The sequence below is a fragment of the Clostridium sp. CM042 genome, assembly GCF_055080995.1.
In genome coordinates, this window is record NZ_CM143646.1 from 2,190,347 (window position 1) to 2,305,689 (window position 115,343).

108 protein-coding genes, 3 pseudogenes and 1 other annotated feature are annotated in these 115,343 nt (G+C 30.3%); of the genes and pseudogenes, 25 read left to right on the plus strand and 86 right to left on the minus strand.

Features of this window, described 5'->3' with window-relative positions; translation table 11 throughout:
- Nucleotides 1-27: 27 nt before the first annotated feature.
- The 6 genes from ACWJJ7_RS10340 to ACWJJ7_RS10365 all read right to left on the minus strand — a co-directional run bounded on the left by ACWJJ7_RS10340 (nucleotide 28) and on the right by ACWJJ7_RS10365 (nucleotide 5,589).
- Nucleotides 28-708: a F0F1 ATP synthase subunit A gene (locus tag ACWJJ7_RS10340; RefSeq protein WP_462962062.1), complete on the minus strand. Its 681-nt coding sequence runs from the start codon at nucleotides 706-708 to the stop codon at nucleotides 28-30.
- Between the two features lie 4 nt (nucleotides 709-712).
- Nucleotides 713-1,087: an ATP synthase subunit I gene (locus tag ACWJJ7_RS10345; protein WP_462962063.1), complete on the minus strand. Its 375-nt coding sequence runs from the start codon at nucleotides 1,085-1,087 to the stop codon at nucleotides 713-715.
- 716 nt (nucleotides 1,088-1,803) lie between these two features.
- Nucleotides 1,804-2,934, minus strand: a complete 1,131-nt coding sequence (gene wecB, locus ACWJJ7_RS10350) for a non-hydrolyzing UDP-N-acetylglucosamine 2-epimerase (protein ID WP_462962064.1) — start codon at nucleotides 2,932-2,934, stop codon at nucleotides 1,804-1,806.
- 58 nt (nucleotides 2,935-2,992) lie between these two features.
- On the minus strand, nucleotides 2,993-4,021 hold the full coding sequence (locus ACWJJ7_RS10355; protein WP_462962065.1) for a glycosyltransferase family 4 protein: 1,029 nt from the start codon (nucleotides 4,019-4,021) through the stop codon (nucleotides 2,993-2,995).
- Nucleotides 4,022-4,138: 117 nt separating this feature from the next.
- Nucleotides 4,139-4,627: a deoxycytidylate deaminase gene (locus ACWJJ7_RS10360; protein ID WP_462962066.1), complete on the minus strand. Its 489-nt coding sequence runs from the start codon at nucleotides 4,625-4,627 to the stop codon at nucleotides 4,139-4,141.
- 233 nt (nucleotides 4,628-4,860) lie between these two features.
- A complete protein-coding gene (locus ACWJJ7_RS10365; protein ID WP_462962067.1) occupies nucleotides 4,861-5,589 on the minus strand; it encodes an ATP-binding protein in 729 nt (242 codons plus the stop codon).
- A gap of 189 nt (nucleotides 5,590-5,778) precedes the next feature.
- Between ACWJJ7_RS10365 and ACWJJ7_RS10370 the strand changes: the two genes are divergently transcribed.
- Together ACWJJ7_RS10370 and ACWJJ7_RS10375 are read left to right on the plus strand one after the other, a co-directional pair.
- On the plus strand, nucleotides 5,779-6,474 hold the full coding sequence (locus ACWJJ7_RS10370) for a Crp/Fnr family transcriptional regulator (protein ID WP_462962068.1): 696 nt from the start codon (nucleotides 5,779-5,781) through the stop codon (nucleotides 6,472-6,474).
- Between the two features lie 204 nt (nucleotides 6,475-6,678).
- The gene (locus ACWJJ7_RS10375; protein ID WP_462962069.1) at nucleotides 6,679-7,224 is read left to right on the plus strand and encodes an NADH peroxidase; all 546 of its coding nucleotides are present in this window, start codon (nucleotides 6,679-6,681) and stop codon (nucleotides 7,222-7,224) included.
- An 85-nt stretch (nucleotides 7,225-7,309) separates the two neighbouring features.
- Here ACWJJ7_RS10375 and upp read toward each other — a convergent pair whose 3' ends face one another.
- The 10 genes from upp to ACWJJ7_RS10425 all read right to left on the minus strand — a co-directional run bounded on the left by upp (nucleotide 7,310) and on the right by ACWJJ7_RS10425 (nucleotide 15,113).
- Nucleotides 7,310-7,939 carry a uracil phosphoribosyltransferase gene (upp, locus tag ACWJJ7_RS10380; RefSeq protein ID WP_462962070.1) on the minus strand — a complete coding sequence of 210 codons (630 nt, stop codon included), beginning with the start codon at nucleotides 7,937-7,939 and terminating at the stop codon, nucleotides 7,310-7,312.
- 27 nt (nucleotides 7,940-7,966) lie between these two features.
- The gene (gene rpiB / locus ACWJJ7_RS10385; RefSeq protein WP_462962071.1) at nucleotides 7,967-8,416 is read right to left on the minus strand and encodes a ribose 5-phosphate isomerase B; all 450 of its coding nucleotides are present in this window, start codon (nucleotides 8,414-8,416) and stop codon (nucleotides 7,967-7,969) included.
- A 79-nt stretch (nucleotides 8,417-8,495) separates the two neighbouring features.
- Nucleotides 8,496-8,693, minus strand: coding sequence for a hypothetical protein (locus tag ACWJJ7_RS10390; RefSeq protein WP_462962072.1), 198 nt, complete (start codon nucleotides 8,691-8,693; stop codon nucleotides 8,496-8,498).
- 54 nt (nucleotides 8,694-8,747) lie between these two features.
- Nucleotides 8,748-9,794, minus strand: coding sequence for an L-threonylcarbamoyladenylate synthase (locus ACWJJ7_RS10395; protein ID WP_462962073.1), 1,047 nt, complete (start codon nucleotides 9,792-9,794; stop codon nucleotides 8,748-8,750).
- 130 nt (nucleotides 9,795-9,924) lie between these two features.
- The gene (locus ACWJJ7_RS10400; protein WP_462962074.1) at nucleotides 9,925-10,653 is read right to left on the minus strand and encodes a ZIP family metal transporter; all 729 of its coding nucleotides are present in this window, start codon (nucleotides 10,651-10,653) and stop codon (nucleotides 9,925-9,927) included.
- Nucleotides 10,654-10,769: 116 nt separating this feature from the next.
- A complete protein-coding gene (locus ACWJJ7_RS10405; RefSeq protein ID WP_462962075.1) occupies nucleotides 10,770-11,363 on the minus strand; it encodes a hypothetical protein in 594 nt (197 codons plus the stop codon).
- 122 nt (nucleotides 11,364-11,485) lie between these two features.
- Nucleotides 11,486-12,562 carry a peptide chain release factor 1 gene (gene prfA, locus ACWJJ7_RS10410; RefSeq protein WP_462962076.1) on the minus strand — a complete coding sequence of 359 codons (1,077 nt, stop codon included), beginning with the start codon at nucleotides 12,560-12,562 and terminating at the stop codon, nucleotides 11,486-11,488.
- Between the two features lie 149 nt (nucleotides 12,563-12,711).
- A complete protein-coding gene (gene prmC, locus ACWJJ7_RS10415) occupies nucleotides 12,712-13,563 on the minus strand; it encodes a peptide chain release factor N(5)-glutamine methyltransferase (protein WP_462962077.1) in 852 nt (283 codons plus the stop codon).
- A 54-nt stretch (nucleotides 13,564-13,617) separates the two neighbouring features.
- Nucleotides 13,618-14,526: a DUF1385 domain-containing protein gene (locus ACWJJ7_RS10420; protein ID WP_462962078.1), complete on the minus strand. Its 909-nt coding sequence runs from the start codon at nucleotides 14,524-14,526 to the stop codon at nucleotides 13,618-13,620.
- Between the two features lie 2 nt (nucleotides 14,527-14,528).
- Nucleotides 14,529-15,113, minus strand: a complete 585-nt coding sequence (locus ACWJJ7_RS10425) for a thymidine kinase (RefSeq protein WP_462962079.1) — start codon at nucleotides 15,111-15,113, stop codon at nucleotides 14,529-14,531.
- A 224-nt stretch (nucleotides 15,114-15,337) separates the two neighbouring features.
- On the opposite strand from ACWJJ7_RS10425, the gene rpmE reads away from it, so the two are divergent.
- Nucleotides 15,338-15,556 carry a 50S ribosomal protein L31 gene (rpmE, locus tag ACWJJ7_RS10430; protein ID WP_462962080.1) on the plus strand — a complete coding sequence of 73 codons (219 nt, stop codon included), beginning with the start codon at nucleotides 15,338-15,340 and terminating at the stop codon, nucleotides 15,554-15,556.
- Nucleotides 15,557-15,621: 65 nt separating this feature from the next.
- Here rpmE and rho read toward each other — a convergent pair whose 3' ends face one another.
- From rho to ACWJJ7_RS10520, 18 genes are all read right to left on the minus strand, one after another.
- Entirely contained in the window at nucleotides 15,622-17,091 is a 1,470-nt protein-coding gene (rho, locus tag ACWJJ7_RS10435; RefSeq protein ID WP_462962081.1) for a transcription termination factor Rho, read from the minus strand.
- 207 nt (nucleotides 17,092-17,298) lie between these two features.
- A complete protein-coding gene (locus ACWJJ7_RS10440; RefSeq protein ID WP_462962082.1) occupies nucleotides 17,299-17,643 on the minus strand; it encodes a hypothetical protein in 345 nt (114 codons plus the stop codon).
- A 259-nt stretch (nucleotides 17,644-17,902) separates the two neighbouring features.
- Nucleotides 17,903-19,507 carry a CTP synthase gene (locus tag ACWJJ7_RS10445; RefSeq protein WP_462962083.1) on the minus strand — a complete coding sequence of 535 codons (1,605 nt, stop codon included), beginning with the start codon at nucleotides 19,505-19,507 and terminating at the stop codon, nucleotides 17,903-17,905.
- A 244-nt stretch (nucleotides 19,508-19,751) separates the two neighbouring features.
- Nucleotides 19,752-20,045 carry a ribose-5-phosphate isomerase gene (locus ACWJJ7_RS10450; RefSeq protein ID WP_462962084.1) on the minus strand — a complete coding sequence of 98 codons (294 nt, stop codon included), beginning with the start codon at nucleotides 20,043-20,045 and terminating at the stop codon, nucleotides 19,752-19,754.
- Between the two features lie 153 nt (nucleotides 20,046-20,198).
- On the minus strand, nucleotides 20,199-20,621 hold the full coding sequence (locus ACWJJ7_RS10455; protein WP_462962085.1) for a YwiB family protein: 423 nt from the start codon (nucleotides 20,619-20,621) through the stop codon (nucleotides 20,199-20,201).
- A 14-nt stretch (nucleotides 20,622-20,635) separates the two neighbouring features.
- Complete coding sequence (locus ACWJJ7_RS10460) at nucleotides 20,636-21,619, minus strand: tRNA 4-thiouridine(8) synthase ThiI (protein ID WP_462962086.1); 984 nt, start codon at nucleotides 21,617-21,619, stop codon at nucleotides 20,636-20,638.
- Nucleotides 21,620-21,639: 20 nt separating this feature from the next.
- A complete protein-coding gene (locus ACWJJ7_RS10465; protein ID WP_462962087.1) occupies nucleotides 21,640-22,671 on the minus strand; it encodes a D-alanine--D-alanine ligase family protein in 1,032 nt (343 codons plus the stop codon).
- Nucleotides 22,672-22,943: 272 nt separating this feature from the next.
- Entirely contained in the window at nucleotides 22,944-24,314 is a 1,371-nt protein-coding gene (ypeB, locus tag ACWJJ7_RS10470; RefSeq protein ID WP_462962088.1) for a germination protein YpeB, read from the minus strand.
- Between the two features lie 71 nt (nucleotides 24,315-24,385).
- Nucleotides 24,386-25,015, minus strand: coding sequence for a stage II sporulation protein R (gene spoIIR / locus ACWJJ7_RS10475; RefSeq protein ID WP_462962089.1), 630 nt, complete (start codon nucleotides 25,013-25,015; stop codon nucleotides 24,386-24,388).
- 59 nt (nucleotides 25,016-25,074) lie between these two features.
- Nucleotides 25,075-26,250, minus strand: coding sequence for a Ger(x)C family spore germination protein (locus ACWJJ7_RS10480; RefSeq protein WP_462962090.1), 1,176 nt, complete (start codon nucleotides 26,248-26,250; stop codon nucleotides 25,075-25,077).
- Complete coding sequence (locus tag ACWJJ7_RS10485) at nucleotides 26,240-27,367, minus strand: GerAB/ArcD/ProY family transporter (RefSeq protein WP_462962091.1); 1,128 nt, start codon at nucleotides 27,365-27,367, stop codon at nucleotides 26,240-26,242. The genes ACWJJ7_RS10480 and ACWJJ7_RS10485 overlap by 11 nt, the downstream gene beginning before the upstream one ends.
- A gap of 37 nt (nucleotides 27,368-27,404) precedes the next feature.
- Nucleotides 27,405-28,865, minus strand: a complete 1,461-nt coding sequence (locus tag ACWJJ7_RS10490) for a spore germination protein (RefSeq protein WP_462962092.1) — start codon at nucleotides 28,863-28,865, stop codon at nucleotides 27,405-27,407.
- A 150-nt stretch (nucleotides 28,866-29,015) separates the two neighbouring features.
- On the minus strand, nucleotides 29,016-29,207 hold the full coding sequence (locus ACWJJ7_RS10495) for a CLC_0170 family protein (protein ID WP_462962093.1): 192 nt from the start codon (nucleotides 29,205-29,207) through the stop codon (nucleotides 29,016-29,018).
- 195 nt (nucleotides 29,208-29,402) lie between these two features.
- A complete protein-coding gene (gene ispE, locus ACWJJ7_RS10500) occupies nucleotides 29,403-30,245 on the minus strand; it encodes a 4-(cytidine 5'-diphospho)-2-C-methyl-D-erythritol kinase (protein WP_462962094.1) in 843 nt (280 codons plus the stop codon).
- A 286-nt stretch (nucleotides 30,246-30,531) separates the two neighbouring features.
- Nucleotides 30,532-32,094, minus strand: coding sequence for a DUF3794 and LysM peptidoglycan-binding domain-containing protein (locus ACWJJ7_RS10505; protein ID WP_462962095.1), 1,563 nt, complete (start codon nucleotides 32,092-32,094; stop codon nucleotides 30,532-30,534).
- 340 nt (nucleotides 32,095-32,434) lie between these two features.
- Nucleotides 32,435-32,671 carry a Veg family protein gene (locus tag ACWJJ7_RS10510; protein ID WP_071611048.1) on the minus strand — a complete coding sequence of 79 codons (237 nt, stop codon included), beginning with the start codon at nucleotides 32,669-32,671 and terminating at the stop codon, nucleotides 32,435-32,437.
- Nucleotides 32,672-32,969: 298 nt separating this feature from the next.
- Complete coding sequence (gene yabG, locus ACWJJ7_RS10515; protein ID WP_462962096.1) at nucleotides 32,970-33,884, minus strand: sporulation peptidase YabG; 915 nt, start codon at nucleotides 33,882-33,884, stop codon at nucleotides 32,970-32,972.
- Between the two features lie 121 nt (nucleotides 33,885-34,005).
- Nucleotides 34,006-35,010, minus strand: coding sequence for a CotS family spore coat protein (locus ACWJJ7_RS10520; RefSeq protein ID WP_462962097.1), 1,005 nt, complete (start codon nucleotides 35,008-35,010; stop codon nucleotides 34,006-34,008).
- Nucleotides 35,011-35,149: 139 nt separating this feature from the next.
- Here ACWJJ7_RS10520 and ACWJJ7_RS10525 point away from each other — a divergent pair, with 139 nt between their 5' ends.
- Nucleotides 35,150-36,280 (plus strand): glycosyltransferase family 4 protein, encoded by a 1,131-nt coding sequence (locus ACWJJ7_RS10525; RefSeq protein WP_462962098.1) that lies wholly within the window; start codon nucleotides 35,150-35,152, stop codon nucleotides 36,278-36,280.
- Between the two features lie 71 nt (nucleotides 36,281-36,351).
- On the opposite strand, the gene ACWJJ7_RS10530 is transcribed toward ACWJJ7_RS10525, so the two are convergent.
- The 4 genes from ACWJJ7_RS10530 to ACWJJ7_RS10545 are packed head-to-tail and all read right to left on the minus strand — an operon-like array spanning nucleotide 36,352 to nucleotide 39,477.
- On the minus strand, nucleotides 36,352-37,407 hold the full coding sequence (locus ACWJJ7_RS10530) for a CotS family spore coat protein (RefSeq protein ID WP_462962099.1): 1,056 nt from the start codon (nucleotides 37,405-37,407) through the stop codon (nucleotides 36,352-36,354).
- 24 nt (nucleotides 37,408-37,431) lie between these two features.
- Nucleotides 37,432-38,184 carry a spore coat protein gene (locus ACWJJ7_RS10535; protein WP_462962100.1) on the minus strand — a complete coding sequence of 251 codons (753 nt, stop codon included), beginning with the start codon at nucleotides 38,182-38,184 and terminating at the stop codon, nucleotides 37,432-37,434.
- Nucleotides 38,185-38,237: 53 nt separating this feature from the next.
- Nucleotides 38,238-38,462 (minus strand): hypothetical protein, encoded by a 225-nt coding sequence (locus ACWJJ7_RS10540; RefSeq protein WP_462962101.1) that lies wholly within the window; start codon nucleotides 38,460-38,462, stop codon nucleotides 38,238-38,240.
- Nucleotides 38,463-38,466: 4 nt separating this feature from the next.
- The gene (locus ACWJJ7_RS10545) at nucleotides 38,467-39,477 is read right to left on the minus strand and encodes a CotS family spore coat protein (RefSeq protein WP_462962102.1); all 1,011 of its coding nucleotides are present in this window, start codon (nucleotides 39,475-39,477) and stop codon (nucleotides 38,467-38,469) included.
- A 185-nt stretch (nucleotides 39,478-39,662) separates the two neighbouring features.
- On the opposite strand from ACWJJ7_RS10545, the gene ACWJJ7_RS10550 reads away from it, so the two are divergent.
- Entirely contained in the window at nucleotides 39,663-40,796 is a 1,134-nt protein-coding gene (locus ACWJJ7_RS10550) for a glycosyltransferase family 4 protein (RefSeq protein WP_462962103.1), read from the plus strand.
- A 108-nt stretch (nucleotides 40,797-40,904) separates the two neighbouring features.
- On the opposite strand, the gene larB is transcribed toward ACWJJ7_RS10550, so the two are convergent.
- From larB to ACWJJ7_RS10575, 5 genes are all read right to left on the minus strand, one after another.
- Nucleotides 40,905-41,651: a nickel pincer cofactor biosynthesis protein LarB gene (larB, locus tag ACWJJ7_RS10555; protein WP_462962104.1), complete on the minus strand. Its 747-nt coding sequence runs from the start codon at nucleotides 41,649-41,651 to the stop codon at nucleotides 40,905-40,907.
- A gap of 56 nt (nucleotides 41,652-41,707) precedes the next feature.
- Nucleotides 41,708-42,976 carry a nickel pincer cofactor biosynthesis protein LarC gene (gene larC / locus ACWJJ7_RS10560; protein WP_462962105.1) on the minus strand — a complete coding sequence of 423 codons (1,269 nt, stop codon included), beginning with the start codon at nucleotides 42,974-42,976 and terminating at the stop codon, nucleotides 41,708-41,710.
- A 126-nt stretch (nucleotides 42,977-43,102) separates the two neighbouring features.
- Nucleotides 43,103-44,287 (minus strand): glycosyltransferase family 4 protein, encoded by a 1,185-nt coding sequence (locus tag ACWJJ7_RS10565; protein ID WP_462962106.1) that lies wholly within the window; start codon nucleotides 44,285-44,287, stop codon nucleotides 43,103-43,105.
- Between the two features lie 108 nt (nucleotides 44,288-44,395).
- Nucleotides 44,396-45,385 carry a lysylphosphatidylglycerol synthase transmembrane domain-containing protein gene (locus tag ACWJJ7_RS10570; protein WP_462962107.1) on the minus strand — a complete coding sequence of 330 codons (990 nt, stop codon included), beginning with the start codon at nucleotides 45,383-45,385 and terminating at the stop codon, nucleotides 44,396-44,398.
- A gap of 4 nt (nucleotides 45,386-45,389) precedes the next feature.
- The gene (locus ACWJJ7_RS10575; protein ID WP_462962108.1) at nucleotides 45,390-46,421 is read right to left on the minus strand and encodes a glycosyltransferase family 4 protein; all 1,032 of its coding nucleotides are present in this window, start codon (nucleotides 46,419-46,421) and stop codon (nucleotides 45,390-45,392) included.
- Nucleotides 46,422-46,711: 290 nt separating this feature from the next.
- On the opposite strand from ACWJJ7_RS10575, the gene ACWJJ7_RS10580 reads away from it, so the two are divergent.
- Both ACWJJ7_RS10580 and ACWJJ7_RS10585 read left to right on the plus strand, forming a co-directional pair.
- Entirely contained in the window at nucleotides 46,712-46,921 is a 210-nt protein-coding gene (locus ACWJJ7_RS10580) for a hypothetical protein (protein WP_462962109.1), read from the plus strand.
- 34 nt (nucleotides 46,922-46,955) lie between these two features.
- The gene (locus tag ACWJJ7_RS10585; protein ID WP_462964976.1) at nucleotides 46,956-47,216 is read left to right on the plus strand and encodes a spore coat protein; all 261 of its coding nucleotides are present in this window, start codon (nucleotides 46,956-46,958) and stop codon (nucleotides 47,214-47,216) included.
- Nucleotides 47,217-47,345: 129 nt separating this feature from the next.
- Here ACWJJ7_RS10585 and ACWJJ7_RS10590 read toward each other — a convergent pair whose 3' ends face one another.
- Nucleotides 47,346-48,182: a lysostaphin resistance A-like protein gene (locus ACWJJ7_RS10590; RefSeq protein WP_462962110.1), complete on the minus strand. Its 837-nt coding sequence runs from the start codon at nucleotides 48,180-48,182 to the stop codon at nucleotides 47,346-47,348.
- 355 nt (nucleotides 48,183-48,537) lie between these two features.
- Nucleotides 48,538-49,164, minus strand: a complete 627-nt coding sequence (locus tag ACWJJ7_RS10595) for a CAP domain-containing protein (RefSeq protein WP_462962111.1) — start codon at nucleotides 49,162-49,164, stop codon at nucleotides 48,538-48,540.
- Nucleotides 49,165-49,464: 300 nt separating this feature from the next.
- Between ACWJJ7_RS10595 and ACWJJ7_RS10600 the strand changes: the two genes are divergently transcribed.
- Nucleotides 49,465-49,797, plus strand: a complete 333-nt coding sequence (locus ACWJJ7_RS10600) for a PadR family transcriptional regulator (protein WP_462962112.1) — start codon at nucleotides 49,465-49,467, stop codon at nucleotides 49,795-49,797.
- A complete protein-coding gene (locus tag ACWJJ7_RS10605; protein ID WP_462962113.1) occupies nucleotides 49,790-50,467 on the plus strand; it encodes a DUF1129 family protein in 678 nt (225 codons plus the stop codon). Before ACWJJ7_RS10600 ends, ACWJJ7_RS10605 begins: the two co-directional genes overlap by 8 nt.
- A 113-nt stretch (nucleotides 50,468-50,580) precedes the next feature.
- Here the strand turns inward: ACWJJ7_RS10605 and ACWJJ7_RS10610 are convergent, their stop codons facing one another.
- From ACWJJ7_RS10610 to ACWJJ7_RS10625, 4 genes are all read right to left on the minus strand, one after another.
- The gene (locus ACWJJ7_RS10610) at nucleotides 50,581-50,901 is read right to left on the minus strand and encodes a DUF6442 family protein (protein WP_462962114.1); all 321 of its coding nucleotides are present in this window, start codon (nucleotides 50,899-50,901) and stop codon (nucleotides 50,581-50,583) included.
- A 33-nt stretch (nucleotides 50,902-50,934) separates the two neighbouring features.
- Nucleotides 50,935-51,144 carry a helix-turn-helix transcriptional regulator gene (locus tag ACWJJ7_RS10615; RefSeq protein WP_462964977.1) on the minus strand — a complete coding sequence of 70 codons (210 nt, stop codon included), beginning with the start codon at nucleotides 51,142-51,144 and terminating at the stop codon, nucleotides 50,935-50,937.
- Between the two features lie 269 nt (nucleotides 51,145-51,413).
- Nucleotides 51,414-52,325 carry a lysostaphin resistance A-like protein gene (locus tag ACWJJ7_RS10620; RefSeq protein WP_462962115.1) on the minus strand — a complete coding sequence of 304 codons (912 nt, stop codon included), beginning with the start codon at nucleotides 52,323-52,325 and terminating at the stop codon, nucleotides 51,414-51,416.
- Between the two features lie 108 nt (nucleotides 52,326-52,433).
- Nucleotides 52,434-54,206, minus strand: a complete 1,773-nt coding sequence (locus ACWJJ7_RS10625; protein WP_462962116.1) for an ABC transporter ATP-binding protein — start codon at nucleotides 54,204-54,206, stop codon at nucleotides 52,434-52,436.
- Between the two features lie 312 nt (nucleotides 54,207-54,518).
- Here ACWJJ7_RS10625 and ACWJJ7_RS10630 point away from each other — a divergent pair, with 312 nt between their 5' ends.
- Nucleotides 54,519-54,965 (plus strand): sigma-70 family RNA polymerase sigma factor, encoded by a 447-nt coding sequence (locus ACWJJ7_RS10630; protein WP_462964978.1) that lies wholly within the window; start codon nucleotides 54,519-54,521, stop codon nucleotides 54,963-54,965.
- 150 nt (nucleotides 54,966-55,115) lie between these two features.
- Here the strand turns inward: ACWJJ7_RS10630 and ACWJJ7_RS10635 are convergent, their stop codons facing one another.
- The 9 genes and pseudogenes from ACWJJ7_RS10635 to ACWJJ7_RS10675 form a co-directional block, all read right to left on the minus strand.
- The gene (locus ACWJJ7_RS10635; protein ID WP_462962117.1) at nucleotides 55,116-56,144 is read right to left on the minus strand and encodes a DUF4179 domain-containing protein; all 1,029 of its coding nucleotides are present in this window, start codon (nucleotides 56,142-56,144) and stop codon (nucleotides 55,116-55,118) included.
- Nucleotides 56,134-56,703, minus strand: a complete 570-nt coding sequence (locus tag ACWJJ7_RS10640) for a sigma-70 family RNA polymerase sigma factor (protein WP_462962118.1) — start codon at nucleotides 56,701-56,703, stop codon at nucleotides 56,134-56,136. The genes ACWJJ7_RS10635 and ACWJJ7_RS10640 overlap by 11 nt, the downstream gene beginning before the upstream one ends.
- A gap of 270 nt (nucleotides 56,704-56,973) precedes the next feature.
- Complete coding sequence (locus ACWJJ7_RS10645) at nucleotides 56,974-57,195, minus strand: YdbC family protein (RefSeq protein WP_462962119.1); 222 nt, start codon at nucleotides 57,193-57,195, stop codon at nucleotides 56,974-56,976.
- A gap of 115 nt (nucleotides 57,196-57,310) precedes the next feature.
- Nucleotides 57,311-58,618 carry a sensor histidine kinase gene (locus ACWJJ7_RS10650; RefSeq protein ID WP_462962120.1) on the minus strand — a complete coding sequence of 436 codons (1,308 nt, stop codon included), beginning with the start codon at nucleotides 58,616-58,618 and terminating at the stop codon, nucleotides 57,311-57,313.
- Nucleotides 58,619-58,703: 85 nt separating this feature from the next.
- Nucleotides 58,704-59,414, minus strand: a complete 711-nt coding sequence (locus ACWJJ7_RS10655) for a response regulator transcription factor (protein WP_462962121.1) — start codon at nucleotides 59,412-59,414, stop codon at nucleotides 58,704-58,706.
- A complete protein-coding gene (locus ACWJJ7_RS10660; protein ID WP_462962122.1) occupies nucleotides 59,408-60,166 on the minus strand; it encodes an ABC transporter ATP-binding protein in 759 nt (252 codons plus the stop codon). Before ACWJJ7_RS10660 ends, ACWJJ7_RS10655 begins: the two co-directional genes overlap by 7 nt.
- A 30-nt stretch (nucleotides 60,167-60,196) precedes the next feature.
- Nucleotides 60,197-62,464, minus strand: coding sequence for an ABC transporter permease (locus tag ACWJJ7_RS10665; protein WP_462962123.1), 2,268 nt, complete (start codon nucleotides 62,462-62,464; stop codon nucleotides 60,197-60,199).
- A gap of 137 nt (nucleotides 62,465-62,601) precedes the next feature.
- Nucleotides 62,602-62,781: a hypothetical protein gene (locus ACWJJ7_RS10670; protein ID WP_462962124.1), complete on the minus strand. Its 180-nt coding sequence runs from the start codon at nucleotides 62,779-62,781 to the stop codon at nucleotides 62,602-62,604.
- Nucleotides 62,782-62,783: 2 nt separating this feature from the next.
- Nucleotides 62,784-63,173: pseudogene (locus tag ACWJJ7_RS10675) on the minus strand (nucleotidyltransferase substrate binding protein).
- Between the two features lie 568 nt (nucleotides 63,174-63,741).
- Here ACWJJ7_RS10675 and ACWJJ7_RS10680 point away from each other — a divergent pair.
- Nucleotides 63,742-64,749, plus strand: a complete 1,008-nt coding sequence (locus ACWJJ7_RS10680; RefSeq protein WP_462962125.1) for a DUF7309 domain-containing protein — start codon at nucleotides 63,742-63,744, stop codon at nucleotides 64,747-64,749.
- A gap of 5 nt (nucleotides 64,750-64,754) precedes the next feature.
- Nucleotides 64,755-64,973 (plus strand): hypothetical protein, encoded by a 219-nt coding sequence (locus ACWJJ7_RS10685; RefSeq protein WP_462962126.1) that lies wholly within the window; start codon nucleotides 64,755-64,757, stop codon nucleotides 64,971-64,973.
- 140 nt (nucleotides 64,974-65,113) lie between these two features.
- Here the strand turns inward: ACWJJ7_RS10685 and ACWJJ7_RS10690 are convergent, their stop codons facing one another.
- From ACWJJ7_RS10690 to ACWJJ7_RS10700, 3 genes are all read right to left on the minus strand, one after another.
- Nucleotides 65,114-65,293, minus strand: coding sequence for a LytTR family transcriptional regulator DNA-binding domain-containing protein (locus ACWJJ7_RS10690; RefSeq protein WP_462964979.1), 180 nt, complete (start codon nucleotides 65,291-65,293; stop codon nucleotides 65,114-65,116).
- A complete protein-coding gene (locus ACWJJ7_RS10695) occupies nucleotides 65,256-65,549 on the minus strand; it encodes a hypothetical protein (RefSeq protein ID WP_462962127.1) in 294 nt (97 codons plus the stop codon). Before ACWJJ7_RS10695 ends, ACWJJ7_RS10690 begins: the two co-directional genes overlap by 38 nt.
- A 268-nt stretch (nucleotides 65,550-65,817) precedes the next feature.
- Nucleotides 65,818-66,183, minus strand: coding sequence for a CPBP family glutamic-type intramembrane protease (locus ACWJJ7_RS10700; RefSeq protein WP_462964980.1), 366 nt, complete (start codon nucleotides 66,181-66,183; stop codon nucleotides 65,818-65,820).
- Between ACWJJ7_RS10700 and ACWJJ7_RS10705 the strand changes: the two genes are divergently transcribed.
- Nucleotides 66,122-66,325 (plus strand): hypothetical protein, encoded by a 204-nt coding sequence (locus ACWJJ7_RS10705; protein ID WP_462965060.1) that lies wholly within the window; start codon nucleotides 66,122-66,124, stop codon nucleotides 66,323-66,325. The genes ACWJJ7_RS10700 and ACWJJ7_RS10705 overlap by 62 nt on opposite strands.
- A 776-nt stretch (nucleotides 66,326-67,101) precedes the next feature.
- On the opposite strand, the gene ACWJJ7_RS10710 is transcribed toward ACWJJ7_RS10705, so the two are convergent.
- The 3 genes from ACWJJ7_RS10710 to ACWJJ7_RS10720 form a co-directional block, all read right to left on the minus strand.
- Nucleotides 67,102-67,272, minus strand: a complete 171-nt coding sequence (locus ACWJJ7_RS10710) for a hypothetical protein (RefSeq protein WP_462962128.1) — start codon at nucleotides 67,270-67,272, stop codon at nucleotides 67,102-67,104.
- Between the two features lie 280 nt (nucleotides 67,273-67,552).
- Nucleotides 67,553-69,187, minus strand: coding sequence for an HlyD family efflux transporter periplasmic adaptor subunit (locus tag ACWJJ7_RS10715; protein ID WP_462962129.1), 1,635 nt, complete (start codon nucleotides 69,185-69,187; stop codon nucleotides 67,553-67,555).
- Nucleotides 69,177-71,399, minus strand: a complete 2,223-nt coding sequence (locus tag ACWJJ7_RS10720) for a peptidase domain-containing ABC transporter (protein WP_462962130.1) — start codon at nucleotides 71,397-71,399, stop codon at nucleotides 69,177-69,179. The genes ACWJJ7_RS10715 and ACWJJ7_RS10720 overlap by 11 nt, the downstream gene beginning before the upstream one ends.
- A 287-nt stretch (nucleotides 71,400-71,686) precedes the next feature.
- Between ACWJJ7_RS10720 and ACWJJ7_RS10725 the strand changes: the two genes are divergently transcribed.
- Entirely contained in the window at nucleotides 71,687-73,129 is a 1,443-nt protein-coding gene (locus ACWJJ7_RS10725) for an IS4 family transposase (protein WP_462962131.1), read from the plus strand.
- Nucleotides 73,130-74,240: 1,111 nt separating this feature from the next.
- Here ACWJJ7_RS10725 and ACWJJ7_RS10730 read toward each other — a convergent pair.
- From ACWJJ7_RS10730 to ACWJJ7_RS10750, 5 genes and pseudogenes are all read right to left on the minus strand, one after another.
- The gene (locus tag ACWJJ7_RS10730; RefSeq protein ID WP_462962132.1) at nucleotides 74,241-74,423 is read right to left on the minus strand and encodes a hypothetical protein; all 183 of its coding nucleotides are present in this window, start codon (nucleotides 74,421-74,423) and stop codon (nucleotides 74,241-74,243) included.
- A 113-nt stretch (nucleotides 74,424-74,536) separates the two neighbouring features.
- Complete coding sequence (locus tag ACWJJ7_RS10735) at nucleotides 74,537-75,028, minus strand: CPBP family glutamic-type intramembrane protease (RefSeq protein WP_462962133.1); 492 nt, start codon at nucleotides 75,026-75,028, stop codon at nucleotides 74,537-74,539.
- A 47-nt stretch (nucleotides 75,029-75,075) separates the two neighbouring features.
- The gene (locus ACWJJ7_RS10740; protein ID WP_462962134.1) at nucleotides 75,076-75,204 is read right to left on the minus strand and encodes a hypothetical protein; all 129 of its coding nucleotides are present in this window, start codon (nucleotides 75,202-75,204) and stop codon (nucleotides 75,076-75,078) included.
- Between the two features lie 103 nt (nucleotides 75,205-75,307).
- Entirely contained in the window at nucleotides 75,308-76,270 is a 963-nt protein-coding gene (locus ACWJJ7_RS10745; RefSeq protein WP_462962135.1) for a biotin/lipoyl-binding protein, read from the minus strand.
- Nucleotides 76,260-78,254 (minus strand): annotated as a pseudogene (locus ACWJJ7_RS10750) (peptidase domain-containing ABC transporter); the annotation flags it as partial. The pseudogene ACWJJ7_RS10750 and the gene ACWJJ7_RS10745, both read right to left, overlap by 11 nt.
- On the opposite strand from ACWJJ7_RS10750, the gene ACWJJ7_RS10755 reads away from it, so the two are divergent.
- Nucleotides 78,219-78,422: a helix-turn-helix transcriptional regulator gene (locus tag ACWJJ7_RS10755; protein ID WP_462962136.1), complete on the plus strand. Its 204-nt coding sequence runs from the start codon at nucleotides 78,219-78,221 to the stop codon at nucleotides 78,420-78,422. The pseudogene ACWJJ7_RS10750 and the gene ACWJJ7_RS10755 overlap by 36 nt on opposite strands.
- Before the next feature lie 168 nt (nucleotides 78,423-78,590).
- Here the strand turns inward: ACWJJ7_RS10755 and ACWJJ7_RS10760 are convergent, their stop codons facing one another.
- A complete protein-coding gene (locus ACWJJ7_RS10760; RefSeq protein WP_462962137.1) occupies nucleotides 78,591-80,753 on the minus strand; it encodes a DNA topoisomerase III in 2,163 nt (720 codons plus the stop codon).
- 383 nt (nucleotides 80,754-81,136) lie between these two features.
- On the opposite strand from ACWJJ7_RS10760, the gene ACWJJ7_RS10765 reads away from it, so the two are divergent.
- On the plus strand, nucleotides 81,137-81,913 hold the full coding sequence (locus ACWJJ7_RS10765; protein WP_462962138.1) for a 3'-5' exonuclease: 777 nt from the start codon (nucleotides 81,137-81,139) through the stop codon (nucleotides 81,911-81,913).
- Nucleotides 81,914-81,981: 68 nt separating this feature from the next.
- Here the strand turns inward: ACWJJ7_RS10765 and ACWJJ7_RS10770 are convergent, their stop codons facing one another.
- Nucleotides 81,982-82,428: a hypothetical protein gene (locus ACWJJ7_RS10770; RefSeq protein WP_462962139.1), complete on the minus strand. Its 447-nt coding sequence runs from the start codon at nucleotides 82,426-82,428 to the stop codon at nucleotides 81,982-81,984.
- Between the two features lie 644 nt (nucleotides 82,429-83,072).
- Nucleotides 83,073-84,713, minus strand: coding sequence for a family 14 glycosylhydrolase (locus ACWJJ7_RS10775; RefSeq protein WP_462962140.1), 1,641 nt, complete (start codon nucleotides 84,711-84,713; stop codon nucleotides 83,073-83,075).
- 625 nt (nucleotides 84,714-85,338) lie between these two features.
- Here ACWJJ7_RS10775 and ACWJJ7_RS10780 point away from each other — a divergent pair.
- Nucleotides 85,339-85,659, plus strand: a complete 321-nt coding sequence (locus ACWJJ7_RS10780; protein WP_462962141.1) for a DUF1540 domain-containing protein — start codon at nucleotides 85,339-85,341, stop codon at nucleotides 85,657-85,659.
- 125 nt (nucleotides 85,660-85,784) lie between these two features.
- Here the strand turns inward: ACWJJ7_RS10780 and ACWJJ7_RS10785 are convergent, their stop codons facing one another.
- From ACWJJ7_RS10785 to ACWJJ7_RS10795, 3 genes and pseudogenes are all read right to left on the minus strand, one after another.
- The gene (locus tag ACWJJ7_RS10785) at nucleotides 85,785-86,465 is read right to left on the minus strand and encodes a pseudouridine synthase (protein WP_165412925.1); all 681 of its coding nucleotides are present in this window, start codon (nucleotides 86,463-86,465) and stop codon (nucleotides 85,785-85,787) included.
- Between the two features lie 380 nt (nucleotides 86,466-86,845).
- Complete coding sequence (locus tag ACWJJ7_RS10790) at nucleotides 86,846-87,688, minus strand: lysostaphin resistance A-like protein (protein ID WP_462962142.1); 843 nt, start codon at nucleotides 87,686-87,688, stop codon at nucleotides 86,846-86,848.
- Nucleotides 87,689-88,467: 779 nt separating this feature from the next.
- Nucleotides 88,468-88,635, minus strand: a pseudogene (locus tag ACWJJ7_RS10795) (IS1595 family transposase); the annotation flags it as partial.
- 234 nt (nucleotides 88,636-88,869) lie between these two features.
- On the opposite strand from ACWJJ7_RS10795, the gene ACWJJ7_RS10800 reads away from it, so the two are divergent.
- Nucleotides 88,870-89,307 (plus strand): 2-thiouracil desulfurase family protein, encoded by a 438-nt coding sequence (locus tag ACWJJ7_RS10800; RefSeq protein WP_462962143.1) that lies wholly within the window; start codon nucleotides 88,870-88,872, stop codon nucleotides 89,305-89,307.
- 202 nt (nucleotides 89,308-89,509) lie between these two features.
- On the opposite strand, the gene ACWJJ7_RS10805 is transcribed toward ACWJJ7_RS10800, so the two are convergent.
- From ACWJJ7_RS10805 to ACWJJ7_RS10820, 4 genes are all read right to left on the minus strand, one after another.
- Nucleotides 89,510-90,430 carry a sensor histidine kinase gene (locus tag ACWJJ7_RS10805; RefSeq protein WP_462962144.1) on the minus strand — a complete coding sequence of 307 codons (921 nt, stop codon included), beginning with the start codon at nucleotides 90,428-90,430 and terminating at the stop codon, nucleotides 89,510-89,512.
- A 204-nt stretch (nucleotides 90,431-90,634) separates the two neighbouring features.
- Nucleotides 90,635-91,390, minus strand: a complete 756-nt coding sequence (locus ACWJJ7_RS10810; protein ID WP_462962145.1) for an ABC transporter permease — start codon at nucleotides 91,388-91,390, stop codon at nucleotides 90,635-90,637.
- Nucleotides 91,383-92,306, minus strand: coding sequence for an ABC transporter ATP-binding protein (locus ACWJJ7_RS10815; RefSeq protein ID WP_462960224.1), 924 nt, complete (start codon nucleotides 92,304-92,306; stop codon nucleotides 91,383-91,385). The genes ACWJJ7_RS10810 and ACWJJ7_RS10815 overlap by 8 nt, the downstream gene beginning before the upstream one ends.
- An 88-nt stretch (nucleotides 92,307-92,394) precedes the next feature.
- Nucleotides 92,395-93,087 carry a response regulator transcription factor gene (locus tag ACWJJ7_RS10820; protein WP_462962146.1) on the minus strand — a complete coding sequence of 231 codons (693 nt, stop codon included), beginning with the start codon at nucleotides 93,085-93,087 and terminating at the stop codon, nucleotides 92,395-92,397.
- A gap of 272 nt (nucleotides 93,088-93,359) precedes the next feature.
- Here ACWJJ7_RS10820 and ACWJJ7_RS10825 point away from each other — a divergent pair, with 272 nt between their 5' ends.
- From ACWJJ7_RS10825 to ACWJJ7_RS10840, 4 genes are all read left to right on the plus strand, one after another.
- Nucleotides 93,360-94,058, plus strand: a complete 699-nt coding sequence (locus ACWJJ7_RS10825) for a response regulator transcription factor (RefSeq protein ID WP_462960222.1) — start codon at nucleotides 93,360-93,362, stop codon at nucleotides 94,056-94,058.
- The gene (locus ACWJJ7_RS10830; RefSeq protein WP_462962147.1) at nucleotides 94,042-95,499 is read left to right on the plus strand and encodes a HAMP domain-containing sensor histidine kinase; all 1,458 of its coding nucleotides are present in this window, start codon (nucleotides 94,042-94,044) and stop codon (nucleotides 95,497-95,499) included. Before ACWJJ7_RS10825 ends, ACWJJ7_RS10830 begins: the two co-directional genes overlap by 17 nt.
- 111 nt (nucleotides 95,500-95,610) lie before the next feature.
- Entirely contained in the window at nucleotides 95,611-97,140 is a 1,530-nt protein-coding gene (locus ACWJJ7_RS10835) for an ABC transporter permease (RefSeq protein ID WP_462962148.1), read from the plus strand.
- A gap of 12 nt (nucleotides 97,141-97,152) precedes the next feature.
- Entirely contained in the window at nucleotides 97,153-97,854 is a 702-nt protein-coding gene (locus ACWJJ7_RS10840; protein WP_462962149.1) for an ABC transporter ATP-binding protein, read from the plus strand.
- Between the two features lie 95 nt (nucleotides 97,855-97,949).
- On the opposite strand, the gene ACWJJ7_RS10845 is transcribed toward ACWJJ7_RS10840, so the two are convergent.
- The 5 genes from ACWJJ7_RS10845 to ileS all read right to left on the minus strand — a co-directional run bounded on the left by ACWJJ7_RS10845 (nucleotide 97,950) and on the right by ileS (nucleotide 108,259).
- Nucleotides 97,950-99,017: a mannose-1-phosphate guanylyltransferase gene (locus tag ACWJJ7_RS10845; RefSeq protein ID WP_462962150.1), complete on the minus strand. Its 1,068-nt coding sequence runs from the start codon at nucleotides 99,015-99,017 to the stop codon at nucleotides 97,950-97,952.
- A gap of 197 nt (nucleotides 99,018-99,214) precedes the next feature.
- The gene (locus ACWJJ7_RS10850; protein ID WP_462962151.1) at nucleotides 99,215-99,628 is read right to left on the minus strand and encodes a HipA N-terminal domain-containing protein; all 414 of its coding nucleotides are present in this window, start codon (nucleotides 99,626-99,628) and stop codon (nucleotides 99,215-99,217) included.
- Between the two features lie 117 nt (nucleotides 99,629-99,745).
- A complete protein-coding gene (locus ACWJJ7_RS10855; protein ID WP_462962152.1) occupies nucleotides 99,746-103,810 on the minus strand; it encodes an AAA domain-containing protein in 4,065 nt (1,354 codons plus the stop codon).
- Nucleotides 103,811-103,933: 123 nt separating this feature from the next.
- Nucleotides 103,934-104,932, minus strand: coding sequence for a LacI family DNA-binding transcriptional regulator (locus ACWJJ7_RS10860; protein WP_462962153.1), 999 nt, complete (start codon nucleotides 104,930-104,932; stop codon nucleotides 103,934-103,936).
- A gap of 225 nt (nucleotides 104,933-105,157) precedes the next feature.
- Nucleotides 105,158-108,259, minus strand: coding sequence for an isoleucine--tRNA ligase (gene ileS, locus ACWJJ7_RS10865; protein WP_462962154.1), 3,102 nt, complete (start codon nucleotides 108,257-108,259; stop codon nucleotides 105,158-105,160).
- Nucleotides 108,260-108,404: 145 nt separating this feature from the next.
- Nucleotides 108,405-108,622, minus strand: a binding site (T-box leader).
- A gap of 493 nt (nucleotides 108,623-109,115) precedes the next feature.
- Between ileS and ACWJJ7_RS10870 the strand changes: the two genes are divergently transcribed.
- On the plus strand, nucleotides 109,116-111,014 hold the full coding sequence (locus ACWJJ7_RS10870) for a type I glutamate--ammonia ligase (RefSeq protein WP_462964981.1): 1,899 nt from the start codon (nucleotides 109,116-109,118) through the stop codon (nucleotides 111,012-111,014).
- A 167-nt stretch (nucleotides 111,015-111,181) separates the two neighbouring features.
- Entirely contained in the window at nucleotides 111,182-111,817 is a 636-nt protein-coding gene (locus ACWJJ7_RS10875) for an MBL fold metallo-hydrolase (protein ID WP_462962155.1), read from the plus strand.
- Nucleotides 111,818-111,904: 87 nt separating this feature from the next.
- Here ACWJJ7_RS10875 and nrdG read toward each other — a convergent pair whose 3' ends face one another.
- Together nrdG and nrdD are read right to left on the minus strand one after the other, a co-directional pair.
- Nucleotides 111,905-112,405, minus strand: coding sequence for an anaerobic ribonucleoside-triphosphate reductase activating protein (gene nrdG / locus ACWJJ7_RS10880; RefSeq protein ID WP_462962156.1), 501 nt, complete (start codon nucleotides 112,403-112,405; stop codon nucleotides 111,905-111,907).
- Nucleotides 112,406-112,499: 94 nt separating this feature from the next.
- A complete protein-coding gene (gene nrdD / locus ACWJJ7_RS10885) occupies nucleotides 112,500-114,608 on the minus strand; it encodes an anaerobic ribonucleoside-triphosphate reductase (protein WP_462962157.1) in 2,109 nt (702 codons plus the stop codon).
- A gap of 480 nt (nucleotides 114,609-115,088) precedes the next feature.
- On the opposite strand from nrdD, the gene ACWJJ7_RS10890 reads away from it, so the two are divergent.
- Complete coding sequence (locus tag ACWJJ7_RS10890) at nucleotides 115,089-115,289, plus strand: cold-shock protein (RefSeq protein ID WP_071611001.1); 201 nt, start codon at nucleotides 115,089-115,091, stop codon at nucleotides 115,287-115,289.
- The last annotated feature ends 54 nt before the right edge of the window (nucleotides 115,290-115,343 follow it).

The window sequence follows — 115,343 nt, forward strand, 5'->3', positions numbered from 1 at the left end:
AAAATATTCCTCCTATTCATTTTTATTTTACTCTTCTGAAGTTATTACAATATTAATCATTGTTAACATTACAAAAATAATCATTTGGATAGTACCATCAAATAAATCAAAATACATGTGTAATGGTATCGGTATTCCAAGTTGCGCCACCCAAGTAACGCTATTCAATGCACTATAAACTAATTCCATAATTATAGTTGCCGCAAACATATTTCCAAATAACCTTAGACTTAATGATACCGGCAACATAACTCTCTCCATTATATTTACTGGAAGTAATAAAGGTAATGGTTTTGCATAGCCAGTAAAATACTGTATAACACCGGATTTCTTAATTGTATAACCCTGTATCACTATAAATGTAATTAAACTCATTCCCAAAGTTACACTATAGTCTGTAGTAGGCGGCTTTATTCCAAATAGACCTACTAAATTCATTGACAAAAGATAAATTCCCAATGTACCTATGAATGGAACAAAAGCCTTAAAATTTTTACCCATGGTCTCTTCTATTGTTTTTTGGACAAATTCTACAAAAATTTCAACTACACTCTGTTTTTTGTCTGGTATTTTTTTTAAATTTCTATTAATAAATGCTATTAATAAGATCAGTACCAAAACTATTACCCACTGTGTTATTAAACTAGCTGTAATTTGAAAATTATATCCAAACAAATTCACACTAGGTAGTTGTGCAATCGTTCCCACTTGCTCACTTCCCTTCACACTCTTTAATATTAATTCCGTAAAGTACTAGAGAAATCAATTGTGAACTATACCCTAATATAAACGCAATTATAGCAAAATTAGAATAATTAAAAACCATCAAGCCTATTACACATACTATAATCACCCTAAATGCAAAGCCGAAAAAAGTAACAACCCCACATTTGTTTTTTACTTTGCATAATATAAAATTAGCAGATATTAAATTGAATAACAAATTAATACTTGCTAATATTAGACCTAATAAAAAAAACACTGCGTATTTCTTATTAATAAAATAAATTACCGCAATCCCAATAAGTGCTATAAAAAAGTTAAAAAAATTAATCTTTTTATACATCTGTGCTGACTTAACATTCACTTTTTTCTACCCCTCATCATTTGCTAATATTTTTATATTATAGTCCACTAATTTTCATAAACAAAGCCTAGAATTTCTTAATTTTCAAAGATATATAACGCTATAAGTCGATTTTTTATTAATAATCTCATGTTTCTTCTGTATATCTCTGTTTTAAGATATATTAAAGCTTAAAGAATAATGCATACTTGTTTTATTCAATTAATCTATTTCTTTCAATGTGCTCAATGTGCTAAACATTCGTAATATTCTCACTATTTGTTCCAATATTAGTGACTTTATTAACTTTTAAGAACTTTAAAATATAGATTCTATTCAGTTAAACATTTACAAAAAATTTATTAGTAGATATATTTTCTATTTAATTTTTTCTATTTTCAAAACAATTGCAACATATATATTGTCTTAATTCAAAAAAATTATAATATTTTACGTATTTTATCTTATAATTATCATCCAACGCTAAAAATATACATTGTATTTTAGACTTTTCAGTAGGTATAAGCTTTTAAATACCGTATATCATAATAAACGATACATTTAAGTCTATTTCGTTGTTATACATGCATTTGAATTTTTTCACTTTGTAAACCGTTATTTTAAACTGATTCACTTGTGAAAAACGCAAAAAAATAAATCTAAGAATTTAATTTTTACATTCTTAGACTTAATTTAAAATTATTTATTAGTACCTTAATTGCATTTTTCATATGACTTTATGTTTTATCTTTATCAAAGTAATCCACTAATGCATCTACTATTTTAGCAGAAGCATTCCCATCTCCATAAGGGTTAATTGACTTACTCATGTGATTATACTCATCTTCATTTCTAAGAAGATTATTAGCATGTAATACAATTTTATCTATATCAGTCCCAACTAGCTTAACTGTACCAGCCCGCTCTGCCTCTATTCTCTCTGTAATTTGCCTAAGAACTAAAACTGGTTTACCTAAATGAGGAGCTTCTTCTTGAATTCCCCCTGAATCGGTCATTACTAGGTAACATTTTTTTATTAAATTATGAATTTCTTTTGTATCAATAGGCTTAAGTAAATGTATCCTACTTACGCCTTTTAAAATGCTGTACACCATATCTTTCACTACTGGATTGGGATGAACTAGATATAATACTTCAACATCTTGATTTTCGCACGTAATAATTTTCAGCGCATTACATATATTTTCAATTCCAATTCCCCAATTTTCTCTTCTGTGGGCCGTAACCATTATGACTTTTTTATTTTCATAGTCAATTTCATTTAGCTCGCAATTTTCAAAAATATACTTCTCTTTAATTGTAAACTTCATAGCATCTATAACTGTATTTCCCGTAACAAAAATAGTGCTTTCCTCTATTCCCTCTCTTAATAGGTTTTCTTTAGAGGTAGTTGTAGGTGCGAAATGCAAATCTGCTAAAGCGCCAGTTAACTTCCTATTAATTTCTTCTGGGTAAGGAAAAAATTTATTATGACTTCTTAGCCCTGCTTCTACATGACCAACAGGTATTTTTCTATAAAAAGCTGCCAGAGATGCTGCAAATGTTGTTGTAGTATCTCCGTGTACAAGCACTATATCCGGTTGTTCCTTTTCAAAAACTTCCTCTAAACCTTGAAGAACAGAACATGTTATCCCTGTTAAGCTTTGTTTCGCTTTCATTATGTTTAAATCGTACTGAGGTACAATCCTAAAAATTTCCAAGACTTGATCTAATATTTCTCTGTGCTGCGCTGTTACACATACCGTGCATTGTATTTGAGATTTTTTTTCTAATTCTTTAATAAGAGGTGCCATTTTTATAGCCTCAGGTCTTGTACCAAATATTACTATAACCTTAATATTTTCCACCAGATACCTCCTAATTTTAATTTATAACTACATTTCAACTAAAATCATTATATTTAAATTACTCTTTTTGCTTAAAAATGCCATATTTCCAAGCTACTAAAACTATTATAACCATTACTGATGCTAACAAAAAATATGCCCTTTGATTACTAATTTGCATAGCTATAATGGCAATCCCCCCTAAAACAGCACTTATAAAATACATGATAATAACTGCTTGTTTTTGGCTAAGTCCCATATCCAAAAGCCTATGGTGCAAATGACCTTTATCTGCTTGCATCATAGATTTCCCATTAACCTTCCTTCTAATCATAGCGAAAAGGGTATCATAAATAGGTAATCCAAAGGCTAAAATTGGTACTGCAATGACAAAAGATGTTGCAGATTTAATAGCCCCTTCAATTGAAATAGCTGCCAGAAGAAACCCTAGTAATTGAGATCCCGTATCCCCCATAAATATAGAAGCTGGATTGAAATTGTATGGTATAAATCCTAAAACAGCACCGCTTAAGACAGCAGTCAAAAATGCTGCTTCGAGTCTTCCATTAAGCAAAGAAACTATCATTAAAGTAACAGAAGATATAAATGCTATACCTGCTGCTAAACCGTCTAATCCATCTATTAGATTAAAAGCATTAGTCACACCTACAATCCATATTATTGTTACCGGAATGTAAACCCATCCTATACTTAGATAGGGATAGAATTCTCTAAAAGGGTTAGTTACAGTTGATATCCTTATATCTGATGCTAAAAGGCATATGGCCGCTATAACCTGTATTAAAACCTTATATTTAGGACTTAAATCTTTGATGTCATCTATAATGCCCCCAATAACAATAATAGTTGCTCCAATAATTATACCTATTTGGGAAGTTGTTAGGATGCCGTTATATAAAATTACTCCTATAACAAAGGCTATGTATATAGCTAGCCCTCCCATAACTGGAATAGGCTTATTATGAACTCGCCTTTCATCTTTAGGAATATCTATGGCATTCACCTTTATTGCTAATTTCTTAACTAAAGGAGTAATTATAAAAGAAATTAAAGCTGTAATTATTGCTAAAATATATATATTACTCATAAAAAAACCTTTCTTTCACAAAAATAGTGTTTCTATTTGATAAACATAGATTAAATCATCTTCTGCGAAGCTGAAATGTCATTAAACTTTATGAAACTAATTTACAGAATTTCATAATTAATATCCACCATCACCTTGAATTGAGTCATCATTTTCTATCCATTCCTCTACATATACAATTTTATATTGAGTTTTGTTTTCTCTAATTATTACCTTCTCTATACCAGAATTAATTATAAACCTCTTGCACAAAGAACATGGAGATGCATTTATAACTAATTCACCGCTATTAACCTCTTTCCCAACTAAATACAAAGTCGACCCTAACATATCATTTCTTCGGGCTGATATAATTGCATTTTGCTCAGCATGCACTGATCTACAAAGTTCATACCTTGTCCCTCTTGGGACTTTTAATTCTTCTCTTCTACAGACCCCTAAATCACAACAATTCGCTCTTCCTCTAGGTGCTCCTGAATATCCAGTAGACATAATTTCATCATTTTTCACTATTATAGCTGCAAAATTTCTACGTAAACAAGTACCTCGTTCAGATATTGTTTCGCATATATCCAAATAATAATTATGCTTATCAATTCTTTCCATAATTATACCTCATATAAACATATTTTAATTATGTAGATTAAAAATCAAAAACTAAATTTATAATCTAATAATCAATCACTATTATTTTACACTAAAACAACGATGATTTAAAGTGTTTAATGAACTATATATGTTAACTTACTATAAAACACGTCAAGAAAAGCATATATTATATGCCTTCCTGACGTGCTCAAGTATAGAAAAAGCGTGGTTTGCAGCCCCCTATAGCAATACTAAATTATTACTCCGTTTATGCCAATAGTTACCTCTTTGTATGGAACTATTATTCCGGCTTGAAGCATAGCTTCCTTTACAGAATTAACAATACCTGCGCAACAAGGCACCTCCATTCTAACTACCGTAATACTCTTAATATTATTGTTTTCTAATATCTCTGAAATTTTTTGTCTGTAATAGTCATTATCATCGAGCTTTGGGCATCCTATTAATGTTACTCTTCCTTTAATAAACTCCTTATGAAAATCCCCATAAGCATACGCTGTGCAATCTGCAGCAATTAATATATCTGCACCTTTTAAAAACCCTGCCTTTGAATTAACTAGCTTTAACTGTACTGGCCATTGATTTAATTCTGAATCTAGCGGCGAATCATCGTAACTGCTTATTTTAGTTGCTGCTAGTTTAACATTCAAATTCGCATTTCTTTTTATTGATTTTTCCATTGTACCAGGGCATCCACAATGCGAATTAGGTTTAGCCTCATTTTGTTTCTTTTTTATTTCAACGGCCTGTACGTCATACTCTACAGCATCTCTTTGGATTATTTTGATAGCATCTGTTGGGCACTCCGGCAAACAATCTCCCAATCCATCACAATATTCATCGCTTATTAATTTAGCCTTGCCACTCATGAGCTCTATGGCTCCTTCATGACAAGCATTTATACATAATCCGCAACCATTACATTTATTTTCATCTATACTAATAATATTCCTTTTCATTTTAACTCCTCCATTTTTTTATATATTCACATTGATGCACATTCAAATAAATAACAATTCAGTATGCTATTCTATTTATCTTCATCTGCCTAATTAATTTTTTAATTGACTGTATACGTTAATTATATTAAAATTACTTATACTAATATGTAACTTACGTTACCAAAATAAAAATTTGAGGGTGATTTGATGGATAATCTGGTAAATCATTTAAGACATTGTATTTTATTTAAAGGTTTAACTTGTGAAGAATTGCAAAATTTAATTACAAGTATAAACTATTCGATTTCCGATAACTGCAAAAAATGCACTGAATGCCAAACCTGCATTGTTGCTCTTGAGGGTGAAATCTGCGAATCTTTAGGCATTGTAATTGAGGGTAAACTAGAAGTACAAAAACATTATGCTAGTGGAAAAGTTGTTACCCTTGCAAAATTAGATAAAGGAAAAATTTTTGGAGAAGCAATCGCTTTTTCAGAGACAAATATATACCCGGCTACTATAGTATCTTATAAAGGTTCAATTATACTTTATATTTCAAAAAAAGATATTATAGCTATGTGTAGCTCCTACCCTAAAGTATTAAACAACTTCATGCAATTGTTATCAAGTAAAATTCTTTTATTAAATAGAAAGATTAAAGAACTCTCTTTTGAAACCCTAAGGCAAAAAATATCTAATTACTTACTTTCTCAATATGAAATTCAAAAAAACTTAGCACTCCTACTTCCTATGTCTAGAAAAAGCCTTGCTGATCATCTAGGTGTACAGAGACCCTCTCTTTCAAGAGAGCTTGTGAATATGAAGGCTGACGGCTTAATAGATTTCAACAAGAATTTAATTCAAATAAAAGATTTAGATGGCATTGAAAACATATTAAATTAATGTGCTTGTCGAATATGCTCGAACTTTTTCTACTAAAAGATATTAAATTTTACTTGATAATTGTTATCCGTTGATGTATACTAGTAATTGTAGCAAAGGTAAATACATATAATTTATTTATTTAATAAATTATATAACTAATATACGAGGGGATACAATTTATAATTGTTATCTTACTCAAAAGAATACGAGGGGGAAATTAATATGAAGAAATTTGTTTGTACAGTATGTGGATATATTCACGAGGGAGACTCAGCGCCTAGCGTTTGTCCAGTTTGTGGTGCAAAAAGTGATAAGTTTGTAGAGAAGAATGAAAATGATATGTCATGGGCAGATGAACATGTCATTGGAGTTGCTAAAGGGGTAGATGCAGAAGTTATAGAAGGATTAAGAGCTAACTTTGTTGGAGAATGTACTGAAGTTGGTATGTATTTAGCAATGAGCCGTCAAGCTGATAGAGAAGGCTTCCCAGAAGTTGCAGAAGCTTATAAGAGAATAGCTTTTGAAGAAGCTGAGCATGCTTCAAAATTTGCTGAAATGCTTGGAGAAGTAGTAACTGCAGACACTAAGAAAAACCTTGAAATGAGAGTTGATGCTGAACACGGAGCTTGTCAAGGTAAGAAAGATTTAGCTACTTTAGCTAAAAAACTTAACTATGATGCAATCCATGATACAGTACATGAAATGTGTAAGGATGAAGCACGTCACGGTTGTGCATTTAAGGGATTACTTAATAGATATTTTCAATAAAATTTAATTAAGTCAAAAAAACAACTTACAGATAATTTTCTGTAAGTTGCTTTTTAAGTTTTCATAGATAATTTATAATAATTAACTATTTAGTTCCGAATAATCTGTCTCCAGCATCACCAAGCCCTGGTACAATATATCCTTTTTCATTTAATTTTTCATCAATTGAGGCTACATATATATCTATATCCGGATGCGCTTCCGTAATAGCCTTAATTCCCTCTGGTGCAGCTATAAGACACATAATTCTTATATTTTTTGCTCCTCTTTTCTTAAGAGCTGAAATGGCATCTATCGCAGAACCTCCTGTAGCAATCATAGGGTCTGTAACAATTATATCTCTTTCACTAATGTCCTGAGGCAATTTACAGAAGTACTCAACTGGTTGCAATGTTTCCTCATTCCTATACATCCCTATATGTCCAACCTTAGCTGCCGGTATAAGATTTAGCATACCATCAACCATTCCTAGACCAGCTCTTAATATAGGTACTATAGCCATTTTCTTCCCAGCCAAAACTTTACATTTAGTAATACAAATAGGAGTTTCAATTTCTACTTCCTCTAATTGTATATCACGTGTAACTTCATAAGCCATAAGCATTGCAACCTCTGAAACTAACTCTCTAAAATACTTTGAACCTGTGTTTTTGTCTCTTATGTATGCCAATTTGTGTTGTATAAGCGGATGTGCGATTTGCGTTACTTTACTCATATATAATTCCTCCTAATTTTTTAATGTTTATTTAGAATATTTTTTCTCAATTTCAGTTATTTTATCAATTCTTTTTTGATGTCTATCCCCTTGAAATTTTGCATTAATAAAAGCATCTACGATATCTAGTGCTAACCCAGAGCCAACAACTCTCTCGCCAAGCGCTAGTATGTTAGCATTATTATGCTCGCGCGTAGCGTGAGCGCTAAAAGTGTCGCTGCATAGTGCAGCTCTTATCCCAGGTACTTTATTTGCAGCAATACTTATCCCAATCCCTGTACCACATATTAGTATACCTAGTTCAAAATTTTTAACTGCTATTTCCTGAGCAACTTTTAGTGCATAATCTGGATAATCGCAAGACTCCTCAGTATAAGTACCAAAGTCCGTTATCTGGATGTTTTTACTCTCCAGATGCTTAATAATCTCTTTTTTTAAACTTAAACCACCATGGTCGCTACCTAATGCTATTTTCATTATGAAACACCTCCAAGAAATATTTTATTATCTAAAGATATTATGTTACAAAAAAAGAAGATATCGGCATTTAAATAAACTATTTAAATACTATTATCTTCTTTATCTTATCCAATAATAAGAATACATTATTCTTTAATACACTAAATTTTTTCAAATAAACTAAGGTATCTTTAACATATGGGTCCATAATATTTTTAGTACATATTTTACTAAAAACAGCTTCTAGCATATAGCTTCTTTGCATTTTTTCATTACAACCATACAATATACCCATAGTCATCCTCCTGAAATTCATCTGTAATAGATATCAACTATAAATTGTTATCTACTATACTTCAATCATATCAAAGCCTGCAGATTTATTAAGCCTATTCATTATAGCAACTCCTATACCCTTTTCCTCAAATGCTTCTGATAATATTAAATCTACATCTGTAGCATCAAAACTTCTTAAAACTTCAAAAAGATTTCTACCTACACTATCTAAGTGCTTTCTGCTACCTAAAGAAATAACAGTTCCGTAAGGATATTTTTCTTTAGTTTCATCTGTTGCTACAATTCCTATTTTTTTATTACCCATATTAGTCTGCACTATTTCATTGATTTTTGCAACAGTTTTTTCTAAATCTCCACATATAATTTTAACTGGAGATTTTGGTGCATAATGCCTATACTTCATACCAGGTGCTTTAGCCTTAAAATCGTTCTTTGGTTTAGACATTATATTTTTATCAATATATATTTTCTCATCTATTTCTCTTAACATCTCAATGGTTATAGCTCCAGGCCTAAGTATACATAAAGGAGCACAAGTACAATCAACTATTGTTGACTCAATGCCTACTTCACTTTTATCTCCACCTAGAATATATTCTATCTTTCCATTTAAATCTTCAATACAACTTTCTACATCAGTTGGACTAGGTCTACCTGATATATTAGCTGATGGGGCTGCAATAGGCGTTCCAGCTGCCTCAATAAGTTTTCTTGCAATGAGGCTCGCCGGCATACGTATCCCTACAGTATCGAGTCCCGCACTTGTAGTTATAGGAATCATATCAGACTTATTAAAAATCAATGTTATTGGTCCAGGCCAGTATCTATTCATAATTTCTTTGGCTATATAGGGTATTTCTTTAACTAAATACTCTATATTAAAATCTGCTACATGAACAATAAGGGGATTATCCTGTGGTCTCCCCTTAGCCTTAAAAATTTTTTCTACAGCAATCTTATCTAAGGCATTCGCACCAAGACCATAAACTGTTTCCGTAGGAAAAACAACTAATCCGCCCTCAGCTATAACGAGTCCAGCCTCATTAATTATATTTTGTTCAATATTATTTTCATCTATTATTGTTATCTTCGTTTTCATCCTTACACCTCTTAATTAAATCATCACCTGCGGTGCTGTTAAATCATCTCCTATGGAGCTGTTAAATCATCACCTGCGGTGCTGTTAAATCATCTCCTACGGAGCTGTTAAATCATCTCCTACGGAGCTGTTAAAGCACATTAGTCACTATTAACCCAACTATTATCCCCAAAAGTATTCCCAATGTGTTTGTAATCCCTGACCAAAGCTTTTTAGACTGTGGAATCATCTCTCCGTAAATCACATATAACATAACACCTGACGCAAATGCTAGAGCACCACCTAATATTTTTACAGATATGCTCCCAATATAAATTCCTATCCAAGCGCCAATTGCAGTAGGCAACGCTGTTAAAAAAGCATAAAATAATATTTTTCTGCTTTTTGTCCCCGAAAGCATTAGAGGCGCTGCCACAGCCAACCCTTCAGGCACATCATGTATTGCAATTATCACGCTCATTTTAAGTCCTAAGTTTTCTCCATTAACAAACCCAAATCCCATTATTAGACCTTCTGGGAAATTATGAAGCATTATTCCAATGCCAACCATAAAAGCCACCTTTGTATATTGAGAATTTGCATTGCCACTTAAATTGCTGATTTTGTCTATTATTACAACAATAATAATGCCTAGAATTAAAAATAATAAGGTTCCTAGCAATCCTGTTTTTTTTGTAGCTTCTGGAATAAGTTCAAAAACTACAATAGAAAGCATAAGTCCTGATGAAAATCCTATAATGTTTCCTAAGAATTTTCGTGAGGGTTTGTTCATAAGAACACCTAAAAACGCCCCTGCCATAGTACCAATCAAAGCTATTACTCCTGAGAATATGATTATCAAAACAATACTACTATTCAAATTTATACCCCCACTTTTATAGAATTATAACCATATACGCTACAATTCCATATGAGAATAAAGTATAGAAGCGTTTAGCTTTATGCTTATTTCTCTATACACTAATTTTATTTGTGTCAGTGAGGGTTTATGCCACAATCTCTATATTCTTTAATTTTTTCTATAGCACCATCAGAAAAGACTGCTTGAACACAAGATCTATATAGGTCATCTAGTAAAATATATTTCTTAAATCCACCATGATTAATTATAAAATAGAAATAAGTTTCTTCTAAATTTTGAATTTTAATTTTGTTATACATTTGAGCTACATAAGGATATTTTTTTAAAAAATTTATATCCACAGGGTTAATCTTTTTATTTCTAAATCTAGACTTTGTTATTATAATAATTTCTAAATTTTTACCATTACCACTAGCATGAACTAAATCAACTTTTTTGCATATAATAATAAACTTACCCTTAGCAATTCCACACCATATACTGATTTTGTACCAGTCCAATTTAAAATCAATATATTCTTCATTAAATCTAAGAAGTACTACAAACGCAATCATCAGCTCGATGCAAACTAAATATATTATGAAAAATACACTTATAATCTTTGATACTATTAATATATTTGGTAATAAAACAAAAATAAAGCACATTGATAGCATAAACCGTTTGTAAGTTTTCTTTTGCTTTCTAATGGCCTTATTTATATTCATAATTTCACCTTTCATTTATAATAATAATAATAATAATAATAATAATAATAGTTCTTACAAAACACAAACAAATAAATAACAAATTAATATGCTAGTCTATTTTCATGTGCCTACACTAAATTCTAATAATTATTACCCATGGATTTCATCTTTTCTGCTTGATCAGCAGTTATTAAGTTATTTAACATTTCATCTATCTCTCCATCAAGAAAAGATTCTAATCTATACAATGTTAACCCTATTCTATGATCTGTTACCCTTCCTTGAGGATAGTTGTAAGTTCTTATTCTCTCACTTCTATCTCCCGTACCTACTTGACTCCTTCTATCTTCAGCTATTCCTTCCGATCTTTCAGCTTCAGCTTTATCAAACAATCTAGATTTTAATATTTTCAGAGCTTTTTCTTTATTCTTTAACTGAGATTTCTCATCCTGACAAGAAACTACAAGTCCTGTAGGGATATGCGTCATTCTTACTGCTGAATCTGTTGTATTAACGCATTGTCCGCCATTACCAGATGCTCTAAACACATCTATCTTTAAATCGTTAGCATTAACTTCAATGTCTACATCTTCAACCTCTGGTAAAACCGCAACAGTAGCCGTAGACGTATGAATTCTTCCACTTGACTCTGTATCCGGAACTCTTTGAACTCTGTGTACTCCACTTTCGTATTTAAATTTACTATATGTAGATTCACCTTTTATCATAAATACCACTTCTTTGAATCCGCCAATATCAGTTTCACTAGCACTCATTACTTCAACTTTCCATCTATTACGCTCTGCATATCTTGTATACATTCTGAATAGATTTGCTGCAAACAATGCTGCTTCATCTCCACCTGCTCCTGCCCTAATTTCCACAAATACATTTTTCTCGTCATTTGGATCCTTAGGCAAAAGTAAAATTCTTAATTCTTCCTGCATAGTTTCTTTAGTTTGAGTTAAGTCTTTAATCTCCTCTTGAATCATATCTTTCATTTCTTTATCTGATTCTTCTCTAAGCATTTCTTTGTTTGATTCCACATCTTGCTTAGCTTTTTTATATATTCTATATTTTGTAACGAGTATTTCCAATTCTGCATGTTCTTTGCATAACTTTTGCCATTCCTTTTGATTAGCTATAACCAAAGGGTCGCCAATTTTAATTGAAATCTCATCGTATTTATTTTCTGTAAAATCAAGCCTATCCAACATATTTATCACTCCGTATATATATTTTCACATCATATTATTTTATCACAATTAGGTGCAAAATACAAATTGCACCCAACTAATGCATCTTCTTCGAAGCTATGCATCTTCTTTGAAACCGTGCATCTCCGCAGGAGATGATTTAACGTTTATCACACTAAAATAGCTTTAATAACCCTATCATTTCCAGCCAAATCTTTAATACATTCTATCTTCTTAAATCCTGATTTTAAAAGAATACCTATAACTTCTTCTCTTTGATCATATCCTATTTCAAAAGCTAAAAGCCCCCCTTTTTCTAAAACCTGTAAACTTTCCTCTGTAATCCTCCTGTAAAATTCTAAACCATCTTTTCCACCACTAAGGGCTATATACGGTTCATAATCCTTTACATCATCCATTAAAGTTGGTATAACAGCTTCTCTTATATAAGGCGGATTAGAAACTACCACCTCAAATTTCTTGTTTTGTTCAATAGATACTTGCAATAAATCACTATTCTCCGCGTTAACTCTATTAGCCAAGTCAAATCTTTCTATATTCAATTTTGCCACAGTTAAAGCGTCGCCAGATATATCATACAGTGTTACCTTCGCACTTTTAATGACTTCAGCTATGGCTATACCAATCGCTCCACTTCCACTGCAAACATCACATACTTTAGTATAAGCTTTTTCATTTATATGCTTGATTACTTCTTCGACTAAAATTTCAGTATCAGGTCTTGGTATCAAAACTCCTGGCCTTACTATGAAATCCATTCCCATAAATTCGCATTCACCAAGAATGTATTTTATAGGCATTTTACTTTTTCTAATCTGAATTAACCGTGAAAATTCATTTTCCTGCTTTTGATTAAGATTAAAATCTCTATTAAGCATTATGAACAATTTATCCTTATTTAAAACCTTACCAAGTAAGAGTTGTGAATCTAACAAATAGCTTTCAATCTGAACTTTTTTTAAAATTTCATATGCCTCTAGAAGTATTTCTCCTATATTCATTTACTACCACCTTCATTTATGATTACCACGGGATGAATACATTTGTTTTTTATATTAAGCGCATTCAATACCCTCAGCTACTTTAAGTGCCTTTATTGCCACCTCTATTTGAGACAAATCTGGTTCCCTTGTAGTTAGGTTCTGCAATTTTAATCCTGGATAAGAAAGGACTTTAGCTAGGGTACCTGTGCTTTTGCCCATCCATTTAATAATTTCATAGCTTACACCCGAAATCAAAGGAAGCAATATGATTCTATACATTATTCTCTCCCAGATTGAATTCCAACCAGTTAAAGAAAACATTATTATACTAACTATCATAACTAAAAACAAAAAATTCGTACCACATCTTGGGTGCAGTCTTCCAAACTTAGCTGCATTCTCTGGAGTTAATTCAACATTGTTTTCATAACAAAATATAGTTTTATGTTCTGCGCCGTGATATTGATATACCCTCTTGATATCTTCCATTTTCCCTATTAAATATACGTATATTAAAAATATTAAAACTCTAATAATTCCTTCTACAATATTCATGCCCATTGTACTTGCGCCCATTCTACTAAAAAGACTAGCTACAAGAGTTGGTAAAATAAAAAATAGCCCTATAGATACGATCAATGAAATAACAAGAGATATCCCCATAATTACATCATTACTTTTTTCCTTGAATACTTTTTCTATCCATTTATCTAACTTTGAAGGTTCTTCCTCTTCTTCAAAAAAAGAAGCTGAATAATTTAAAGTTTTTACACCTATAACTAAAGATTCAATTAAAGAAACAAATCCTCTTATTATTGGAAGCCCTAAAATTTTATTCTTTTTAGTGTAAGATGTATAGCCTTTTTTCTCCACTACAATTTCCCCTTGCTCAGTTCTCACCGCAGTGGCAATTCCCGTGCTTCCTCTCATCATAACCCCTTCAATTACTGCCTGACCTCCTACATTTATGTTTTTAGCCATAGTTACCCCCCTTCTTTTGGAACAATGTGACACTTTCTACACCTTGCTTCATAGGATTCCGTAGCTCCAATTAAGACAATGGGATCCTCATATTTAGCCGGTTTCCCATTAATTAAACGTTGAGTTCTAGTAGCAGGATTGCCACACACTACACAAATAGCCTGAATTTTGTCAACAAATTCCGCTACAGCCAGAAGTGTAGGTATAGGTCCGAAAGGTATCCCCCTAAAATCCATATCCAAACCCGCGCATATAACCCTTTTATTGCTATCAGCTAAGGTAGTGATTACATCAATTATACCTTTGTCAAAAAACTGCACCTCATCTATGGCAATAACCTGTGTATCCGCATCTAAGAGCACTAATATCTGTGCGCTATCCTTAACCGGAACCGCATCTACCTTAGTTCCGCAGTGAGATACCACGCCTCCCTTACTGTATCTATTGTCAATTTCAGGTTTAAAAACCTGTACTTTCTGTTTTGCAATTTTAATTCTTCTTATCCTACGTATAAGTTCCTCAGACTTCCCACTGTACATGGGCCCTATAATAACTTCCACCCATCCATGATTTTTTGGTCCATACATATTTTTACCTCCAATTTGTTAATCCATGTTTTAAAAGCCAGCTTTAAGTATGCCTTATAATTCTGTGGAAAATTCTACACATATTTTTTTACTTTGATAAAATATATGATATATATTAAAGTGAAAAATATTTTTATTCTTATTGACTTAATTATTAATTATATGATAAAATTAAAGAGTTGACAATACGGGTATATATTTATTTTTTGAAAGAGGTGAAAAATATGCAAGAAGCAATACATCCAGAATACCATCATGACACAGTTGTTAAATGCGCATGTGGAAACACTTTTACTACAGGATCTACTAAACAAGAACTTAAAGTAGATGTATGTTCTAATTGCCATCCATTCTACACTGGAAAGCAAAAGAATATTGATGCCGGTGGAAGAGTTGATAGATTCATGAAGAAATTTAACATAAAAAACGAAAATGTAGAATAATATATTAATGGAAAAGATTTAATTATCTTTTCCATTTTTTTAATTATACTAATTTAAAAATTATGTTATCTAGCTAATAATTCAAAATTCTTATTTATCATTTCAAAAAATTCCTTATTACTCTTTGTTGTAGTTAATAAATTTAGAAGTTTTTCTGTTACACCTAATGCATTACCTTCTCTATACATTATTTTCCTCAAATTATATATAGTCTCCATTTCAATCTTAGTAAGTAATAAATCTTCTCTTCTTGTCCCTGATTTATAAATATCTACCGCTGGGAATATTCTTCTTTCTTGAAGTTTTCTATCTAGGTGAACTTCCATATTTCCTGTACCCTTAAATTCCTCAAAAATCATATCATCCATTCTACTTCCTGTTTCTACCAAAGCAGTAGCAAGGATTGTCAAACTTCCACCCTCTTCTATATTTCTAGCCGCTCCAAAAAATTTCTTCGGCATCAAAAGCGCACTAGGATCGAGTCCTCCGGATAAAGTTCTTCCTGAAGGGGTTACAGTTAAATTGTAAGCTCTAGAAAGCCTAGTTAAACTATCTAATAGAATAACTACATCTTGGCCTTGTTCTACCATTCTTTTAGCTCTCTCAAGAACCATAGAAGCTACTTTTGTATGATGATCTGGTTCTTCATCAAAAGTTGAATAAATAACTTCACCATTAATAGATCTCTGCATATCAGTAACCTCTTCAGGCCTTTCATCTATTAACACAACAATTAATTTTACTTCTGGGTGATTTATAGAGATACTGTTAGCGATTTTTTTAAGAAGTGTTGTTTTTCCCGCCTTTGGCTGTGCTACAATTATTCCTCTCTGCCCTTTTCCTATAGGAGAAATAATATCCATCATTCTTGAAGACAAATCAGTTGCACATGTTTCTAGTGTCAATCTTTGAGTTGGATAAATTGGAGTTAACTTTTCAAAAGGTCTTCTACCAACAGCTCTGTCAGGGTTTTCTCCATTTACTTGCTGTACGTACAACAGAGCTTTAAATTTTTCACCCTCTTTAGGTGTTCTAACCTTACCTTCTACTTCATCACCTGTTTTCAAGTTAAATCTTCTAATTTGAGATGGTGAAACATAAATATCGTCAGGACCTGACAAGTAATTATTTCCTCTTAGAAACCCATAACTATTGTTTTCAATTATTTCCAGGACTCCTCTTGCCGATCCCGATTCATTTATCATTTCTTGTAACTTTTCTTTTTTATTTTCGTTTTGATTTTTAAAACCTGTATCATGTTCAGCATTATTGGTAGTTTGAGTAGTTTGAATTGGGTTAATTTCGATTTGCTTCTCTGAATTTTCTATAATATTATCTTCAACTGTAGAAGTGTTTTTGGGACTTATTTTTTCTCTTAATATAACTCCATCCTTTTGCATAGAAACTGGCGTTAGCTTCTTTATTTCCTCAATTAATTCACTTTTTTTAAGTTTAGAAATATTTTTAATGCCGAGTTCTTTGCAATGTTCCCGCAGCTCGGCTACTGTCCTATTATCAAAATCTTTATTTATCAAAAATCTGCACCTCCGAAGGGTATTTCATATATAATATCTATTTAATAAATATCATGGGAATTTTAAAACGAGCCTACTATCCAATGAATTTTCTTGAAATGATATATTCTTCTAATTATATCCTATTTCATAATTTTAATCCACTATATTTAAATTCCCCAGCAACCTGTAAAGTTTTATGTTCCGCCTAATTACTTGCTATTTTTTTTATATCATAGCGTAAATTTTCTCTATAGTCTCTCTATATTCATTTACTTTTTCAATAACTTTTTGATTCTTGCCAATTAAAAATATAGGCAAGGCTAATTGTTCACATCCTCCTATGACCATATTTATTTTAAAAAGCTCATTAATATTATAATGATAAAAATGAAACTCCTCACATAGAGAACACTTAACCTTAATTAGTATTTCAGTACCTTTATGTAATTCAACGTTTAAAGAGGGAAATACAGTTTTCATGTTCTCTATTTCAAATATTGTCAGTTCACAAATTTTATACTCACCATTAGGATTTTTCAAAGCCATAGCAATATTAGTATCAAATACCAATTACTTCACCTCCATATTTTGCATTGCTTATGTGAAAGTATTTTTTACATAAGTAATAATGATTATTAAAATAAATCCATTTTCTTCGCTATAGTGTTTAATACTAATTCTATTAATTTTATTAAATTCCTGCTAAATTTAAATTGAAATTATTAATAACTTTTATATAAAAATCATTATAATTCAAAATTATTTAATAATTGGTTATGGAGTGAAAAAATAAAGGGCTGCTTATGTTACTCGCAGACCTTTAACTATATTATTTATTATGTTCAAGCGAGGCCTTAATAAAAGCACTAAATAATACATGTGGTTTATTAGGTCTAGATTTAAGTTCTGGATGAAACTGAACTCCAACAAACCAAGGATGATCTTTAATTTCAACTATTTCTACTAATTTTTCATCAGGACTTGTTCCTGTAAGTAAAAGTCCTGCATCAATTATTTCTTTTCTATACTCATTATTAAATTCATATCTATGCCTATGTCTTTCATATATCACTTCATCTTTGTACGCTTCATAAGCATTAGAATCTTTTGCTAATTTACATGCATATAGCCCTAGTCTCATTGTGCCTCCTTTTTCATCTAAATCCTTTTGGTCTGGCATTAAATCTATTACTGGATACTCCGTCTGTGCATCAATTTCTGAACTATTAGCGGTTTTGAGTCCTGTCGCATTTCTTACATATTCTATAACAGCGCACTGCATACCGAGGCATATCCCAAAGAATGGCACTTTATTTTCTCTAGCATATCTTGTTGCCTGTATTTTGCCTTCTATTCCTCTATCACCAAATCCTCCAGGCACCAATATTCCGTGAACATCTCCCAATATTTCACTTGCATTTTCTAAAGTTACATCGCAAGCATCTACCCATTTAATTTCTACATTGCAATCATTATAAAGACCTCCATGACTCAATGCCTCGACAACAGAAATATATGCATCATGAAGTTCTACATATTTTCCTACTAAAGCTATTTTTACATTCCCAGATAAATTCTTCAATCTATCTACCATATTAATCCATGTACCATTATCTATTTCATGGCAAGTAAGTTTTAATTTTTTACACACTAGAGTATCTAATCCTTGTTTGTGAAGCATAAGTGGTACTTCATATAAATTCTCAGCATCCAAGTTTTGAATTACGCAGTTAGCCTCCAAATTACAGAACAGACCGATTTTAGCCTTCAAATCATCAGATACTTTCTTCTCAGAGCGGCATACTATGATATCTGGCTGAATGCCTATACTTCTCAGTTCTTTTACAGAATGTTGAGTTGGCTTGGTTTTAAGTTCTCCAGCCTTCCTTAAATATGGCACTAATGTAACATGGATAAAGCAAACATTCTCTATTCCTACTTCATATTTTACCTGCCTTATAGCCTCTAAAAAAGGTAAAGACTCAATATCTCCAACAGTTCCACCAATTTCAGTTATAACAACATCTACGTCTTTTTCTTTAGCTACTCGATAAACTCTTTCTTTTATCTCATTAGTTATATGTGGTATTACTTGTACTGTACCACCTAAATAGTCCCCTCTTCTCTCTTTTGATATGACTGACCAATATACTTTTCCTGTGGTTACATTACTACTCTTGCTTAAATTCTCATCAATAAATCTCTCATAATGTCCTAAATCTAAATCTGTTTCCGCACCATCATCCGTAACAAAAACTTCACCATGTTGATACGGACTCATGGTTCCTGGGTCCACATTTAAATATGGGTCAAATTTTTGAATAGAAACCTTTAACCCTCTATTTTTCAAGAGCCTCCCTAATGAAGCTGCTGTTATTCCTTTCCCTAAAGATGACACTACTCCACCTGTGACAAATATGTACTTAGCACTCATAATTACTCCCCCTATGTTTTATTGCTCATTATAAATTATTTAACTATTATAAAAAAACAACTTGACAAATGTTCTTTATAATTCTATAATAGGAATTACCCTATAAATTGAATAGTATAGTAAAATGGCATATCTATTTTTAAAATAATAATATTATTTTAACACACTTTTTTGTCATCCACCAATGTTTTTTTCTTTTTTGGAGTTTTATTATGTAAAATTTCAAATCTTTATATTTGCATTTCTAGTTAGCTTCATTTAATATGTTCTCTATTTCGAAATACCTCTCTCTAAATTCTTTATTAATAAAAAATCGTTCCTCTGCTTTTTTTAATCCGTAATTAGCAGCTCTTTTGTTTGAAATCAGAAAATTCTTATAAACGATCTCTTCATCTCCACATTTATACTTTTTTAATAATAAGAATAAAATATACTTACACTCTCTATCTTTTAATATTTTTAATGATTCATGACTTTTTATACCTTTAACGTAACAAATAGCTTCTATTATCTTCTCATAATTAATATTTTTTAACATTAAATCACTCCTAGATTTTCTATATATTATGTTGTCACTTAAATTATTGACACTTATACACAAAAACTATACACATAATTTAAACTTCTTTATAAAAAAAATGTATCATGTTAATAAAGGCTATGTTCTATTATTAGAACATAGCCTTTATTTTTATTGTGCCTTAATGTTAATTTGTAAAGTCGTACTTAAAACTTGTTGATTCCCTATTATCATATCATAATCTATAAATACATCTCCACCATTATCATCCACGTTCATCTTTAACTCCTTAGTGTCCACAGTAAGATCTAATGCTCCATGGGGCGTATTGTATAAAGTTAAGTCCCTTACATACTTTTTAAATTTCATTTCAGTATTAGTAGTTCCCGTTCTTATAAGTGTAAACTTTTCTTCATCAATTTTTAATGTAGTAGTAGTTCCCTTCATTCCTGAAATCTCGGTCTCTTCATATACTGCATAATAGCAATCATCTTCTTTATAAAATTTACCCGGTGTCACCACCTCAATTGCTTCACCATCATCTTCATTGTCAGCTTGTCTACTAACAACTGAAATTATTGCGTTTTTCTTCATAACCTTACCCCTCGCTATTTTAAAATGTAGTTGTTTATTTCTTCCTCAGTTGCAGGTGTTATATCTATAAATTTATTTAAAGGATGATCATAACTGCCATAACTAATAGATATAATCTTTTCATCCTTCCCCTTACAATATCTCCCTGCAATTTTAGCTGCAAATTCAATATCTTCATTTGTCTCTTTGCCAATTATAGTAACAGTAGACCCATTATAATCCGCAGCTAAGAATACTAAATCTTCCTGCGTTAAAAGTTGTTTTAACAGTTCGCCCTCTTCCTGAGTTCTTGTAGATATAATCCTAGCATCCTTAGATACCTTGAAATGTCTTCCTATTTTTAATAATTCTAGATCCTTTTTTGATATATCTTCTTTATACTCCAAAATGTCCTTAAGTCTTATAGAATAGTTAGGCTCCGTAAGTTTACATCCACCAGCAGGTGATGGATACTCTAGAATACCCCACTTTTGCGCTAGTTCCATTTGGATTTTTCTATTTCTACCTTTTATATCCAAAAGGGATTCTCTATCTATTAACCCTTCTATCTCCATTTGAGTTGGGTTAAGATTTTTAGCACATAACGGCCTTAAGATTTTATCTCCTATACCGGATTCATTTTTCACTATGTCTAAAGCTGATCTATTTTGCGACATAGGTCTTTGATTTAACACTTCTCCTGTTATAATAAAATCCGCATGGAATTTTTCTAATAGCTCTCCACAATATCTCATCATCATAGCATGGCAGTCGATACAAGGATTCACATTCTTACCATACCCATGTTTTGGATTCCTTACCATTTCAAAATGTTCATCTGAGAAGTCTATAACTTCTAATGGTATATCTATTTGTTTAACGATTTTCAATGCATTTTCCTCATTGAAAAAGTGTGATTTAAAGCATATCCCAATGACTTCTATTCCCTGATCTTTTACAAGTTTTGCCGCTAATATACTATCAAGGCCTCCAGAAATCATAGCCAAAGCTGTTGTCATACGTATTTCGCCTCTCTTTACTATTTATTATTCCTATTGATAGCCAATTCAATAAGCTCATCAATAAGCTTCACATAAGTTTTCCCTGTAGCTTGCCACATTTTAGGATACATACTTATTTGAGTAAAACCTGGTATGGTGTTAACTTCATTTAAATAAACATCTTCTGTTTCTTTATCCACTAGGAAATCCACTCTTGCCATCCCAGCACAATCTAGTATTTTATAAATTTTTACAGATTCCTCTTTAATGATCTGTAGCTTAGCTTCACACAATGCCGCAGGTATTAAAAGTTTAGATTCCGCGTTTTTATATTTAGCTTCATAATCATAGAATTCTTTTGCGGGGATTACTTCTCCCGGTATAGCCGCCTCAGGATAATCATTCCCGATTACAGCAACCTCAATTTCCCTTGCATTAATGGCCTGTTCAACTAAAATTTTTCTATCATATTTTAGAGCTTCTTTTACTCCAAGCATTAATTCATATTTATTGTGTGCTTTTGTTATACCTACAGAGGACCCTCCATTAGATGGTTTAATAAATACTGGATATCCCAATTTTTTTTCTATCTTTTCCATTAATATTTCTTTGTCTTTTGCATGTTCACTCGAATTTATTACCACATAATCAGCTTGCTTTACATTGAATTTTTCTAATAAGTATTTTGTATATACTTTATCCATGCAAATAGCAGAAGACATTACTCCGGGACCCACGCAAGGAATATTGGATAATTTACACATACCTTGAATAGTTCCATCTTCCCCAAACGAACCATGCAATACTGGGAATACTACATCCACCTCTTTATTAAATATAATGTTTTGTCCCTCTGGCCTTTTATAATATTCGTCCTTTTCCCATTCTCCATTCCCTATATTATCTAATTTACCAGTATATTCAAACCATAGCCCATCCTTAGTTATTCCTATAGGGTATATATCATATTTTGTTTGATCAATATTTTTCAATACTGATGTTGCTGACATTCTCGAAACCTCATGTTCTGTGGACTGCCCACCAAATAACACTGCTATCTTCTTTTTCATTAACGCTCACTCCTTATAACCATAGTAACCATTTTCCAATAAATTTAGTATACAATACTAATTTTTTTAGTATTATATAATATTATATCATTTTTATCTATTCCTTTGTATTTTAATTTTCAAGACTCACTTTCTCTAATAACACACTTGAAATTACAATGGCAAATTAAAAATACCTCAATAGAATAGAGGATATACGTGCATAATCGCACATATATCCTCTATTTAACTGACTACATGTAATATTTTCGTCCTCTTAACCTTTTATTATACTAAATAGTTAATTTTCCATTAGGGGTATCTATTATTTCTATTATTCTTTGCTCATACCCAGTATTAGCATTAATATATACTATAAAATCTTTCTCCTTATATGAGCCTAAAAATTCATAGCACAAAACTTCTTTATTAGTCTCAGTTGGTATGATAGCTAAACTAATTTTATTTATTTTTAGCCGTTTGCCAACCTTTTCTTGTGCTTTTTCTGCAGTTATTTTCGGCTTAGTGTCCTCCCTTTTTTCAACATGAGACACTAGAAATTTTTCAGATTCAATTCCTATAATACTACCATCATCTAGCGCAATCTTAATCTTTACTTGATCTGGATAAATCGCCAATTCTCCTTGTTTATATACATAACTTACCACTAATGTGTTGCTATAATTCAGCACGTATGTAGACTCCATATTTTTATATCCTATCTTACTAATAAACTTACTTCCACTTTGTATTGCCTTATCGACATTCAAAGTTGGTTTTCCTATAGGTCTATCATCTAATAAATATACTATTCTACCTCCGTTTTTGCTTACTTCTATTACTGTTTTACCATCACTTTTACCTCTCCCTTTGAATCCTACATGGAAGGTATAGGCAGGTATTTTAGTCTTCCCTTCTGCTTTCTTACTTTCAATGCTTTCAATTTTATCTTCTCCAAATGTATCTTTTATTATTTTGATCGCTTCTTTTTCACTTACTTCCTTTTGGGCTATTATTTTAGGCTTTATTTCCAATACATTATCAGAGAAAGGTCCATCATAAATTAATGCTGGATATTGGACTATTTGTTTTTGTATACCTGTGAATTTTTCAGTCACAAGGTTCTTTCCCTCTTTTGCTAGTACCCCACTACTTTTTTTCCTAATCTCTCCCCATTTAACGCGTCCTTCATTTATTTCAGAAAGCACTCCATTTAATTGTTCCTGGAGCGTATATGATTGCATTTCTAATTTGTCAATTAATTCATATTCCTTATTAGTAAGTTCCTTTCCTTCTGATGATGCTTTAGCTAAAGTATAGCAAAAATCTCCTACTTGATTTAAAAATTCGCTAGTATCTCCAATAACTGATTGTTCGAGTGGCAACGAATGTAATTTATCATTCGCAGTACCTGAATATCTAAATATTTCCTCAAAAACTACTATGCTTTGTTCTCTAGACCCCACAATAGCAGATTTACCTAGATTTATTCTTATACTTTGTACGGAATCAACAAGTTCATACATGTTTTTACTATATTGACCTTGAAGATAATTTCTATAATCTAACCTTTCTAAAAACATTAGTATAGCAAAAGTAGTTGAAAATACAACAATTACAGTTACAGCACTTGTATACAAAATTCTTTTCTTTAGCATTTTCATATGTTTCCCTCCCGATATTCCTCACTAGAGGATAATAATTATTATCCTCTAGTGATCTCCTAGATATTTTTTTAACTAAATAAATTATTGAAAATCTCGCCCAGTTTAAATTTAACAACTATTTTTTTATTGTTTACAGTATTATCTACCAAATTATACTCGTCATCTGATAGTACGGTCTTCATTTCTTTTTCCGTTTTTTCGTAGGATACATTTCCTTTAGTAATATCTACAAAGCATAACGGTGGAAACATAACACACCACCAGTTTTGGCCTGTGCCCGTTCCAATAATTATTCTGTAAGCTTCGTATTCCCCTTGTGGTAGCGTTATGTTTCCGTATGTTTTAACTGGAAAATATTCCTTTGAAAGGGCTGTAACTACGGAATATTTAAAGCCATTTTTCTTTATAACCATTTCCGCAATTTTTTTAATGTTTTTATCTTCATTATTTATAATATTTCTTGATTCTTCTATACTCTCGCAATCCTTAAGTTTTGGTGATATATATTTTAAAACAGCATCCCTTACTTTTAATTTTAATTTTTGATCTATTTTGTCATCACTATTAGCTATTACATGAAATCTTATAAGTTTACCAGCAACATCACCTTGACTCGCTTTTCCAGTTACATTACTCAAATTTAAAGCTATAGAAATTATAATAATTATGGTAATGCTTGTTAATATAAATTTTTTCATGGTATCCCCCCGAATATAATGATTTATATTTAAAGTATTAACATATTATGTAATTCTATTCACTGAACTGCTCCACTTCTTCGCATTTTAGTATTAACAGTTACATTTATTTTTGCATTTTTATATTTCTCATTCCAATCCTTTTCTATTTTGTTCCATAACAAAGGGTTAAATTTTTCAATATGTTCACGGGTTCCAAAGGGGTCTATCTCAAATTCTTTTATAGCAATTTTCATATTTTTTTCACATTCTTTACTAATGGAATTATTAAAAGTGTTTTGTAGCCTTTGTAATTCATCTTTTTCAAGTATTTTTTTACCTACATAATAACCCCCCAGCTGGCCCTCAAGGCTTATATCAATATTAATAGCTAACTTATCTCCTTCCTGTGTAACTTTCATCCTCCTTTTATATCCGTCTATTATATAATCAACAGGGTGTCCTTCCATGTAGATAACTTTTTTACCAGCTTTAAACTTTCCACTTAACAATTGAATGTCCATTAGTTCGACTGGCGTAAAATATCCTTTTAATTCATAATCTTTAATTATAGCAGCCCCAGTTAAAATCAATTCTTTTTTTCCCTTATCTAAAGTTATTCTGGGTAGTAACGCACTTCCATTTTCACTTAAGAGAATAAGAAATTCATTTAAATTTATGCTCATAATTCTAGAATTTTTCTTGCTGTTATCCATAAGTCCAGAAATATAATATTGGGTGCTATTTTCTGTCATGGGTTTGAATTTTACATATTCTTCAGCTGTGCCTTCTGAGACAACTACCTGAAGCATTCTATTTATGCTAGGATTCCGTTGCAGATAATCCACTATCTCTTTGACAGTATCTTTATATTTTAATAAATTGCTACTTAATATAAGTAGCTTAGTATGTCCCATGTATATATCTCTACTGCTTTTAGCCATTGCTTCTGACACAGCGTCCTCCATAGAGGATGCCTGTGTGTTAATATATTTTTCCTGCGGACTCCCACTTTTACCGGCCCCTACCATACTCATATCTGGAAATCCATAAGTTACATTAATTTTCTTAATCTGCGCCTCAGCAAATGGCTCTTCTGGATTAATACTTTTTAATTCCTTTTCTTTATCAATATCTTCCCCTGGGTCAACAGCTATAGTAGATATGAAATCAAGCCTATCTATTTCTGCTTTATCCCAGCATCCGCTAAGCAACATGCAACTTAAGATAATCGGTAAAACCTTCTTAAATTTCATCCGTACTTTTCCACCTCACTTTACCTTTACCTTTACTTTTACCTTTACCTATAAGCAAAATAAGCATTGGCAACACTACAAAAACAAATATAGCCGTTAATATAACTGGGGTAGTTTTGAATTGCAAAGTATAAAGCTCTGCTATATTCTCTGGATATAGTGCTATGATATAAATAATAGGCATAATTAAAAGTGAAGATAGTTTAATATCTTTCAATTTAAATACATTTTTTACAATCTCACTAGAAAAGAAGTAAGCATTAACAAATGTAGTGAAATAAAAAAGTACCCACAACGCCATTACTGCTCCTTCCCATCTCTCTATAAATGTGCCTGGTATATCTAAAGACCTTATCATAGAAATTGTTGGCCATAATAAAATTCTACTCTGCATTTTAGAGAACACAGCTAAAACAAGTATCATTACAACTAGATAAAAGATTGTTACAAACATAATACTCTTTTTTAAAACATGGGATGAATTGCTCTTATTTTTAACATAAGGAAGAATAAGATAGGCTATTTCAATTCCCCCAAAACAGAATAAAATATACCTAGAAGCCCTAAAGTAATCAGATGGTTTATTGTTTAACACTGGTAATAAATTTGTAAAGTCCGCATTTACTGCTGTAATTATTAAAACTGCAAAAGCCGGAACAAAGATAATCCAAAATGAAATTTCATTAAACTTAACTAAATCACCTATTTCACCTCTAACTAAGTAGGTCCCTGTTAAGATAGTAATCATTAAAATAAATTCTGTAGGAGTCCGCCTTAATAAATATAATTTAATTACTTCAGCAAATTCCCTCATTCCGAGGGCAACAATAAATATACTATACATTGCGAATGTAATAGCAAATACTCCTCCAAGAAGTTTTCCAAAATTATTCTGCAATATATTTGTAAGATCCTCAAAATCATTTTTCTTCATAACCAAATATATAAGATACAGCAATAAAAAAATTATCGCCCCTCCTATTAAAGTAACTATCCACGCGTCACTACCTACTTTATCTATAACTTCTTTTGGACAGGAAAATATTTCTATACCTACTACAGCTACCGATATAGTAGCAAATAATCCAAAATCTCCAATTATTTTTTTATCTCTCATAATATCGCTTTATCCTCCACATAAAAGATGACATAAATTATTTTTGTCTTATCTTATCTCTCGTCTTCATATATTTAGGCCTTTCTTTTAGCTCAGATATCGGCGCTCTAATGTACATATCTTTCAAATCCTTAATATCAGTACTAACCGCTGGTGCTAAATATGGTATTCCAAAACTTTTCATCCTAACTAGATGAATGAGAAGTATAATGAGCCCAATCATTATCCCATAAAAACCTACAATTGCAGAAGCAATAATAAGCAGAAATCTAACAAGTCTAAACGCCGTAGTAATTTCATAATTAGGAGTCACAAATGTAGTAATAGATGTAATTGCTACAATAATTATCATAATTGGACTAACTATTCCTGCACTCACTGCAGATTGCCCTATAACGAGTCCTCCTACAATACCAATAGTAGCTCCAATGGGCCTTGGTAATCTAACCACAGCTTCCATAAGAAGCGCTAAAAATAATTCCATAATTATAGCCTCTATAAATGCAGGAAATGGCACCCCTTCCCTGGAAGCTGCTATAGCATACGCTAATTTAGTAGGTATTATATCTGTATGAAAAGAGGTAACTGCCACATAAAGTGCCGGCGCAGTAAGAGAAATAAGTATAGAAAGCATCCTAATAAATCTAACCATAGAACTATGCATCCATCTTTGATAATAATCATCAGGAGATTGAAATAAATTAGGTAACGTAGCTGGAACAATAATTGCAAAAGGTGAATTATCTACAACCAACGCTACTCTACCTTCGTATAAAGCTGCAGCTACTACATCTGGTCTCTCTGTACTTTGTATTTGAGGAAACGGAGAATATTTATTATCCTCTATTAGCTGCTCAATGTATGCACTATCAAAAATTGCATCAATGTTTATTTTATCTACTCTACTCTCAAGTTCCTGAAGTACTTCTTTATTGACTATATCGTCAATATACATAATAGCTACATCGGTTTTCGATCTAGTTCCTATAGCTTTAGGTTTAATTTTTAGCCTTGTATCTCTTATTCGCCTTCTAATTAAGGCAGTATTGAATCTTATAGTCTCTGTGAACCCTTCTCTTGCTCCCCTAATTACCGTTTCGCCAGATGGGTCGCCTACCCCTCTAGCAGGCCAAGACCGTGTAGCAATAACATATGCGCAATTTAGTTCATCTATAAACATTAATGTGTCACCAGAAAGGGCAGCATTAACCCCTTCACTTATTTTTTTTACTTCCTTCATATCAGACACCGCAAGTACAGTATCTTTTATTTCCTCTACACTCTCTATACCCTTTGAACATAACATTAATGGTTCTAATACATAATGATTGAGTAGCAATTTATCTGCCATTCCATCAATGTAAACTAGTGCCGCTTTCCACTCTCCCACATTGAAAGTTCTAAAAGTAACATCAGAGTTATCTTGTAAAAGTTCTTTTAAGTACGCTATATTTTTTTCTGCTTCGAGTTCGATTTTATCATTAATGTTCTCTTTCATAAGCTTCACTTCCTTATATGTATATAGATCGACTATATCCTTAAATCCTCTCTTGGGTCGCTGCAACAGCTTCGCAGAAGCATTGACGACTTCAGAAGGAGATTTATACTCCCACTTATAGAAGTGGGAGACTTCCCTTCTGAAATGTCGTTAAAATATCCACCTCAGTATAAATAGAACACTAGCTATAATAATTGCAAGCCATCCTAAGGTACGTGCTTTTTTACTAATAATACCCATACCGGACTTCCTAAAGTTTCTAGCATCTACAGTAAGTACAACTGCACCTTGAACTACCATCATTGTAAGAAGATAGATATCAAACAATTCTAATATTCTCATTCTTTTACTCCCTATTTTAGTATAATTAGTAAATCAATATAAATTATAAAACTTTATACTTAACCAAATTCACTCTGCTTTGTTTTAACTAGCTTTTACGACACTGGTATAAAATATTCACTTATATAAATATAAAAACGTGCAAAAACCACAAAGGCTTTTTACACGTTCTTATATTTCACTATGAAATTATATCTAAATTGTTCTTGTTATATATACTTCTTTATATTGAATTTTAAATTTATCATAGCATCTTTGAGCTTTTAACATATCATCAAAAAAGGCAAATATCGTCGGTCCACTTCCGCTCATCATTGAACCCATTGCACCCATTTTAACCATATCTTCTTTTATTCTTTTGAGAACTGGATATTTTCTTAGCGTAACATTTTCAAGTAAATTTTTCATACTGCTGCATACATCTGCTAATTTTTCTTGTTCCATAGCTTTTATTAGTGCATCTGTATCTGGATGCTTAAAAATTTTACTAATGTCTAAGTTTTTAAAAACCTCCTTAGTTGATACTCCAAAATTGGGCTTAACCAATACTAAAATATAATTTTTAAAAGGCGCGAGTGGGGTAATAATTTCTCCTATGCCTTCACATAGGGCAGTCCCTCCTGTTATACAATAAGGAACATCTGCGCCTATTTTGACACCTAACTTCATAAGTTCATTGTCATCTACATCTATTTTGAATACTTGTTTCAATGTTTTAAAAACAGCTGCTGCATCAGCACTCCCACCTGCCATACCTGCTGCTACAGGAATGTTTTTCTTAAGATATATATTTATACCTTCGTGAATATCATAAGTATCCATAAAAAGTTTTGCAGCCTTATATACTAAATTCTTATCATCTGTAGGTATGTACGGCTTATTACAGCTTATATTAATACCCTTGTTACATTTTTGAAAGGACATAGAATCATATAGATCTACATTTTGCATAACCATTTTTAATAAATGATATCCATCTTCTCTTTTACCTACTATATCTAAAGATATGTTTATTTTTCCATAAGCTTTTACTAACATGATTTTCCTCCAACTCTTTATTGATAATTCACAAAAACAATTCAATTAATAATTATTTAGCCCCTCCCTTAGGGATTCCAATATTTATATAAGACGAATCATTTCTTGTGAAACATTCTTAATAAAATCAGTATATTACAACAAATTTAATATTGCTACATATAATTTAAAATATGGTATGCCAAATATAATAAAACCCCTATGTGTTATTTATACCACATAGGGGTTAGGGCTACTTGAAAACTAATTTGTAAAATCAGGTTTCAGGCAGCAATAGAAGTTTTAATTATATAATTATTCTACCAGGTATTATAAGTTTTTGTGAAACTTTTATAATATTAGGATCTTCTATTTGATTCACTCTTGCAATTTCTTGCATTGTTGTATTATATTTTTTAGCTATTTTCCACAAGGTGTCTGCCGATTGAACTACATAAATAGTAACACTAGCTTTTTTCTTAGGTGTCTCGCCCTCAATTGGGTAAACATCAACTAAAAATTTTTTCTGTACCATATAATTTACTCTTACATACACTTTCACTACAGCTCTAACTGCTATATTTCCTGCCTCAATATCTACATTTATATTTTCGAGTGAAACTTTACACATGCTGCTCATATTTATCTTAGCGCCTAATATATCCGCCCCACAGGTGAAAGGTATCTCCTCATACACAGCGGAAAGATATTTTTCTTCATCATCACTTCTGTATAATACAGTTACATTCATTATGCCATCAATTATAACCTTATCCTCAATTACCTTTTTATCTGTTACACAAACGGTGGCATTACACATAATAACCTTGCTAGGCTTACCCTTGCTGCTATCTAGTTCTATATCTCCTTTAACTAATGTTTCAGTTAATAATTGTCCTTGCATTACATTAAGTCCATAATCCTTTTTATCCATCTCAAGCTTTGTAGTCGGTGAATATACATCTTCGATCATATCCACTTCTTCTTTGTGCATGCCTCTTGTATTAGTTTTTATCAAAAACTCTACATCAAAAATTCTTTTTTCTCCCAAATCATCTTCCTTAATATCATATTCCATAGCATCTACCTTAAAGTCTGTATATTGGTCCATGTAAGGATTTACATCTTGAAAATCTAATTCTTTATTTAACATAACTTCATGCTCAATATAAATTAATTCCCTGCTATCTTTTCCCTTATATATCATATTAATAAATGCATAAGCATTAATTTGAATTTTCCCTTCGTACAATTTCACTTCTTTCTTATGAATATTAACATCACATTTTATAACTTTAGCAATTTCTGGCTTCTCCATTGGGACTTTTATATTAGCCTTTCCAATAAGCTCACCATTAAAATTCCTTATGACTTTATCTATACTAGTAGGATTTTTTAAATATTGAATATCCTTAACTGCTTCAATATCTTTAACTATTTGGAAATTGAAATTTTTATATACTTCAGATTTTGATTTTAAAATACCCTCTAAACATATTTTCCTCTCATTAACTATTCTACACTCCATATGTTCTACAAAACATTCAGCATCACAAAGCATTTCAGGCATCGCACCCATTATATCTATTGTATTTGAGAACTTTGAACTATATACAACGTTCTCCACATCAGTACGCTCTTGTCCTTTTGTAATATAAAGTACATTATATTGAATTTCGCCTTCTAAATATACCTTATCTTGAATTATTTCTTTAGAATTTATTAAGGCTTTAACATCTAACATAAGAATTTCCTTAACATCTGGATGAGTATCCGGTATTACATATTCTTCTTTCACTACTGTATCAACAGTATTTTCTCCTAACAATTGTTCATACTCTATGTTTTCTCTTTTCAAATTTATTTCCACATTATGCCTCCTCGTATTTCTATTGGGGTAACACTTATAGGTTGTTACCCTCCTAAAATACCTACTATTAATATATATAGAAATAGTCACTTAAATATGATATTTAATGCTTTTATTCGTATTGCAAAATTCAACATAATTTTCTAATAAAAAAACATATATTAAAGGGAATGCACAGTTATTAATAACCCAATGCATTCCCTTTAATATATGCTCTGTTAATCTTATATTAGTCACATGAAAATAACTACCAAGCTAGTATATTTTACTTGTTATTTGTTTTCATATGCCTAGGCTCTATTTATAAATGTAAAAAACGATACTATGATACAGTATCGCTTTATCCTGCAAAAACTATTTGAACTGTTTTTGTCAAAACATCTGAATAACTATACGTCACTGTCCTGTGGGTGTCTTTTTCTAATCTAATAACAAAAATATTTGGATAAGTCTTTTCAATAACTCCATTATCCACAAGAATCTTTCTTCTTCCGCCATTAGCTTTTAATGTTACTCTTTCGCCAACATGACTTTCAATTTCATCTTTTATTGAAGTCAGTACATTTATTTTTTCCAAAGCAAACACCCTCTTTCCACACTTTACATTATATATTATATATTTTCTTTTGTCAAGTAAGCTTTATATTTTATCACTACTATAACAATTTTGTCAATGTTGATTTTATGTTAACAAAATTCATTTTCATAGATTATTCGTCGCATAATTAATTATTATCTATTTTATGAACATTTACCTTATAAATCACTAATATAGTACAATTACATAATATTTTCAATACAACCTTTTATAGTATCTCCTTTAACTTTATAAATAACCAGCATTTTAGTAATATTTTTGAAGATAACCTACGTGGCTATATATACTTAGACTTAGGAAACCCCTCTCTATACTTTCCTCTAGTTTGTAATCCACCTATACCATCTAATCCTGTTATAGTGTTCTGTATAACATCTTCTATCGCTACAACATTTTCTATATTTGTATATGCAATCTTCTCACAAACTAGAACGGGGTCTAAACAATGGATTAAAACACGATTTGGAGCACTAGCAAAATTAGCACCAGCATCTAAAATTGCCTCATAACAGGATTGACATGCCCCTGCAAATATTACTAAATCATCATAATTACTATTATAAGATCTAAGAGCCATAACAGCCTCTACAAAGTGCTTTGAATTTCTGTAGTTATTTAAATTCATATAATCAGTTATTCCTTTTACCATACCATCATGCCCTGTTATTACTACTATATCCGGCTTAACTTCTTTAACTAAATTCACTATTTCATTTGGTTGATTTTTTTCTGATATTACCATACCTACAGCATTTAAAGATAACTCCTTATAAGTTTTTAAACAAACTTCTAAATATTCTGCATCACCATCGACATGTAGTATTTTTCCTGGTCTTCCAAAAACCATATCTTTATTTTTGTATTCTTTGTATTTTTCTTGTTTTAACTGCAAATCTTTAATTTTCCCTTTAAAATCTATAGCCGATCCTCTATCTCCTCTGCTCCCTTTAATTCTATTCATTAATACTCTTTTAATAGATGCATTCACCTTTTTATTAAAAACCTTATCAATTTCACCAATGACATCTTCTGCTACTAATTCTAAATCCTCACTTAAAGAGTCCGCTTCTATTCTTAAATTTATTCCCTTAAGTAAATACACATCATCATTATCTCCTGGCACAATATCTATTATTTTAAAGGTAATGTCTCCACCATAAGATTTTCTTACTACAATGTCACCTATTTTCACAGTACCACCTCCATATTTAAACCCATAATATATATTATGAAAATATAGCGAATAGGTGAAATCAAAAAAAAGTTATGCAAACATTATATCTACATAACTTTAATACATACCATAGTTTATTCTACCTTTGATTGAATACCTTTCTATATTCTTCAATAAATACCATATACTTTTCTCTTTCAGAAATTAGCTCCTCCATCTTCTTGTTAAAAGTATTTTGAATCCAGGTAACTTCATTATAATAGTATCTATTGCAAAGCCTCCAATATCGTTGTGGAAATACTAAAAATGCATATATGAGTCTGTACTCTTCTTCTAACAGAGGATTTACACTGCTATATGCTTGTAATACTATTTCAGCATATTTTATGTCCCAATCCTGATTTTTAAGCATTTTGATTAAAAAATTAGATAAATCGTATGCTTTTACTTCTCTTTTGCAGTAATCAAAATCAATTATATTAACATCATTATTTTTATCAATAATAATATTATGATAAGTATAATCATGGTGGCAAAATCCTTTTTCTTCTTCTGTTTGCCTACATATGTCAAAGTACCTAGAGTCATCTAATATAGCCATGGCTCTTTTGGCTAATTCTTTTTGATCATCAACACTCCTTATAAAATTCATATCAAAATCTGTTTTAAAATTCTTCTTTTTTCTAATCATACCTTGCATTTTATCAAAGGACTTTATTCGTTTTTCCATCAAATGTGGCCATCTTCCAAGATCTGTTTTTAGCTTACTATTTTCTGGTGGATCATATCCTTTGGATGCAATATGCATATAAGCTAAATTTTTTGATGCTTCAACTAAATCCTCTTTATTATGAAAATCACATTCGCGACCATCTATCCAGGTTGATAGTGTATAAATATCTTCATTAACTAATGCATAAGGATTTCCTTCTGTATTTAAAAAATATCTATCAACCTTGTCAAATCCATTTTTTGCAAGATGCTCTTTGGCTCCGTATACAAACAAAAGTTTTTGTGTCCCGTAACTGATTTTCTTTAGACACTTAGCACCGTCATCTGTCTCCAAAAAATACACTCCCTTATTGGGACGTATACTTTCTATCTTAATACCATATTGTCTTTCAATTTCAAATTCCCTCATCATGTTACTCACCCCCCCTATAATTTATATTACTAATATTTCATTTTAGAATAAATTCTTGTATGTTTTAACAACATTTATGCTTTCTCTTAATATAATAAAATATATTCATTTATTAAATCAGTATTTAAGGAGTCTTAAAATGAAAATTGGAATTGATGCTAGAGCTGCAAAATGGTATAGAGGAACTGGTATAGGAACTTATTCTTACCAGCTAATTAATTCTTTAAATAAAATAGACAATTTTAATGATTATTCGCTTTTTGTACCAGACGACTGTAAGCTTGCCATACCCTTTAAAGAAAATTTTCATATAAAAAGTATTAAGCAAGATAGTCAAAATAACTTTTGGAATGAGGTGAATATCCCTAACACTTCAATAGATAAGTCTTTGGGCATATACCACGTTCCTCAAAACGGTATTGGGCTGCCGTCAAACAAAACCTGTCCCTTTGTTATTACGCTGCATGATGTTATTCCGTATAAAATGCCAGATACAGTTGGCGAACAGTATTTAAAAATTTTCAACGAAAAATTACCCAATATTATTCCCTTATGTGATGGAATAATTACCGTGTCTGAATATTCAAAAGAAGATATTATTAAAGCTTTTAACTATCCAAGAGAAAAAATATATGTCACTTATTTAGCTAGTGAAGATATTTATAAGCCTTATGACAAATCTCTTAGTAAATCTATAATCGAAAAAAATTATTCTATTACAGGAGACTATATTCTTTATGTCGGAGGATTTAGTCCCAGAAAGAATATCCTTGGATTACTAAATTCCTTTAGTCTGCTTTTACCAAAATTAAAAAAAGATATTAAATTAGTTATTGCAGGTAGCAAAGGTAAATCATATGATATATATAAAAAAAGAGCGCAAGATTTACACATTGATGATAAAGTAATTTTCCCAGGGTTTATATCTATGCCCCATATCCCTTTCATGTATAACGCTTGTGAGCTATTTGTATACCCTTCATTTTATGAAGGTTTTGGATTACCACCAATTGAAGCAATGGCTTGTGGCGTTCCTGTAATCGCCTCTAACGCTACCTCTATCCCCGAAATAGTTAAGGATTCAACTTTACTTGTAAATCCATATGATGTTAATGACTTAAGTAAAAAAATGTATAATGCGCTCCTTGATAATGACTTAAGACAATCCCTTATAACTAAAGGGTTAAAAAGAGCCTCTACCTTAACTTGGGAACATACAGCTGCAGCTACTCTAAGTGCTTATCAAAATATATTAGGAACGTTTAAATAAATGGCTTTATTATTAAATTATCGAAACAAAAGCCCCACATAGTGTATTTACAACTATGTAGGGCTTTTAAACTAACAATTATAATGATCCTTAAAGGCCTCTAAAAACTCTTCTCTATCTTCTCTACCTTCCACTTTTTTCTTTAATCTGCTTAAAAACACCTCTTCACTCCACTGTTTTTTTCTTGTATAATAATCTCTAGCTATACTGTAAAAATCCTCCGGGAAGCTAAGCATGCCGTACAATACCTTTAATTCCCGATTATCCAATGGGCATACCTGCGTATATTCACTTAAAATACTATTTCCCTTTTCTATATCATAAGCGAAATTTTTAATGACTTTATTTATAAAGTTACAAATATCATGTACCTTTAAATCTATAACTGCATAATCAAAATCTAAGAAATATACATCTTCCTTATTAATTAATATATTATGGTGAGCTAAATCATGATGGCAAAATACAATTTTTTCTTTTTCCTTGCATAAATTGTAATACTCTGATCCGCTTAGAATATTTATGCTTTGCATTATATTTTTCTCATAATATTTTTCATATTCTAGAAATATATAATCAAATTCATTTTTATTTTCATTTCGAGTTGCTATACTTTTAAAAAACATAAGATCATTTAATTTTTTTTTAAAATTTTCTATTATTCTACCACATAAGTACCGCTGATCATTTTTCACGAGCAACCTTTCAAATGCCTCCTCATATAAAAGCCCTTCCGATGCCTTATGAAGCTCAGCTATTGCTCTAGACGCAAGCATTACATCCACTGGGTTACTATACTCACACTCTCTCCCTTCTACTAAATTCATAATACAATATATATCATTTTTCCAGGGGACATATATGAGTTTGGATTTTGTCTTTTCAAATTCAATGATCCTATAAAAATTATTATTTCTAATATAATCAATCCCATAATTAATGAATTCAAGTTGGGAAATGCTATAGCTCACTTTTTTTAAAACTTTATCACCTTTATCAGTATTAAGTATAAATACTTTTCTTACTGGAATAACATCATCAACCACTAGATCGAATTCGCTAAATAAATCTACATCTAAATCATATTTACTTAAATAAGCCTTATCTTTAAATCTAACGTCTAACATGTTCTCACCTCTTTTATAATTGCATTAAAGTAAAGAATCTCCATCTCGAATTAAAGCTTTTATAAGTTTCTCAGAAAACCTTTCTTCATTCCACTCCTTTTTACCTGCTCTATGCTTATTACAACATTTCATGAATTCATGAGGGTAAGAAATTAAAGCTATTAGAAATTTTGAACTACTTGTGTCTAGTCCTTCAATGTAGCAGAACTCTTGAGCAAGATTATGAAAATCAAGTTTCACTCCTTTTCTTTTTAATTTACTAAGTAAAAGGAAACAATCCATTTCCACCATGTTGTAATTACAATCTTTAAAACTAACCACTTCAACAAAATTATTTTTTCTGAGATTTTGAAATTCTGTATTTCCTAAGCATATTTCGCAACGCCTCATGCTTCTTGTTATAATCCCTAAATAATCTGCTTGGTATACTTCTCTTATACACTGTTCCCCTCTATCTATAACTTCCTTTCCATATTTAATAATTAATTGTTCAAAGGAATTTTTAGATTCATACTTTTTAATATTATTTATGTCTCCAGCCAACTTTTTAATAGAAATTTTATAATCCTCTATGATTTTCCCTGTATTGTTATTTAACTTATTCCTTAGGTACCCATTAAATCCCAAAGATTTTTCATGTAAAGCATAAATAGCACGAAATTGTTCTATTATTACTTCTTCAGTTACATCTATATTCTTAGATTCAATTTCACCTACATTTTTAACACCCTTAAACATCATATAATCTGAAAATTCATTATAGATGCTTATTGCCATTAGCACCACCTCAATTTAAATCTATTAGTCAAGTGATATATAATATCCAAGTACTATCTGCTCTTTTTATAATTTTTGTCCATTTTCTTTAATATCTCTCTTTGCTGCAATTCAAGCTCACTAAGTTTCTTTTTCCTTTTCTTTATTTTTTTAAGTTTTTTAACTTCCTCCTTCATGTTCTCGAGCTTTATATCGTATTCCTCTACAGTAGATTCCTGCGGATCAATTATTTCAATTTCAAGTTCATCATTGTACTCATCCTTTTTATTTTTCCCCACAATACTACCTCCCATATTTTATTTTTATGAATTTCTCAATAAAAATTTGCTTATCCACTCTATCCTCACGCATTTTTTCAAGTTTCCTTAAGAAAAACTCTTCTCCCCAATCCTTTTTTTCCCAATAATATTGAATTCCTATTTGCCAATATTCCTGTGGAAATTCCATAAATGCTGCCATTACTTCTATATCACTTTTATATATTGAATTTATAGCATCATACGCTTCCATTATAAAAAGCGCATTTTCAGGACTCCATTTGCCATTCTTCATTCTTCGTATTAGAAGGCTACTTAAATCATGTAAATGAGTGTCTAGAATGCAATAATCAAAATCAATGATATTCACGCCTCCATTTTTATCTAATAATACATTATGATGAGCATAATCATGATGGCAGAATCCCCTATGTTTAATTTCTTCTTTCATCTTACTTACATATTCACTTTTACATAAATTTTCTATTGATCTATTACTCCGTGCAAGCTCTTCCTCCATTATTCTTAAATAATCGCTATCAAATTCCGTAATGCATACTTTTTCACTTATTCTTCTTTTAAAATCTAATATTTCTCTTTCTCTAGTTTTAAAAGTTTCTATCCATTTAAGCCATCCTATTCTGGGCAACATGTACGGTGTAACTTTAAAATTCAAACTTTTTTTATGGAGTTCTGCAAGCTTTGAGGTACATAATTTTATTTCCACTGGATTATCATAATTGCATTCCCTTGCTTTTAGCCAATGTGTTAAATAAGCATATTTATTCTCAATGGCTATATACTCCTTGTTATCAACCGTCTCAATAATTTCCGGTATATTTTCAAAACCATTGCCCTGCAAATGTTTTATTGCACCAATAATAAATAAAAAATGCTTAAAGTCATAATTAATGATTTTCAAACAATACATATCATTTTCAGTTTCTATTCTGTAAACATTTTTTATTTTCACTATATCATTAATGCAAAGAGAATAATTATCTTGTACTGTCTCCCTTACTTCCTGGATTTCCAAATGCATGCCTCCGCAATATTGTTCTATTGCAGTATATGAACTTTCCCAATAACTTGTGCTTAATTATATTTTTATAATTAGCACACTTTTTAAGTAAAAACAATATATTAATATATATTGTCTTTTAAATGAAATTTATAATTATAAACATAGGGTTTTTATAATAATTTTAAGGAGTGAAACCTATGAAGATTGCTATTGATGCTAGAGGCATCAATTTATATAGTGGAACAGGTATTGGAACTTATACGGAAAATGTGTTTAAAAATTTAATTAACATAGATAATTTAAATAACTACCATGTTTTTTGGTCAGGTAACAATTATGAAATTATAAAAAAAGAAAACTGCAAAATAGTAATGACCTCTAAAAAGCATCAAAGATTTTTTGAAGATTACTATTTTCCAGAAAACATTTCAAAAGAAAACATAGACATATATCATATGCCTCAAAATGGTATAGGTTTTTCTCAGGAAATAACTTGCAAGAAAGTAGTCACTATACATGATTTAATTCCATATGTTATGCCCGAAACAGTAGGAAGAGGATATTTGCTAAAATTTTTAAAAGAGATGCCAATAATTATAGGGGGCTCTGATGGGATAATAACTGTATCCGAATTCTCTAAACGTGATATCTTAAAATTTTTCCCTGTAGATGAAAGTAAGATTTTTGTGACTCCTTTAGCTGCAGATAAAAAATATGTTCCTTTAGATAAAATCCACTGTAGGAATCTCCTAAAAGCTGTATATAATTTAACAGATCCCTTTATACTCTACCTAGGAGGGTTTAGTGAAAGAAAGAATGTGGCTTCTGTTATAATTGCTTTTTCTAAAGTATATAAAGATTTAAATAAAAAGTATAATTTAGTTATTGTAGGTGGCTATAAAGATTCGGGCCAAAAGCTCATAAAACTTGCAAATGAATTGAAAATAGACTCGCATGTTATTTTTACCGGCTTTGTACCTGAAGATCATTTACCCCTTTTCTATAATTGCTGTGATACTTTCATCTATCCATCTTTTTATGAAGGATTTGGACTCCCGCCTTTAGAGGCAATGAATTGTGGCACTCCTGTAATAGCTTCTAACCTTACTTCTATTCCAGAAGTAGTGGGTGATGGTGGAATTTTAATAAATCCATATGATATCTCAGAGATGTCCATGGCCATAGGTAACTTATTGAGTAATGAAGCACTAAGATCAGAATTAAGTTCTAAGGCATTAATAAGAGCCAAAGAATTTTCATGGCAAAACACTGCACAATGCACTCTCAAAATCTATGAGAGTATATATAATCGCGAATCTCCCTCGCAATAAAAAAGTATATATTACTACAACTATATTTTACGCAATATACACTTTTCAAACACACTATAATTAAGGCTTGCATAATAAATATGCAAGCCCCCCTTTTAAAAAACCAATTTACAGTTTATTAATAATACTCGCTAAATATCCTGCACCAAAGCCATTGTCAATATTAACAACACTAACTCCACTAGAACAACTATTTAACATAGATAATAGCGCAGAAAGACCTTTAAAATTAGCTCCGTATCCTACACTAGTCGGAACAGCTATAACTGGTTTATCTACTAATCCTCCAACTACACTAGTTAAAGCACCTTCCATTCCCGCCACAGTAATAACTACCTTAGCGCGCCTTATAACCTCTAGATTTTCAAATAGCCTATGAATACCTGCTACTCCTACATCATAAATTCTTTCAACCTTATTTCCAAAAATTTCTGCTGTAATAGCCGCCTCTTCCGCTACCGGTATATCAGAAGTGCCTCCTGTTACTAATGCAATATATGTACTTGGAATCTCAACTTCCTTTTTTTTAATAACAATTGTTCTTGCAAGCTCATTGTACTGTGCATCATCACATACTTCTTTTACCCCTTCATACATCATCCTAGAAGCCCTTGTACCAAGAATATTTACATCCTTAGTAAGCATTAATCTAACTATATCTTTTATTTGTTCCACAGTTTTCCCTTCACAATATATAACCTCTGGGTACCCTACTCTAAGTTCTCTATGATTATCTATTTTTGCAAATCCTAAATCTGAATAAGATAAATCTTTTAATTTATCAACGCCATCCTCAATGGATATATCACCATTTTTTATGCACTTAAGGAATTTCTTCATTTCTTCTGAATTCATATATTCTCCACCTTTTTTAATTTAAGTTACCATTTTATATTTTTCTACCTATAATGTTACATCTCTTTCCTTAATTTCTCATATACTTTACTTATAGGAAGTCCCATACTCTGGGCTATTTTCTTACACTCTTCATATTCTAACTTACTTTTTATTTTTTCGCCTTTGTAATAACCTTCTTTCACGGTAATTTCACCATAAGAGGTTTTTACTTTAGTAAATTTTCTTTGGATCATTGTTTTATGTACTTTAAAACTTCTTACTCCAAAGGTAGTAGTTTCTCTAAATAATACTTCTTTCATCTTTTCCATTTTATCTTCTTTACATAAAACGCTTATTTTCACGCTAGGTCTACCTTTTTTCATTATAATTGGAGTTAAATATACATCCAAAGCGCCGTCATTAAAAAGCTTATCGCTAATATATTCATATAACTCTGGATTCATATCATCTATATTACATTCCACAATTTCTTGAAATACTTTATCTTCATTTTCCACCTTGCCAGTATCAGACAAACTATCTGCCTCTTCTACTAACATGACCCTCAATACATTAGGGATTTCAGTATCTCTGTTACCTATGCCATAGCCGATCTTCTTTATAATAAAATCGTTATCATCTTTGAATTCAGAGACGTTAGCTGCAAGAATTGCGGCACCTGTAGGTGTTGTTGTTTCAAAAGGTACAGCTCCCATTTTTACTGGTATTCCCTTTAAAATTTCCACAGTAGCGGGTGCCGGTACTGGTATAATCCCATGAGCACACTTAACAAACCCACCACCAAGTTCTATAGAGGAACTCATTATTTTATCAACATTTAAATGACTTATGCAAATAGCAGCTCCTACTATATCCACAATAGAATCTATTGCACCTACTTCATGGAAGTGAACTTCATACAATGGTTTTCCATGAACCTTTGCTTCAGCTTCTGCAACCTTCATAAACATTTTTTTGCTTAATTCTTTTACTTTAGAGCTTAGCTCACTGCAATCTATAATTCCCTCAATATCTTTAAGATTTCTATGATCATAGTGACTATGATTGTTACTCTCATGTCCATGAGAGTGCTCCCCTTCAGCATTATCATGATGATGCTCACCCTCAGCATCATCGTGATGATGCTCTTGTAAAATTACATCCACCTTAGTGCCCTCTATGCCTTTTCTACTATCTCTTGATACCTTTATTTCATATCCATTTATACTTAGCTTACTTAATTCGTCTATTAAATATTTCTTATCTATACCTAAATCTAGCAATGCTCCTAAATTCATATCCCCACTAATACCTGAAAAACAATCATAATAAAGTATCTCCATTCTCATCCACTCCATTTCATATTTTTATATCTATATCATTGTACCAAATAAATAAATATTATAGGATAAATATGTTTAAAATAAAAAGAAGATAATCGTTTTTACAACTCTCTTCCCATAAATTTATTATGTTACTTTTTGATTTTGTAACATACAATTTTGTTTTTCAACCTCCATATAAATTTTTTCAACATTTTCGCCAAAACACTTAGATGATAATGGTTCTATTCCAGCATAAGCATTTTTCACCATCAAGGCTGATCCCTTTTTATCCATTAAAATTTCATATAATATTTGAGTTAAGTCTTCATCCTTATAGAAAATTCTTCCATTAACTTTATCATGAATTATACCTTCTAAATTTTTATCGTATTTAGCTACCACAGGAATTTGTGCCGCCATAGCTTCCTCAAATGTTAATCCTTGCGTTTCAGTTAGTGAAGCACCTACAAACACATCTCCCATCTGATAATACCTACCAATTTCTGTCCAAGGTTTTTCGCCGGCGAATACTACAGATTTTTCAATACCCAGTGCCTTAGCTAAATCTTCTAGATTTTTACGTTCTGGTCCATCACCTACAATGAGCAATTTGCAATTTGGTATCTTTTTAATTAGTTCCTCCATACTATTCATAATCACGTCTATGCTTTTTTCTTTTGCTATACGTCCAATAAATAATACAACTGGCTCAGTTTCATATATTCCAAAAGATTTCTTTTCATTTTTAATAAGCTCTTCACTGTAATTACTTCTTTTGAAAGGTTCAATGTTAACTCCAGTAGGAATTACATCTATATGTCTTGTTAACCCGTAATCTTCCAATGCATCTTTTACCTTTATCGTTGGTACTATTATAGCACTACAATCTCTACAATATAGTTCACTTACCTTCTTAGCAAATTGCGAAGCAGGCTTAAGCATTATACCATGGGATACATAATGTATATAATCCTCATACATAGTATGATACGTGTGAACTACAGGGATATCCAATTTTCTAGCAACTATTCTTCCAAATAGACCTATACTAAATTCCGTTTGTGTATGTATTATATCTAAATCTAATTTTTTTATCTTATTCATGATTTTATGCGAATATATCATCCCAACTCTTTGTGAAGGTAAAAGAAAAAATGGTATGCTAGGTAATCTAATGATGCCTTCCTGTTCCTCTACATCTGGGTGCGCAACAGTAATAATAGTTACATTATGTCCAAGATTACTTAATTCATTTTTCAATACCATAGTAGAAGTAACTACCCCACTTACTTGTGGATAATAAGCATCAGTAAAAATTCCAATATTCATAATCAATCCCCTTTAAACACTATATTTCCTTATAAAATTTTCTTATTTAATATGCATTTATAAACTTTAATTACATTAATGAGCTTTAATTACATTAATGAACTCTGCTTAATTTTTCACAGTAGCATAAAACCCAAAAATTATACAGGAATAAAATGTAATTAACCTCCATAATAATATAGCTGCCATTATATTATTAGATACAAAAAACAAACTAAAAAACATGTAGAAAGCACCCTCGGCTCCACCAATTGCTCCAGGTAATGGTATAAACGCTGTAAGCATAATTACAAATGAGGTTCCAGCTATCATACTGCCTACGCTCGTACCCTTCATTCCAAAACTAAGATAAATAAAATAAGGGATGCTAAAATATATTGTCAGTTGAAATATTGTATAAATAACAGCTTTAATCATCAATCCCCTGCTATGCTTTACTATTTCCATATTATCATGAAATTGATCTAAATTCTCGTTAATACGCATTTCTAGCTTTGATATATTCTTTACCACTCTAAATTTCTCTAATATTCTAGATAAAGCTATTATTAATTTTCGTGTTAATTTTCGATACTTTGAAAATATAATTAAGCATATAATCACACTGGCATTAACTGTAAATCCAAACCCTACTAAATAAAATAAATTGTTCATTTTACTTTTGAAAAAAGGCGCTTTCCAAAATATAAGAATTAAAGAATATACAGTTAATATTATTTGATAGATAATAAATTTAATCATTAGCGCTGAACCCGATTTTCCAGCTCCTAATTTTTGTTTTGTAAGTGAATATAATTGCATTGGCTGACCCCCAGATGCAAATGGAGTAATTGAATTAAAATATTGCCCTATCATAGTAACCTTAAATGCTTGTTTGAATTTATAGTCTTTTTTCATTAAAAGTATAATACTTTGCAATGTTTTAGCTTCAAAAATCCAATATAGCATCATAGAAATAACCGCAACAAATATCCATTGAATTTGCAAATTTTTCATTTGATGAATTAAATCCATCCAACCGTTTGTGAAAATGATCAACAAAACAAATATAACCCCAGAAGCTATCCCCAAAATAATATTAAATTTATATTTTTTCATTAGATTACCTACCCTTTATTCTATATACCTTTTCGTAAAATTTTTTCCACATAGCAAGTACATTCTCTCTAGAATAAAAACTGTGCCCTCTTATAGCTTTTTCTTTAGCCTGCTTATAATAAGTTGCATCATTTTTTAATTTTTCTATAGCCTTAATGAACCCTTCATTATCATGTTCTTTTAAGTAATAATCAAATAATATGTCCTCATATAGTTCCAAGTCTCTTAGCAGTACTGGAGTGTGAGTATTCATTGCCTCAAGTATCGACATGGGAAAAAGCTCGTTATAAGATGGCATAAAAAGAACATCTGATACATTATATATATCATTCATCAAATCTCTTTCAACTATCCCTGTAAATAAGATATTTTCAGGTGCATTCTCTATTTCATTTTTTAGTTCTTTATATCCGTCCGTAATATTTCCAAAAGAAAACCCACCAGCCCAAATAAATTGTACTTCTGGAAGTTTTTTTGCGATATCAATAAAATCAATAACACCTTTCCTTGTTTGTATTTGTCCTACTCCAAGCACAACAAAGGCATCCCTTGCAATTTTCATTTTTTCCTTTGCTATGTATTTATCCTCAATTGAAAGATTATAAAATTTTTCAGTAGAAACAAAATTAGGAATGTAAGTGATTTTCTTTCTATCAATATTATAAGATTCAAGCTTAGTTATAAAATTAGGATTTACTGTAACTAAATAGTCCATACTATTATAAAAACTTATTATATACTTATAAAAAATTTTTTCAACTAACTTGGGTAATTTAATACTTCCTTCAATAGTCTCAGGCAAGAAATGCACATAGCCCACTGTTACACCTTTTCTTTTAGCAAAAGGTATACTCAAATAATGCTTAAAATCAATACTATGATAATGCATTATTTCGGTTCTTGCTATTTTATTTATTACAACTTTATATTCTTTATCTAATCCGTTTCGGACTAAATTTACTTGCTCTAAATAAGCCGAACCTACTCCTTGACCTTTGACTTTATCAGCTGTTGACAGCATATTTATAGTAGGCATAATAGTCACTCCCGTCTAATCTAACTTTCTTATTATATATATATTGTACTCTACTATTATTAAATATTGATTAATGTTACCTTAAAATTTTCTTAATTTTTATCAATTTTCCATAAAATTCTACTTATAATAAATTTTACTTAGATATTTTTGTTCTAATACAAATAAATTACTCTTATTCAATAAATTAATTATACATTATTATTACATTAACTTACCAGTTATATTCTAATATAAAAAGCAGATAATACTCTTGTGCCCATTTTAATAAAAGACTGGAGGTAATAAATATGATGAATGCTGAAAATAAACAAATCGAAATTAACAACCTAAAAGTTATTAAAGACCAATTAGGATATGAATCATTACTTAATAAAAAATTTAATGAATATGGTTCACAATGTACAGACCAAAATTTAAAAAATCTTTGCAATGAAGCTAGCCAAACACATAAACAAAACTTTAATACATTAAAAACTTACCTTGATTCTCATCAATAATATATAAATGGAGGGATATTATATGAATACAAGTATGTGCGAAAAAGATTTGATGCATGATTTACTTGCTACAGAAAAACAAGTTATTTCTGCTTATAGTACAGGAATAACTGAATCTTCTTGTGAAAATTTGAGAAATACCCTAATTAACAATTTTAAAAACGATCAAGATATTCAATATAAGATATTTGACGCTATGAAACAAAAAGGATGGTATCCTACAAAAGATGCTGCTGATAATGAAGTTCAACAATTAAAAGATGAAGCTAACCAAATGATGAATGAATTAAAATAATTATAATATAATAATCTCTTATTAACTATAAGAAACCTCTAACATATTAATATGCTAGAGGTTTCTTTATTCATTTCATATATTTTCTCTATTAAGTAATCGCCTGCGAAGCTGCAATATTAACGGCTTCTACATTTCCACGAATTGCTTATATATGTCTGGTTTATTTTTAATTTTATTATGTCCATTACAAGCTATGACTAAAAGTATAACCCCTATAGTCAAGAACATTACATGAATTTCTACAGCATATTCTCCTCCTATTAATGAAAATAGTGGAGAAACTGAAACAGCCAGAATATTATTTGCGAAATGTGCAAATATGCTTAAATAAATTGAGCTCGTTCTTAAATATATAACTCCAACAACTAGTCCTAGTAAAAATGCATTTATGCCTTTAGGAATGTTCATATGAACTAGTGCAAACAACAATGCGGATACTACGATAGATATAGTTGGATTTATTTTCTTTGCCATTCCTTTTAATATTATTCCTCTGAAAACAATTTCTTCATATATAGGTGCTACGATAATATCACTAAATATTGATATAATTGGCGAACTAGGTAGTTCTTCGAATGATTGTTTTATAAAATTCGGCATCGCTATCTTGCTAATCCACAAAGTTACACTGTTATCAAATAGCAGACGGAAGGCTATAATAATGAGGGCTGCATAAGCAAAATCCATCCAATTCAATTCTTGTTTAGGTTTTTGATCATTTGCTTTATTACTAAGCCACTTGAATAAAATGATAATAACATACAATTTAACCAATACCCCAAAAACAAAAATTATATAAGGCACTACTTTTTCAAATCTCCCAGAGAATAAATTTAATACCTCTACAGGTAATTGCCCTAATCCCTCTAACAAAATTGATAGAAACATGACAAGAAGAGCTTTAATGATTCCCATTTTTTTAATATTTATAGCTCCATTTTCTATGTTTCTTAAAAAGTTCATTCGATCACTCTCTCTATTTTAATTAATGTAGCTTTTTTCCTTTGTTCTATCTATATATAATCGTCCCTCTTCTATAAATTTCGGGCTATAACCCCTTATAAACTCCATTAGATGCTCATTGTTTTCATCATATATTCACTATCCTTTCTCGTATTATATTTTTAAGTGTAACATAATTTTATAAGATGATATATGAACATAATGGTAACTTTGGTTATGTATAATCAATATTATTATATAGATAAAGATATTTTATTTAACAAAAAAAATCTATGTTTCTAAATATTGTTAAAATACAACATCTAGAAACACAGACCATATTAAATCATCTCCTGCGGAGATGTCATTAAATTATTTATTTTCCTATAAACTGTTGAGTCCAATAAATCGTTCCACTTTTATCTTTTGCCACTCCAACTCCTATTTCAGTAAAATTCTTACTTAAAATATTAGCTTTGTGTCCTGGAGAATTCATCCAAGACTTCATTACTGAAGCCGCCGTTTGCTGACCCATTGCAATGTTTTCACCAGCAGACGTATACTTTATTCCGAAGTTTTTCATCATATCAAAAGGCGACCCATAAGTTGGTGATGTATGAGAAAAATAGTTTTTATCTCCCATATCTCCTGACTTATATCTAGCTACCCTCGATAGTTCCCAATTATCCTTTAAGGGAGCTAGTCCTTGTTTTGCTCTTTCCTGATTAACCAATGTTACTACTTCTTTTTCTAATTTTTTATCCTCAGCTAAGTTTGGTACTTTTATGATTTGGCTAGGGATTATTTGACTAGGATTTGTTATCTGAGGGTTAATAGCTAAAACCTCTGAAACTCCAACCTCATATTTAACACAAATATTCCACAAACTATCTCCTGACTTAACTGTGTAATTAAATGTATCTTGGGCGTACACGACTGAACCTATTCCTGTTGTTACTAAAATACCTAAAGTTAATACTAATGCTTTTAAAGTTTTTTTCATCTTTTGTACCTCACCTTCCGAATTTTAATATGTACATCAAGTTTTTTATTTGCATGTCCATTCTATCATCTAAATGAGGTTTGTAGTTTTTATTTTAGTGGAATTTATGTCGTAATATGCCATAATATCATGTAATTACATTTATTGTGTTAGTTTAACTATTTTAAATTAACACAATCCCATTGTAACTCTTTAGGTGCTTAGCAAGGACTTTGAGCACAATTTTTATGTAGTTGACATAGCAACATACTTGCCATACAATATAGTAACTAGGTTACATTACAAGGTAGGTAATATGGAATGGCAAATTCTTCTCAATTATTAAAAGGAATTTTAGAAGGCTGTATTTTAAAAATAATTTCTAGAAAAGAAACTTATGGATATGGATTGTATAATTCACTAAAAACCACTGGCTTTGATGATTTATCTGAAGGGACCCTCTATCCCTTGCTAATTAGACTAGAAAAAAACGGTTTGTTATCATCAATTAGCCGAGACTCACCTCTTGGACCAAAACGAAAGTACTATTCTCTTACTAAATTAGGGGAAGGAGAATTAATAATCTTTTGCATGTCATGGGATAAAATTTCTAAATCAGTTAATAAGATATTGGGGGATGATCTAAATGATTAAAACAAAATCATTAATAAAACAATTAAATAAAGCAGCTGAAAACTTATCTCCAGAAAATGAAAGCATATTTCTTGACATTGTTGTCTATATAAGAACATCAAATATAAGGACAAGAGATGCAGAAGAATTCCTTCAACAGATATTGGACAGCTTTTTAAATGCAGAGCAGCAAGGTGTAGGTATTGAAACTATGCTAGGAATATCTGATATTAAACAATATTGCGAAGAAATAGTAAGCACTTATAAATCAAGCTATGATTTCTTGTCACTTTGTAGCGAATACATTATGTATACAGGAATGTTCATAATTATGTTGTCAATTATTAATTATATTACACAATGTTTAACTATAATTAAAAAATATGGGGTCAATGATTTAACATTTTATATAAACTTTAATTTAGGAATTATTTCTCAATTTTTACTTATAGGTCTTATTGTCATTGCCGTTATGGCCTATACCAAAAAAAGTTGTTTTGAGGAAAATGTTAAACGAGGTAAAGTAAAAGAGTTTTTTATACTTTGGGTAATAATGTTTTTATGGATTTGTATAATGCTAGCTTGTAGCATGTTTTTAGATAAATTTTTAGTCTTTAAATTAAATCTAATTATAGTTTTAATTGTAGGGATTGCTTTATATTTTTCAGGGAATTATTTCTCTGAAAAATAGAAAACGCTAGATTATAAATTAAAATCTTCCAGATAATAAGGCTACATTCCTTTGAAAATAATTTAAAGGAATGTAGCCTTATCATGTTATTTTAATGTAACACAATTACATACTTATCCAACTCCATTAATAAAGAAATCTAATAAAAATACAATAGAGGCAAACAACATCACAATGCCTCCAACTAAATATAACTTATTTTCTGTTTTATTTTTATATTTATAAAGAGAAGCAATTGCAATTTGAATCCAAAGAATTGCCATCAAGTCGTTATAGGGCATTTTGTGAAAAATCTTCCATAATGTAACTAATCCTAATATAAGATTTCCTATTGACGCCGCATAGTTTTCTGATTTAATTGTAACTTGCTTGACCCTCTCATCTTCCCATAAATTTTCACGTTTGCTTTTTCCTAAGATTTCTTCTTTTTTCATGATTAACAAACTCCTTTACTATCGCTCATTACCCTACTCAAAGTAAAATAAATCTTCAAATTTTTTATCTAATGCAATGCAAATTATCAATGCTAACTTTGCAGTTGGATTAAATTGACCTGTTTCTATTGAGCTAATTGTTTGTCTGGAGACGCCGACTATTTCCGCTAAATCTCCTTGAGACAGATTGTTTTCTGCTCTAGCTACTTTAAGTTTATTTTTTAATATTAATTCTTCTTTCATAAAGTCACACGTCCTTAAATTGTTATCAAAATTTGGCATATCACTATTCAGTTTTTATGACAAGTTATATTGTCACATATATAATATAACTCGTCACTAATATAACGATACTTGTCTTATCAACTATGTTTACTAGCAGAAAAAATTAAAAACAAATGACTGAGGTACCCTCCATAGTTTTTTGGAGTTTTTTTTATATAACTGTTCAATTGGCACGCCTAATAAAGAGAAAATAGTTATTGTATTGTGTTAATACTAAACATAAATTATTATTTTTCTAAACTTCTCGCAGAGCCCATTTTTTTATGCAATGGAATAAAATACACAATTACAATTCCTATACAAAGAACTATGGTTGCTGCCATACCGGCTTCAGGACCAAATAATCCACCAGTGAACCATTCTGCGCCAGTTAACTTTAAATTCATTAAACTACCTGTTGCTACTTTTAGTCCACTTACCTCAAAACCAAAAACATTTCCTTGAGTCCAGTTCCATGCAGCATGAAGTCCACAAGCCCCCCATAGATCATTAGTTTTTATAACATATAAGCCAAAAAATAAGCCTACTAAAACAACATTTATTATAGCTAAAATACTTACATTTGGATTTCCAAGGTGCATAAATCCAAAAAATGTAGAGGAAACAATTAAACCTACAGCTACATTATATCTTGCACCTAAAACATTCATAAACCATCCTCTCGAAAGAATTTCCTCTGCACCACTTTGTATCATCCAACCTGGTATAACAATTAGCACACCACTTAAAGCCGCTACACCTGAAAGACCTACTGGATTACTATTTACTACAGTATGCCCACTAACACTAAGCAATAAAACCACTATTGAAAACATTAAAATCCCTATACCAAAACCTATTAAATACTTTTTTATAAACCCTTCTTTTTTTAAGCCCATACTTGAAATACTTCTTTTTTCTCTAAACTTTACTCTAGCAAATACTAATAATGTTATAAATATAAAACCACAAATAAGTTGATTTAGTAATAAAACGGAAGGATTATTGCCAATAATTCTCTTTGTAAAACGAGCCAATATTTCACCTATTCCTTGCCCTCCAATTAGAAAAAGCAATACCCAAAATAAACATAAAATAATATTAGGAAGTACCTTCGCTTGTTTTGCTTCTCTAAATAAACCAGTTTTATTCGAAAACATATTATCACTCCTACTCTATTTGATTAAATCATCTCCTGTGGAGCTACATATTAACGACTTCAGAAGGATATTTATTCTCCCACTGAAGTTTTATTTTTGCTAGGGTAGTTACCCCTCACTTATAGAAGTGGGAGACTTTCCTTCTGAAATGTCGTTAAATTGCATATTGTAAAGGTAAGAATATAATCCTTCTTGACTTATAAGCTCGTCATGTGTTCCTCTTTGGTTTACTCCTTCATCAGTAAGTACAATTATTTCATCCGCATTTTTTATTGTACTTAATCTATGCGCAATAACAAACGTCGTCCTGTTTTTTGTAAGGTCTTCCAATGATTTTTGAATATATTGTTCATTTTCATTATCAAGAGCTGATGTAGCTTCATCAAGTATTAAAATTGCTGGATTCTTTAAAAATACTCTTGCTATAGACATCCTTTGCTTTTGTCCACCAGAAAGTTTTACTCCTCTTTCACCAGTATAAGTATCATACCCATGTTCAAGGCTCATAATGAACTCATGAATATTTGCCTTTTGTGCTGCTTCTATTATTTCATTTTCTGATGCTCCTGGTCTACCATATGATATATTTTCTTTAATGCTTCCAGAAAACAAATAAACATCCTGCTGAACTATTCCAATAGACTTTCTAAGTGATTTAAGTTTTATGTCTCTTATATCCATGCCATCTATTGTTATTGAACCATTGTTTACCTCATAAAATCTTGGTATAAGACTGCAAAAGGTTGTTTTACCACCACCTGATGGACCAACAAGTGCAATATTCTTACCTGGTTGTATTTTTATATTTATATTACTTAATACATTATGCCTATTATTATAACTAAATGACACATTGTTAAAGGATATCTCTCCCTTTGGATTAACTAATTCAACTGCATCTTCCTTATCGATTATATCAGGCTTTGTATTTACGACTTCAACAAATCTTTCAAATCCTGAAAGCCCTCTTTGAAACTGCTCCGTAAAATTTACAAGCTTATCAATAGGATTTAAAAATGTATTTATATAAAGTATATAAATTACAAGGTCAGATACTTCTAATGAACCGTCACTTATAAATATGCCTCCTACAAGTATAGCGCTAAGATAAAGTAATCCTTGAAAAAAGCTGTTGCCACTATGAAATCTGCCCATTATAAAATAACTTTCCTCTTTTGTCTTTAAAAATTCATCATTCCCTTTAGCAAATTTAGTATTTTCTATATTCTCATTAGCAAATGATTTTACTACGCGAATGCCCGCTAAACTGTCTTGAATTTGGGCATTTACACTTGCTATCTTTTCCCTGTTTTTCGAAAAAACATTTCGCATTTTATGATTATAGAAATATGAAAAATATAACATTACTAATGTAAATAGAAGAAGTATAAGTGTTATTCTTGAATTTATACTTGCGAGTATAACAAAAGACCCAACTATTTTTAGCATGGATATGAATACATCCTCAGGTCCATGATGTGCAAGTTCTGATATATCAAAAAGATCTGTAACTATTCTCGACATGAGCTTTCCTGTATTCGCCTCATCATAATAAGAAAAAGATTGTTTTTGGAGATTGTCAAAAATATCTTTCCTCATATCCGCTTCCATTTTTGCTCCCATTATATGTCCCCATGATGTTATGAAATACTGACAAAAATACCTTGCAATATACATAAGTAATAGCGCTATCCCCACATATAAAACATATTTAAATATTTTATTTCCATCATTTAATACATAAACATCATTTAACAAATATCTAACTATTAAAGGAAATACCAAATCAATTACAGATAAAATTAATGCACAAAACATATCCGCAAAGAACAAGCCCTTGTATGGTCTATAGTAACTTTTAAATTTTCTAAAAATATTCATTTTTCTTGTAACTCCTTTTCATTAAAGTTTGTTTATTATTATATCACTAAACTCATTGAGAATGATTATTTATTTCATTCTCAATGGCCCTTCTTAAAATCATTCTTTATATTACTATATTATTTAGTGTAAAATATATTTTATAATATTATTTCCTGCGCTAACAAAGGTTGATTCTAAATTATTTGTATATATTTAATGAACCTTTTATATTTTGACGCGTAGTAAATAGTGAAGGGGGGCAAGGTTTTGGATGATAAGTTTATTTGGATAACTTTTGATACTGATAAAAATCAATGACTTGAACTATTTATAGAAAAATATAAAACTCCTCTTTATAAGCTTTGTATACATTTGCATAAAAATAGTACTAGTGCTGAAGATCTATTTCAAGATACTTGGATAAAAGCTTTTAAATATATGGACGACTTTAACAGAAGTAAGGACTTTGAGCCTTGGCTCTTTACAATTGCTATTAATTTATATAAAGATAATTATAGAAAAGTAAAACGGTGGTTTTCAAAATCTATAGATTTTTTTGATATTAATGAAAAAAACATTGTAATGGAAAATATAAAGTCAACTACCTTTCTTCCTGAGGAATCTTATGATAATAACCAAAATAATCAACAGTTACAAATTAGTGTAAATAATTTAAAAGATGAATTTAGAATGGTAATTATACTTTATAGCGCTTGTGGATTTCCAGTAGAACCTGAGTGGAATATTTGTCCCAAGTGTGCCTCTAAATTAAAGTAAGATTAAATCGCTTAATTAATTGAATTGAGATCGAAAGTAAAAAAGGTGCTCTTCATGAACACCTTTTTTGAATGTTTTCAATTATTATTTGTTACATTCACACTGACAAAAAAGTTTAACCATTGTTATTACATGAATATACAGAAAATATTATTTTAATTGTGATAAATCTATTGTAAATTTATCTCCTACTTGTTTAGATTCACCATCCATCCTACCGCTTTTATCTGGATATTTAGCAGCGTAGGGAGTAAGGGATAATGTTTTTGCATTCTTATTAAGATTTCCATCTATATTTTCTATTTTAAATAATGCTCCCTCTTTATCTGAGTGAGATGCATAAAATGTAACTTTATTACCTAAATCATCAATTCCTTTTAAATCCACTGCATATGTTGATTTTGCTGTAAAATTGGATATTGAAGCATAAATTTTTTGACCTACGGCATTACTTGTATATTTTTTTAGAGTGTATTCTTCACCGTTTGGAAGTGAAAACTTCTTATTAAGTAATATTTCTTTAGTATTTATTTTTAATTGATCACCATTGGTCTTAAAATTAAAATCCCAAGAACCCTTTGTTTCCTTATCATTCAAATTCATAGTATGAGATGAGATTTTTATATTTAAATCTCCACTTACATCTACTTTACCTAAATCATAAGCCATAACTGTTTGTGTAGTATAGTCGTCAACATTAAAAGCTCCTCCTCCGGCTCCTTCATTTACACTTTTCCCGTTTACATAAATATCGTTTAAACAAAACCAGGATTGATTTTTTTCTAACTTTTTATTAGAACTTATATTATAAGAAACATTCAATTCATCGCCATCCAATATCACTTCATTTAATTTAACTGTTACTCCATTATCAGTTATAGTTTTATTTACAACGGTATTATATTCATCCAACTTCTCTTGTATCCCTAAAAAAGCACCTATATTACTGCTAAACGTTGATAATCCCGATACTTGAACATTATTTCCAAGTATTCCAACAGTTAGTGCTACAACTGCCACCGCTGCCACTATTTTTCTATTGTAGAATTTCTTTTTATTAATTGCTTTTCTAAAATTATTCTTTATGTTTTTCTTTTCTATATCATTAAATTTTTCTTTCTTATAATCATCTAAATTTATATCTGCTTCATTTAACATAGTGTATATATCATTTTTCATATTTAATGCCTCCACTTTCCCTAATTTTAAGCATACTTTTTATCTTTTTCTTCCCTCTAGATAATCTATTGTAAATAACTTCTCTCTTAATACCTGTTTCTTTACTTATATCATCCATTTCTTTTTCCTCAACATATAACTTATAAAACAAGTTCTTATCCTTCTCTTTTAAGCAATTTAACATATCATTAATATCATCCTCTAATTCATTTTTGATAATCTCTTCATGCGTAGTATCTGGAATGCCTAGTTCTAAGTCATCTATATTTTCATGTCCTAACGTTTTTAGATACTTTCTCTTATAGTCGATGCATTTAAATTTAGCTATTCCAGCTACCCAATTTTTAAATTCATTTTTATTTTTATCAAAACTACCAATGTTATTCCAAATTCCGAGAAGTATATCATTAATACATTCTCCTTGAACACTCTGCAAATTGTAAAGTTGTTTTTTTACAATGCATTTAATAATCCATCCATAGTTTTCTATAATATAGTCGAGCGCCCTTTCATTCTTATTTATTAACTGAATAATAAAATTTTCTTCTTGGATTTTCATTTTAAACCTTCTTTCTAAAGCAAGCTTGCATAGAGTATATCCCCTACACTTAATACTTCGCTTATTAACTTAGGATATCTATCAATGATTTAAATAAGTTATACTTTTTATAGAATTATCACTGTATTAAAATAGGAGAAATAACTTTCTATGGGAACTTCTCCTTTTCTTATTTTACTAAAAAAAATGGATAAAGAAATGTTAAATTTAATTAACACATTCTTTTATCCATTTTTATTTTATGAGGTCAATATCCCCATAGTAATATTCCTATATTCCCATACTATTCAAAATATCTTTGAGTTTCTTTAAATCTTCTAGAGATAAAGTAATCCCTTTACCCATCTTCTTATGCTCGCAGTCCCAGTCTCTAATATCATATTTAGGGTCTTTATCATTCCAAGAGACAAGATTTAGTTCCTTTGTCCAACCCTTTTCCGACTCGGAAATCACCCCTGATTTTTCTTTTATTTCAAATTTAATATCTGCCATTTAAAATCCCTCCAATAATAATTTTTCTATTTATTTGGAAATCTATTCCCCAAAATTGTTACAAAGCTTATTTACTATTTTTACATAAATGTAAAAATAAACACCCCAGGTATGTTTATATATCAATGGTAAATATAAATTCGGCCCCAGCTACTGGGTTGCTCTTACATTTAATGTCTCCGCCATGGGCTTCTACAATATATTTGCATATGGATAATCCGAGTCCAGAACCTGGAATGCTCATACTTCTAGATTTTTCTGCTCTATAGAATTTGTTAAAAACATATGGAATATCTTCTAAACTGATGCCACTTCCATTATCCATTACAGAAAAAGCTATCTTATTTTCAGTTTCAAGATAAAAAACAGTAATTTTTATCTTCCCATTTTCATAATTAGTATATTTTATACTATTCTCTATAAGGTTGTAAATCACTTGTGATATACGACTCCTATCCATAGAAACCATTATATTTGCAGCATTGCACTGATATTCAAATATAATTCCATGATGTTCCACTAAAAGCTTTAACTCTAACATTATCTTTTTTAAATATGCATCCAAATAACACTCACTTTTCACAATTTTCAGTTCATTCAATTCTGCATTAGAATGCTCTGACAAATCGTTAATCATTTTAGTAATTACATGGGTTTTTCTAATAATAACTTCCACATATTTTTTACGTTTTTCCTCAGTGTTTGAAACACCATCCCGCAACCCTTCACTGTAGGCTTTAATTGTTGATATAGGTGTTTTTAAATCATGAGAAATGCACGAAATAAGTTCCTTTTGGGACCTTTTTAATTGCTTTTCTTTTTCTCTCTTTTCCTTTAATTGATCTCGCATTAATTCGAAACCATAGCTTAATTCAGCTACTTCATTATGCAACAATCTATTTCCTCTTGCGCGTGCTACCGAAATGTCATAATTACCTTCAATTATAGCTTTTGAGGACTGGTTTATTTCAAGCATAGGATCTAAAACATGGTGTTTCATATAAATACTTACGGCAATTAATATAAGTATCACAAAGATAATTCCACAAATAATTGGTGCAAATAAATAAAACAAATTTTCTATTTCTGTACGTTTTAATATCTTCTCTCTTGGTATGATAAACACAGCAAATTTGTCGACCTTTCCCTCACTTAACAAAACAAAAGAAACTTTAATTTGTTTGTTATTCTTTTCATAAAAACTTTTATCAGATTGGAGAATCTCTTTAATATTTATAAATTCCCCTTTTTTATAATCATTTTTGTCACTGGTATAAACAACCATTCCAGCTAAATCAAACACCGTATAAGAAAATTCACCTTGTTTATATTGTTTTGATTCTATTTCATGCACCTGACTTGCTACTAGCATCCTGGCCTTATTATAAAGAAATTTCTCTTTATTATTTGAATATCTTATCATAGACATTAGTGTGGATATCACCAAAATGAGCACTATAAAAAAATGCAACTCTATTTGTTGTTTAAAAATTCTATTTTTCATAATTTTATACGGATAGCTTGTACCCTACTCCCCATACTGTTTTAATATAACCAAGTCCAAAATTATTCAACTTTTCTCGAATTCTTTTTATATAAACTGCCACACTACTAATATCACCAAATTCATTCATACCCCAAACCTCTTGGTATATTTGCTCCTTTGAAAACACTTGATTTACATTCCTTGCAAAAAAATATAAGACTTCAAATTCTTTTGTGGTAAAATCTATAATTTTTCCATCTATACTTGCCTCATAGCTTTCCTTTCTAATTTTAATCTTACCAATAGTAATAATCACAGAAGGAGCTTTCGATTGTTCGAGCTCTTTATACCTTCTTAAATGAGCTTTTACTCTTGCCACAAGTTCCAAAGGACTAAAGGGCTTTGTAACATAATCATCTGCTCCAATTCCAAGAGAAATCACTTTATCCATCTCTCCACTTTTGGCGGATACCATTATTATAGGTATATTAGAATTATTTCGAATTTGCTTACAAACTTCCATACCATTTATCTTAGGGAGCATAATATCAAGAAGTACAAGTTCTGGTTTCTTGGATTTAAAAAGCTTTAATCCTTCTTCACCATCAAAAGAAATGAATACTTTGAAACCTTCTATTTCTAGATAATCACGTAATATTTCAGCGAGTTCTCGCTCATCTTCAATAATTAAAATTGTTTTTTGCTCCATAATATCTCCTGTTTTTCTTACCATCCTCGTTTTTTTAAAAATTCATAAACTATTTTTTCTCTTTCATCAGCTGTTTCTTTTTTATATTCATCTAATCTTAAATCTCCATCAAAATAGCCATCTTTTAAAAAGATAATTCGATTGCCTCTAAGTGCAGCTTTTAAGTCGTGGGTTACCATAACAACTGCTTGACCGCCCTTATGAATATCAGAAAAAACATCTAGCACATTTTCTCCTTGAGCTGAGTTAAGTGCACCTGTGGGTTCATCAGCAAATAATAATTCAGGCTCATTTATAAGTGCTCTGCAAATCGCTACCCTCTGACTTTGACCACCAGATAATTGACTGGGGAATTTCTTTCTGTGATCTGTTAGCTCCATTTTATCTAATAACTCATCAATTTTTTTATCAATGTCAAATTTCTTTTTATTAGTTTTGTAGGTTGGACTTACAATATTCTCATAAATGGTTAAATCAGGTATTAAGTTAATGCCTTGAAATACAAATCCAATTTTATTTCTTCGTAAATCAGCCATTTCACTTTCCTTATAATTTGTAATATTTTCATCACCTAGAAATACCTCTCCACTAGTTGCTCCATCCATGCCGCTTAAAAGGTACAGCAAAGTGGATTTACCAGAGCCGGAGCTTCCCATAACTACTGTAAAGTCTTCTTTATTTATCTCAAGGTTTAAGTTTTTAATTACATTATTTACTTCACCATCGCTTAAAAAACTTTTACATAATAAGTTTGTTTTAATTATAACATTATTCATAAAATTCTACCTCACTATCCTTTTATTTTTTTATTCTTGTCCGAGCTCTCTTATATGATTACTAAATAATCCAATTGACGATAATACAGTACTTAGTAAAAGCACAAGCAGTACACTAACATTTCCCACAATCAAAGTTTTAATATTATAGGTCACCAGATATTGTGCAAATCCAAACATAGATAAGGACATAACCATAGTTTTAGGAAATGTTACAATAAAGATTGGCACAGTTACTAAAATTGATAATAATGCAATAATCCCAATGTAGCATAAATTCGTTAGTAATAAATGCTTTCCGCAGTAGCCAATGGATTTGAAAATATTATGCTTCTTTCGCTCTTTTATATTTTTTAAATATACTATGCAAAAAAGATTCATTGCACCACTAATCATAACCAATACCATAAAGGGGACAATTGCCTGTTTTTGAGGTCCACATATCATATCCATAATATTACTGTATTTATCTGAGCGATTTATTACTTTCAAATCATTTTTCATTTTGTTATTATATTTCGCAATAAACTGACCTTTATCTACATTCTTATTTAAATAAATGGATGCTTCATTGAAAGAAAACTTTACTCCATTTTTTTCTAAGGTAGAGCTTAGAAGTCTACAGGTTCTCCCCAGCTCATAGTACCCTTGGCTAGTTCCTACAATAAGAAGGCTTACTTTTTTATTTGGAGTTAAATAAATATCCACATAATCGCCTACATCCTTTTTCATTTCCTTGGCGATTAAATTTCCTAATACAATTTCATCACTGTGGATTGGATTTCGCCCTTTCACCACTGGCATATCGAGATTTTCATAAGTCTCATACACCATCCTCGCAATATTAGGGTCACCCATTCCTTTGGTCCATTTCAGCATAACACCTGAAGTCGTAGTTGTTTTAATAACACGTTTAACATCTGAGTCTGTTAATAAAATGCTACAATTTTCGTCAAATTTTACCTGATTTGTAGAAACGGCTGAAACATCAAATTTATCAAAACCAATCCAATAATAATTATTATCTTTCATGGTATCTAATGCGGAAATGGATGCTAAAGCAAAATTTACACAATAAATAGAAATTACACAAGTGAGAATAATATAGCAGGTGTTTTTTTTATCTCTTTGAATATTTCGAACTGCTATTCCTATTGGTGAAAAGCTTAATTTTTCTGTAAATGGATGGTATTTTGTTTTGCCCGTACCAAGCTTACTCTCTCTTCCATTTAACACAATAACCGGTTTTATCTCTTTTAATTTATTTATTACTAAATAAATTTGAAATAATACAAATCCATTGATTAATAAAAAACATAGAGCTGCTGGAATCACTATGATACGGTGTTTAATTTCACCAATATTTTTAAAGATTTGCTTAGTAAACCTACTTGAAACATATGAAGAACAAATAATTCCTAGGATACTTCCACTGGCTACAATAAATAAATACAGTTTCATATAAATACTCATAATAGATTTTGATGAATAACCAATTGTTTTATAAATAGATATGGTTTTACTATCTTGAATTAGAGTATTTTTAATCATATAGCGAATCATCATGCTACTTACTAAAAGCACAAGAATGCTTGCCGCAAAGAGTATACCGCCTAAAATCTTCTCTGATATAGCACTGCTACTCATACTATCTTCTATGGTCATGGCCCTTCCTTCTAATATGCCATGATTTTTCACGCGGTATTCGCTGATAATATCATTTCCAGAAACATTTTTATCGCTAATCACTGCTATAACCTTTAAATTTTCTAGTTCTTCTGGTATTTTACTCACAAGAAATTCACAATTAAATGCCAAAGAAGTAGAATATGGGTCTGTATAAATGGCCGCTACTTTATAAGAATAATTTTTACTGCCACTTGACAAAACAATTTTCTCTCCAACTTTTACACTATATTCATTGGCAACTACAACGGGAATAAAACACTCTCCATCCTTAGGAGCATCAACTTTCTTGCTAATATATCGTATATTTTCATATACACTCTTTTCATATTGGGTTAGGTTAGCAAAGCATTCCATGCTCTTACCTTGATAAGATATTTTTTCTGTTATCCAATGTCTATTAATTACTACTGTTTTTGATACAGAATCTAATCCTTCAATTCCATGAGCTAACTCACTGATTGCTTTTTCTCCTGTTGCAAGAGGAAATACTTTTACTTTTGGCGATTGGCACTCCTTTTGAAAATCTTCAAATGGCTTTTGTAATGATGTTAGCATCACTACAGAACTTGACATTATCATTGTACAAATTAATATGATAAAAAAAATCATAGTGCTCTGCATTTTTCGTTGCCTTAATTTTTTAACCCACATAACTTACAATCGTCCTTTACTTTTTTATTAATGAATAACTTATTTTTCATCATAATCTTATCATACAATTTAATTATTAAATAAAAATAGGATAATTATGAATAAGATAAAAAAAGATGCCCAAGCGATTGAAAATCAATCACTTGAGCACCTTTTAAAAATGTCATATTGTTATAATCATTAGAAATATTAAATTTAACTAACTCGCTGTTAGCTGATTTAGATGCATGCTCTGCATTATTATAAAATATAAAATCTGAGTCAGAAGCTACCATTATTATATTTGTAAAAAAACTTTTAAATTATTAAATTCACTAATGTAACTTTTCCTAATTCGCTCAACTATATTTTTAGCTATTGTTTCATCATACATATTCGATGTTCTATTCCTATCTAACATCATTTCTATCCAAATTTACCCATCAACAATTATTTTATGCTTATATGCTATCTTAATTGTACTTCGTGGAGATATTGCCTCATCTATTATAACCTGTTCTTCTAAATACGACTTCATAACTTTCCAACTTTGCTCAAATGTAAATTCAAACCTTTGAATAATTCCATCAATTATTATATCATCTGTAATATCCTTTTTTAATGCTTCATCCAATCTAGCTAATGCATTTACAAAATCGATTATTTTTTCACCTAATCTCTTTCCCACTGTATATAACAACTCCTTCCTTTAATATATTATTTATTAATTCTTCTTTATTTAACTCATTAAATGATAATATATCAAAACTTAAAGGCGTATTTATTTCGCTAGATAATAGTTCCCACCATCTTTATTATTTTAGCACATATAAAATCATTTAAAACTAAAACATTCAAATTTACTGCAATATTTTATAGGCACTTCGCACAATATTTGTTAAATATTACTACTAGAACATAATTATACTATCGCTATTATATCAATTTTTTTATTTTTACTGACAACTCACACATCCATTTTTTTTAAAATTGTACTTATTAAATAATAGTACCTTCTATTAATTCCTTTGCTAAAATGATAAACTAAATATACAGTTACGATTATATCTTTTTCTACCGTACTCGCTGCACTGCCATATATTTCATAATTATGTCATTTTTATAATTTCCATAGGATTGATAATATTAATAGGGTATGTTAGACACCAAAAGTAAATACAAAGAGGATGGTCCCTATATTTCAAATACTCTAAAAAAGAGATTCAGTATTTCAGTGATAGGAGGATTGATCAATTATGAGAAAAGAAGCAACTTTAGAGCAATGGAGATTGCTGTATGAAGTATCAATTAAATTTAAAAAGTTAAAACCATGGGATTATATGTTTGATGTAGATTTGACTAAAATATTACTGCCGGAATACGAGGAACCCTTTTTCTGTAGTGTTATGGGTAAGGCAGGAGAATGTATTGCTATTGGAATTTATGCAGGGTTTAATGCAATAAATGGTTTTTACTATATTATCGATAACCAACAAATTTCTTCAACACAAATTATTCGATATCAAAATAATTTAATGTGCTATTTTGGATCCCGTGATGAATTGTCTAGCAAAGAGCTAAAGATCATTAAAGATTTAGGCTTAAAATTCAGAGGAAAAAATGAATGGATTTATTTTAGATCCTTTGAGACTGGATATGCCCCATATATTTTAGATGAACTACAGGTAGTGCAGCTTACATCTGTACTTCAGCAGCTTTATATGTCCTTAACATATCTTGTTGAAAGTAAAACAAAAGTGAACTTTGAGAGTGGAAATATTCTGTGTAGAAAATATAACGATGAATCAAAGTTATGGATAACTTATGAGGCTCCAAACATTATACCACCAAGAATTCGTATGACTACTGTTATAAACGACGAATTATTACTGGCCAAATTAAATAAACTAAAGGCTATCAGGAATGAAATTGAATTGGATACTTTGTATTTAAATACTGTAATTAACGATAAAGAATTCGAAAAACCTTTCTTAGGTAATCTGTTAATTATCGCAGACTGTAAGAATGGTATGCTTATTGATCAGAACATGCTATCTCCTAAAGATGACATTGCTCAGAATATTCTTGGAATATTCATTAATTATTTGATGCAAAAAGGTAAGCCGAAAACAGTTTATATCAGAGATGAATATATTCAAGATTACTTGAATGATTTGTGTGCTAGAATTGGAGTTTTGCTGAAAGTAAAAAGAAAGTTAAAAGCAATTGATGCGTTTGAAAAATCATATTTGGGGAGATCTTAAAACTTATGTCCAAAAATAAAAATTCTAAAAAAAGCAGTGGCAGTAATGCAGAAGTATGGACTGAAGAATATATGACGGACCTGTATGCTATGGAATTTATAGCTGGTTTCACTGAAAACGGTGTACCTTACGGTATATCTAACGATGAAGATAAAAAGAATGGAAAAATAGATACTACAGATATTTATTCGAATATTCCAGATAATGATGATTTGCCATTTTAAAATGTATGTAATCATTAACTAAATTGGATGTAGTGTAGTGGAGACTATTTTTCACTTTTCATCTGGGATTCCCTGGACCGATGCTCTGTTTGAAGGTATTAAAGGGTACCGCTTACCACAAGTGAACAATAAAAATGGATTTATTTTACAAGACCCTTCATATATCTAGTAGAAACAAAACATTGCTCTCCATTTATCATATATATTATTCGTTCTTTTTTATCAATTTTATTTATCTTATCCCTATTTACTATAAAAGAGCGGTGACATCTATAAAATCTGTCATCTAAGGTTTCCTCTATATCCTTCTGGATCCCAATATTTTATGTCAATTCTTTGTGTTCTATCAGCTATTATTTTTGTCGAAGGGACAATATATGCTTGATGTTGATACCCGATTGTATACGCTGTTTCAGATAAATTAATAGACTGTAATTTTGTAATCTCTGAGATAAGCAGTTCTTCATTGAAATTTCGTAAATTATCCCCAGAGCTATCATATCCCAACGATTTTATCTTAATAAAAGTAACAGGATAATCATCTAATAGATTTTCATCTGATATATCTCGTTTCATCAAAACAAGAACACTTGATTTAACGTTTATTTTATTTTAAAAAGGTTAAAATAAATACCTTCAACAGGTATTCTATCCGCCTAACATACCTTTTGGAGGGGATAGACAAAACTACCCTATGACGTGTCTTTGGTATCGTCTACGCTTGCAGTTGGAGTTACATAGTTAATATGGGCAAATACTATGCATTTCAAAAATAATTATAGGTTATTGTTTAGTCCTGTGGTGTGATTCAGAGAAATGTTGGCGAGACACCCTATCCCTTATACTACTCAAATATATTTGAAATTAAAAGGCCCAATGAATTATTTAATGAATGAACAAGAAAAGTAGCCAAGATAGCCTTCGTTTTTGTATTAGTTTTAGCATAATATAGCACATAAGTGCAGCCTAGTATAATGCCAAGTAATCCTGATTTAAAACTATAAGCTATACCCCAAAATATGTTTGAATCTAGTGTATTTAAATAATGTGCCAATCCGAAAATTAAACTTGAACATATTATTGATATTATCTTTATTTTTTTTGTTTTAGAAAAGTATAAAAATATACTAATAACCAAAGATTGAAATATGAGTGTTTCAATAAATGGACTTATAATTGCTACTAAAATGAATAAAGTAGAAGAATTCATTTTAGTGGGATTTGTATCATTAACGAAATTAGATGAAATGGGTATAAATATATTTGTTATATACATAATAAATAGGCCTAAAATTAATTGCGGAATAACGGCAATAATAGTAAATTTAAATAAAGAAATATTTAATAAATAGTTATGTAATTTTTTCATATTAGACCCTCTTTCATTGTATTATTGATTGAATATTGTGGACCCTGATTAATATGGGGTTGTAAGCCCTAACCCCCGTAATTTTTGATTTTGATTTAAAATTATAAATTTACTGTAATATCACTTAAATAATTAATTTTATATCAACTTTGCCATAAATGATGGTTGGATCTTATATGATTAAGACTTTTAAAACCTATATTTTGAGAAATGATATAAGAATTTTATAATATATTTAAATTTCAAAGTACCATAAACGTTAAATTATAGATATATCAGTACTTTGATTATGGTACTGAATTATAGAACCCGTTCGAATAGCATTAGTAGGTCTTACCTACCTAAATAGCAATTAAGAACTATAAACGGTCGTTTATGGGAGGGGGTGAAAATTTTTGTTACTAATAAAATTTATTACATGTAACAGGAGTTTATGTCCTATTACTACATAATAACCCTTGTTTGACTTAATTCCTATAAAAATATAAAAACCATTTATATAATATAAATGGTTTTTATAATTGTAAATAATAATGTTATAAAATAACAGTGGATTAAATTCCGTAACATCAAATCGTAATCATATTGTGATACCTACGGTATATCCAATAATACCTAATATTCCACTTAAATTCAAACAAAATTTTAAGTAACTATATTATTTATCTATAACTATTTTGGTTTTTGATATTTCCCTTCTTTAGACAAAACCATGGTTGTATAAATTAGTATGATTTGTAATAGTTTTGACACATACTATTATAAGAAACCACCATGAGGTTGACCATACTTATGACTTGGACTCATCTTACCTGGTGGATGTTTTACAGCCCAATCTATAGCTTTTCCTCCAAGATATCCTACAACAAAGCCACCAAGAGGACCACCACCATTTATTTGTTCAAGTTCACTCATTTTTAGTTTGTTCATTTGTATATTCCCCCTTCATTTTTTAATATTTGCTAGCTTATTACAAATATAAGTATAACATGTATTTGATATCCAGTAAAGTGAATTCGTGTACATGTTATATAATCTTTTCCATAAAATTATATATGATACTTACACAAGACAAATGGAGGGTTTAGCTGCATGGTTATTGTTGCTTTTTTACAGTAGTATGCGTCTCAACGGAACCAAAATGACAATGGCAAATACAATTATTATTTAATTATTATTAAATGAGGAAAGATTTTAACTATGCACTGTATTAATCTTTAAGATTTAATTTTTCTAATAAATAATATACCATATTCTTTCTTCGTGTAATTATTCTTGCTTCACACGTCATTCCTGGTTTTATTATTGCTTTCTCATTTTTATGGCTATACAAAATACTATTTTTTAATATTCCTTCTCCTGTATAAAAAACAACACCCTTTTTATTATCAAGTTGAGAATTAACACTTATGTTTTCTATACTACCTTTTAAAAATCCATATTCCTTATATGGTAAAGAAGTGAAGCTATATTTAACTTCTTGTTCTTTTTTTATATTTCCAATATCTTTATCAGGTATAATTAATTCAACTTTATAATCATTTGATTCAGGCAAAACATTAGCAACTATTGATCCTGTTTGAATCATTACTCCAGGCTCTAAATTAGCTTTAATATCAAGTTTACCATCAATATTAGATTTAACGTCACATTTACTTATATTTTTATTAATTTCCTTTAAGTTCAAATCTATTTCTTTCGATTTTTCATCATTTAAATTTAATTTTTCTTCTATTTGAGCTAATAATGTTATTTTATTTTTTTCTTTCGATAAATTTCCTACTTCATCAAATTTAATTACATTGCTATTAGTACTTTTAACTTGTGATCCTAATTCATCAATTGAATTTATAACTTGCAACTTAATGTCACTTTCCAATTTAGCTAATCCATTATTATTATTCTGTATTTCAGCATCAATTTGTGATATTTGTTCATTAGAATCTTTTTGATTTTGCAATTCTTTTTTATTTTTTTCTAATGTAATTAATACATTATTATTGTTTTGTATTTCAGCATCAATTTGTAATATTTGTTCATTAGAATCTTTTTGAGTTTGTAATTCTTTTTTACTTTTTTCTAATGTAACTAATTTATTATTATTATTTTGTATTTCAACATCAATTTGTGATATTTGTTCATTAGAATCTTCTTGGTTTTGCAATTCTTTTTTACTCTTTTCTAATGTAACTATCTTATCCTCTATAGATTTTCTTGAAATTTTATAATTATTAAACTGCTCGCTATAAATACTACCTTCTTCATTATAATTTTTATTATCTTCTATAGATTTGCTTAATGTTTCTAAATGATTTATCTTATTAATTGAATCATTTTTAGCGTTCATTAAATTGTTTTTATCTTCAACTGATACCTTGTTCCCCGCTTCATAACTTTTATATTTAGAATAATACTCTTTTTCTTCCTTGCTATCCTTAAAGTGGTTAGTATTATCAGCAATGCTTTTACTTAGTTTTTCTAAATTGTTTATGTCATTTGTTAAATATTTTTTTTGATCTTCTACTTTGCTTTTTTGAATTTGTAGCGGAGCATCATCTGTCTTATATAATACTTCTCCTTTTTTTATAGTTTGTCCAGTTTTCATATATACTTTTTTTATTTCTCCAGCTATTTGGTTAGAAACTACATAGGACTGTTCATTTGGTTTTACAATTCCAGATACTTTAATTACAACTTCTTTTTCACTAAAACACGCCCATAGTATAAAAGAAGTAATTAATGCTAATAAAATGTAAATAAATATACTTGTGAATTTATGAGGCTTAGCTTCCATTACTTGTCTACTATCATTAAGTTCATCTAAATTTTCTATTTTATACTTCATTTGTTTCTACCTCCTTAGCTACTACCATTTCTTCTGCATAACTATCAGGAAGTTGTTCTTTCCATAAATTAGAATACTTACCTTTTTGTTTTATAAGTTCAATATGCGAACCTCTTTCTATAATTTCTCCTTTTTCCAAAATGTAAATATTATCACATCTCATAATAGTGCTTAATCTATGTGCAATTATTACAGTTGTTATATCTTTACTAAATTCATATATTGTTTTTTCAATAGCTCTTTCAGTTATTGAGTCCAAGTTGCTTGTTGCTTCATCCATAATAAGAATTTCAGGTTTTCTAAGTATGGCTCTTGCTATTGATAATCTTTGTTTTTGGCCTCCTGAAAAATTAGAACCATTTTCTTCGACTAAAGTATTGTATCTTAAAGGGATTGAGTTTATGTAGTCATGTATCTGGGCCCTTTTACAAGCTTCTATAATTTCTTCATATGTTAAATATGGATTCCCAAGTGATAAATTTTCAATTATTGTTCCATTAAATAAAAATGTTTCTTGTGATATATATGCTGTTTTATCTCTTAATGACTCAACATTAATATCTTTTATGTTATATCCATTTATAAGTAATTCACCTTTTTCACATTGATAGAAGTTCATTAGTAATTTTGCTAATGTAGTTTTTCCAGAGCCACTTTCACCAACTAAAGCTATCTTTTCTCCAGATTTAACTTTTAAATTTATATTTTTTAATATAAGACTTCTTGTCCCATATCTAAAATCCAAATCTTTAAATTCTATATCACCTTTTAACGTTTCAGGATCTATTTTTTTGTTTTCATCAACGGATTTTTCTAATGATAAATCTAATATTTCTGAAAGTCTTTCAGCTGCGACTATCGCTGTTTGAACAGTTGGTTGTAAGTTGATGATATTTTCTATTGGATCTAAGAAATATACTAATAAAGCATTAAATGTTAGTAGTTCCCCAAAACTTATTTTCCCATTTAATACTTGTAATGTTCCAATCCAAAGTATTGCAATTGAAAATACCCCTTTTACAAAACTTTTTAATGATATCTGAAAGTTATTTATAAATCCATTTTTAAATACAGCTTTTATAAGTTTTATAAATCTTTTTTCTGTTTCTGAGTTAACTTCTCTTTCTGCATTAAAAGCTTTTATAGTTTCTATCCCACTTAATGATTGAACCAAATAAGAAGTTAATTTTGCATTACTCTCCATTGCTTCTCTATTAACTTTTTCAATACTATTTTTAAATATAAAAACTATTATTCCGTAAAAAATTAATGGTACTAAAGTGATTCCAAACAATAAAGAACTTTGAGAATATAATATTAATCCGCCTATTATAACCATAAAAACATCTATCATCATAGTAAGAGTTACCCCTGAAATAGCATCTCTTATTTTAGAAGCATCATTAAATCTTGATATGATTTCTCCAACTTCTCTAGTTCCAAAAAAGTTCATTGGTAAATTAATTACGTGATCATAATAGCCAAGCATTAACGGAATATCTAACCTTTGTCCTAAATGAATTAAAAGCTGAGTTCTAAAAGCATTTGAAATAACCTTGAATGTAATTAAAATAATAAATCCAATTGAAAATATATGTAATGATTGAGTTAGATTATTTGGTACTATGTCATCTAATAACAACTTGAAATAAAACGAACCTAAAATACCAAATATGGTTATTAATATAGACGATAAAAATATATTAATTAATAATCCTTTTTGTGGTTTTATCAAATCAAAAAACCTTAAAAAGACGCCCTTAAGTTGATTCCCTTTTTCAAACTTAACAGTTGGAGTCATAATAATAAGTACGCCTGTCCATATATTAAAAAAATCTGCTGGTGTGTACTTAACAATTCCTTTTGCTGGATCTGCAACTAAAATTTCTGTCTCACTTATCTTATGTATAACAACATAATGCAAGAGTGTTTTATCTATGACCACATGTGCTATAGCTGGCAAAGGTATCTCACTAAAGATATCTTCTGGTTTATTTGCTTTAACCCCTTTAGCCGAAAATCCTAATTGTTCTGATGCTTTAATTATTCCTAAAGCGCTTGTCCCCTTTTTATCTGTACCAGATGCCTCTCTTATTTTAGATATTGGATACTTTAGTCCATATGTCTTACATATTGTTGCTAAACAAGCACAACCACAATCTTTATAATCATGTTGCTTAACACAATAATATTTTTTAAATACATTTTTCATTATACACCTCTCGTTTTTTTATATTTTCAACAAATCAATACATTTAATGATTAATTTTACATTTTAATTATAGCAAATTATAACAAATTATAATATGATTAACTTATAAATTTTTTAAGTATTCATATAGTTTTAGAAAGAACATATGAATATTATATATTTATCATTAAGGGGTCTCGCCACATAGCCATCAAGCTAAGAGAATTCTATAAAAATAAAACCCCCCATTTGTAAAAATGTTATCATTTAAAAGATAATAAAAACACATCAATGGGGGTAATTTACAAATGATAGAAGAAAACTTAAAATTGGATAAAGATATGAAACATTTTGCAGCTGAAATTAAAAGATGTTTTTCAAAAGAGGAGATTGAAGAAATTGCGAGAGAAACAGGTTTTGTGAAAAGAAAAGGTAAGATTTGCGCATGGGAATTCATTTGCTTATGCTGTTTTATGGATGCAGAGGTTGCGAATAATACACTTGTTACCTTATGTACAAAACTTAGTGCAAAAATAGGAATAATTATTTCTAATCAAGCATTAGATCAACGTTTAAATGAAAAATGTGTTGAATTTTTAAAGAAGATTTTTGAGAATCTGTTGCTCCAAACAATAACGAATAATACTTGTATACCAAGTGTATGGGATGAACATTACAAACGAATAAGAATACTTGATTCTACTGCTTTTCAAGTACCGGAAAGCTATAAAGATATTTATCCTGGGTCTGGCGGCTGCTCTCAAGCTTCAGGTGTAAAAATACAACTAGAATATGAATTGAAATCTGGAAATCTTCTTAATGTACAAGTAGGAGCTGGTTCGGGAAGTGACAATACTTTTGGGAGCAAAATAAGAGATACTATCAAATCTGGTGATCTTATTTTAAGAGATCTTGGATACTTCAATTTTGAAGATTTTTTGGATATAGAAGATAGAGAAGCATTTTACATATCAAGACTCAAACCTAATATAGCAGTATATATAGAAAATAAGGATATAGAGTACTATAAGAATGGTTCCCCTAAAAAATCAAGCTTTTTTAAAAGAATCTACATTTCTGACATAATGAAACAGATGGGCGAGGGTGACCGTTATGAAATTAAGGATGTCTATGTAGGTAAGGAAAAGACGCTAAAAACAAGGCTTATTTTATATAAACTAACAAATGATCAATTAAAAAAAAGAACAGAAAAGTCTGTGAAGAATGCTAAAAAGAAGGGCATAGAAAAAAGTGATAATACTATTGAATTATTAGGAATATCTATTTATATAACCAATATTACAGAAGAAGTTTTAAGCGCAAAACAGGTTCATGAGTTTTACAGCTTAAGATGGCAGGTGGAAATAATTTTTAAAACGTGGAAATCCATATTTAGTATACATGTTGTAAAGTTAGTTAAAATAGAACGGTTTCAATGTCAGCTTTATGGAAAACTTATTTTGCTACTCATAAGTTCTGCTGTAATGTTTAAAATGAGGACTTTAGCATTAGAAAATAAAGGCCTTGAAGCCAGTGAAATTAAGACTTGTGAAATAGTTCATGAATATATTGATAGTCTATATTTTGAGTTTATCAAATTCCCTAATAAAGTTTTTAATACCTTAAAATTAATATTTGAAAATGTAGTTAGGAATGGTCTGAAATCTCATAAAAAGGATAAGAAAACTGTTTTTGATATTCTTGGAGTTTGTTATAAATTAACATCATCGCAGGCTAAAGTTGCAGCATAAACCAATTTAACAAAATTGCGAATATTCCCACTATATAGTGGTTTTTTTGGCGTGCCATGAAATTATTTGAATACTAGTATGCACTTAAAATACACCATTTAAATTCACAAATGAAAAATTAATGGTAAAATATTGTAGTTGGTGATAATCCAATATTATTTAATGTGGCTTAGCTTGATGGCTATGGGGTCTCGCCAACATTTCTCTGAATCGCACCAACGGGAATAAAAAACAGCTTAAAACTAACTAATAACAATGCTAATCCAACATATCTATTGAAAAGGAGTTTATCATCAATCTAAGAAAAAGAAAAAGGGCATTGCTGCCTTTTGGGTTGATGTACAATATTTGAATATTGAGTCCAACTCTCACTTGTGTTCTATTTTCAAGTTTACAATATGGGGTAGTGCTCGCAAAACGCGGAAAATATACGTTAAGACAGTTATTACCAAAAATATATTTTATCAAAACATTCTGTCTTAGAATTAATACTAAATAGTTCTAACTCGAAAATATATATAACATCAGTGTAAATCATTGATATATCTAGGGTTTAATCACTAAATGATAAAACTCTTATTTTTTTGCTCATAACAAGTTAGTTAAAGTACAATTATAGTATTGATAACGCTAACTAAAATAGTAATAAGAATATTTATTAGCTAATATAAAATCTTCGAGAAAAACATTAAATTAACACTGGCATATTTAATATTTGCCTTAAATATATCACCATTTTGGTAACAAATGTCTTAACGTATAAAATCCGCGTTTCGCGGTTACTACCCCAGTATGGGATGTGTGCAGCAGCGTTTACAACTCTAGTAGCATATTTATTTTCGTCTATAGCTATATATATAGTTGCACAAAAGTGCTACCATATAAAATGTCATTGGAACGTTATTGTTATGAATATGGCAATATGTTTGGTTGTTTATATTGTGAGCATGATAGGATTTGGTAATACATTTATCAATATAATTTACAAAACAGCTATATATGCAGGATATATCTCTATATTATTTGTTTTTAAGATACTTTCTTTTGATTAGTTTTTATACTATAAAAATAAAATTTTAAAAGGATAAGTAACTAACTATTCACTAATTGTCTAATGTTCTTTATTTTTTTTGCTATACAGTTTCATTAAAAATGAGACTGTTACATAAACTATAATCCATATAGCTAAATCAATTAATGTTTTTATACTTAAAAAGTTTTTTGAAATAGAATAATTAAACCCTGTAATGGCATATAGAATGTGTACGCATACAAAAGTTAAAATGAAATTCAATACAAACACCCCTTTCAACATTATTATCTTAAGTCTATTTTTTTTTTAAACGACATTTCTTGACGGAAAGTCTTTCTTATTGTTAGAATACTCTTGAAAATGAATTTTCAAACTTATCCAATTATATAAAGCAAGCTAAATATAGTAAGATTTCTTAAACTATGGATTGCACACACAGTCCAAAAAGGTGATGATTCTTTTTTTTCATAAATAGAAAAAGAATATGCAAATAATATACCAATAAAAAACGTGTGAATTACATATTGTAAATTATATGTATGAGCCAATCCAAAGAGTATAGCGGATATTAAAATTATAATTGAATTGCGATTTTTTAATACATTAAGTTTCCTTGAATATTTTATAATAGCATATTGGAATATTAAAGTTTCAATTAAAGGGGCAATTATTATTGTTACAATGAATACTCCAATAAAAGAACTATTTGATACCGCTACATCAGTGTCAGAAATTGGGACGTTTAAAATAGAAACTAAGGAACCAAATGCAAGTGATACAAGAAACGTACAAAATGTAATAGTAATAATAAATTTAAGAGTAGATAAATTTATTAAAAATTCATCTGCTTTTTTAATAAATTTCATGAAATTCCTCCTAGTTTTTTAAAGATAGTGTAAACACTATCTTTGTTTTAAAAAACGATTGAAAACATTATAATCTTTAACTTGATTTTTTCATAGGCATAAATTTTATCAGATGTATATTCCAATATATATCTTGTTTTTTCTATTTTACCCATTTCCCTTAAATCTTTTGCCATACTATTTTTTTTGAATAGAAGCCTAGTTTTTCTAAGATTAATGATGCTGAAACTTTACCTATAAATAACGAATATTAGCTATTAATACCTTCATCAACGTCTTTTAATTTAAATCTATCTCTTTTAAATTTTCATTATTTAAGTTTTTTTGTTCTTCCATTTGAGCTAATAAAGATATTTTATTTTTTTCTTTTGATAAATTTACACCTTCATCAAATTTAGTTATATTACTATCGATGTTTTTAATCTGTAAATTCAGTTCATCAAGTGAAATATGTATTTGTAACTTAATATCACTATTTAGTTTTGCTAATTCATTTTTACTATTTTCGATTTCAGCATTAACTTGTACTATCTGTTCATCAGGTGAATTTTTATTTTTCAGTTCCTCTTTACTTTTTTCTAATTGCACTATTTTATCTTCTATTGTTTTTTTTGAAATTTGATTATTATTAAACTGTTCGTTAAAAACGCTACCTTCTTTATTATAATTTTTATTATCATCTATAGATTTATTTAGCGTTTTTAAACCATCTATTTTATTAATTAAATTATTTTTAGATGCTTTTAAACTATTCTTATCTTCAATTGTTATCTTGTTTCCAGCTTCATAATTTTTATATTTATAATAATATTCCTTTTCATTTTTACTATTGCTAAAATAATTAGTATCACCTTCTATGCTTTTATTAAATTTCACTAAATTATCTACATTTTTATCTAGATATGTTTTTTGTTCTTCTAACTTGTTTTTTTGACTTTGTAATTGAGTATCCTCTATGGTATAAATCAAATCTCCTTTTTTTACAGTTTGTCCGTTTTTCATCATTATTTTTTTAACAGTGCCTGAAACCTGGTTAGAAACCGTATACGTTTGTTTGTTTGGTTTTACAATTCCTGATATCTTAACCACAACCTCTTTTTCACTAAACCAAGCCCATAATAAAAAACTAAACACTGATACTAATAATATATAAATAAATATACTTGTAAATTTATGAGGGGCTGTCTCCATTACTTGTCTACTATCACTAAGGTCTTCCATGTTTTCTATTTTAAAATTCAATAGACTCAACCTCCTTAGGTATTAGCATTCCACATTCAGAACTATCAGGAAGTTGATCTCTCCATAAAATATAATACTTACCTTTTAGCCTGATAAGTTCATTATGGGAACCTTTTTCTATAATTTTACCTTTTTCTAAAATATAGATAGTATCACATCTCATAATAGTGCTTAGTCTATGAGCAACTATTATTGTTGTTATATCTTTACTAAATTCATGTACTGTTTTTTCAATAGCTTTTTCTGTTATTGAATCTAAATTACTTGTTGCCTCATCCATAATAAGTATTTGAGGCTTTCGAAGTATTGCCCTTGCTATTGATAATCTTTGTTTTTGTCCACCCGAAAAATTCGATCCATTTTCTTCAACTAACAAATTGTATCTAAAAGGTAGTGAATTTATAAAATCATGTATTTGAGCTTTTTTACAAGCCGCTATAATTTCGTCATAAGTTAAATATGGACTGCCAAGTGATAAGTTTTCTGTTATTGTCCCACTAAACAAAAAAGTTTCCTGTGATATATATGCTATGTTATCTCTTAATGATTCAATATTAATATCTTTAATATTATATCCATTTATAGTTAATTCACCTTTTTCACACTGGTAAAAGTTCATTAATAATTTTACTAAAGTCGTTTTTCCTGAGCCACTCTCGCCTACCAAAGCAATCTTCTCTCCCTGTTTAATCTTTAGGTTTATATTTTTTAATATAAGCCTTCTTGTACCATATCTAAAATCTAGGTTTTTAAACTCTATTTCACCCTTTAATGTTTCAGGAGTTATTTTTTTGCTTTCATTAACTGATTTCTCTAATGTTAAATGTAATATTTCTGAAAGTCTTTCTGCTGCAACTAGTGCAGTCTGTACAGTTGGTTGTAGGTTAATTATATTTTCTATTGGTTCTAAGAAATATGCTAATAATGCATTAAAAGTTAATAATTCTCCAAAACTTATTTTACCACTTAATACTTGCACTGTTCCAATCCAAAGTATTGCAATTGCAAAGACACCTTTAACTAAACTTTTTAAAGACCCTTGAAAATTATTTATATATCCATTCCTAAATACAATTTAATTAGTTTTACAAATCTTTTTTCTGTTTCTAAATTGACTTCTCTTTCAGCATTAAAAGCTTTTACTGTTTCTATTCCATTTAATGATTGAACTAAATATGATGTTAATTGTGCATTACTCTCCATAGTTTCTCTATTAACTTTTTCAAGGTTACTCTTAAATAAAAAAACTATTATTCCATATAAAATTAATGGTACTAAAGTGATTCTAAATAATAATGAGCTTTGAGAATATAATATTCCGCCACCTATAATAACCATGAAAACATCTATCATCATAGTAAGTGTTACTCCTGAAATAGCATCTGTTATTTTTGATGCATCATTAAGCCTTGATATAATTTCACCAACTTCTCTAGTTCCAAAGAAATTTATTGGTAAATTAATTACATGTTCGGAATATCCAAGTATCAAAGGAATATCTAACCTTTGTCCTAAATGAATTAATAGTTGTGTTCTAAATGCCTCCGTAATGACATGAAACATAGTCAATATCATTAAACCTATTGAAAAAATATGTAATGACTTAGTCAAATTATTCGGTACTATATCATCTAATAATATTTTAAAATGAAATGATCCTAAAATCCCAAAAATAGTTATTAAAATTGATGCTAAAAAGATATTAACTAATAGCGATTTTTGTGGTTTTATCAAGTCGAAAAATTTTAAAAACATACCTTTCAATTCATTTCCCGTTTGGCATTTAACTGTTAGCGTCATTATAAGAAGTACTCCAGTCCAAATCTCGAAAAAATTTTCCGGTGTGTATTTAACAATCCCTTTTGCCGGGTCTGCCACGATAATTTCCTTATTAGTTATTTTATGTATAACTATATATATAATGAGTTAACATTCCGTCCACTATGACATGGGCTATAGCAGGGAGTGGGAATTTAGAAATAATGCTGGCATTACACAAGAAGACCTAACTGCTAGACTTAATGTTTTAGGTGTTGATATCGATAGACCTATGATTTCTAAAATCGAAAATTGTTCAAAAGAAATAGTAGATTATGAGATAAAAGCCATTGCTAAAGCCCTCAAAGTTTCTATAGAGGATTTGTTTAAGTAGTAATTTTTTTCATCTTTACGTTTAATTTTATTATACAAAAAAAGAGTCAGTAATGAGCAAATCTAATCTCATTACTGACTCTTCCTTTTCTTTATTTATCCAGATTAAATATTGGTGTAAAATCTTCAAACAACTTATGAAAGCGCTTATACCTTATGTTCTTTTTTACTATTTTAAATTAAACTTAGCAAAAGCCTCAGCCATTGCAGAATTACCAGTTCCTTCATCTTCTTTATTCTGCTGATTTAAAAATTTATTAACATCTTTTTTATTTAAAGCACTTTTTTCTGAATCTCGACGTTTGTTAAAGGCTGATAGTTTTTCTCTGTAGCCACAACCACAAGTGAAAATTTTATTGTCTCCATCCCCTCTAATCTCCATTTTCTTGTGACAAGTTGGGCAACGTGCATTAGAAACCTGTGATACACCCTTACGATATCCACATTCCCTATCTGGGCATACGAGCATCTTTCCCCTTTTGCCGTTAACTTCAAGGAGATATTTACTACACTCAGGACATTTAACTCTTGTAACGTTGTCATGCTTATATATTTCGCTTGAAGCTACAACGTTCTTCACAAGCTTCACTGCATACTCCCTCATATCTTTTACGAAATTCATGGAATTAGCTTTTCCTTTGCTTATAAGTTGAAGCTGTTTTTCCCATTTAGCGGTAAGTTCAGGCGATTTTAATTCTTCAGGAACTAAACCTATTAGCTGTATTCCTTTTGATGTTGGAAAAATTTCTTTACCCCTTCTCTCCATATAAAAGATGTTGAATAATTTTTCAATAACATCTGCCCTCGTAGCTGGAGTTCCAAGTCCTGAGGTGTTATCCAAGGCTTCTCTTAAACTCTTGTCATCTATATTTTTCCCTGGGTGCTCCATAGCTGTAAGTAATGTTGCTTCATTAAATCTAGCTGGTGGCTTTGTCTTTTCATTCTCGAATTTAACTAAAGTAAGTTTAACTTCTTCACCTTTATTTATCGGTGGTAGAGATTGATCTTTGTCTTCATTTTCACTAGAACTGCTTATTTCTTTCCAGCCTTTTGACTTAACTATTTTTCCTTTTGCAGAAAATGTCTCACCCTTAACATTTATTTTCACAGTAGTTTGCTCATACTCAAAAGCTGGACTTAGAACTTCTAAGAATCTTTTTACAACTAGGTCATAAATGCTTTTTTCTTCTTTGTTAAGGCTTGATAAATCTACATGCTGCTCTGTTGGAATTATAGCATGATGATCCGATACCTTGCTATTATCCACAAGTCTACTTGTAGTATGTATTCTACCTTTTATTATGCTTCTAGCAGCTTTCTCATATGGTCCTATCGCTATACTCTTTAATCTATCCATAAGCGTAGCCACTATATCTGTAGTAATGTACCTAGAGTCTGTTCTTGGATAAGATAATATCTTATGATTTTCATATAGTTTCTGCATTATATTAAGAGTTTGTTTTGCTGAAAATCCAAATTTTCTATTTGCATCTCTTTGAAGCTCAGTTAAATCATACGCAAGTGGAGGCAATTCTTTTTTAGATGCTTTATTTAGCTCTACTACGATTCCCATTTGATTATTTACCTTAGTAGCTATATCTTCTGCCTTTTGCTTATCAAATGTACGAGCTTCTCCATTTCTACTTGACCAATTAACTGTAAAATTATTCACTTTACCATTTACTGTCCAGTAATCCTTTGGGATGAATTTTTTAATTTCGTTTTCTCTTTCAACAATAAGTGCCAAAGTTGGTGTTTGAACTCTTCCTGCTGATAATTGAGCGTTGTATTTACAAGTTAATGCCCTAGTGACGTTGAAGCCTATTAGCCAATCCGCCTCTGCTCTTGATTGCGCTGCCCAAAATAGGTTTTCATAATCTTTTCCAGGTTTAAGATTAGCAAATCCATCCTTTATCGCTTTTTCAGTTTGGGAGGAGATCCATAACCTCTTTATCGGTTTTCTAAATCCTGCTTTTTGAATGATCCAACGCGCCACTAATTCTCCTTCACGCCCTGAATCTGTCGCAATAATGAGTTCATCTACATCAGCTCTCTTAAGAAGTTCATGTACAATCTTATATTGCTTTGATGTTTCTTTAATAACTACCAATTTTAGATCCTTTGGCAGCATAGGAAGATCTTCCATTTTCCAACTCTTGTATTTTTGATCATAATCCTCAGGACCCGCAAGTGTTACTAGATGTCCTAGTGCCCAAGTTACAATATACTTTGATCCCATTAAATACCCATTTCCACCTTGAGTGCAATTTAAAACTTTCGCTAGTTCACGGCCTACAGAGGGTTTCTCTGCAAGCACCAATATTTTTCCCATATATAAAACTCCTTCTCTTATATATCACGTGTAGCATAAACTACACGGATTGATTTCACTTATTTTATTGATAATTATTCTTTTATAGATATCTTTTCTACTAATAATTATACTCTTAGTTGCCATATGTCCAATTTTTACTAAAAAATGATATCGCCACTATACTCATTATAAACTACTTTATATACAATTTCAAAGAAGATGAATTAACTACTTCAGAAGGAGATTTATACTACCACTTATAGAAGTGAGAGACTTTCCTTCTGAAATGTCGTTAAAAACGTAACAGTGGAGGTGTTTTTTACTATTATAAATGATATACTACATGATATAATAATATATCGTTATGTACTATAATATTAAATAAGTTTAGAGGTAATTAAATGAATTATATAATATTTGACTTAGAATTTAATCAAGGCTACAATTACACAAAAGATACTAAAAACATAACAAATCCTAAATGTCCTTTTGAAATAATTCAGATTGGCGCCGTAAAGCTTAATGGTAATTTTGAGACTATTGGAGCTCTAGATGTATTAGTAAAACCGGAAATATATACTATAATCAATCCCTTTGTAAAAGAACTTACTGGAATAACAATGGATGAATTAGATAGAGGCAAACCTTTTAAAGAAATGTACAAAGAGTTTTTAGAATTTATAAACGCTGACTCAAGCATATTGTGTGTATGGGGAGTAGCAGATATAAAAGAATTATTTCGAAATATAGAATATCATGAATTAGATACTTTGATTGTACCCACAGAATACATCGACATTCAATCCTACGCTTCTAAAGAGCTTAATTGCCAAAAAGGAATTAATATTGGGCTAGGTAACGCAGCGAAACTTCTTGACGTGCCTATTGAAAGTACGTTCCATAATGCTTTTAATGATGCTTACTACACCGCAGAAGTTTTCAAAAAAATTTATAACAAAGGAATTAAAGCTAAGGTATATGATCCACATAAACATACAAAGTTAACCAGACCTAGCACTGAAAATTACAAACTTGATTATAATAATTTAATAAAGCAATTCGAAAAAATGTTTAAGAGAGAAATGACAGGTGACGAAAAATCTATAATAAACCTAGCTTATATTATGGGAAAAACAAATCAATTTCAAGTTGTTTCTAACCCAATAGCCAAAAAATAAAAGCGGTATAGAATTATCTTCTATACTGCTTTTACAATGCTTATTAAATCATCTCCTGCGGAGCTGGATTAAACTTCTGTTTCTTCAGTTGGTTTAGCAAATTCTAAATCAACTTTTTTATTTTCTAAATTAGCTTTTCTATTATCTAATGTATTAAGATTTATAGGATGAGTAACCATATCTTCAGTTGTAGCCATTATAAATCTATTTAGATAAATTTTTCCTTCAGGAGTGTTTGCTACAGCATAAGGTTCTGTATCTTTCTTAAAGAGAACCCATGTATAACTATTATTAACCACTCTGCTTAAATCCTCTTTATCGATTATAGTCCTAGATTTTTCTTTACCGTATCTATCTCTTAATATTATAGCAACAGTTTCTTCATCTAATTCTTCATAATCATTAATTGAATTTTGATTATATACTTCTAAGTTGCATTTTCTATTATCTAGAGTATCTCCATTGATATGTCTTACAGGTGCTTTTGGATGAACATCTAATATGAATGACTGCAAACTCTGTTTTCTTCTATATTTCTTTTCTTCGATATAATAACTACCTAGGTTTTGTGCTAAGAAATTATTAAAATCTTTATTCCATTCTGCAAACCAACGACCTTTTTCTAATACCCTTTGTAAATCTTCAGTATCTATTTTACAATCAACGGTTGTTTTATCTTTTTTAACTATTTTTAAAAATGTAATTTCTTCTAGCGTCTGGTATTTGTTTGATTTAATTTCTACTTTAGTAGTTTCTTTTTTATTTTCATTTTCGTTTTTTATGATAGGACACCTCTTTCTTCTATTTAGGCATCTTCAAAAAAATAACCAGTCAGCACGCTAGTCTATTTTTTTCATATGCCTTGTAAGGGATTTAAAATTATATATAACTTTAATATTTCCCTAATTTTCTAATAACAACTCAATTTTCTCTAAAACACACACTTTTATTTTACTGCATTATTCTAATTATATCATATTTATTAGAGTAGTGGCTCTTAATTTTACGATAAACTTAAAATTTATTTTTAAAAAAACCATGTATGTCGACTGTATCCTAAAAGGGCTCTGAAATCCCAGATCCCTTTTAGGATTTTAATAAACTTTTAAATTCATTACTTTCAAAACTATATATAACCTATAATGGTAATCTTTTGTATCTACCAGTTCCAGGTATAGGAACCTCCCCTTGTAGGAACAGTATAAGATTGACTGTTGCCGCTTTCCCATGTTACATTTTTGCTACCATCTTTCATTATTGCTTTAAATTGGTAGGTACGACCTTCACCAAGATATGTAGTTCCTGTGTACCTTCCATTACTATTAGTAAGTGGTAAAGGATATACTCCTGTAGTCCAATTAGATAGTTCCCATTCACTTCCACATAAGTATACATTTTGACCACTGCCTGGATTAACGTTATTCACTGTAAAGGTTACAGGAACTGGCTTCATAACTAAAGCATCTGCAAAAGGGGCCATTTCAGAAGTAGCTGTTCCATCGGTGTTAACAACATTTGCAAATCTCAAAAGTGTAAAGCCAGAGAAATTATAATTAAATAACATTTCAGCAGCATTTTGATACGCTTGATTATTATTAGAAATAGCTAGTGCATTCTCTCCAAAGTGTCTTATACCTTTTGATGTAGCCAAATTGGCAATATTTATAACGAGACTTTTAGGAGCTGAATAGAATGGACTAGTATATGCGTTTGAATCATCCATCTCAAGACATGTAAATGTTAAATCTACATTTGATGTCTTAAACTGGTCAAGTAAAGTACTGTAATTATAATAACCTGCACCGTACTCTGCAGCATGTGGCATAGTAGGACTATTCATTAACCAGTGTATACCTGCTATTTTCGCTCCTATTCTAACACCCAAAACTGAATCAAAATCGTTATGTGCTATACCCGTTATATTCGACAAGTGTTTTGCAAGTACACTTTGATACCAAGTTAAAAAGTCTTTACCATAAGTTGACTTATAACCCTCTATAAAGAAATTATCACCATCTGTTGGAGGCATAATTTGTGTAAAGCTTGTTAGGCTTGCATTCCATGCACTATTAACTGCAGAAATAGTGCCGTATTTAGTTTTCATCGTATTTTGAAAATCTGTTTTAGCTGTTGTACTGTAGCATTGTAGAGATCCACGACCTGGATATGACCAACCTAATGATGGATTGTAAGAAGGAAATCTTAATTCACCTGATGGACCACCAGAAAGGTAAACTTTAGCTATAATATCTTTATAACTGCTAAAGTTTTCAGCAAAAGACGCATAAAGTTCATTATACTGTTTATCTGTACCAGACCACCATGGACTAAGAGATTCCTTATCATAATTTCCTTTTTCATCCTTAAACTGCATATTATCAGCAGTATCTTTATTCCATAACCATGAAGGTAATGGTATATTTACTGTGTTCCCTACAGAACCACCGCATTGGTGAGTGGACATAATAGGCACCCACTTTAATCCTGCAGCACGAACAGTATCTGCATAAGTCTTATAGTAACTCCAGTCAAACTGGTTGTCACCCGCACTTTCAACATCTCCCCACCACACATCTGTGGTAAGGGCATAGACTCCGTTGTTCTTAATGGTTATTAATTGATTTTTGAACGCATTCCAATCTGTTATTTTTTCCAATGGAGCCATTACAAAGGACTTGTAGTCAGACTGTATAGTTGATGCAGACGTTTTAAATGAAAAAGATAGCATTAAATTAAGAGCTAGTACTAAAGATAAAGCAAAGCTGCCATATCTTTTTAATGATTTATTAACATATCTCATAAATTTTCCCCCTTCAATTTTTTGATAGTGTTAACACTATCTTTGTTTTATTTATATAAATCCTTGCAATATCAAGGGTTTAAGCTACTTTATTAGATTAGAAAATGCCATGTTAAAACTTTATTAATCTAGCTATCAAATATTTAAAAGCACCTTTTGCACTCGTTTTCATGATAAAAAAACAAGCGACAATAGGTATATATTCCCTATAATCGAATAATTTTTTATATCTCATAATATGTATATTATTACATTTTTTAACTTAAATCTGATTATATATGAAAATACAACAATCTTCAAGATGTAATCGAAAATATATTTTCTACAAACTGTAACTTTTAGGTTATGCTCTAATACGAAAGTTTGGCTTAAATAAAAGCTTAATTATACGACAAGGAATATTAGGATAATAATTATTATATAGTAAATGGCATCACTTATTTGGATGGTAATTTTGGTATGGATTATTTCATATATAAACTATTATGATACTAGGAAAGTGAACTCTGGAACATACTGTTTTAAAAAATCTATCAAATAGAAATTTTAAACAAAACTCCTACTATAAATATTTTCTCTTCCTTTTGGTTAAACTTCTTAGTAGATACACTAAGGAGGAGATATAATGCCAAAAATCAACTGTAGCGTTTCAAATTGTTCCCATAATGATAAGAAAACATGTTATGCTAATATAATAAATGTTGGTGGAAAAAGTGCTAAAAAAGATTCTGATACTTGTTGTGCTTCTTTTTTAGATAGTATTGCCTATAGTTCTCTTACAAATATCATTAATTCCAATAGTAATGGATGCGACGTAATTGCTTGTAATGTATGTACTTGCACCTATAACTCTAATCAGCTCTGTAATGCTAAATCTATAGACGTTAGTGGCGAAAATGTTAATCTCTATTCAGAAACCGATTGTTTGACTTTTAAAACCACATAATTGAGTAGTTTTCATAAAAAACAAAGGGTACCTTAACATTTCTACTAAGGTACCCTTTTAACGACATTTCAGAAGGAGTATAAATCTCCTTCTGAAGTCGTTAATACAGCACCTCAGGTGATGATTTAACTATTCCTTAATTCTATTACCTCTTTATCTGTGAGGTGACGCCACATGCCAATATCTGTCTCATCAATTTTTATATTAATAATTCGAATTCGTTCTAATCTTACAACTGTATATCCAAAAGTTTTGCTCATTCTACGAATTTGTTTATTTAGTCCTTGTGTTAAAATAATACGAAAAGTATCATCGCTAACTTCGATAACTTTGCAAGGTCTTGTTTTAACCCCACAAATTTGAACACCCTCAGACATTGCTTTGAGAAAAGATTCATCAAAATGCTTATTCACAGTTACTATATATTCTTTCTCATGTTCATTTTCAGATTCTAAAATATTATTTGCCAAATCGCCATCATTAGTCATAAGTATTAATCCTTGGGATGCCTTATCTAATCTACCAACTGGAAATATGTATTCTGGATAGTTCATGAAATTAATTATATTGCTTTCTACTGTTTTTTCTGCAGTACATGTAATTCCCACGGGTTTATTTAGCGCAATATAAATCTTCTCTCTCATCGAAATATTCTCATTATCAAGAAGAATATTATCCTCTTTTTCTACCCACTGCCCGGTGGTGCAAAGCTTCCCATTTACCATTATCCTTTTTTCATCTATAAGTCTATTAACATCAGTTCTTGAGCAAATACCATAATTGCTAAGAAGTTTATTTATTCTCATAATAAATCTTTATCCTTTCACTAGTCATCTAAAATGATTTAATCTCTTTGTATCATTATACCAAATATAACTCATGAGCAAATTGCTCATGAGTTATTTATTGTTAATTATTTTGTTTTCCCATTTTTACAATTTGTTATCTGCATCTCTTTCATTTATTATCCTCCTTGTTGTATACCCTATCTCCATTAATTCCGAGATTTTTGAATTTTATATGCATTAAACTTTCAATTTATTCATTATTATATAGTTTTGTTTAATTAATCTGTCATTTTTTCAAAAAACTGATGTAAAAATTAAATCATCAATAAAATGCACAAAGTCCTCCATTATAAAGATAATTATCTTTATAATGGAGGACTTTATTTTGTGACCTAATATTATATTTCTATAAATTCTTTGTATATGTCCAACCTATCTCCTAGTTTATTTTGTTTAAGCCATCTGTAGGCAACAATTAAAATTATACTCCCTACAATAAAAGCTGTACCATGAATTAATATAGTATACTTTCCGCTTATTAATTGGAAGGCTCCTGAAATTGAGATTGCTACAGAATTATTTATAAAGTGTGCAAATATACTTAAATAAATTGAACCTGTATTTAGATATATAGATCCAACAATTAATCCTAGCAAAAATGCATTTATGCCCTGAGGAATATTCATATGCATCAATGCGAAAAATAAGGCTGATACTATAAGTGCTACCGTTGGATTTATTTTATTAGCCATACCTCTTAGCAAGATTCCTCTAAAAATAATTTCCTCATATATAGGTGCTATAACAGCAACGCTAAGTATCATTATAATAGGTGACATCGCCAGTTCCTCAAATGCTTGATTTATAAAATCAGGCATGGGTATCTTACTCGCCCAGAAAATTAAACTATTATCATATATTATACGAAAGCCTATAATGATTAAAGCAACATAAATAAAATTCTTTCTATTCAAACTTTTTTTATGCGATTTTTCACAGGAACCTATACTATACCACTTTAATAAAAGAATAATAGTAAAATATTTAACTAATACTCCTGTAACAAAGTTCAAATATGGGGCTATCTTTGTAAAATGTTTAAAAAATAAATTTAAAATTTCTATGGGTATTTGACCTAATATCTCCAATAAAATTGCTGTAAGCATTACAAGAAAAGCTTTAATTATAGTCATTTGTTTAACAGTTATCGCTTGATTTTCTATATTTTTTAAAAATTTCATACATCACACTCTCTAACTTATTATATTTTTAACATATTTTCAGTTTATACCATTCTAAGTATACTATATATACTGTCGTTAAATTACACATATTATAATCTTTCCCTAATTTGTTCATACTTTGAGTCTCTGTCTATTATAGGAACCGCTATCCACAGAGGGGTTATTACCAATATCTTCTGACAAAAATTTGTTATATTAATAAGGAGTTCATTATTTACTCCGAGTACTATAAACACGCTCCCTAAAAACAAAACTAATATAATAAATTCTGCTATAAATGCAAGAATAACTGTAGCTACAATCTTTGATAAAATTATTTTACTTCTTGGAACTCCAAAAACACAACATTTCTAAGCGTTTCATTTTTGTTTTCATCCGCTGTAATAATATCTATAAATCCCACTAATATCAATACAATACGTGGAGCTCCAACATTTTCTGGGTATGCAACGATTCATACAAAAAAACATAGTCTGAGTAAAATAATATTTATTTTTACAATTTTTAACACAAATCGTTTCCATACCCATGTAACATAGATTCTTGAGTAGTCCATTTACAGCTCATAGTTAATCATCATCACTTATTTTACTTTTTTATAAATATCTTTTAAAATGTCCTTTGAGATTCCAGTATCTGAAAGTGCATCAGCTAAATTTTCAAATTTTTTTTGATTAATTTCTTTTTCATTTGGCTATGTTTAATAATATTGTTGAAAAACATGACAATTTTTAAGGAAAGCCGTTTGGTTTCCCTTAATTAACATTTTATAAATAATTTTTGGCGAACTTAATGTAACTCTTGTGTGAGTCAGTACAAAGGGTTGAATTATCTTCAATCCTGCCTGTAAAAAGTCTTTCTAAATCTGTATGCTTCATTCTACCTTTACAGATTAGTTCAGTTACAATGTTTCCTACCCTATCAATTGCACAAGCTATGGCTATTTATATTTGAAACATTTCATATATTCTTTTTATAACCCCAGTGAAACATATTCTGATAGTATCATTAGGATATACCTCATTATGACAGTCTTTATGTTAAAGTTTTGTATATTATTAAACTATATAGGTTGTATCTAATGGTATAATATAGCTAAATAATTAGATTATAATAGTAGGATATTATGTAATTAAAAATTCTGATAAAACAAAACTTACAAAAGGAGATGGTGCTATATGTATTTAGTAAGTTCATGTTTAGCAGGGGTTAATTGTAGATATAATGGAACCAATATAGAGAATAAAGTTATAGCTGATTTAGTGAAGAAAGGAAATGCTATTGCTGTATGTCCAGAACTCTTAGCTGGACTACATACTCCAAGACCAAGTTGTGAAATTATCATAGATGAAATGGGTAATAAAAAAGTAATTAGTAAGGATAAACAAGATTTTACTAAAGAATTTGTTGAAGGAGCAGAAAAGACTTTGAGAATTGCGAAAGTCATAGGTATAAAAAAAGCAATACTACTCTCTAAAAGCCCTTCATGCGGTTGTGGATTTATATACAATGGGGCATTTTCAGGTGGACTAATAAAAGGATATGGTTTCACTGCAGAACTATTACTTAAAAATGGTATTGAGGTATATACAGAAAATGATTTAGATAAATTATAATAGTCATTTTATTCATATGGCTGTTCCCCAACTACTGATGCCCGTACTATTAGGAAATTGTTAAATATGAGTTTTAAAATGGTAACAATAATATCCTTAACTGTTTTAAAAATGAACCCTCTTAGGGATTTCAAATAAAATAACAAGTCAAAGTTTCTGAGGCTATTTTGTATAAATTATTATATCCCCTACTCCCCCATATCTATTTTTCATTAACATACTTTAAACATTTCCACCTTATTATTATGCTAAGCTTTCCTTCCACTAGTTCCACTGAAATTTCATGCCCCATTTGTTCAACTAATTGTTTTGTTATAGCAAGTCCAATCCCTGTACTTTTCCCCGTTCTTGCTCTATCTGCTGTAAAAAAGCGCTCAAATAAATGTTTTGCATCTTCATCATTTAAATTTGGTGCGGCATTTTGAAATATTGTAACAATGCAATCATTACTGCGTTTTAAAGAAATAGCTACATATCCTTTACCATATTTAATGATGTTTTGTATTAAATTTGAAAACACTCTCTTTACTGCAACTTCATCTCCTATAATAAAATAAGGTTTTTCTTCTATATCAATTTTAGGTTCCACTTCGCAATTTAAGAAATCATTATAAGATGAAGCCACGCATTCACACACTATATTGTTTAAGTTTAAGGATTTCATATCAAATTTATATTCATTACCTTCTAGTCTTGATAAATCATAAAAACTAGTTATTAAGGTTTCTAATGATTTTGTTCTGTTTTTTACTATATCTATATATTTCTTATTTTCATCTTCAGATAAACTATTATTATCAATTAATTGCATATACCCCCTTATTGAAGTTAATGGAGTCCTTAAATCATGAGATATATTCGCAATAGCTTTTCTAAGCTCTAAATCCATCTTTTTATATTTAGCTTCTGACTTTTGTTTTTCTTCTAGATTTTTGTTTATTCCCAAAGCTAACCCACTTAATTGCTTATTAGAACAAGATAATAGTATTTTCGAATTAGTCTTAGTTTTATTAATTTTGTTTAATTGATTATTTATACTTTTAATTTCACTATACAATAAAACATATAGGGTAACAGATATGACTACCGCAGCTAGTAATAAAATTATTATTATTCTTTGCATAAATATCACCCCTTCCTCTAATATCTAAAATATATTATCCGTATGCTACTCTAATTTATTTAACGACATTTCAGAAGGAAAGTCCCCTTCTTCTATAGGTAGGAGTTACTTGCCCTAATAAATAGGAAACTTCAGTGGGAATATAAATCTACTTCTAAAGTCGATAATACAGCTTCTGTGAAGCTGTTGCAGCTCCGCAGGAGATCATTTAACTTCCTTTTTTTCAAAATACACTATAGTTATAATTGTAAATACTACTGTATAAATAACTCCCATTAAAACTGAAGATATTATAATTTCACTTGATAATGATCCCGTTGAAATTTCATTTATTTTTTTTGTAATAAGAATATTTTCCAGGTATTTAAACTTATCAGAAACAAAGAATGAAAGCACCATAATAATCTTGTCTGTAAATATAAATATTCCAGAATAGACAAATGCAAAAATAGTATTATTTTTAATAATAACAGCTAAGAAAGTACATATTGCTATAGCTGCTATCCATAGAGGCGTGGCTACTAATGATTTTTGACAAAACCTTATTATAGTAGCAATTAGTTCATTATTTACTCCAAATACTACAAATGCGCTCCCAAAATACAAAACTAATATAATAATTTCTGCTATAAATGCAAGGATAACTGTAGTTATAAGCTTTGATAAAATTATTTTACTTCTTGTAACTCCAAAAACCACAACATTTCTAAGCGTTTCATTTTTGTTTTCCTCCGATGTAATCATATCTACAAGTCCAACTACTAGAAATATTGGAATAATAAAGGTTGACATAATGAACTTATCAAACATACTATTAATACTATCAGTGGGAATATGACAATGTACATTTAAAATCATAACATTAGCCAATATAGCTAAAATACCTATAGAAGCTGTATAAGCCCAAAAATATACTCTATTAAAACTTCTATAAAGTTCAGCTTTTATATAATTAATCATGCTTATTACCCCCAATTAAATTTACAAAATACTCTTCTAAATTCACACCACTGTTATTAATTGAAAATAGCTTAATTCCATTATTAATAAGCGCCTCTGACACTCTCTCTGGAGTATCTATATGCTGATATAATCTAATTTCATTTCTATTTAACACTTCATATTCCATAGCTCCTAGCTTATTTTCTATTATAACGGTGGCTTTTGAGGTATCATCTACTTTAATTAATAGGTACCGTCTACATTTTTCTTCTAGATTCTTTGCAGCTATTTGCTCTACAAACTCGCCCTTATTAATAAATCCATAGGTATTTGCAAGTTGAGATAGCTCACTTAATATATGGCTAGATATAATTATTGTCGTATTTCTTTCTCTATTAAATCTTAATAAGAGTTCTCTTAATTCTATTATTCCAGTAGGGTCAAGACCGTTGGTAGGCTCATCTAAGATTAGTAAGTCAGGACTTGTCATTATAGCTAGTGCAAGTCCTAATCGTTGTTTCATGCCAAGTGAAAAGTTTTTGAATTTTTTCTTGCCCGCATCCTCAAGATCTACCATTTTAATTACCTCATCCACACATTCTTTTTCTACAACACCCCTCTGTATTCTATAGTATTCTAGATTTTTCTTTGCTGATAAATATTTAAAAAAACTTGGTGTTTCAATCATGCATCCTATCTTTGACCTTGAATTATTTAAACCAGCTTTTGATGTTTCATTAAAAAGTTCTATTTCTCCACTTGTTGGTATAGATAATCCAGATATCATCCTAAGAATTGTTGTTTTTCCTGCACCGTTCTTACCTACAAGTCCGTAAATATCCCCTTGTTTTAATTCTAAATCAACATTATTTACGGCAAAGTCCTTACCATACTTTTTAGTTAATTTTTTTGTTTTTAAAATTATATCCCCCATTAAATTCCCTCCCCTTATCTTATATATTTATAATAGTACTTAAAGTATAAGAAACTTTAAGGAAATCATTAAGAAAGTATTAAGATTTCTAGCTCATCTTATAACCAATTCCCCATACTGTATGAATATACTCACTATCTGGATCAATTTTTGCTATTTTCGAGCGAATATTGCTTACATGAACATTTACAGTATTATCATCACCCAAAAACTCATCATTCCATACAGTCTCAAATATATTTGCTTTAGTAAACACCTTGTTTGGGTAAGACATTAACATTTCTAATATGTGAAACTCTCTTGGTGTAATGTTAATATTTTCGCCTTTAACTAGTGCCTCTACTGCTTCACTATTTAAAATTAAATCTTTATACTTTAAAATATTTTCGCTTTGACTTTTATTAGAAAATATCATATATCTTCTGAGTTGTGATTCAACCCTTGCTAGAATTTCATTTACATCAAAAGGCTTGGACACAAAGTCATCTGCACCTAGTCTTAGTACTTCTATTTTTGTATCCTGTGCTGTCTTCGCAGATAAAACTATTATTGGCATAGTTTTAATTTTTCTTATGAGTGATATAAGTTCCTCTCCAGATATTCCTGGTATCATTAAATCTAATAAGATAATGTGAAAATCATACTGATTTATACACATTCTTGCTTCTGATCCTGAATATGCAGTTTTTACATGGTATCCATGTTTGCTCAATATTTCACATAACAAATTATTTATATCTATATCATCTTCCACCACTAATACACTTATATTATCATTCATCACACTCACCCTTTATTAATTAATTTCATACATCATCTTATATATGGAATTTTATCCATATTTGTATAGTTTAGATTTACACAATTTTAGTATACTTTTATTTGATTAATTTGTAAAATTATTAAAGTGTTTCCTTTATTATATCTATTATAGGAATCGGAATCTTGATAATTAGCAAACATAAATTGTTCGCTACGTTATCAATTTTAGTAATGGCTTCTCATATTTTTATCATGGTTATGGTATACTATCGTTTTAAGGTGGTGATAATAATGGACATAATAAAGGGTCTGATTCTTATTGTTGATGATGAAAGTAGAATTAGACGAATGCTTAAGGACTTTCTCGTTAGTCATAAATATGAGATACTTGAAGCAAGCAATGGAAAAGAAGCGATGGAAATGTTTTATTCTAATAACAGTAAGATAGATTTAATTTTATTAGACGTAATGATGCCAATGAAAAATGGATTTGATGTACTTTCTGAAATTCGTGAAGACTCGATTACTCCAATTATTATGCTTACTGCTAAGGGGGAGGAATATGATCAATTGGCTGGATTTAAATTTGGTGCAGATGATTATATATCTAAACCTTTTTCGCCATCATTACTTCTTGCACGACTTGAAGCTGTATTAAAAAGAACTGGTAAGAGAAAGGCCGAAAATGTTGTTATAGGCAATATATCAGTTGATAAGTTAAAAAAAGAAGTAGTTTGTGCCAATGAAAAATTAGACCTTACACCCAAAGAATACGATTTACTTTTATACTTTATTGAAAATAATGAACTAGTGTTAGCCAGAGAACAAATTTTAGATGCTGTTTGGAATTATGATTATGTAGGCGATACAAGAACAGTTGATACACACATAAAGCAATTAAGAGCAAAACTTGTATTCAATTGTCAATATATCAAAACCGTCCATGGCGTTGGTTATCGCTTTGAGGTGAAAAATGAACAAAACAATTAAAACTAAAGTTACTATATTTGTTGGGCTAATTATTTTTTCAATTGTAATATTACAAGTAATATTCAACATATTTTTAGCAAATCCATATTTCAAGGCACAAAAAAGCAATGTAATTGTACAACTATTTAGTCAAATCAAGCAAAATTACAGTGATGATGAGCCAAAGTTATATAAAATTATTAACCACCGCGAAGAAACTGACAATTTACAAATTACTATTTTAGATGAATTATCTAATGATATTTATAGTAGTTATGGAAAAAGTCATCCATTTCCAGCAAATGCACCTTTTCGCTTTAAAAATGAAAATGGTAGAGTAATATTTTCTGAGAATCCAAGCGCTGTATTGCAGGTGAACTATAGAACAAATGAAAAAAGCTTAATGCTTCACGGAATAATAAATTCAGAAAATGGAAAACGATTCATTGTAATTGAAACACCCATTTCTGGAGTTGAACAGAGCGCAAAAATTCTAGCCAAATTTAGTGTGTTTATTTCTATTTTTGCATTATTGTTTGGTGGATTTGCAGCATATATATTTGCTTCAAAATTCAGTAAACCTATTAAACAAATTGATGAAGTGGCACGAAATGTTGCTGTTTTGAATTTTACGAAAAAAGCAGATGAAAATTTACCTGATGATGAAATAGGGAGGTTAGCCAAAAACATTAATATCATGTCGGATACACTTTCACAAATGATTTCAAAGCTTACAAGTGCAAATCAAGTCCTGCAAAAGGGTATTGATTATCAAAAACAAATAGAAAAAATGAGAAGAGAATTTATTGCCAATGTATCCCATGAATTAAAAACTCCACTTTCATTATTGTTGGGATATTCCGAAATGTTAAAAAATGATGTAGAGGGTATCGATAAAAGCTTTTATTATGATGTAATTATTGATGAAAGCCAAAAAATGGATCAGCTTGTTAAGAGCTTGCTTGATATTTCAAGTATTGAAAATAATTTGGTTAAACTAAAAAAAGAAAATATTAAATTGGGAGAAGTTGCCTCACTGCTTACTGCAAAAAACTATGTATTGTTTGCAAAAAAGGGTATTATCTATAATACGCATTTTGAAAATGATTGTTGCGTTAGTGGTGATAAAATACACTTAGAGCAAGTGATGAAAAATTATATGATAAATGCAATTTCACACACAAAACCAAATAATATGGTTAAGATATCTGTTAAGAAACAACAAGAAAATGTAGTGTTTTCAATATATAACAAGGGCGAAAATATTCCTATGGAGAATATCGACAAGATATGGGACAGCTTTTATAGGACGGATCAAGCACGAACAAGAAATGACGAAAACAATGTTGGACTAGGACTTTACATTGTTAAAACAATTATTAACGCTCACGAAGGCAATTATGGTGTGATAAATCATGACGGTGGCGTTGAATTTTGGTTTTCTTTGAAAAGCACAAATTAGTAATTTAATCTGCTTAACGCTTAGGCGTTAAGCAGATTATTTTTTTAAGCTCACAAAAACATCACAACTGTTAAATATAATTAGAATTAAAGAAGGAGCTGATTAATCACTATGTATATTTTCAAAAATGCACTTAAAAATATTTCGAGAAATCTAGCGAGAAATATATTAATAGGAATTATTGCGCTTGTAATCGCAGTTTCTAGCTGTGTTGCTTTATCTATTAAACAAGCAGCAAAAACTGCCCAGAACGAGGGACTAAAAGACTTATCAATTACAGCTACAATTGGAGTGGATATGACAAAACTCCAAGAACAAGCTAAGAATGACAGACAGGCATTACGTCAGCTTATGCAAGATCATCAGGCAATTACCTTAGCTGAAATGCAAAAATACTCAAATTCAAGCTATGTTAAAGATTTTAATTACTCATTAGAAAGTTCTATTTCAAAAAGTGATGGCATCGAGCCATATACTGAAACCGAAAGCACGACAACCGGAGATACAAATGAATTTAAAGTTGTCACTGGTGACAAAAAAGGCTTTGGAGGTATGGGGCAACAGGGTGATTTCACAATTATGGGGTATAACACAGAAAATGCAATGACATCATTTGTAGATGGTACAAATAAAATTGCATCCGGTGGGATTTTTTCATTTGATAAAGCAGATAACTCCTGCCTAATAAGTGATACACTTTCAACTTTTAACAAGTTAAAGGTTGGTGATAAAATAAAGTTATCAAACCCTAATTTAAGTACGGAAACATATGAACTCACCATAAAGGGCATTTATAGCACAACCGCTACAAGTGATAATAAAATGATGAGATTTTCCGCATCGCAGGATCCCGCAAATTATATTTATACAAACTACAACACACTAAAAGCAATTACTAATAACTCAGAAAGCAAGGCACAAAAGGCTACTGACCAAAATGAAAATGAAACCACAACAGCTTTAAGAAGCCAAACTAGTGGTATATATTCTTTTTCAAATGTAGAACAATTCAATAACTTTAAAACTGATGCGGTATCACGTGGACTGTCAAAAGATTATACTGTTACCTCAAAAGATGTAACCAATTACGAACAAAGCTTAGTTCCACTTAAGAATTTAAACAAATTTGCGGACATATTTCTTTTACTTGTTTTTATAATTGGTGGAACAATTTTAGTTGTACTTAACATCTTTAATATTCGTGAACGTAAATATGAGGTAGGCGTATTGACTGCTATTGGAATGAAGAAAATAAAAGTTGCATTTCAGTTTGTTATAGAGCTGTTTTTAGTTACTTTTGTTGCAATAATTATTGGGACATCAATTGGAGCAATAGCTTCTGTACCAATTGCAAACACATTACTTGAAAGCCAAGTGACATCGGCTCAAACACAGAAGTCCACCCAAAACGAAAATTTTGGAAGATCAGGAATGGTCCAAGGTGGAGGAAGTGCTCAAATTGGAAATTTTACAAAGAATAACGATGTCAGCTATATTAAAAATATAACAGCAACAACTGATATTAATGTAATATTGCAGTTAATTGGCATTGGTATACTACTTACAATAATTAGTAGCTGCGGAGCGATAATATTCATCTTACGCTATGAACCGCTTAAGATATTATCAAATAGGAATTAGGGGGAGAGGTATATGAGTATATTAAAACTTGAAAGTTTGTCTTATTCTTATGATGGTAATAATCAAAAGATTTTAAATGACATTAATTTCGAATTTGAAAAGGGCAAAATCTATTCAATTGTAGGCAAATCAGGCGCAGGCAAAAGTACACTTTTATCTGTACTATCGGGGTTAACTACTCCAACTGAAGGGAAGATTTTATATGATGGCAAAGATATCAAAACAATAGATAAATACCAATATAGGAGCAGAATGGTGGGAGTTATATTTCAAGGATACAATTTGTTGCCTCAGCTGACAGCACAGGAAAATGTGGTATTATCACTTGATGTATCTGGAAAGAAACTAGAAAATAAAAACGAAATTGCTCTAAATATGTTATCAAATTTAGAACTTGATGAAACAAAATCAAAGCGTAGAGTCCTAAAGCTTTCTGGTGGTGAACAGCAAAGGGTTGCAATAGCAAGGGCATTATCATATAATCCGGATATAATTTTAGCTGACGAGCCAACAGGCAACCTCGATAAAGACACAGAAGAAGGCATAATGAAGATTTTTTTAGAACTAGCAAGGCAGCAAGACAAATGTGTAATTATCGTTACTCATTCATCAAAAGTAGCTTCATTCGCTGATAAAAAAATAATGATTGCTAACGGAAAATTTGATAAAAACGAAGATAGCGAGCTATCTTCGCTGGAAAATCACCCCCAATGATTCCGTGAATGACTTCCATTTAAAATGAAATTAAACCCTCCTATTTGATTAGGAGGGTTTAATTTCGTATCCACCTATAGGTGGGGCTTATTAAATCATATATACTTTTCCGTTTCTTCATACTCTTTAAGTTCATTAACCAAATGCTTAATCTCCTGATCCTTATTCTTGTCCATTACTAATATAACATCTCCTGCATCGACAATTATAAGATCCTTTACACCAAACCCAATTATAAGTCTGTCCTTACCAAATACTGAACAATTTTCACTCTCTTCCATAAACGTGTTACCCAAAACATTGTTACCGCGTAAATTACTTAGAAACCTTGAAAGCGCTGCGAAGGTTCCTATGTCATCCCATACAAAGTCACATTTTATAACAAATGCCTTTCTAGTTTTCTGCATTATGCCAAAATCCACTGATATTCCATCTATTTCATTATACTGTTCTTTTATTACTTCAGTTTCTTCATCGGTCTCTAAAGCTTGATATATAGTCATTAATCTTTTATACATCTTAGGTAAATACTTATCCATCTCTCGTAAGTACACATCTGCTCTCCATACAAACATACCACTATTCCAAAGGAAGTTTCCTTTTAAGAGCAAATCCTTGGCTACTTCGGTATTAGGTTTTTCTAAAAATCGTTCTACTTTGAACGTAGGCATATCAGCGTTTACCCTATCTCCCATTTCTATATAACCATAACCAGTTTCTGGTCTCGTAGGCTGTACACCTATGGTGACTAGTCCTCTTTTTTTATTTGCAATTTCAACCCCTTGTAAAACAGTTTCTTTAAACTCCTTTTCATTTTCTATATAATGATCAGAAGGTAAAACTATCATGGTTGCTTCCTTGTCCTGTTTAACTAGCTTGGCAGCGGATAGACCTATACAAGTAGCAGTTTCTTTATTACTAGGTTCCACAAATATATTTTTTCTGTTGATTTCTGGAAGTTCTTTACAGATTTTATCAAAATAATCTTCATTAGTAACTACATAAATATTTTCATTGCTAACTAAACATTTTATTCTATCCACAGTGCTTCTTAAAAAGCTCTTATTATTGATAATATTCAAAAACTGCTTTGGGTTTTGTGCACGAGATAGAGGGTAAAGTCTTGTTCCCTTTCCACCTGCTAAGATTAGTACGTATATCAAAATACCACCCCAAATTATTACTCATTTCATTTTATGATTTATAAGTCTATGTTGTGAGAACAATTTATAATATTGTTTAAGTATTTAGTTTTATGTGTTTTAAAATTGCTTATACTCCTTATCATATTTTGAAAAACAAAAAATGTGTAGGATGAAAAATATATCTTTCATACTACACACTTTTTGTCTAGATGTTTTTATTTCTCATCTGAGACAATACTCTCTTTATCTAAGACAATAACCTCTTCATCAAAAGGCGAAACAAATTCAAATCTGTCTGTTGACATTTTGCCCCCGCTTTTTGCAAGTAATTCTAAATCATCATATTCTTCAATATTATATTCCTTTAAAACAGAGGTCATATCCTTTTCTTCCTGGCATGGTAGTCGCTTTACAAATGAACGAAATAATTCTTCGCTGAAATACTTTGCATTTACTATAGGAAAACACGACAATGGAGAAAATCCATATGCTTCAGCCTTTTTAACACCCTCAATATCATATTTAAAATAATATTTTTCCGTTCTTTTGCTTAATTCTCCTACTTTAAATGTTTCTTCTTGTTCATTTTTCCATATCATCCATATTACGTTCTTCACTTTGCTAGTCATTCCTCTCACCCTCTTATTAAAAATCATACTATAATCATATTCTCCCATTATACTTATTATAACTTAATTGGAATAATATGCAAACAAAAATTTCACTAAGTAAGGTTTTATGTTTTTTTAATTATTTAATTTTTGTGATAATCTATCCATAACTACACTAGGATTTCTATAGAATTCACTGGCACGTATTTTATAAAACTCCCATCCAACCCTTTCAAGACACATCTGCATTTCATACTGCTTTTGCCAATTATAATTTTCATCTTGTGGCATTCCAATGCATTTAACTGCTATTTTTTTATAATTCCCTCCAGTAATATCCAAGGATAAATCCGTTTCTACAACAAAATCTATAGTATATTTTCCTACTTTAACCTTTGGTGTAATCTTATATCCACTTTCTTTTATGCATCTTTCTATATGCTCCTCAAAATCATTTAATAATAAATATTGTGGTGATTTAATTTCTTCCTTAGGTTCATTCTCCTCTAGGCAATATTTTAATAGGGAGTATCTAACACATTTATTATTAAGGTTCTCTAAATCAACTGAGTGAAACAGCCACATTTGATTCCTTGCACGGCTCGCCGCTACGTTAAATCTTCTTATATCTGATCCCTTAGTTAAAGCTGTAAATTTAGCATTATTTGCAATAACCATTGATAGGAACATTACATCTCTCTCATCCCCCTGGAAAGAATAGGCATCTCCACATATAAGTCTTCTTTGCAGTATTTCCTCCATGCCAAGTGTCTCTACCAACATGCCCAGTATTAATTCAGCTTGAGCGTCCCCTAGTAGCGATATAACTCCCATTGTCATGCCATTATACCTCTCATTACTACAACACTCTACTATCTTATCTACAATGCTCTTTGCTTCGTTTACGTTTATAGCCTTAGTTTCATCCCTACATCCCTGCGTAACTTTAGAGGTTACTATAAATGGGCCAACTATTTCTTTAGCATCTATTCTTCTTAAAGGTATTATTTCGCCCGAATAGCACAATTCATTACTAAATCCAATTATCTCTGGCACGCACCTAAAGTGTTCCTTTAATAATAATCTATTTGGGAATACCCTTAGGGCTGTATTGTACAAGCTAGTTTTTAGATCGAACCATTCTGCATGTGGAATATTTTCTAAATATGTGTTTATTAAAGTTTCTACAGCAACATGGTCCTTTCCAATAGCTTCTGGACTTATTTGCTTTTCATCTCCTACAATAATTGCCTTCTTAGCCCTCATTAAAACTGTTATAGCTGATATATCGCTTTGACTGCTCTCGTCCACAATTACCACATCGAATAAATTATCCGTAAGCTTTAAATTTTCCATGACTCTATTTATCGGCATAATCCATACAGGAATTACATCCTTACAATTTTCCATTTCCTTTTGTGCAATTTTCCTATACTTCACTGCCTGAGTTCCTGTGCCTTTTCCTATTCTTTTTATAGCTTCCATCCAAGTAAATAAGCTTCTTTTTTGAGCCTCAGTAGTACGCTCTATTTGATTAACCCAACTTTTTTTAGAAACAAGTTCTCTTATAATATATTTTTCTTTAATTTTTTCCTGGGCTGTATTTTTCTCTAAAGTTTCTACATCAATCTCTTCTAATTTGCACAAAAAATCATTCCATTTTTTCCACTTCCATGCCTTTTCCCAATTTAAACTTTCTAAATTCTTCATGGTTTTTTTATTATTATTTGTAATATTTCCAAGTAATATCGGACAGCATTTTTCTATCTTTTTACTCAATTCTGTTAATTCCAACACACTACTCGCTACTTGCATTAGACTATCAATCTCCATATAAACAGAATGCAAACTATCAATGTCTCTTGTGTTTATAGCTTTGTGTAATTTTTGCATGCACCCTATATTATTGAATGTTCTCTCTATCCCTTCCATTTCTAAGTTTAATTTATTATATTTATTTATAAGCCTTAAGCTCTCAAATCCATTTTTAAGATAAACATATGATTCTTTTTCATTCCAATGTAAACTAATTGTCAGGTTTTTATCTGGTAAAAAATTAATTATATTATTTCTAAAGTCTTTGTCCCAATTAATAATCGTTTCAATACCCCTAATACCGCCTGCGACTTCACTTACATAGTTTAAGTTCGAATCATCTATAATCTTTGGCCCATACCCTTCTATTGTATTATTCCAAATATTTTTAAGCTCTCTTTCTAATAGCTGTAGCTTTATATATAAATTAACTACCCTTATTTGTTCACTATTATTTATAAACTCATAATCTACCTTGCAACCTGCGAATATATATTTAAACTTACCATGGAGCATCTTAAATACAATTCCTAGTTTGCCTTTTTCACTTATTGTTTTTGATACAACATCAAAGTCATTTTTAAATCTGTTTATATCAACATCAGTCGGTATTTCTAACTTGTGATCATTTAATTCTTGCTTAATTTCACTTATACTTCTTATATATTCATTACACCTATTAACTAATTGTTGCCAAAGACCTTGTGATTCGTTATTAGAATAATAATGAGTCATAACATTATTTAGCCAGCTATTTTCAAACCCTTCTAGTCTTTCTATTGCATCATTTACAAGTTTTAGTAATCTCCTATTTCCATAATCTATCGCATTAACATTATTCCAGTCTTTAATATTATTCTCATGAATATGTTGGTACTGTTCTAATTTAAATAATTCTAATATTTTATAACATAACTCATCTTCTTTAGGCAATATCGCTCTGTACTTAACTATGTTATTTATTTCATGTATTTGCTCTTTTGTAATTATACTTGATAATGTAACTAACTTATTAAATTCTTCAGTGCTTAGGGGATTTTGTTTATTAAAATCAACTTTATCTACTAGCCAAGAATGAGCATCTTCATTATCTTTAACCCACCTAGCAATATGCATTAATGTGTATTTTTGTCCTTCATATTCTACCTTATCGTTTTCTCTATCTTCAATGCATTTTAACTCTTCATATAAACTCTTTTGAGTTTCGAGGCACTTACTAAGTTTATATTTTAAGAGTTTTATGTCTTTATGTAATTCTTTAGTGTCCATTGATAAATTTTCTGTTATTTTTCTAACAGACTCGTCCAATTCTTCTAGTGATTTCGTATCATTTCCTAATATACTTATACATAATGACCTAACTTCTTCTGGTATTTTATTAGACAAAACCCTTAATGCTCTATCTGTTTGGCTTGTCACTAGTACCCTTTTGCCATGTGCCAAAAGATGGCATATTAGATTAGCTATAGAATGGCTTTTACCAGTACCTGGCGGACCCTGTACAACGATGCCAAAGTTTTCAGCGAGTCTCTTAGTTATTTCCATTTGCTCCTGATTTGCAGGCAGAGGAAATAATACATCTTGTCCTACTTCCTTCCACTCATTAAGTTCCTGGGCATCTTGCACCATATCTTCCTCTGAAACCAAAGCTTCTATAGTTTTGGGAATAGGAAATCCCGCTCTAATTTGTGAAAGTACATCATTTAGTTCCATATTCCAAAGTCTTGTGTCAACCTTACGAAGTATGATGCATGGGGCATTGTAAAATTGTATGTTACTTTGAATCTTTATATCTGATTCACCGCTTAGCTCCTCAATATAAAAATCCGACCTGTGAGCTTTTAAAAGCATAGCTATCTCTTCAAATATTTTTGAAGCCATTTCAATATTTCTCACATCCAGAGCCATATCTTTTGCTTTATTGCGAATGTTTAGTAAACTATCTAAGTTTACCTCCAAATATTCATTTAAAAATTCAAGCTCCACATTGGTTTGGTTATTATATGGTTTTAGAGTAAATGTTTTTTTCATTGAGTCAAGTTTTATTTCCATTTTAGTCGTAAAAATAGGATGGACTACTTCTTTGCCCTCTTTTTTCCAAGTTAAAATCCCATTTGACCAAATCATCTCTAAATCTTCACTGTTTTTTTCTAATTTTAAATATGTTTTCTGAAACTGAGCATATAATTTTCCTGCTCTCTCATCTATCGTTAACCAATAATCCTTATTTTCATCAACATTAAAAGTGCACCCACTAATATTTTGGAGCTCCTTTTGCCAATGTACATTTTCATATTCATTAATATTTCTTATAGTTTTTTGATTCATATTTTTTATACTTAGTAAATATGAAAATATTTTTTCTACTTTATTATTAATATTCAAAACTTTGTTACCTCCAACTTGTTAATTTGACATTTATAAAATCACCTAATTGTATATTTAAGGGTCATGCAAATAATGTAAAAAGTCTTATTAAAACTTATTTGGTTTTAATAAGACTTATATTTATTTACAGGAATCTCTCTCCACTATTCTATAAGGTAATACAAAATGTTTTTCCTCAACCTCTAAATTATTTATAGCTTTTATAAGCATTCTCATACTTACAGAGCCCATGTCATACATTGGTTGAGCTACTGTAGTCAATTTAGGATAGAATATTGAAGCTGAATAAATATCATCAAAGCCCATAACATCTATGTCCTCCGGAACTTTAATAGATTTATCTCTTAATGCATTTATTACTCCCATAGCAATTTCATCACTAGCACAGAATACTGCGTCTATTTGGGCACCTTTATCTAATATCGCATTAATCCCCTTGTACCCATCTCTAGCCTTAACTCCGCCAAGATAAATTAGCTCTTTATCAAGTGTTATCCCCATTTCCTCAAGCCCTTTGATATAGCCTGTGTGCCTTTTAGCTAACGCATTAACTTTTTCTATAGCAGTACCTACATAAGCAATTTTTTTATTGCCCTTATTTATCAAATATTTTACCGCATCAGCTGCTGCCCTTACATTATCAATGGTAACACTAGGTAATATTCCACCAGCATCTGTAGTTTCTACAAGAACCGTCGGCATTTCGAGTTCTTTTATTAAGCTTATAACATTATTCTCTATGGAATTACTCATGTATATAACTCCATCTATCATTTTCTCTTTAAGTATTCTTAAAGATTCCATTTCTTTTTCTACGTCTAAATCCGCATTGCAAAGCATAATGTTGTACTTATAAATATTAGCTACATCCTCACAGCCTCTAACAATTTCAGGATAAAATTGATTTGATATATCTGGTATAATTATCCCTATAGTGCTAGATTTTTGTGTTTTTAAGCTTCTTGCAACTATATTAGGCCTATATGACAATTTTTTTATAGAATCTTTTACCTTTTTCTTAGTGTCTTCATTTACCACATCTATATCATTTAAAACTCTGGATACTGTGGCAATAGAAACCCCCGCTTCTCTTGCAACGTCTTTTATTGAAGCAGCCATATTCTCAACTCCTACTATTTTCTTATCTTACCATTATACTGATAAAAGCCTGTTATTTCAAGCTATAATATGAACTTACTACTATTAGTATAGTTATAGTGTTCCCATTAAATTAACTTTATAATGATATTTATAAATATATTACATAAAGTGTACCCGCATATTATCATTACTAAAAAAGAAAGTATGTGCTTAACCTCACATACTTTCTACAATCATTATTAATTATAATTTTTCTAAATCTAGTTTTAAATCTTCGCCATTTATCTTAACTGTCGTATATTCTCTTTCCCCATTATATACAATTTCTACAGATAAAGTATCCCGTTTTATTTGCTCCTCAAATCTCCAAATTGTATTTTGAAGCATTTCATTTCCAGAAACGTAGATTCTAATCTTATCAGCAACTTCAAACCCACTTTCTTTTCTCATGTTTTGAATTTTGCTTAAGATCTCACGTACGTTTCCTTCTTCTTTAAGTTCTTCAGTGATGTTAGTCATTAAGACTACTCCCATTTCACCTTCTCCAGCAAATGCATAACCTTCAAGCCCTTGCATTGTAACAAGTAATTTCTCACTATTGAGTTCTATTTCTGTTCCTGCTACATTTATAGTAACTACGCTTCCGTTATTTATAGTTTGAGCAAGCTCCATTTGGTTCATAGCTCCTATTGCTTTCTTAATTCCTGGTATTAACTTACCATATGGCTTACCTAGCACAGGTAAATTTGGTTTAATTTCAAATTTAACATATTTAGAAATATCCGCTCCTAGCTCTACTTCTTTAATATTAAGTTCTTCTTTTACTATATGCCCATAATATTCTGGAAGAGATTTAGAACTAACTAGCATTTTAGAAAGTGGCTGTCTATTCTTTATATTAGCAGCATTTCGTGCACTTCTTCCTAGTTTAACTGTTCTATATGCCATATCCATTTCTTCTTCTAATACTTTATCTACTTGATCTTCTCTATACTGCGGCCAAGCACATAAGTGAATACTTTCTGGTGCACTTTTGTCAAAAGCAACTACTAGGTTTTGATACAACTCTTCTGTTATAAATGGTATAAATGGTGCAGATATTTTAGCAAAAGTTGTGATAACTCTGTATAGTGTCATATAAGCACCTATCTTATCATCTGTAAGTGATTCTACCCAGTACCTTGCCCTATTACGTCTTACATACCAGTTAGAAAGCCCATCAATAAAGTCTTCAAGTTCAAGAGCTCCTTGAGTTATTCTATAGTTTGTTAGATGCTCATCTATGTTTTTAACTAATGAGTTAAGTTTTGACATCATCCATTTATCCATAATATTTACGGATGTAAAGTCTTCATATTTAGTTGGGTCAAAATTATCTATTTCAGCATATAGAATATAAAATGAATATACATTCCAAAGGGTTCCTATGAACTTTCTTTGTGCTTCAATAACTGCTCCTTCATAAAATCTTGAAGGTAACCATGGTGCACTAGCAGTATAAAAATACCATCTTAGAGCATCTGCTCCTTGATTTTCTAGCACTGTAAATGGACTTAACACATTTCCTTTATGCTTAGACATTTTAAGTCCGTTTTTATCCAATACATGCCCTAGTACAATACAGTTTTCAAATGGGTTTGTATCAAACACAGCTGTAGATATCGCAAGTAACGTATAGAACCATCCTCTTGTTTGATCTACTGCCTCTGAAATAAATTGAGCTGGAAAATTAGCTTCAAATAGTTCTTTATTTTCAAATGGATAGTGATGTTGCGCAAATGGCATTGAACCTGAATCAAACCAGCAATCTATAACTTCTTCTACCCTATCCATAGATTTTCCGCATTTTGGACACTTTAAATGTACTTTATCTATATATGGTTTATGAAGTTCTATTCCTTCAGGAACATCTTTTCCTTTTTCATTAAGTTCTGCTATACTTCCTATAAGTTCGCGATGTCCGCATTCACATTCCCATATTGGAAGTGGAGTTCCCCAGTACCTTGTTCTACTTATACTCCAATCTATAACGCCTTCAAGGAATTTACCCATTCTACCTGTTCGTACATTGTCCGGCATCCAATTCACCTTATTGTTATTTTCTATAAGTTTGTCTCTTATTGAAGACATTCTTACAAACCAGCTTTCTCTTGGATAATATAAAAGTGGTGTATCACATCTCCAACAGTGTGGGTATGAGTGTTCAAATTTCTCTGCTTTATATAAAACATTGTTTTCTTTTAAATATTCTAATATCTTAGCATCAGCATCTTTAACAAAAATGCCCTTCCATGGAGCAACACAATCTACAAATTTCCCTTCTACATCAACTAAATTAATAAGTGGTAAATCGTATTTTTTAGAAAGCAAATTATCATCTTCACCATAAGCCGGAGCAATATGGACTATCCCTGTACCATCTGAGAGAGTTACGAAATCTCCGTGTACTATATAGAAGGCTTTTCCTTCTGGTGTATAGAAATCAAACATTTGCTCATATTCAAGACCTATTAGAGCTTCCCCTTTAAATTCACGTACTACCTCATACTCTCCCTCGAGTTTACTTAATAAGTCTCTTGAAAGTATTAAAGTCTCACCTTCTTGGATTACTTCAACATAATCATATTTTTTGTTTACTGCAAGTGCTACATTGCTTGGAAGAGTCCAAGGAGTTGTAGTCCAAACAAGTAAAGATTTTTCTTCACCTTTTATTTTAAACTTTACATATGCTGACATTTCTTTTACATCCTTATATCCTTGAGCTACTTCATGAGAAGATAGTGATGTTCCGCATCTTGGACAATAAGGCATTACCTTATGACCTTTGTATAATAGATCCTTATCCCACATTTGCTTTAATGCCCACCAAACTGATTCAATATAATTATTATGATAAGTTACATATGGATTCTCCATATCTACCCAGTATCCTACCCTATCCGACATTTCTTCCCACATATTAACATAGTTAAAGACACTATCCTTACATTCTTTTACAAATTTCTCTACTCCATATGCTTCTATTCCAGGTTTACCATCAATTCCAAGTTTTTTTTCTATTTCAAGTTCTACCGGTAACCCGTGAGTATCCCAACCTGCTTTTCTAAGCACTTTGTACCCCTTCATTACCTTATATCTTGGAATTAAATCCTTCATAACTCTTGTTAAAACGTGCCCTATGTGCGGCTTTCCATTAGCTGTTGGTGGACCATCATAAAAAGTAAAGGGCCCTCCTCCCTCATTTAAGTCAAAATTCTTTTGAATAATATCTTTTTCTTTCCAAAGCTTAAGCACATCTTTTTCTATATCCATAAAACTTTTTGAGGCATCATTTTTCTTATACATAATAAAACTCCTTTCCCTATTTCATTTAATAATTACTATTTGTATGTGGGGAACTTTCCTTCTGAAATGTCGTTAAATCATCACCTTCGGTACTGTTCTAATCTTCGATGCTGCAATACTTTTAAATATAAAAAAACCCCACCCTAAATAGGACGAAGTTAAATTCGTTATGCCACCTATATAATAAATATAATTCAAGTACAATAATACCTTATTCTTTAACGCAGAAATACGGATAAGCTTACTAAACATTCAGCTCTCAGCTCCTAGGTGATTTTCTTTAAACCTTCACTATGGGTTCTCAACCTGGCCCATTCTCTGTAAGTTACTTGCTTAAATACTTTTCCTAATCAAAGCTTTTTATTAGTCATAATCAATAATTACTATGAACTTCTTATCATTATATTATAATGAATTTTTATTGTCAATTTCTTTTTAAATTCTCTTTTATTTACCATGAAAAAAAGAGGTCTATATCTAAAGATTTAAATTTATGTTATAAAGCCTATATCTTTATATTTTGGGAATACTATTCCACTGAGTCTTCAATAACTACTTTGATTATTTAAATATCACCTTTTCACAGATGTATGTGATATAATACTAGTTAAAAAAACTTTGTTATGATTTGAAATCATAAATGAATTTGCATCTATAACAACTTGCAAAATAACGCCATCATTTTGTAATTAATCGCAATTAATGACGTTTTCTCATTGACATACTTTCATTTTTATAATAAAATCATTTTATTTATAAATAAAATTTTGTTGTATAAAAAAAAGTTCTCTACTATTACTATATGTGATAGTCTTGTTACAGGCAATTTAAATATATACTTTAAAGGAGGAATATTATTTTGAAAAAATTAATTTATGTAATTCCTAAAGAAAATCATTCTGAAAAAGAAATTAAAGAAATTTTACTTGCACACTCTGAGGTGAAGTTCGTTTCACTAGTTGGTATTGACTTATCCGGTAATGACACCGACGAGAGAATTCCAATGCACATATTCTTAAATGATATTAGTGGTTTCGCAAGCGGTGCTATTCAGACTGATGGTTCATCTGTAGTATTGCCAGGTATTGCTACTCTAAACAATGCTAAATTAGACATGCTAGCAGATTTTGACTGTAATTGGTACGTCGACTACAATTACGAAAACATTGATGCTGAAACAGAATCACCTATAGGTACATTAAAAATTCCATGTGTATTATTACATGATAATCTCCCAGTGGATTCAAGATCGATCTTAAAAAGATCCGTTGAATGCTTTAAAACAACCCTTCTTAATTTATTCAAAGAAAATCCATCATCTTTAAATTCTTTTGATTTTGAATATAAAGATATTGATGAGCTAATGCTCACTTCTGCCACTGAGTTAGAATTTTGGGTAAAAACACCTAATGATAAGGCTGATATAGAAGAACTATCTACTTCTCAAGTACTAAAAGAACAATATTGGAGTAAAACTAAAGGAAATGTTCGAACAGCTCTCGAGCAAACGCTTCTTCTAATGGAAGAGTATGGTTTTGAGCCTGAAATGGGCCATAAAGAAGTTGGTGGAGTAAAAGCTCAAATAGGTGAAGCTGGTACTCTAACACATATTATGGAACAACTTGAATTAGATTGGAAGTTTTCAAACGCTCTTCAATGTGCAGATAATGAGCTATTTATCAGAAATTTAGTAAAAGAAACTTTCAGACTTAACGGTCTAGATGTTAATTTTCTAGCAAAGCCTGTACATGATGTGGCTGGAAGCGGTGAACATATTCATGTTGGAGTAGCTGTAAAATTAAAAAATGGAAAGAGAGTTAACTTATTCAATTCAAAAGAAAAACATTTTTTAAGCACTTTAGGTTATGCTTCCGTGATGGGCGTACTTAAAAATTATGAAGTAATAAATCCATTTGTTTCCTCAACAAATGATGCTTTAAGAAGATTAAAAGTTGGTTTTGAGGCTCCTATTTGCATAGTAACTTCACTTGGTCACAGTGTAGATATTCCGTCGAGAAACAGATCTATACTTTTGGCATTAATAAGAGACCTTGATAATCCCCTTGCTACAAGATTTGAGCTTAGATCTCCATGTCCACATACTAATGCCTACTTAGCTTTATCTACTCTATATATGACAATGCTCGATGGAATTGTATATGCAATAAAGAACAATAAATCTGAAGATGACCTTTTGAAAGAATTATCTAAAGCACCAGGAGACGACAGTGATTATTTAGAAAAAGATAGAGCTTACAGAAGTGAAGAAGATGTATTTGAATTCTATACAGAAGAAGAGCGCGGAAAATATTTTGGAAAAGCACCTAAAACTGTTTATGAAAATGTTCGTACATTAGAAGAATATCCTGAAAAAGTTAGGGTCCTTACAGCTTCCAATGTATTTACTACTAGCATAATAAATAGTTTTAAAATGGCAATAACCACTAGATGGGTTACTGAAATAAATAATAGATTATTAAACAATTATGCAGAAGAAATTCGAAAATCTAAAATGATTCATACTGTTGAAAAGGCTTTAGATTTAGATTTAGCAAATTGGCAAAAAATTAATGATCTTAGACATTCTCTTATGAAGGATACTTATTCTAAGAAAAGCCTATTTACTAAAATAAAAGAAGCTTCTAAACTTGAAAACTATGAGGAACTTTCATCATTACAAATACAATTAGATGCACAAATGGAAGAGCTCAGGCTTTATTATTCTAACTATAAAAAGAATTTGTTAGATATTTAATAAAAAAACAAAATTATATATTACGAATTATAAACAACGTATAAAATATTCTTTTACTACACAATATATTAATTTTAACGACATTTCAGAAGGAAAGTCTCCCACTTCTATAAGTGGGAGTTACATACCATAACAAAGAGAAAAGATTTAACAAAAGGAGAATTTACATGAAAATAACTTGGTTAGGTCATTCATGCTTTCTTTTGGAAGATTCAAAAGGTGTGAAGCTTTTAACAGATCCATTTGACAATACTGCGGGGTATGATATTTATAAAGGTAGTCCAGATATTGTAACTATAAGTCATCAACATTTTGATCATAATTATATCAAAGAGCTAAAGGGTAATTATGAAATTATAGATAAAATTGGTATGTCCACTTCACATGATATACCTATAAAAGGTACCCCTTCTTATCACGACAAAAATAAAGGTGCAAAACGTGGCGATAATATAATATTCACTTTTAGAATGGACGGGTATTCCTTATGTCACTTAGGAGATCTAGGCCACACTCTTTCAAATGATGATATGGCCTCCATTGGAGATGTAGATATATTGTTTATCCCAGTAGGGGGTAATTATACAATTGATGGCAAGAAAGCGTCGGAAGTTACTAAAAAAATGACCCCCAAAATAGTTATACCTATGCACTATAAAACTTCACGACTATCGCTTCCATTAGAGGGAGTAGAAACATTTCTTATGTATATGAAAAACGCCTCAAAAATAGATAGTAATACTTTAGTTATTAATGATGAAATAAAAGAATCCATGTCTGTCAAAATATTAAACTATATTTAGAAAGAAAAGCCCACCATTTAAAAATAAGTGGTGGACTTTCCTTTTTAATTTCACATTGGATCAAATTATTAATAATGAATTTTATATTTATTTATTCCATAATACAATTTGATTTTCTAAAATACTTTTTTGAACATCAATGATTCTCTGATTAGAGGATCCAGTATACTTACTAGCGCCTACCTTTAATTCTTTATCAAATTTACCATCAATAAGTATGTCAATACAGCTTAGTAGCCTTAGTTTATCGCTATCTCCGATATGTATTAGCTCTTCAAAAGTGTATCCACTATAACACCAAATATTTAATCCCTGGACCCTTAATTTCTCTGACAATTTCGATAAAGCTACCGCACTCTCAAAAGGTTCTCCTCCTGAAAAGGTAACCCCTTTTATTATGGGAATATTATTCTTTATTTTTTGCGCAATATCATCTATTGAAGTAGACTCCCCATAATTAAAATCTTGCATAAACTCATTTTGGCAACTTTCACAGTTATGCATGCAGCCAGACACAAAAATTACAGATCTAAGTCCGTCTCCATTAACTAATGAATTGTCTAAAAACCCACCTATTTGAAGTTTCATTCAATCCCTCACCTTTTATAAAATAAGCAACATGAAAATAATGGGCAATTGCTTAATACAATTGACCATTATTTTTATCGTACTTAGTTTATTTTTAATATGTAGATGCATGACCCGCAGTATGAGATATTCTATCTGCTCTCTCTGCTGTCTTCCCACTACCAAATCTCTCATCCAAACTTAAGTAACCTGTTACTCTTGAAATCCCTTGTATATTATGACTTCCACATTCGCTGCATTTATGCGCTCCACTTTGGAGATATGTTCCACAGTCTTTACAATATCTTATATGGAAATTTATGCCCATATAACTAATGTTCGTTTGCTTATATGCATAATCTAATATGTCCATTATAATTTCTTCTGTTGGATAATCGTCAAGTTCTATATAACTAATATGTCCACCATTGCATAATTTATGATAAGGCGCTTCAATATCTATTTTTTCCTTAATTGATATTGAATACCCTACTGGAATATGATAACTATTCGTATAATATTCTTTATCAGTAACCCCTTGAATTTCACCAAATACAGCCTTGTCTTGAAGTATAAATCTACCACTTAATCCTTCAGCCGGCGTAGCATAAGTACTCCAATTAAGCTTAGTTTCCTCTATTAGCTTGTCAGTATACTTTCTTATATAGGATATTATTTCAACCCCTAATTTTCTGGTGTCCTCGCATTCTCCATGATGTTTTCCAGTTAGGGCTACTAACGTTTCTGCAAGCCCTATGAAACCAATACACCATGATCCATTCTTTAAAATAGGTTCTATGGAATCCTCAGGCGATAACCCTTCACTACCTACCATAAGACCTTGACCTGCTACAAAAGGTAAATCCTTAACCCTTAATTTTTTTAACACATCATATCTATGCATAAGTGCTTCTCTAGAAAGTTCTAACTTACTATCAAGTAATTTATAAAACTTATCTACGTCTTCCTTAGCTAATATACCAAGTCTAGGAAGATTTAAAGTTACTGGAGCAATATTTCCTCTCCCTTTTGTTCCTGCCTCTCCATTTACATTAGAACAAACATAAGTACGACATCCCATAGTAGCCGGCGTAATCCCTTGATCATAGTAAAATTTATTAAAATCAGAATCCAAATTCATAAAGGTAGGATTCATTCTCCTACTAGCAACGCGACAAGCAAGCTTATATAAGTAGTGATATGGATCGGTCTTTTCTCTATTGACACCTTTTTTAACTCTAAAAATTATGTTTGGAAATACAGGTTGTTCTCCTTTTCCAAGTCCTTTTTCGTATTCAATTAAAAATATTTCACATACGAGTGCTGCATCTTTAGATTCTGGTATTCCAATATTCATTGAACTAAAAGGTACTTGTGACCCCGCTCTGCTATGCATTGTATTTAGGTTATATACTATACCTTGCATAGATTGTTCTACAGCTCTTCTTAATTTACGTTCCGCAAATTCGCAAATTTTGTCCTCATCTACACCAAGCTCTCTAATTTCTTGTCTAATTTCTTGCCTTGTATATTCTATGAATGCTGCCATGTCATTGTCAAAATCCGGATGTGATTGACCTCCAAACATATCATTCTGCGTTGATTGAAGTAAAATGCATGAAAGTTCTGCTGCAGACTCTATCCTTTTTGCTTTTCTTATATATCCGTATCCCGTATTAAATCCTCTTTCTAAAACTTCTCTTGTTGGTATATGCAAACAATTCACAGTTAAATTATAACTATCTAGATCATGGTAATATACGTCACCATTTTCATGTACTTTTGCTAAATGCTTAGGCATCATAGATAAATTATGCCATTTGTTAGATTCACTAGCAATTCTAAGTAACTTAGAACTAAAGTTATTACCCACATTAGCATTATCTCTATCTGTCTCTACTCCTATTTTTTCTATAGCTTTCATAAGGTCTGATTTTATTGCTCTAATCTTGTTACGTTCGCGTCTATAATTAGAAAAAGCTACTCCAATAGCCTTATGACCATTTTCTAAAAGTGTACCTTCAACAATATTCTGTATTTCTTCAACAGTTAGTTGCTGTTTCTCCAAATCCTCAATTTTTTCTATGACCTTTTGAGTTAGCTCTATAACTTCACTTTCTTTTAAATTAAAAGCGATCTCATCCATCGCTCCCTTTATGGCATTTGTAATTTTTATTGAATTGAATTGAACCTCTCGTCCATCTCTTTTGGCAACATGTAGCATATTTCGAACCTCCCGAACACAATATCTTGTACTTTGCTTATTATACTCTAGTAAAAAATTTATATCAATTTGTAAATTAACTTCTATCATATAATACAGGCAATTAATTTTTAGTTACCTCGATATCCTTTGATTTTTTATAGTTATCACCTTATTAACATAATTAGTTAACCTATCCACTGAATTTTGATAATATCCTCCTGCTAAAAACTTTAAAAATAAAATAGTATAAAAAATATATTAAAAGCCAAACTATATATATACAATTTAAATTAAAAACTATTATAAATAATAAAGTGTTGTAGGTGAAGATATTTTTATAAAATAAACTGTGTATAAATATGTTTCAGTAAAAAAATAGTATAAATACATAAATAATATTATTTTTTTCAAAAAACTATTTAAAAATCCACCAAAGTGTAGTATTATAATAGTTATGTTACAAATGTTACAAATTTTTTTATTCAGGAGGAAAGTTATATGAAAACAGGTACAGTTAAATGGTTTAATTCAGAAAAAGGGTTTGGTTTCTTATCCGTAGAAGGAGAAGAAGATGTATTCGTACATTTTTCAGCTATTCAAGGAGACGGATATAAATCTTTAGAAGAAGGACAACAAGTTCAATTCGAAATAACTACTGGCGCTAGAGGCCCTCAAGCTTCAAACGTTACTAGATTATAATTCAAAATCTAATCTATAATATATCATTAATTATAGATAAACCACCTATCACTT

Coding starts and splice junctions, on each gene's coding strand:
- ACWJJ7_RS10355 (WP_462962065.1), bottom strand. CDS start 4,021: ATGAGTAATATATATATTTTAGCAATAATTACAGCTTTAATTTCTTTT.
- ACWJJ7_RS10360 (WP_462962066.1), bottom strand. CDS start 4,627: ATGGAAAGAATTGATAAGCATAATTATTATTTGGATATATGCGAAACA.
- ACWJJ7_RS10365 (WP_462962067.1), bottom strand. CDS start 5,589: ATGAAAAGGAATATTATTAGTATAGATGAAAATAAATGTAATGGTTGC.
- ACWJJ7_RS10370 (WP_462962068.1), top strand. CDS start 5,779: ATGGATAATCTGGTAAATCATTTAAGACATTGTATTTTATTTAAAGGT.
- ACWJJ7_RS10375 (WP_462962069.1), top strand. CDS start 6,679: ATGAAGAAATTTGTTTGTACAGTATGTGGATATATTCACGAGGGAGAC.
- upp (WP_462962070.1), bottom strand. CDS start 7,939: ATGAGTAAAGTAACGCAAATCGCACATCCGCTTATACAACACAAATTG.
- rpiB (WP_462962071.1), bottom strand. CDS start 8,416: ATGAAAATAGCATTAGGTAGCGACCATGGTGGTTTAAGTTTAAAAAAA.
- ACWJJ7_RS10390 (WP_462962072.1), bottom strand. CDS start 8,693: ATGGGTATATTGTATGGTTGTAATGAAAAAATGCAAAGAAGCTATATG.
- ACWJJ7_RS10395 (WP_462962073.1), bottom strand. CDS start 9,794: ATGAAAACGAAGATAACAATAATAGATGAAAATAATATTGAACAAAAT.
- ACWJJ7_RS10405 (WP_462962075.1), bottom strand. CDS start 11,363: ATGAATATAAATAAGGCCATTAGAAAGCAAAAGAAAACTTACAAACGG.
- prfA (WP_462962076.1), bottom strand. CDS start 12,562: ATGTTGGATAGGCTTGATTTTACAGAAAATAAATACGATGAGATTTCA.
- prmC (WP_462962077.1), bottom strand. CDS start 13,563: ATGAATATAGGAGAAATACTTCTAGAGGCATATGAAATTTTAAAAAAA.
- ACWJJ7_RS10420 (WP_462962078.1), bottom strand. CDS start 14,526: ATGGCTAAAAACATAAATGTAGGAGGTCAGGCAGTAATTGAAGGGGTT.
- ACWJJ7_RS10425 (WP_462962079.1), bottom strand. CDS start 15,113: ATGTATGGACCAAAAAATCATGGATGGGTGGAAGTTATTATAGGGCCC.
- rpmE (WP_462962080.1), top strand. CDS start 15,338: ATGCAAGAAGCAATACATCCAGAATACCATCATGACACAGTTGTTAAA.
- ACWJJ7_RS10445 (WP_462962083.1), bottom strand. CDS start 19,507: ATGAGTGCTAAGTACATATTTGTCACAGGTGGAGTAGTGTCATCTTTA.
- ACWJJ7_RS10450 (WP_462962084.1), bottom strand. CDS start 20,045: ATGTTAAAAAATATTAATTATGAGAAGATAATAGAAGCTATTTGTTAC.
- ACWJJ7_RS10455 (WP_462962085.1), bottom strand. CDS start 20,621: ATGAAGAAAAACGCAATAATTTCAGTTGTTAGTAGACAAGCTGACAAT.
- ACWJJ7_RS10460 (WP_462962086.1), bottom strand. CDS start 21,619: ATGACAACAGCTTTGGCTATGATTTCTGGAGGCCTTGATAGTATATTA.
- ACWJJ7_RS10465 (WP_462962087.1), bottom strand. CDS start 22,671: ATGAAAAAGAAGATAGCAGTGTTATTTGGTGGGCAGTCCACAGAACAT.
- ypeB (WP_462962088.1), bottom strand. CDS start 24,314: ATGAAAATGCTAAAGAAAAGAATTTTGTATACAAGTGCTGTAACTGTA.
- spoIIR (WP_462962089.1), bottom strand. CDS start 25,015: ATGAAAAAATTTATATTAACAAGCATTACCATAATTATTATAATTTCT.
- ACWJJ7_RS10480 (WP_462962090.1), bottom strand. CDS start 26,250: ATGAAATTTAAGAAGGTTTTACCGATTATCTTAAGTTGCATGTTGCTT.
- ACWJJ7_RS10485 (WP_462962091.1), bottom strand. CDS start 27,367: ATGAGAGATAAAAAAATAATTGGAGATTTTGGATTATTTGCTACTATA.
- ACWJJ7_RS10490 (WP_462962092.1), bottom strand. CDS start 28,865: ATGAAAGAGAACATTAATGATAAAATCGAACTCGAAGCAGAAAAAAAT.
- ACWJJ7_RS10495 (WP_462962093.1), bottom strand. CDS start 29,207: ATGAGAATATTAGAATTGTTTGATATCTATCTTCTTACAATGATGGTA.
- ispE (WP_462962094.1), bottom strand. CDS start 30,245: ATGTTAGTAAAAGCTTATGGAAAAATAAACATATCTTTAGATATAGTA.
- ACWJJ7_RS10520 (WP_462962097.1), bottom strand. CDS start 35,010: ATGATGAGGGAATTTGAAATTGAAAGACAATATGGTATTAAGATAGAA.
- ACWJJ7_RS10525 (WP_462962098.1), top strand. CDS start 35,150: ATGAAAATTGGAATTGATGCTAGAGCTGCAAAATGGTATAGAGGAACT.
- ACWJJ7_RS10530 (WP_462962099.1), bottom strand. CDS start 37,407: ATGTTAGACGTTAGATTTAAAGATAAGGCTTATTTAAGTAAATATGAT.
- ACWJJ7_RS10535 (WP_462962100.1), bottom strand. CDS start 38,184: ATGGCAATAAGCATCTATAATGAATTTTCAGATTATATGATGTTTAAG.
- ACWJJ7_RS10550 (WP_462962103.1), top strand. CDS start 39,663: ATGAAGATTGCTATTGATGCTAGAGGCATCAATTTATATAGTGGAACA.
- larB (WP_462962104.1), bottom strand. CDS start 41,651: ATGAATTCAGAAGAAATGAAGAAATTCCTTAAGTGCATAAAAAATGGT.
- larC (WP_462962105.1), bottom strand. CDS start 42,976: ATGGAGATACTTTATTATGATTGTTTTTCAGGTATTAGTGGGGATATG.
- ACWJJ7_RS10565 (WP_462962106.1), bottom strand. CDS start 44,287: ATGAATATTGGAATTTTTACTGATGCTTATTATCCACAAGTAAGTGGG.
- ACWJJ7_RS10570 (WP_462962107.1), bottom strand. CDS start 45,385: ATGAAAAAATATAAATTTAATATTATTTTGGGGATAGCTTCTGGGGTT.
- ACWJJ7_RS10575 (WP_462962108.1), bottom strand. CDS start 46,421: ATGCCTACTATAAATATGCTGTCAACAGCTGATAAAGTCAAAGGTCAA.
- ACWJJ7_RS10580 (WP_462962109.1), top strand. CDS start 46,712: ATGATGAATGCTGAAAATAAACAAATCGAAATTAACAACCTAAAAGTT.
- ACWJJ7_RS10585 (WP_462964976.1), top strand. CDS start 46,956: ATGTGCGAAAAAGATTTGATGCATGATTTACTTGCTACAGAAAAACAA.
- ACWJJ7_RS10590 (WP_462962110.1), bottom strand. CDS start 48,182: ATGAACTTTTTAAGAAACATAGAAAATGGAGCTATAAATATTAAAAAA.
- ACWJJ7_RS10595 (WP_462962111.1), bottom strand. CDS start 49,164: ATGAAAAAAACTTTAAAAGCATTAGTATTAACTTTAGGTATTTTAGTA.
- ACWJJ7_RS10600 (WP_462962112.1), top strand. CDS start 49,465: ATGGCAAATTCTTCTCAATTATTAAAAGGAATTTTAGAAGGCTGTATT.
- ACWJJ7_RS10605 (WP_462962113.1), top strand. CDS start 49,790: ATGATTAAAACAAAATCATTAATAAAACAATTAAATAAAGCAGCTGAA.
- ACWJJ7_RS10610 (WP_462962114.1), bottom strand. CDS start 50,901: ATGAAAAAAGAAGAAATCTTAGGAAAAAGCAAACGTGAAAATTTATGG.
- ACWJJ7_RS10615 (WP_462964977.1), bottom strand. CDS start 51,144: ATGAAAGAAGAATTAATATTAAAAAATAAACTTAAAGTAGCTAGAGCA.
- ACWJJ7_RS10620 (WP_462962115.1), bottom strand. CDS start 52,325: ATGTTTTCGAATAAAACTGGTTTATTTAGAGAAGCAAAACAAGCGAAG.
- ACWJJ7_RS10625 (WP_462962116.1), bottom strand. CDS start 54,206: ATGAATATTTTTAGAAAATTTAAAAGTTACTATAGACCATACAAGGGC.
- ACWJJ7_RS10635 (WP_462962117.1), bottom strand. CDS start 56,144: ATGAAAAATGATATATACACTATGTTAAATGAAGCAGATATAAATTTA.
- ACWJJ7_RS10640 (WP_462962118.1), bottom strand. CDS start 56,703: ATGAAAATCCAAGAAGAAAATTTTATTATTCAGTTAATAAATAAGAAT.
- ACWJJ7_RS10645 (WP_462962119.1), bottom strand. CDS start 57,195: ATGGCAGATATTAAATTTGAAATAAAAGAAAAATCAGGGGTGATTTCC.
- ACWJJ7_RS10650 (WP_462962120.1), bottom strand. CDS start 58,618: ATGATAAGATATTCAAATAATAAAGAGAAATTTCTTTATAATAAGGCC.
- ACWJJ7_RS10655 (WP_462962121.1), bottom strand. CDS start 59,414: ATGGTAAGAAAAACAGGAGATATTATGGAGCAAAAAACAATTTTAATT.
- ACWJJ7_RS10660 (WP_462962122.1), bottom strand. CDS start 60,166: ATGAATAATGTTATAATTAAAACAAACTTATTATGTAAAAGTTTTTTA.
- ACWJJ7_RS10665 (WP_462962123.1), bottom strand. CDS start 62,464: ATGATTTTTTTTATCATATTAATTTGTACAATGATAATGTCAAGTTCT.
- ACWJJ7_RS10670 (WP_462962124.1), bottom strand. CDS start 62,781: ATGGTAGCTTCTGACTCAGATTTTATATTTTATAATAATGCAGAGCAT.
- ACWJJ7_RS10680 (WP_462962125.1), top strand. CDS start 63,742: ATGAGAAAAGAAGCAACTTTAGAGCAATGGAGATTGCTGTATGAAGTA.
- ACWJJ7_RS10685 (WP_462962126.1), top strand. CDS start 64,755: ATGTCCAAAAATAAAAATTCTAAAAAAAGCAGTGGCAGTAATGCAGAA.
- ACWJJ7_RS10695 (WP_462962127.1), bottom strand. CDS start 65,549: ATGAAACGAGATATATCAGATGAAAATCTATTAGATGATTATCCTGTT.
- ACWJJ7_RS10705 (WP_462965060.1), top strand. CDS start 66,122: ATGAGTGTTTCAATAAATGGACTTATAATTGCTACTAAAATGAATAAA.
- ACWJJ7_RS10700 (WP_462964980.1), bottom strand. CDS start 66,183: ATGAATTCTTCTACTTTATTCATTTTAGTAGCAATTATAAGTCCATTT.
- ACWJJ7_RS10710 (WP_462962128.1), bottom strand. CDS start 67,272: ATGAACAAACTAAAAATGAGTGAACTTGAACAAATAAATGGTGGTGGT.
- ACWJJ7_RS10715 (WP_462962129.1), bottom strand. CDS start 69,187: ATGAAGTATAAAATAGAAAATTTAGATGAACTTAATGATAGTAGACAA.
- ACWJJ7_RS10720 (WP_462962130.1), bottom strand. CDS start 71,399: ATGAAAAATGTATTTAAAAAATATTATTGTGTTAAGCAACATGATTAT.
- ACWJJ7_RS10725 (WP_462962131.1), top strand. CDS start 71,687: ATGATAGAAGAAAACTTAAAATTGGATAAAGATATGAAACATTTTGCA.
- ACWJJ7_RS10735 (WP_462962133.1), bottom strand. CDS start 75,028: ATGAAATTTATTAAAAAAGCAGATGAATTTTTAATAAATTTATCTACT.
- ACWJJ7_RS10740 (WP_462962134.1), bottom strand. CDS start 75,204: ATGGCAAAAGATTTAAGGGAAATGGGTAAAATAGAAAAAACAAGATAT.
- ACWJJ7_RS10755 (WP_462962136.1), top strand. CDS start 78,219: ATGGGCTATAGCAGGGAGTGGGAATTTAGAAATAATGCTGGCATTACA.
- ACWJJ7_RS10760 (WP_462962137.1), bottom strand. CDS start 80,753: ATGGGAAAAATATTGGTGCTTGCAGAGAAACCCTCTGTAGGCCGTGAA.
- ACWJJ7_RS10765 (WP_462962138.1), top strand. CDS start 81,137: ATGAATTATATAATATTTGACTTAGAATTTAATCAAGGCTACAATTAC.
- ACWJJ7_RS10775 (WP_462962140.1), bottom strand. CDS start 84,713: ATGAGATATGTTAATAAATCATTAAAAAGATATGGCAGCTTTGCTTTA.
- ACWJJ7_RS10780 (WP_462962141.1), top strand. CDS start 85,339: ATGCCAAAAATCAACTGTAGCGTTTCAAATTGTTCCCATAATGATAAG.
- ACWJJ7_RS10785 (WP_165412925.1), bottom strand. CDS start 86,465: ATGAGAATAAATAAACTTCTTAGCAATTATGGTATTTGCTCAAGAACT.
- ACWJJ7_RS10790 (WP_462962142.1), bottom strand. CDS start 87,688: ATGAAATTTTTAAAAAATATAGAAAATCAAGCGATAACTGTTAAACAA.
- ACWJJ7_RS10800 (WP_462962143.1), top strand. CDS start 88,870: ATGTATTTAGTAAGTTCATGTTTAGCAGGGGTTAATTGTAGATATAAT.
- ACWJJ7_RS10805 (WP_462962144.1), bottom strand. CDS start 90,430: ATGCAAAGAATAATAATAATTTTATTACTAGCTGCGGTAGTCATATCT.
- ACWJJ7_RS10810 (WP_462962145.1), bottom strand. CDS start 91,390: ATGATTAATTATATAAAAGCTGAACTTTATAGAAGTTTTAATAGAGTA.
- ACWJJ7_RS10815 (WP_462960224.1), bottom strand. CDS start 92,306: ATGGGGGATATAATTTTAAAAACAAAAAAATTAACTAAAAAGTATGGT.
- ACWJJ7_RS10820 (WP_462962146.1), bottom strand. CDS start 93,087: ATGAATGATAATATAAGTGTATTAGTGGTGGAAGATGATATAGATATA.
- ACWJJ7_RS10825 (WP_462960222.1), top strand. CDS start 93,360: ATGGACATAATAAAGGGTCTGATTCTTATTGTTGATGATGAAAGTAGA.
- ACWJJ7_RS10830 (WP_462962147.1), top strand. CDS start 94,042: ATGAACAAAACAATTAAAACTAAAGTTACTATATTTGTTGGGCTAATT.
- ACWJJ7_RS10835 (WP_462962148.1), top strand. CDS start 95,611: ATGTATATTTTCAAAAATGCACTTAAAAATATTTCGAGAAATCTAGCG.
- ACWJJ7_RS10840 (WP_462962149.1), top strand. CDS start 97,153: ATGAGTATATTAAAACTTGAAAGTTTGTCTTATTCTTATGATGGTAAT.
- ACWJJ7_RS10850 (WP_462962151.1), bottom strand. CDS start 99,628: ATGACTAGCAAAGTGAAGAACGTAATATGGATGATATGGAAAAATGAA.
- ACWJJ7_RS10860 (WP_462962153.1), bottom strand. CDS start 104,932: ATGGCTGCTTCAATAAAAGACGTTGCAAGAGAAGCGGGGGTTTCTATT.
- ileS (WP_462962154.1), bottom strand. CDS start 108,259: ATGTATAAGAAAAATGATGCCTCAAAAAGTTTTATGGATATAGAAAAA.
- ACWJJ7_RS10875 (WP_462962155.1), top strand. CDS start 111,182: ATGAAAATAACTTGGTTAGGTCATTCATGCTTTCTTTTGGAAGATTCA.
- nrdG (WP_462962156.1), bottom strand. CDS start 112,405: ATGAAACTTCAAATAGGTGGGTTTTTAGACAATTCATTAGTTAATGGA.
- nrdD (WP_462962157.1), bottom strand. CDS start 114,608: ATGCTACATGTTGCCAAAAGAGATGGACGAGAGGTTCAATTCAATTCA.
- ACWJJ7_RS10890 (WP_071611001.1), top strand. CDS start 115,089: ATGAAAACAGGTACAGTTAAATGGTTTAATTCAGAAAAAGGGTTTGGT.